Source organism: Streptomyces sp. NPDC016677 (assembly GCF_055562815.1).
Map to the genome: position 1 here is coordinate 1 of NZ_JBVHEO010000022.1, position 82,022 is coordinate 82,022.

General features: G+C 71.6%; 65 protein-coding genes and 2 pseudogenes. 29 read left to right on the forward strand and 38 right to left on the reverse strand.

What is annotated here, in order from left to right; all coding sequences use genetic code 11:
• Positions 1-864: 864 nt before the first annotated feature.
• The gene (locus tag ACZ3IG_RS33835) at positions 865-1,893 is read right to left on the reverse strand and encodes a LacI family DNA-binding transcriptional regulator (protein ID WP_467436920.1); all 1,029 of its coding nucleotides are present in this window, start codon (positions 1,891-1,893) and stop codon (positions 865-867) included.
• A gap of 339 nt (positions 1,894-2,232) precedes the next feature.
• Between ACZ3IG_RS33835 and ACZ3IG_RS33840 the strand changes: the two genes are divergently transcribed.
• The 4 genes from ACZ3IG_RS33840 to ACZ3IG_RS33855 are packed head-to-tail and all read left to right on the forward strand — an operon-like array spanning position 2,233 to position 7,767.
• Entirely contained in the window at positions 2,233-3,543 is a 1,311-nt protein-coding gene (locus ACZ3IG_RS33840) for an extracellular solute-binding protein (protein WP_467436921.1), read from the forward strand.
• The gene (locus ACZ3IG_RS33845) at positions 3,540-4,442 is read left to right on the forward strand and encodes a carbohydrate ABC transporter permease (protein WP_467436922.1); all 903 of its coding nucleotides are present in this window, start codon (positions 3,540-3,542) and stop codon (positions 4,440-4,442) included. Before ACZ3IG_RS33840 ends, ACZ3IG_RS33845 begins: the two co-directional genes overlap by 4 nt.
• 1 nt (position 4,443) lies before the next feature.
• Positions 4,444-5,340 (forward strand): carbohydrate ABC transporter permease, encoded by an 897-nt coding sequence (locus tag ACZ3IG_RS33850; protein WP_467436923.1) that lies wholly within the window; start codon positions 4,444-4,446, stop codon positions 5,338-5,340.
• A 45-nt stretch (positions 5,341-5,385) separates the two neighbouring features.
• A complete protein-coding gene (locus tag ACZ3IG_RS33855) occupies positions 5,386-7,767 on the forward strand; it encodes a beta-xylosidase/alpha-l-arabinosidase (RefSeq protein ID WP_467436925.1) in 2,382 nt (793 codons plus the stop codon).
• Positions 7,768-7,828: 61 nt separating this feature from the next.
• On the opposite strand, the gene ACZ3IG_RS33860 is transcribed toward ACZ3IG_RS33855, so the two are convergent.
• Together ACZ3IG_RS33860 and ACZ3IG_RS33865 are read right to left on the reverse strand one after the other, a co-directional pair.
• Positions 7,829-9,016 (reverse strand): fumarylacetoacetate hydrolase family protein, encoded by a 1,188-nt coding sequence (locus ACZ3IG_RS33860; RefSeq protein ID WP_467436926.1) that lies wholly within the window; start codon positions 9,014-9,016, stop codon positions 7,829-7,831.
• A 50-nt stretch (positions 9,017-9,066) separates the two neighbouring features.
• Positions 9,067-10,803: an IlvD/Edd family dehydratase gene (locus ACZ3IG_RS33865; protein ID WP_467436927.1), complete on the reverse strand. Its 1,737-nt coding sequence runs from the start codon at positions 10,801-10,803 to the stop codon at positions 9,067-9,069.
• A 104-nt stretch (positions 10,804-10,907) separates the two neighbouring features.
• Between ACZ3IG_RS33865 and ACZ3IG_RS33870 the strand changes: the two genes are divergently transcribed.
• Positions 10,908-11,681, forward strand: a complete 774-nt coding sequence (locus ACZ3IG_RS33870; protein WP_467436929.1) for a FadR/GntR family transcriptional regulator — start codon at positions 10,908-10,910, stop codon at positions 11,679-11,681.
• Here ACZ3IG_RS33870 and ACZ3IG_RS33875 read toward each other — a convergent pair.
• On the reverse strand, positions 11,590-12,402 hold the full coding sequence (locus ACZ3IG_RS33875; protein WP_467436931.1) for an ROK family protein: 813 nt from the start codon (positions 12,400-12,402) through the stop codon (positions 11,590-11,592). The genes ACZ3IG_RS33870 and ACZ3IG_RS33875 overlap by 92 nt on opposite strands.
• Positions 12,403-12,548: 146 nt before the next feature.
• Here ACZ3IG_RS33875 and ACZ3IG_RS33880 point away from each other — a divergent pair, with 146 nt between their 5' ends.
• Positions 12,549-13,202: a ThuA domain-containing protein gene (locus ACZ3IG_RS33880; protein ID WP_467436932.1), complete on the forward strand. Its 654-nt coding sequence runs from the start codon at positions 12,549-12,551 to the stop codon at positions 13,200-13,202.
• Positions 13,187-14,323, forward strand: coding sequence for a Gfo/Idh/MocA family protein (locus tag ACZ3IG_RS33885; RefSeq protein ID WP_467436934.1), 1,137 nt, complete (start codon positions 13,187-13,189; stop codon positions 14,321-14,323). The genes ACZ3IG_RS33880 and ACZ3IG_RS33885 overlap by 16 nt, the downstream gene beginning before the upstream one ends.
• Positions 14,324-14,688: 365 nt before the next feature.
• Here the strand turns inward: ACZ3IG_RS33885 and ACZ3IG_RS33890 are convergent, their stop codons facing one another.
• Both ACZ3IG_RS33890 and ACZ3IG_RS33895 read right to left on the reverse strand, forming a co-directional pair.
• Positions 14,689-14,811, reverse strand: a complete 123-nt coding sequence (locus tag ACZ3IG_RS33890) for a hypothetical protein (protein ID WP_467437008.1) — start codon at positions 14,809-14,811, stop codon at positions 14,689-14,691.
• A 15-nt stretch (positions 14,812-14,826) separates the two neighbouring features.
• A complete protein-coding gene (locus ACZ3IG_RS33895; RefSeq protein WP_467436935.1) occupies positions 14,827-15,741 on the reverse strand; it encodes an NmrA/HSCARG family protein in 915 nt (304 codons plus the stop codon).
• A gap of 100 nt (positions 15,742-15,841) precedes the next feature.
• Between ACZ3IG_RS33895 and ACZ3IG_RS33900 the strand changes: the two genes are divergently transcribed.
• Positions 15,842-16,453, forward strand: coding sequence for a TetR/AcrR family transcriptional regulator (locus ACZ3IG_RS33900; protein WP_467436937.1), 612 nt, complete (start codon positions 15,842-15,844; stop codon positions 16,451-16,453).
• Between the two features lie 383 nt (positions 16,454-16,836).
• On the opposite strand, the gene ACZ3IG_RS33905 is transcribed toward ACZ3IG_RS33900, so the two are convergent.
• A complete protein-coding gene (locus ACZ3IG_RS33905) occupies positions 16,837-17,766 on the reverse strand; it encodes an MBL fold metallo-hydrolase (protein ID WP_467436938.1) in 930 nt (309 codons plus the stop codon).
• Positions 17,767-17,867: 101 nt separating this feature from the next.
• Between ACZ3IG_RS33905 and ACZ3IG_RS33910 the strand changes: the two genes are divergently transcribed.
• Positions 17,868-18,809 carry an AraC family transcriptional regulator gene (locus ACZ3IG_RS33910; RefSeq protein WP_467436939.1) on the forward strand — a complete coding sequence of 314 codons (942 nt, stop codon included), beginning with the start codon at positions 17,868-17,870 and terminating at the stop codon, positions 18,807-18,809.
• A gap of 617 nt (positions 18,810-19,426) precedes the next feature.
• Here ACZ3IG_RS33910 and ACZ3IG_RS33915 read toward each other — a convergent pair.
• The 3 genes from ACZ3IG_RS33915 to uppS form a co-directional block, all read right to left on the reverse strand.
• Positions 19,427-20,041: a hypothetical protein gene (locus tag ACZ3IG_RS33915; protein WP_467436941.1), complete on the reverse strand. Its 615-nt coding sequence runs from the start codon at positions 20,039-20,041 to the stop codon at positions 19,427-19,429.
• Positions 20,042-21,145: 1,104 nt separating this feature from the next.
• The gene (locus ACZ3IG_RS33920; protein ID WP_467436942.1) at positions 21,146-22,594 is read right to left on the reverse strand and encodes an oxygenase MpaB family protein; all 1,449 of its coding nucleotides are present in this window, start codon (positions 22,592-22,594) and stop codon (positions 21,146-21,148) included.
• Complete coding sequence (uppS, locus tag ACZ3IG_RS33925) at positions 22,591-23,310, reverse strand: polyprenyl diphosphate synthase (RefSeq protein ID WP_467436944.1); 720 nt, start codon at positions 23,308-23,310, stop codon at positions 22,591-22,593. Before uppS ends, ACZ3IG_RS33920 begins: the two co-directional genes overlap by 4 nt.
• A gap of 280 nt (positions 23,311-23,590) precedes the next feature.
• Between uppS and ACZ3IG_RS33930 the strand changes: the two genes are divergently transcribed.
• A complete protein-coding gene (locus tag ACZ3IG_RS33930) occupies positions 23,591-24,304 on the forward strand; it encodes a S1 family peptidase (protein WP_467436945.1) in 714 nt (237 codons plus the stop codon).
• Positions 24,305-24,350: 46 nt separating this feature from the next.
• Here the strand turns inward: ACZ3IG_RS33930 and ACZ3IG_RS33935 are convergent, their stop codons facing one another.
• The 4 genes from ACZ3IG_RS33935 to ACZ3IG_RS33950 form a co-directional block, all read right to left on the reverse strand.
• Positions 24,351-25,478, reverse strand: coding sequence for an aminotransferase class V-fold PLP-dependent enzyme (locus ACZ3IG_RS33935; RefSeq protein ID WP_467436947.1), 1,128 nt, complete (start codon positions 25,476-25,478; stop codon positions 24,351-24,353).
• A gap of 1,179 nt (positions 25,479-26,657) precedes the next feature.
• Positions 26,658-27,683, reverse strand: a complete 1,026-nt coding sequence (locus ACZ3IG_RS33940) for an SDR family oxidoreductase (RefSeq protein WP_467436948.1) — start codon at positions 27,681-27,683, stop codon at positions 26,658-26,660.
• Complete coding sequence (locus ACZ3IG_RS33945) at positions 27,680-28,297, reverse strand: TetR/AcrR family transcriptional regulator (RefSeq protein ID WP_467436950.1); 618 nt, start codon at positions 28,295-28,297, stop codon at positions 27,680-27,682. Before ACZ3IG_RS33945 ends, ACZ3IG_RS33940 begins: the two co-directional genes overlap by 4 nt.
• 249 nt (positions 28,298-28,546) lie before the next feature.
• Positions 28,547-28,834, reverse strand: a complete 288-nt coding sequence (locus ACZ3IG_RS33950; protein ID WP_467436951.1) for a hypothetical protein — start codon at positions 28,832-28,834, stop codon at positions 28,547-28,549.
• Between the two features lie 798 nt (positions 28,835-29,632).
• Between ACZ3IG_RS33950 and ACZ3IG_RS33955 the strand changes: the two are divergent.
• Positions 29,633-29,814: pseudogene (locus ACZ3IG_RS33955) on the forward strand (IS256 family transposase); the annotation flags it as partial.
• 100 nt (positions 29,815-29,914) lie between these two features.
• On the opposite strand, the gene ACZ3IG_RS33960 reads toward ACZ3IG_RS33955, so the two are convergent.
• Positions 29,915-30,511 (reverse strand): TetR/AcrR family transcriptional regulator C-terminal ligand-binding domain-containing protein, encoded by a 597-nt coding sequence (locus ACZ3IG_RS33960; RefSeq protein WP_467436952.1) that lies wholly within the window; start codon positions 30,509-30,511, stop codon positions 29,915-29,917.
• Positions 30,512-30,596: 85 nt separating this feature from the next.
• Here ACZ3IG_RS33960 and ACZ3IG_RS33965 point away from each other — a divergent pair, with 85 nt between their 5' ends.
• The 3 genes from ACZ3IG_RS33965 to ACZ3IG_RS33975 are packed head-to-tail and all read left to right on the forward strand — an operon-like array spanning position 30,597 to position 33,430.
• Positions 30,597-31,334, forward strand: coding sequence for an SDR family oxidoreductase (locus ACZ3IG_RS33965; protein ID WP_467436954.1), 738 nt, complete (start codon positions 30,597-30,599; stop codon positions 31,332-31,334).
• 30 nt (positions 31,335-31,364) lie between these two features.
• Positions 31,365-32,252, forward strand: a complete 888-nt coding sequence (locus tag ACZ3IG_RS33970; RefSeq protein ID WP_467436955.1) for an SDR family oxidoreductase — start codon at positions 31,365-31,367, stop codon at positions 32,250-32,252.
• Positions 32,249-33,430: a PQQ-dependent sugar dehydrogenase gene (locus tag ACZ3IG_RS33975; RefSeq protein WP_467436956.1), complete on the forward strand. Its 1,182-nt coding sequence runs from the start codon at positions 32,249-32,251 to the stop codon at positions 33,428-33,430. Before ACZ3IG_RS33970 ends, ACZ3IG_RS33975 begins: the two co-directional genes overlap by 4 nt.
• Before the next feature lie 130 nt (positions 33,431-33,560).
• Here the strand turns inward: ACZ3IG_RS33975 and ACZ3IG_RS33980 are convergent, their stop codons facing one another.
• The 4 genes from ACZ3IG_RS33980 to ACZ3IG_RS33995 form a co-directional block, all read right to left on the reverse strand.
• Positions 33,561-34,535 (reverse strand): GlxA family transcriptional regulator, encoded by a 975-nt coding sequence (locus ACZ3IG_RS33980; RefSeq protein ID WP_467436958.1) that lies wholly within the window; start codon positions 34,533-34,535, stop codon positions 33,561-33,563.
• A gap of 474 nt (positions 34,536-35,009) precedes the next feature.
• A complete protein-coding gene (locus ACZ3IG_RS33985; protein ID WP_467436959.1) occupies positions 35,010-36,620 on the reverse strand; it encodes an FAD-binding oxidoreductase in 1,611 nt (536 codons plus the stop codon).
• 15 nt (positions 36,621-36,635) lie between these two features.
• Positions 36,636-37,340 (reverse strand): ScbR family autoregulator-binding transcription factor, encoded by a 705-nt coding sequence (locus tag ACZ3IG_RS33990; protein WP_467437005.1) that lies wholly within the window; start codon positions 37,338-37,340, stop codon positions 36,636-36,638.
• 718 nt (positions 37,341-38,058) lie between these two features.
• On the reverse strand, positions 38,059-38,649 hold the full coding sequence (locus tag ACZ3IG_RS33995) for a TetR/AcrR family transcriptional regulator (protein ID WP_467436961.1): 591 nt from the start codon (positions 38,647-38,649) through the stop codon (positions 38,059-38,061).
• A gap of 302 nt (positions 38,650-38,951) precedes the next feature.
• Between ACZ3IG_RS33995 and ACZ3IG_RS34000 the strand changes: the two genes are divergently transcribed.
• Both ACZ3IG_RS34000 and ACZ3IG_RS34005 read left to right on the forward strand, forming a co-directional pair.
• On the forward strand, positions 38,952-40,136 hold the full coding sequence (locus ACZ3IG_RS34000; RefSeq protein ID WP_467436962.1) for an MFS transporter: 1,185 nt from the start codon (positions 38,952-38,954) through the stop codon (positions 40,134-40,136).
• A gap of 107 nt (positions 40,137-40,243) precedes the next feature.
• The gene (locus tag ACZ3IG_RS34005; RefSeq protein ID WP_467436964.1) at positions 40,244-40,618 is read left to right on the forward strand and encodes a nuclear transport factor 2 family protein; all 375 of its coding nucleotides are present in this window, start codon (positions 40,244-40,246) and stop codon (positions 40,616-40,618) included.
• Positions 40,619-41,167: 549 nt separating this feature from the next.
• Here ACZ3IG_RS34005 and ACZ3IG_RS34010 read toward each other — a convergent pair.
• The 7 genes from ACZ3IG_RS34010 to ACZ3IG_RS34040 form a co-directional block, all read right to left on the reverse strand.
• A complete protein-coding gene (locus tag ACZ3IG_RS34010; RefSeq protein ID WP_467436965.1) occupies positions 41,168-41,494 on the reverse strand; it encodes an STAS domain-containing protein in 327 nt (108 codons plus the stop codon).
• 78 nt (positions 41,495-41,572) lie between these two features.
• Entirely contained in the window at positions 41,573-43,684 is a 2,112-nt protein-coding gene (locus ACZ3IG_RS34015; protein WP_467436967.1) for a glycogen debranching protein, read from the reverse strand.
• A 2-nt stretch (positions 43,685-43,686) separates the two neighbouring features.
• Positions 43,687-45,510 (reverse strand): AGE family epimerase/isomerase, encoded by a 1,824-nt coding sequence (locus tag ACZ3IG_RS34020; protein WP_467436968.1) that lies wholly within the window; start codon positions 45,508-45,510, stop codon positions 43,687-43,689.
• Positions 45,507-46,172, reverse strand: a complete 666-nt coding sequence (locus ACZ3IG_RS34025) for a DJ-1/PfpI family protein (protein ID WP_467436969.1) — start codon at positions 46,170-46,172, stop codon at positions 45,507-45,509. The genes ACZ3IG_RS34020 and ACZ3IG_RS34025 overlap by 4 nt, the downstream gene beginning before the upstream one ends.
• 221 nt (positions 46,173-46,393) lie before the next feature.
• On the reverse strand, positions 46,394-46,807 hold the full coding sequence (locus ACZ3IG_RS34030) for a hypothetical protein (RefSeq protein ID WP_467436971.1): 414 nt from the start codon (positions 46,805-46,807) through the stop codon (positions 46,394-46,396).
• Between the two features lie 34 nt (positions 46,808-46,841).
• Complete coding sequence (locus ACZ3IG_RS34035) at positions 46,842-48,452, reverse strand: thiamine pyrophosphate-binding protein (protein ID WP_467436972.1); 1,611 nt, start codon at positions 48,450-48,452, stop codon at positions 46,842-46,844.
• Positions 48,453-48,492: 40 nt separating this feature from the next.
• Positions 48,493-49,320, reverse strand: coding sequence for a type 1 glutamine amidotransferase domain-containing protein (locus ACZ3IG_RS34040; RefSeq protein ID WP_467436973.1), 828 nt, complete (start codon positions 49,318-49,320; stop codon positions 48,493-48,495).
• 430 nt (positions 49,321-49,750) lie between these two features.
• Here ACZ3IG_RS34040 and ACZ3IG_RS34045 point away from each other — a divergent pair, with 430 nt between their 5' ends.
• The 9 genes from ACZ3IG_RS34045 (at position 49,751) to ACZ3IG_RS34085 (ending at position 61,190) form a co-directional block, all read left to right on the forward strand.
• Complete coding sequence (locus ACZ3IG_RS34045) at positions 49,751-51,730, forward strand: alpha-1,4-glucan--maltose-1-phosphate maltosyltransferase (protein WP_467436975.1); 1,980 nt, start codon at positions 49,751-49,753, stop codon at positions 51,728-51,730.
• Positions 51,723-53,477, forward strand: a complete 1,755-nt coding sequence (gene treS, locus ACZ3IG_RS34050; protein WP_467436976.1) for a maltose alpha-D-glucosyltransferase — start codon at positions 51,723-51,725, stop codon at positions 53,475-53,477. The genes ACZ3IG_RS34045 and treS overlap by 8 nt, the downstream gene beginning before the upstream one ends.
• On the forward strand, positions 53,474-54,949 hold the full coding sequence (locus ACZ3IG_RS34055) for a maltokinase N-terminal cap-like domain-containing protein (protein WP_467436978.1): 1,476 nt from the start codon (positions 53,474-53,476) through the stop codon (positions 54,947-54,949). Before treS ends, ACZ3IG_RS34055 begins: the two co-directional genes overlap by 4 nt.
• A gap of 538 nt (positions 54,950-55,487) precedes the next feature.
• On the forward strand, positions 55,488-56,690 hold the full coding sequence (locus ACZ3IG_RS34060; protein ID WP_467436979.1) for an IS701 family transposase: 1,203 nt from the start codon (positions 55,488-55,490) through the stop codon (positions 56,688-56,690).
• Positions 56,691-57,218: 528 nt separating this feature from the next.
• Positions 57,219-57,629, forward strand: coding sequence for a nuclear transport factor 2-like protein (locus tag ACZ3IG_RS34065; protein WP_467436981.1), 411 nt, complete (start codon positions 57,219-57,221; stop codon positions 57,627-57,629).
• 123 nt (positions 57,630-57,752) lie between these two features.
• A complete protein-coding gene (locus tag ACZ3IG_RS34070; protein ID WP_467436982.1) occupies positions 57,753-59,345 on the forward strand; it encodes a GMC family oxidoreductase in 1,593 nt (530 codons plus the stop codon).
• A complete protein-coding gene (locus ACZ3IG_RS34075) occupies positions 59,342-60,145 on the forward strand; it encodes an ester cyclase (RefSeq protein WP_467436983.1) in 804 nt (267 codons plus the stop codon). The genes ACZ3IG_RS34070 and ACZ3IG_RS34075 overlap by 4 nt, the downstream gene beginning before the upstream one ends.
• Before the next feature lie 218 nt (positions 60,146-60,363).
• A complete protein-coding gene (locus tag ACZ3IG_RS34080) occupies positions 60,364-60,735 on the forward strand; it encodes a nuclear transport factor 2 family protein (protein ID WP_467436985.1) in 372 nt (123 codons plus the stop codon).
• A gap of 11 nt (positions 60,736-60,746) precedes the next feature.
• Positions 60,747-61,190 carry a VOC family protein gene (locus ACZ3IG_RS34085; RefSeq protein ID WP_467436986.1) on the forward strand — a complete coding sequence of 148 codons (444 nt, stop codon included), beginning with the start codon at positions 60,747-60,749 and terminating at the stop codon, positions 61,188-61,190.
• 422 nt (positions 61,191-61,612) lie between these two features.
• Here ACZ3IG_RS34085 and ACZ3IG_RS34090 read toward each other — a convergent pair whose 3' ends face one another.
• Positions 61,613-61,816, reverse strand: a complete 204-nt coding sequence (locus tag ACZ3IG_RS34090) for a hypothetical protein (protein WP_467436987.1) — start codon at positions 61,814-61,816, stop codon at positions 61,613-61,615.
• Positions 61,817-61,863: 47 nt separating this feature from the next.
• The gene (locus ACZ3IG_RS34095) at positions 61,864-63,060 is read right to left on the reverse strand and encodes an FAD-dependent monooxygenase (protein ID WP_467436988.1); all 1,197 of its coding nucleotides are present in this window, start codon (positions 63,058-63,060) and stop codon (positions 61,864-61,866) included.
• Positions 63,061-63,143: 83 nt separating this feature from the next.
• On the opposite strand from ACZ3IG_RS34095, the gene ACZ3IG_RS34100 reads away from it, so the two are divergent.
• The 4 genes and pseudogenes from ACZ3IG_RS34100 to ACZ3IG_RS34115 form a co-directional block, all read left to right on the forward strand.
• On the forward strand, positions 63,144-63,851 hold the full coding sequence (locus tag ACZ3IG_RS34100) for a TetR/AcrR family transcriptional regulator (protein ID WP_467436990.1): 708 nt from the start codon (positions 63,144-63,146) through the stop codon (positions 63,849-63,851).
• A gap of 306 nt (positions 63,852-64,157) precedes the next feature.
• On the forward strand, positions 64,158-64,316 hold the full coding sequence (locus ACZ3IG_RS34105) for a hypothetical protein (protein ID WP_467436991.1): 159 nt from the start codon (positions 64,158-64,160) through the stop codon (positions 64,314-64,316).
• Positions 64,317-64,506: 190 nt separating this feature from the next.
• On the forward strand, positions 64,507-64,824 hold the full coding sequence (locus tag ACZ3IG_RS34110; RefSeq protein WP_467436993.1) for a zinc finger domain-containing protein: 318 nt from the start codon (positions 64,507-64,509) through the stop codon (positions 64,822-64,824).
• 382 nt (positions 64,825-65,206) lie between these two features.
• Positions 65,207-65,701, forward strand: a pseudogene (locus ACZ3IG_RS34115) (transposase family protein); the annotation flags it as partial.
• Positions 65,702-65,767: 66 nt separating this feature from the next.
• Here ACZ3IG_RS34115 and ACZ3IG_RS34120 read toward each other — a convergent pair.
• The 10 genes from ACZ3IG_RS34120 to ACZ3IG_RS34165 form a co-directional block, all read right to left on the reverse strand.
• On the reverse strand, positions 65,768-66,223 hold the full coding sequence (locus ACZ3IG_RS34120) for a hypothetical protein (protein ID WP_467436994.1): 456 nt from the start codon (positions 66,221-66,223) through the stop codon (positions 65,768-65,770).
• On the reverse strand, positions 66,220-68,526 hold the full coding sequence (locus tag ACZ3IG_RS34125) for a helicase associated domain-containing protein (RefSeq protein ID WP_467436995.1): 2,307 nt from the start codon (positions 68,524-68,526) through the stop codon (positions 66,220-66,222). The genes ACZ3IG_RS34120 and ACZ3IG_RS34125 overlap by 4 nt, the downstream gene beginning before the upstream one ends.
• A gap of 244 nt (positions 68,527-68,770) precedes the next feature.
• On the reverse strand, positions 68,771-69,736 hold the full coding sequence (locus ACZ3IG_RS34130; RefSeq protein ID WP_467437007.1) for a TniB family NTP-binding protein: 966 nt from the start codon (positions 69,734-69,736) through the stop codon (positions 68,771-68,773).
• An 86-nt stretch (positions 69,737-69,822) separates the two neighbouring features.
• A complete protein-coding gene (locus tag ACZ3IG_RS34135; RefSeq protein ID WP_467436997.1) occupies positions 69,823-71,925 on the reverse strand; it encodes a transposase in 2,103 nt (700 codons plus the stop codon).
• Complete coding sequence (locus tag ACZ3IG_RS34140; RefSeq protein ID WP_467436998.1) at positions 71,922-72,725, reverse strand: TnsA-like heteromeric transposase endonuclease subunit; 804 nt, start codon at positions 72,723-72,725, stop codon at positions 71,922-71,924. Before ACZ3IG_RS34140 ends, ACZ3IG_RS34135 begins: the two co-directional genes overlap by 4 nt.
• Positions 72,726-72,833: 108 nt before the next feature.
• Positions 72,834-74,051 (reverse strand): DNA-binding protein, encoded by a 1,218-nt coding sequence (locus ACZ3IG_RS34145; protein ID WP_467436999.1) that lies wholly within the window; start codon positions 74,049-74,051, stop codon positions 72,834-72,836.
• A 343-nt stretch (positions 74,052-74,394) separates the two neighbouring features.
• Positions 74,395-76,143 (reverse strand): UvrD-helicase domain-containing protein, encoded by a 1,749-nt coding sequence (locus ACZ3IG_RS34150; RefSeq protein ID WP_467437001.1) that lies wholly within the window; start codon positions 76,141-76,143, stop codon positions 74,395-74,397.
• Positions 76,140-78,020 carry an ATP-dependent nuclease gene (locus ACZ3IG_RS34155; protein ID WP_467437002.1) on the reverse strand — a complete coding sequence of 627 codons (1,881 nt, stop codon included), beginning with the start codon at positions 78,018-78,020 and terminating at the stop codon, positions 76,140-76,142. The genes ACZ3IG_RS34150 and ACZ3IG_RS34155 overlap by 4 nt, the downstream gene beginning before the upstream one ends.
• A 113-nt stretch (positions 78,021-78,133) precedes the next feature.
• Entirely contained in the window at positions 78,134-80,839 is a 2,706-nt protein-coding gene (locus ACZ3IG_RS34160; protein ID WP_467437004.1) for a helicase associated domain-containing protein, read from the reverse strand.
• A gap of 37 nt (positions 80,840-80,876) precedes the next feature.
• Positions 80,877-81,503: a hypothetical protein gene (locus ACZ3IG_RS34165; protein WP_308457808.1), complete on the reverse strand. Its 627-nt coding sequence runs from the start codon at positions 81,501-81,503 to the stop codon at positions 80,877-80,879.
• Between the last annotated feature and the right edge of the window lie 519 nt (positions 81,504-82,022).

Genomic DNA, 82,022 nt, shown 5'->3' on the forward strand with positions numbered 1-82,022 from the left:
GAGCGGGCAGCTGCGGACGCGACGGCTGATCGGCGAGCTGATTCTGAAGCGGCGCGGGGCGCGGCTGACCGAATCAGGGGCGGGCACGTACCTGAAGCGGGGGGGGGGTGTCCTTACAGCGCCCGGACAAGCGGGCCGTCGAACAGGCCCCCGAGGCTGTGGCGTGCTGACAACAGGAGGCCTGGCCGAGGACGCGCGCGAAGGCGAGGAAGGACGGCGGGGAGATTCTCTTCGCCGGTCAGGTCGGCGCCCGTTCCTCGACGGCACGGACATGGTCTGAAGAAGCGCCCCTGGCTCGCCCGGTCGCTGGTCTGCGATCCCGGACTGCTGCTGATGGGCGAGCCGTTCGCGGCGCTGGACGAGTTCGCGGACCGTCCCACCTCCGCGACCGAGCGCGTGCACAGCGTCACGGTCATGGCCGAGGACACCGGCGCCCTGCCCGGCGCTTCGCACTTGTCAGCGCCGGCACCACTTCGAAGCGGGACGACACCGACCGGGCGGTCCTGGGCGCGGGTTGAACCCGCGGCACGCGTCGGGACTCCTCACCGCCGGGACGAAGGGCTCACCCCCCGTCCCCGGTGACCGTCGCTCCGACGGCGAGCTCAGTGCCCCGCCCGGTTCCCCCATCCAGGCACACCAATTCCTCAGCGCTTCGACAGGCCACGTACTTCGGTCGTCGGGACTCCAGACCGGCGGTGGGCCCGGACCTGTGTGTCCGCGTGGCGCCGGCGGAACGTTCGAGAGGGAGGGCCGGAGTCACGGCGGGGCACCGCCGTACCCCCGCGGCTCCCCGTCCTCTCGGCCCGCGCAGGAACCGCGGATCCCGGTGCAGGACCGGCCCTGCCGGACGTCCTCACGTCCGCGTCACCCAGGCGCCGGAGTCTCTTCGCGGGGCGGTGCCGTCGAGGCGCGTACCACCAGTTCGGTGGCGAGTTCGATGTGGTGGGACTCGACCTTCTCGCCGTTGGCCAGGCGGAGGGCGATGCGCAGGGCGGTACCGCCCATCTCCCGCAGCGGCTGGCGCACGGTGGTCAGTGGCGGGGAGGCCATCCCCGCGAGGCTCGTGTCGTCGAAGCCGACCACGCTCAGGTCTTCGGGCACGCGCAGGCCCCGGGCGCGGGCGGACTCGATGACACCGACGGCGATCTCGTCGTTGCCCGCGAAGATCGCCGTCGGCGGCTCTCGCAGCTCCAGCAGCGCCGTGGCGCCGGTCACCCCGCTCTCGTAGGTGAATTCCCCGGGCCGGACGTACCCGTCGGGCACCCGTGCTCCTTCGGCCTCCATGGCGGCCCGGTAGCCGTGCATGCGTGCCTGGTTGCACACGGCCATGGCCGGTCCGCCGAGATAGGCGACGCGGTGGTGGCCCAGGGAGAGCAGGTGCCGGGTCGCGGCCAGGCCGCCGGTGAAGTTGGTCGCTCCGACGCTGTTGATCCGGCTGTCCGGCAGGTGCAGCGGGTCCAGCACGACCAGCGGCAGCCCGGACCGGGCCAGTTCGTTCAGGTGCGCCGTGGTGTACACACTGGTGACCGCGATGACGGCGCGGCGCCCGGCCGAGACCAGGTTCCGGGCCCAGTGCGGGGCATGGGACGCCTTGCTGATCACCACCGAGGCCCCGAGTTCGGCGGCGGAGTCGACGATGCCTTCCAGGGTCTCGGCCACGTACGACTTGAGGCCGCCCTTGAACTGCACTTCGATGGTCGGGCCTTCGGCGGCCTCGGTGTGGCGGAACACGGGTGCGAGGTAGTCGTGCTGACGCAGCAGCTCCTGAACCCGGGTGCGGGTGTGCGGCGCCACGTCACCGCGACCGTTGACCACTTTGGACACGGTCGCCACGGAGACCCCGGCCGCTTGGGCGATGTCCGCCAAAGTGGTGCGCCTGGCGTTCGGTCGCATCGGTTCCTCTCGGTAGTCCGTTCCCCGGTGTGCTGAGCCGTCGGCCGGGATGGCCGACATGACCTGCACCGACAGTGCGTGTCAGTCGCAATCATCGCAGCGTGCCTCCGTCCCCGCCATCCCTTTTCGAAACGTTTCGATCCCCGCCGGGGCTCTCGGAGGACGTCCTCGCTTGAAATCCGGCAGGTCGTGACGGTTGAACAACGGCCCTGCACATGCCTTGACAGCGCGTGAGCCTGAAACCTAATTTGCACGCACGGAGCCCGAAGAAGACTGTTTTCGAAATCCTTTCACCACGACTCACGAGAAGCCTGTGGCTCTCGAGTGCGGAGAAATGACATGGCGCTCTCCCGACGTACCCTCCTCGGCCTGGCCGCCGGTGTGCCGGTCTCCGCGGCGCTGGCGGCCTGCGGCTCGTCCGGCCCCGGCAAGAGCGGTGGTGGGGCCACGTACTGGTATCTGAACGGCCAGCCGCAGGAAGGTGTCAGGGCCGGCGCGGTGGACGCCTTCAACAAGGCCCACCCCGATGACCAGATCAAGGACACCACCTTCCAGAACGACGCGTACAAGACGAAGATCAAGACCGCCATCGGCGCCGGGCAGGCGCCCACCGTCATCTGGGGCTGGGGCGGCGGGACCCTGCGCACCTACGCGGAAGCGGGCCAGGTCGAGGACCTCACCTCGTGGTTCGACGAGCAGGCCGAGGTCAAGAAGAGCCTGTTCCCGTCCTCGTTCGGCGCGGCCACCGTCGACGGCAAGATCTACGCGATGCCGTGCGAGACCGTGCAGCCGATCATCCTCTACTACAACAAGAAGGTCTTCGACCAGGTGGGCGTGGAGCCGCCGGAGTCCTGGGACGACATCATGGCGCTGGTGCCCAAGTTCAACGCGAAGGGCATAGCGCCGTTCTCCCTCGGGGGCCAGTCCCGGTGGACGAACATGATGTGGCTGGAGTTCCTCTTCGACCGCATCGGCGGTCCCGAGGTGTTCCAGGCTGTCGTCGAGGGCGAGAAGAACGCCTGGTCCGCCCCGGACGCCATCGACGCGCTGACCAAGGTGCAGGACCTGGTCAAGGCCGACGGGTTCATCAAGGGCTTCTCCTCGATCACCGCGGACTCCAACGCGGACCAGGCGCTGCTGTACACCGGCCAGGCCGCGATGATGCTGCACGGCGCCTGGTCGTACGGCATCCAGCAGACCGACGGCGGGGACTTCGTCTCCAGCGGTTCGCTGGGCTACATGAACTTCCCGCCCGTGGAGGGCGGCAAGGGCGACCCGGGCAACACCGTCGGCAACCCCGCCCAGTACCTGTCCATCTCCGCGAAGGCCAGCGCCGAGCAGAAGAAGATCGCCAAGGAGTTCTTCGCCACGGGCGTCCTCCAGGACCAGGAGGTGAAGAAGTGGATCGACAACGGGTCGGTCCCGATCAAGCTGGGCACGGAGAAACTGCTCGCCGCCTCCAAGAGCGCCGATTTCCTTCAGTTCACCTACGACGTCGCCAGCAAGGCCAAGGCGTTCGGCCAGTCCTGGGACCAGGCGCTCAGTCCGACGGCCGCCGAAACCCTGCTGGACAACATCGTCAAGCTGTTCCAGCTGTCCCTGTCACCACAGGACTTCGCCCGCAACCTCAACGCGGTCATCGGCAAATGAGCGCACTCACCAGCCGACCGCCGCGACGCGAACCGCGCAGCATCCTGCCGTGGCTGGCGGCGCCGGCGCTGCTCGTCTTCGTCGCCTTCGCCGTGATCCCGCTCGTCGGTGTCTTCGCGCTGAGCTTCACCACCTGGGACGGGATCGGCGCCATCCACCCGTCGGGGCTGACCAGCTGGCGCGCGGTGCTCACCGACCCCGGCCTGCCGCACGCCCTGTGGGTGACGTTCCTGGTGATGGCGGTGTCCTGGGCCGTCCAGACACCGCTGAGCATTCTGCTCGGCGCGTTCCTGGCAGGCCGCCAGCGCTACCGCGCGGTGCTGGGCGTGGTGTACTTCGTGCCGCTGATGCTCAGCTCCGCGGCGATCGCGATCGCCTACAAGGCACTGCTGGACCCCAACTTCGGGCTCGGCGCCGGGCTGAAGATCCAGGCGCTCAGCCAGGACTGGCTGGGGCGGCCCTGGCTCGCGTTCGGGGTCGTCGTCTTCGTCGTCTCCTGGCAGTTCGTCCCGTTCCACACCCTGATCTACCAGGGCGGTGTCCAGCAGATCCCGGCGGCTCTGTACGAGGCGGCGCAGCTGGACGGAGCCGGCCGCGTGCGGCAGTTCTTCAGCATCACGCTGCCCCAGCTCAAATACACCATCATCACCTCGTCCACCCTGATGGTGGTCGGGTCGCTCACCTTCTTCGACCTCATCTTCATCCTGACCGAGGGCGGCCCCGGCGACGCCACCCGGGTCCTCGCACTGGACATGTACAAGCGGGGGTTCCAGGCCAGCCTGATGGGACCGGCCAGCGCCATCGCGGTCATCCTGGTCCTGGTCGGGCTGGCCCTCGCCCTGCTGCTGCGCCGGCTCGGGGGCCGGGACGCCGGCGCGAGCCAACTCGAGGGGGCCTGACGTGACCACCACGCTGACCGAGCCGCGACGACCGCAGAAGACCACCCACCGTGAGCGGCGACGCCCTTCCCGCCAGGCGACCCGCCGGCGCAACTGGGCGGGCGGCCTGGCCGGATGGCTCTGGCTCGTCGTCGTCGCCGTACCCCTGTACTGGACCCTCATCACCAGCCTCAAGGCGCAGAGCCGCTACTACTCGAGCAACCCGCTGGTGCCTTCGGCCGACCCGACCCTGGAGAACTACCGGCTGGTCATCGAGTCCGACTTCCTGCGCTACTTCCTGAACAGCGTGGTGGTCACCGCCGGCGCCGTGATACCCGCGGTCGTGTTCTCCTTCATGGCCGCCTACGCCATCGTCCGCGGCTGGCGGATGCGGGTGCTGCGCGCGATGAACGGCCTGTTCCTCATGGGCCTGGCCATCCCGCTGCAGGCGACGGTGATCCCGGTCTACCTGATCATCATCAAACTGCAGCTCTACGACAGTCTGCTGGCGCTGATCCTTCCGTCGATCGCCTTCGCCGTCCCGCTGTCCGTGCTGGTCCTGGCCAACTTCGTCCGCGACGTGCCCAAGGAACTGTTCGACTCCATGCGGGTCGACGGCGCCACCGAATGGACCACACTGTGGCGGCTGGCGGCACCGCTGACCCGGCCGGCCATCCTCACCGTGACCATCTTCAACGCGCTGACCATCTGGAACGGATTCCTGCTCCCGCTGGTCCTCACCCAGAGCCCCGACCGCCGGACCCTGCCGCTCGCACTGTGGACCTTCCAGGGCCAGTACGGGGTCAACGTCCCCGCCGTCCTCGCCGCCGTCGTCCTCACCACCCTGCCCGTCCTGGTGCTGTACGCGTTCGGCCGCCGTCAGCTGCTGAGCGGCCTGACCGCCGGATTCAGCCGCTGACCGGCACCGACACCGGCAACGACACCGACACCGACTCCGTGGAAAGTGAACGCCGACGTGGCTGTAGAGAACACCTCCGCGATCTCCCTCTGGCACGATCCCGCCCTCCCCGTCACCGCGCGGGTCGACGCCCTGATCGACGCGATGACCCTCGAAGAGAAGACCGCCCAGTTGTACGGGGTGTGGGTGGGCGCCTCCGACCAGGGCGGTGAAGTCGCCCCCCACCAGCACGACATGGAGGAGGCCGTCGACCTCGACGCGCTCCTGCCCACCGGCCTCGGCCAGCTGACCCGGCCCTTCGGCACGGTGCCGGTCGACCCCGCCCTGGGCGCGCTCTCCCTGGCCCGCACCCAGACCCGTATCGCCGCCACGAACCGGTTCGGCATCCCCGCCCTCGCGCACGACGAGTGCCTGGCCGGCTTCGCCGCCTGGGGGGCGACGGCCTACCCCGTTCCGCTGTCCTGGGGCGCCACCTTCGACCCGGACACGGTGCGGCGGATGGCCGCCGCCATCGGACGAGACATGCGGGCCGTCGGCGTCCACCAGGGACTCGCGCCCGTCCTGGACGTGGTGCGCGACGCCCGCTGGGGCCGGGTCGAGGAGACCATCGGCGAGGACCCGTACCTGGTCGGCACCATCGGAACGGCCTACGTACAGGGCCTGGAGTCCGCCGGGATCGTCGCCACCCTCAAGCACTTCGCCGGCTACTCGGCCTCGCGCGCCGGCCGCAACCTCGCGCCCGCCTCCGTGGGCCCGCGGGAGCGTGCCGACGTCCTGCTGCCCCCGTTCGAGATGGCGATCCGCGAAGGCGGCGCCCGGTCGGTGATGAACGCCTACACCGACACCGACGGCGTGCCCTCCGCAGCCGACGAGGAGCTACTCACCGGGCTGCTGCGCGACACGTGGGGCTTCGACGGCACGGTCGTCGCCGACTACTTCGCCATCGCCTTCCTGAAGACCCTGCACGGCGTCGCCGCCGACTGGGCCGGCGCCGCCGGCGCGGCGCTGCGGGCGGGCATCGACGTCGAACTGCCCAACGTCAAGACATACGGCGCGCCCCTGGCCGAGGCCGTGGCCGACGGCCGCGTACCGGAGGCGCTGGTCGACCGCGCACTGCGCCGCGTCCTCACCCAGAAAGCGGCGCTCGGTCTGCTCGACCCGGACTGGAACCCCCTGCCGGCCGGGCTCGACGGCGCGGACCTGGACGACCCGGAGGCCCTGCGCGGCCGGATCGACCTGGACGGTCCCGGCAACCGCGCGCTGGCCCGCACGGTCGCCGAGAAAGCCGTCGTGCTGCTGAGCAACGACGGCACCCTGCCGCTCGGCAGGCCGCGCCGCATCGCCCTGCTCGGCCCAGGCGCCGACGAGCCCACCGCCGTACTGGGCTGCTACTCCTTCCCCCAGCACATCGGCGTACGCCACCCCGGGACCCCGCTCGGCATCGAACTGCCCACGCTGCGCGCCACCGTGGCCGCCGAGTTCCCCGACGCCGAGATCACCTTCGCCCGCGGCACCGGAATCGACGACGGCGACCTCTCCGGCATCGCCGAGGCCGCCCAGGCGGCACGCGAGGCCGACGTCGCCCTGGTGGTGCTCGGCGACCGCGCCGGGCTCTTCGGGCGGGGCACCAGCGGCGAAGGATGCGACGCCGAGAGCCTGGAACTGCCCGGCGCGCAGCAGCGACTGCTCGACACCCTGCTCGACCTGGAGACCCCCGTGGTCACCGTGCTGATCGCGGGACGGCCGTACGCCCTCGGCCGCGCCGTGGCGGAGTCCGCCGCCATCGTGCAGTCCTTCTTCCCCGGCGAGGAGGGCACGCACGCGATCGCCGGAGTGCTCAGCGGCCGCACCGAGCCCTCCGGACGGCTCCCGGTCAGCGTGCCGCGCGGGCCCGGCTCCCAGCCGGCGACGTACCTCGGGGCGCGGCTCGCGCACGCCGGCGAGGTGTCCAGCGTCGACCCGACCCCCGCGTTCGCCTTCGGGCACGGCCTGACCTACACGCGGTTCGACTGGACGGACCTGACCGTGGATGCCCAGGAGGTCCCGACGGACGGCGAGTTCACCCTCGGCTTCACCGTGCGCAACACGGGCGGCCGGTCCGGAACCGAGGTCGTCCAGCTCTATCTGCACGACCCGGTCGCCTCCGTCGTCCAGCCCGTGCAGCGCCTCGTCGGCTACAGCCGGGTGGACCTGGAGCCGGGCGAGGCCCGGCGCCTGCGGGTCACGGTCCCGGCCGACGTCGCCTCCTTCACCGGGCGCGACGGCCGGCGTGTCGTCGAACCCGGCGCGCTGGAGGTGCGGCTGGCCGCCTCCAGCGCGGAGTGCCGTCTGACGGCCTGGGTCACGCTGACCGGAGCCGAACGCCACGTGGATCACACGCGGCGCCTGCACGCCACGGTCACGCAGGAACCGGTCGCCCTGACCTGAACCGGGTGCGCGGCCGGCCCGCCGCTCGCGCCGGCGGCCGGCCGTACCGGGTCCCGTCGGCTCAGAGCACGCCGCGCCGGGCGAGGCCGCGCATCAGTTCCCGTACCCCGGACGTCCACGGCGCGGCCTCCTCGCTGCGGACGACGGTGTTGACCAGAGCACCGAGCCGCGGGCTGGAGATCCGTACGATGTCGCCGTACTCGTGGGTGAAACCCGCACCGGGGGCGTGCCGGTCCTCGGTGGGGGCGAACAGCGTTCCGGTGAACAGCACGAAGCCGTCCGGGTACTGGTGGTGCGGGCCGTGCGTGGCGGCCACCAGTTCCAGTACGTCGCGGCTGATCTCACGCATCGAACTGCTGCCGTGCAGGACGTAGCCGTCCGTGCCGTCGATCCGCAGGCCGATGTCGAGCCGGCGGACGGCGTCGAGGCCGAAGTCCTCGTCGAGCAGGCGGACGAACGGGCCGATCGCGCACGAGGCGTTGTTGTCCTTGGCACGGGACAGCAGCAGGGCGCTGCGGCCCTCGACGTCGCGGAGGTTGACGTCGTTGCCGAGCGTCGCGCCGCGCACCCGGCCGCGTGAGTCCACCACGAGGACGGCCTCGGGTTCGGGGTTGTTCCACACCGAGGCGCCGAGCACGCCGATGTCGGCGCCGGTGCCGACCGCGGACAGCACCGGGGCCTTGGTGAAGATCTCCGGGTCCGGTCCGATGCCGACCTCCAGGTACTGCGACCACACTCCCTCGGCGACGAGCAGTTCCTTGGCCCGCCGCGCCTGCGGCGATCCGGGGCGGATGCCGTCGAGCGCGCCGCCCACCAGCTGCCCGACGCGGGCCCGCACCCGCGCGGCCTGCGCCGGATCGCCGCCCGTGCGCTCCTCGATGACGCGTTCCAGCAGACTCCGGGCGAAGGTGACGCCCGCGGCCTTGATCACTTGGAGGTCGACGGGGGCGAGCAGCCGCGGCACGTCGCGGCGGCCGGCCGGTGCCCGGAGGAGTTCGTCCAGACGCCAGGTGTGTCCGCCGTCGGCCTCACGGACGACGGCCACCGCGTCGTCGCGTTCCATCAGGTCGGAGACGGTGGGCGCGAGGGACGTCAGGTCGACGACGTGCTCGCCGCGGACCGCGGCCACACACGGTCCGTCGTACCGCGGGTCGTGGACGCGCGCGACGAGGGCGGCCCGGCCGGCGTCCTCGGGCAGGACGGAGCCGGCTGTGAGGACCGGACGGGGGCGCGCTGCTGCCGCTTCCACAGTCGATGCTCTCCTGGTCTGGAGGGGGCGGTCGGTCGCCCGGGGTGGACTCAGTGGGAGTCGCGCGGGACCTCGTGCCCACGGCTTCCGCGAAGGAAGCCGAAGTCGGCGCCCCGGTCGGCCTGTTCCACGTGCTGGGTGTAGAGCCAGGTGTAGCCGCCGCTGTGCCGCTCGGCGGGGGCCTTCCAGGCCTGCCGGCGCCGGGCCAGCTCGGTGTCGTCCACGTCCAGCCGCAGGGTGCGGCGGGGGACGTCGAGGACGACGGGGTCCCCGTCGCGCACCAGGGCGAGCGGCCCGCCGACGGCGGCCTCGGGCGCCACGTGCAGGACCACCGTCCCGTACCCGGTGCCGCTCATCCGGCCGTCGCAGACCCGCACCATGTCCGTGACGCCGGCCTTCAGCAGCTTCGCGGGCAGCGGGACATTGGAGACCTCGGGCATCCCGGGGTAGCCCTTGGGGCCGGCATTGCGGATGACGATGACGGTGTTCTCGTCGATGTCGAGGTCCGGGTCGTCGGCCACGTCGTGATAGGCCTCGGGGGAGTCGAAGACACGCGCGGGGCCGCGGTGGGTGAGCAGGTGCGGTGACGCGGCGGACTGCTTGATCACGGCGCCGTCGGGGCACAGGTTGCCGCGCAGGACGGCGATACCGGTGCCGGCCGGCTGGAAGGGGGCGTCGAGGCCGGTGATGACGTCGGAGCCGACGCGTTCGGCGTGCTCGGTGTTCTCGGCGACGGTGCGCCCGGTGACCGTGAGCTGTCCGCCGTGCAGCAGATCGCCGCCGAGCAGTTCGGCCAGGACGGCGGGCAGGCCGCCCGCGTAGCAGAAGTCCTCCATCAGAAACCTGCCGCTGGGCATCAGGTTGACCAGGGTCGGCACCGCGCGGGCCAGGTCGTCGAAGTCCGCCAGGCCCAGCTCGACGCCGAGGCGTCCGGCGATGGCGGTGAGGTGGATGACGGCGTTGGTGGAGCCGCCGATGGCCGCGTTGACCCGGACGGCGTTCTCGAACGCCTCCCGGGTCATGATCCGCGAGGGGCGCAGTTCCTCCTCCACCATCCCCACGATGCGCTGCCCCGCCGCCTGCGCGGTCTCCATCCGCCGGGAGTCGACCGCCGGCCAGGCCGCCGAACCCGGCAGCTGCATGCCGAGCGCCTCGGCCATGCAGGCCATCGTCGAGGCGGTCCCCATGGTCATGCAGTGCCCGTGGGAACGGGCCATGCAGCCTTCCGCGAAGAAGCACTCCTCCTCGCTCATCCGGCCGGTCTTCAGGTCCTCCTCGAACTTCCACACATGGGTGCCGGACCCCACGTCCTGGCCCCGGTACTTGCCGTTGAGCATCGGCCCGCCGGTGACCATGACGGCGGGCAGGTCGACGCTGGCGGCGCCCATGAGCATGGCGGGGGTCGTCTTGTCACAGCCGGACAGCAGCACGACGCCGTCGAGCGGGTTGGCCCGGATCAGCTCCTCGACCTCCATGGCCATCAGGTTGCGGTACAGCATGGCGGTGGGGCGCATCAGGGTCTCGCCGGTGGCCATGGTGGGGAACTGCAACGGGAAGCCGCCGGCCTGCCACACCCCGCGCTTGACGGCTTCGGCGACGCCGGTCAGATGGGCGTTGCACGGGGCGAGTTCGGAGGCACTGGTCGCGATGCCGATGACGGGGCGCCCGTCGAACACCTCGTGACCGAAGCCCTGGTTGCGCATCCAGGAGCGGTACACCATCCCGCCGCGGCCCCGGGCACCGAACCATGCCTGGCTGCGCCGGCTCGTCTGCTGACCGTCGGTCATATAGCACTCCCGTGGCTCTGGCGTCGTCCGCTTCGCGATGGGGTGTTGCCGGGCGCGGTCCCGGGGGCCGTACCCTGTGACACAATCATTAAATGATTCGATGAATGGCGTCCAGGGGGCGGGCCGGAATCGTGGTGCACTTCCTGACCATGCACCAGCGCGTGGTCGACGAGTTGGGGCGGCGGGTCGCGGGCGGAGCCTGGGCGCCGGGGGAGGCGTTGCCGGTCGAGGACGCGCTCGCGGCCGAGATCGGCGTGAGCCGGGGAGTGGTGCGGGAGGCGGTCAAGGCGCTGGTCGCCAAGGGGATGCTGCGCGTACGCCCGCGCACCGGCACCCGTGTGCTGCCTCCCGAGCACTGGAACCACCTGGACCGTGACGTGCTGCGCTGGCAACAGGCCGGGGACGCCGCGGCCCTGCTGCGCGACACGAGTGAACTGCGCCGGATCGTCGAGCCCGAGGCGGCCCGGCTCGCCGCCGACCGGGCCGGCCCCGACGACGTACGCCTCCTGTACGAGTCCCTGGCGGCCATGGAGGCCGCGGCGGCGGAACCCGGGCGCAGCGGGTACGTCGAGGCCGACATCACCTTCCACCGGGCGCTGCTCGACGCCAGCGGCAACCGTCTCCTCGGCTCACTGGGCCGCGCTGTCGACATCGCGCTGGAACACAGCTTCCTCGTCAGCACCCAGACCCCCGGCGCGGTGGAGGACTCGCTGCCCGGCCACCGCGCCGTCGTGCGAGCCGTAGCGGCCCGCGACCCCGAGGCCGCGGCGGCCGCCGTACTGGCCGTCATCGAGGCCGCCGAACAGGAGATCGCCCGGTCACCCGGGATGCCGGACGATGCCGTAGGGCCCGACACGACGCGGCCGGCCGGCCGGTGATGTGCCCCGACCGGGTGCGGTGACGGCGGGGACCGGACTGGGAGCCGCCTCCGCCGGCGGGCGACGCACACCCGCCCGGGGTTGGCATCGCCGCTGTTCGCCGCATGTGACCTGGCCGGGACGGGCTCAGTGGACGGCCTCCCCACGCCGGACTCGGCTGATTCGAGGCCGCCGCGGGAAAAGGGACGGTCAGTGCGCGGGCGGCGCAGTGGTGGCGATCGCCGCCGCGTGGCGGGCGGGGGGCGCGGGGTGCGGGCACGCCGAGACCGGTGAGGAAGCCTTCGAGGGCGACGGTACCGGGGCCCGGACTGATCGGGTCGCCGGTGAGGGAGGACCTCTCCAAGCGGACGGTGTCGAAGGCAGGGTCGAGGCAGCCACGATTGCCGCACCGGCACGGCCGGCCGTCGATGACGACGGTCGAGTGGCCCCACTCGCCGGCGGCGTTGCCGGTGCCGCGTATGTGCCGCCGACCGCGAACCCGTCCTGACGCCGGTGCAGCCAGTGACGACCACCATGTCGTCCGCCTCGCCGCCGGCGCCGGACCGCGGCTCCGCCAGGGTGCCGGCCTTGAGCGGGTTGTCCGAGGAGAGCGGCAGGGGCAGTCGTCGGGGCAGCAGGTCGAACCGGCCGGACCGGCGCGACAGCACGGGACGAACCCGTACCCACGGCGCCAGTCTCCCAGGGACGGACCGGAATCAGGCCCACCCGTAGAGCGAGGCATCCCTCAGCCCCCGACGACGACCGCGGTCTTGACGCTCCCCAGGGGAGCTGGTTAGCGTCGCGAACACTTCGCCTGACGGCTGTTCGACATGTCGGGTGAAGTCGACTCGACGGTGATGATGGGAGCGTGCGACGCCCGTGACCGACATGCCGAACCGCCGAGCGCTGGTGGTCCGTGGCGGCTGGGAGGGCCACGACCCCGTCACCATCACGGACCTGTTCCTGCCGTTCCTCAAGGACCACGGTTACGCGGTCGAGACCGCGGCGGACCTCGCGGTCTACGAGGACGCCGAACGGCTCGCCGCCACCGACCTGGTGGTGCAGTGCTGGAGCATGGGAGACATCACCGCCGAGCAGAGCCGCGGCCTGTCGGCCGCCGTACGGGCCGGTACCGGACTCGCCGGCTGGCACGGCGGCATCGTCGACGCGTTCCGCGGCGACCTGGAGTACTTCCTGCTGACCGGCGGCCAGTTCCTCATGCATCCGCCCGGATTCGTCGACCACGTGGTGCACCCGGTGCCCGAGCGGTCGGACCACCCGGTCGTCCAGGGGCTCGGTGACTTCCGGGTGCACACCGAGCAGTACTGGGTCGCGACCGACCCGGCCGTCGACATCCTGGCCACCACGACCTTCAGCGAGGACGCGGACCACGACACCCCCGTCGTCATGCCCGCGGTGTGGACACGCCGGCACGGCCTGGGACGCGTCTTCGTGTCGACCGTCGGCCACAAGGCGGACGACTTCGACGTGCCCGAGGTACGCGCGCTGACCGAGCGAGGGCTGCTGTGGGCGAGCCGGTGAGCGCGCTGCGGATCGGCCTGGTGGGAGCCGGCTACATCAGCGGCCAGTACCTCGGCACCCTGGCCAGGACGCCGACCCTGCGGCTGACCGCGGTGACCGACCTCGACCCGGCGCGCGCCGCGCGGGCAGCGGCGGGCACCGGCGCCGCGGTGGTCGGCGACGTGGCCGGACTCCTCGCTCGCGACGACGTCGACGCCGTGCTCAACCTGACCGTGCCGGCCGCGCACGCCGAAGTCGCGCTGGCCGCGATCGCCGCGGGCAAGCACGTCTACGGCGAGAAGCCGCTGGCCGCCGGCCGCGAAGAGGCCGCCGCCGTACTCACCGCGGCGCGCGCGGCCGGCGTCCGCGTCGGCTGCGCGCCGGACACCGTGCTCGGCACCGGCATCCAGACCGCCCGCCGGGCCGTCGACGACGGACTGATCGGCACCCCCGTGGCCGCGACGGCCTTCATGACCGTGCCCGGGCATGAGGTCTGGCACCCCGACCCGGAGTTCTACTACCGGCCGGGCGGCGGACCGCTGCTCGACATGGGCCCGTACTACCTGTCCGCACTCGTCCACCTGCTGGGCCCGGTCGCGGAGGTGACCGGCGCCGCCGCCGCGCCGCGCACCGAGCGGGAGATCGGCTCGGGCCCGCGCGCCGGGCAGCGCTTCCCCGTCCAGGTCGACACCCACGTCACCGGCATCCTGCGGCACGCGGGCGGCGCCCTGTCCACGCTGGTGATGAGCTTCGACGTGCACGCCTCCCGGCTGCCCAGGATCGAGGTGTACGGCACCGAGGGGTCGCTGTCGGTCCCCGACCCCAACTGCTTCGACGGGCAGGTCGAGCGGTACGCAGCGGACCGTCGGGAGTGGGAGCCGCTGCCGGTGTCCGCCGGGTACCCGGGTGCCGGACGCGGCACGGGACTGGCCGACCTGGCGGACGCCCTCGTCTTCGGAACACCGCACCGCGCGTCCGCCGAACTGGCCGCCCACGTCCTGGAGGTGATGCTCACCCTCCTGGACTCGGCCCGGCAAGGCGGCACACTCCCGGTCACCGGTTGCCCCCGGCCCGCCCCGGTCGACCTGCCGGCCACCGGCACGGGCACCCTTCCGGTTCAGCGCACCGCCGCCCCGCGCTAGTTGGCGGACCACCTCCACGTACGCCCGCGCGTCGGCTCGGGGCGGCGTCGACAGACGGTCCGGCCGACCCCGGCCGCCACCAACTTCCGTACGACCGCCGGGAGGAAGGCGACGGGCCGGTTGTCGTCGGCGGTCTGGATACCGCCCCCCGCACCCTTGGTGCCCGTGTCGTTCCCGTGCCCTCGAACTCTCTCCGCGAAGAGCCGCAGGGCCGGATCAGAACGCTGCTCGTGCCCTCAGAACGGACCTCCCGGCCCTCTGACCACTGGTGTTGTGCTCACGGACATCAAGCACCTCGACGAGTCCGAGCTGTAGCAGACCGCGCCCCGAGCAGCACGCGAGCCTCTGTGCTGAGCCGGAGCACGTCAGTCGTTGCGGTAGACGAACCGGCGGTCGGTCGTCACCGTCTCCGGAGTGAAGAACGGCGGGCCGGCCAACGGGTGCCCGGCGAACTCGGCAACCACCGCGGCGGGGATGCCGAGCGTCACAGCGCCGGATACGCCCTAGCCGGCCACGGGTGTCAGCTGCTCATCCGCCCACTCGGCGAACGTGGTGACCGGGATGCCCAACTCCCGGGCGAACTCGGGCCGGGCGGGCTGGAGGACCGCGTTGTTCCACTCGTGGCCGGCTCCCCACATCGGCATACCCGCGTCGAGTGCCTCTTCCAGGCTCATGGAGGGCGCGGTCACGGGCACGCCCCAGGCGTCGGACAAGGTCTGCGCGACCTGCTCCATCGTGCGCACGTCACCGGCCAGTTCCAGTTCCACCTGGTGGAAGCGGTCAGGGTCCCGAAGGGCGTGCGCCGCGGCCGTGCCGATGTCCCGCACGGCCACCAGGGCCAGTTCGGTCTCCGGCTTCAGTACCGTCAGCAGTCCGCCGCGCGGCCCCTTGGGCGCCAGCAGGGGCAGGTTCTCCATGAAGAAGGCGGGCTTGATCACCGTCCAGCGGGCGAAGCCCGCGCCCCGCACCGCTTCCATGATCGCCTGCTTGGTCTGGAAGTAGTCGGCCATCGCCGCCCAGCGGCCCTCGGCCCAGCCGGCGACCCGGGTGTGCTCACCGACTCCACTGGTCGAGGACTGCACGAACTGGCGTACTCCCTCGGCTTTCGCCGCGTCCACCAGGTTGGTGGCTTGGGCGATTTCGGACGCGAAGTCCACGCCGGTCTCGGTCATGGGCGGCGCCTGCACCGAGAACACCGCGCGGACTCCCTCGACCGCCGGGCCGAGGGAGGCCCGGTCGGAGAGATCCGCCACCACCAGTTCGGCGCCCAGCGCCTCGATCGCACGGGCGGACTCCGACCGAGGATCGCGTACGAGTGCACGTACGGGCACCTCGGCGGCCAGGAGTGCGCGGGCCGTGGCCCCGCCTTGCTGGCCAGTGGCTCCGGTGACCAGGACGGTATCGCTGTTGATGGGCATGGGTGCTGCTCCTCACGGACCGGAGAAAAAAACGGCGGGGCCCGCCGCTTTGTCTGCCGCTAAGATATGGCGGGGCCCGCCGTTTAGCAATGAGGAGATCATGACCGGTCAGCGTTCGGACGCCCGACGCAACTACCAGCGCATCCTCGCCGTCGCCGAAGCCGAGGTCGCCGCGCACGGCGCCGAGGCGTCCCAGGAGCAGATCGCCCGCGCCGCAGGCGTCGGTTCGGCGACCGTGCGCCGTCACTTCCCCACCCGCCGTGCCCTGCTCGATGCCGTCTTCCGGGAGCGCATCGAGGGCCTGTGCGAGCGCGCCCACCGGCTGAGTGCGGCCGAGGACGGCCGCACTGCCCTCCTGGAGTGGCTCCACGCCCTCGTCCGCTACGCCGTCTCGGCCCGCGGATTCGCCAACACCCTCAGCTACGAGCCTCCGGCCGAGGAACCCTCCCCGCACTCCTGCGGCAACAGAATCGCAGCGGCCGGAACTCCTCTGCTCCAGCGGGCCATTCGCGACAAGGCGGTCGCACCGCACGTCACCTTCCACGACCTGCTGACCCTCGCCGTCGGCATCGCCCTGGCCACTGAGCACCACGAGGACCCCGGGACCCAGGCCGACCGCCTCTTCCGCCTCGCTGTCGAAGGGCTCAGCCCTGAGCACGGCGTCGGTGGGGGGAGGGCGATGCAGAGGACCCCCGGCCCGGCGGCCCCGTAGAAGAGGGCGTGCTGGGCGACGAGGGCCGCTGCGGACAGGGCCAGGCTGCCGCCGATGCCCCTGCAGGAGCTCACCAGGGCCATCGCGGAGTCGGGTCTTTCGTGGGGGAGTATGTCTCGCGGCAGACCGCTACCGAGGGGTATCGCGCTCATGACGAGGCCCTGGAGCGTTCGGCCTGCGGTCATGGTGAGCAGGTCGCTGGTGAGGGCGCACAGGGTCGAGGTGACGACCCACGCCTCGGTGTCCAGTAGTTCAGGCACGTCCACGTTCTTGAACACCGGGACGAGCGGGGTCCGCGTCGTGGCGACCACGATGCTCACCAGGGCGAGCACCGTTGAAGACCCGCCAGGTCGGGGGCGGGCGAGGTCACGGCCCGCTCGGAGTCAGACGCTCTGCCCGCGGCCTGCTGTTGCCCATGGGCCGAGGGAGAAGCTGTCGCCGTTCCGTCGTACTTCGAGGGCCCCCGCGCCACCGAAATGGGCGGGAACGAGCAGTTCCCGTTCGTCGGCGGCCCGCCCGAGGATCCGGCGGCGGCTGGCCGCGGCCTGTTCCGGGGACAGGCAGGCACTGCTGTTGCAACCGGGGTGCAGGATCTGCACCGGGTGGTGCAGCAGGTCGCCGACGAAGACCGCCCGGTCGCTGCCGGACGCCAGACGCAGTACGGACGAGCCGGGAGTGTGGCCGGGTGCGGCCTGCAGGGTGAGGTGTTCGTCGATGCGGTGGTGGCCCTCCCACAGCACGGACTGTCCGGCCTGGTGGACGGGCTCGATACTGTCTTGGTAGACGAGGCGGTCGACCTCCTGCAGGCCGTTGCCGTACGCGTTGTCCGGACCGTAGTGGAGGTCGTCGGCGGCCGGAATGAGGTACTGGGCATTGGGGAACGCCGGCACCCACTGCCCGTCGGCGGCGACGGTGTTCCATCCGACGTGGTCGACGTGCAGGTGGGTATTGACGACGACGTCGACGTCCTGCGCACGGATGCCCGCCCGCTCCAGCAGGCCGAGGAAGTCGCTCTGCGCGTTGTGGAAGGGCCCCATGCCCGGCCGCTCACGACCGTGTCCGGCCCCGGTGTCGACCAGAACGGTCCGGCCGGCACTGCGCAGCACCCAGCTCTGCAGGGCGGACACCACCATGCCGCTGTCCGGTTCCCAGTGGTCCGGCGCCAGCCAGTCCTCGTTGTCCTTCCACGTATCGGCGGGGACCGCGGGGAGGAACGCGGAGGCAGGCAGGACCGGCTGCTGCCACTCGACGACCCGGATGACCTCGACATCGCCCAGCGTCATGCTGTGCATGTCCTCGTTCTCGTTCATCATGCCGCTCACGTTAAGAACGACCAGTCGATCGCCTCAATGATCTATTCACTCATGAAGATACGCATGCGTCTCATGCTCTATACGGCAGATAGGGTTGAGGAATGGATGTGGTGAGCGACGCGATCTCTGCCGTGCACCTCGGGCACCCCTGGTTCCACCGGATGCGGACCGACGGCACGTGGTGCGCGCGGCTGGACCCGTACGACGGCGCGGGCTTCTACGTCGTCGTCAAGGGCCGCTGCTGGCTTGTGACCGACAACCGCGCGCCCGTGCTCCTCGGTGTGGGTGACGCGGTGCTGCTGCCCCACGGCACCGGCCACGTGATCGCCGACTTCCCGATCGACCCGGCGACCGCGAGGACCGAGGCGGTGCCGTTCGAGGAGTCCCTTGCCGGGCAGCCGGAGCCGCCGACCGGGCGGGAGCCCTGCGGGACCGAGGTGATCTGCGGCACGTACTGGCTCGACTGCAGCCGCATGCACCCGCTCATGGCTGAGCTGCCTGAGATCGTCCACCTGCCCCACCGAGTGGGTGACCACCCCGAACTCCGTGCGGCCGTCGATCTGCTCGCCGGTGAGCTGGATGAGGTCAAGTGCGGGTCCTGCGTGGCACTGCCGAGCCTGCTCGACCTCCTCCTCGTCTACATGATCCGCGCCTGGATGACCGAGGCCCGCGACGGCACCTGGCCCCGCGTTCTCGGTGACCCGGTGACTGCCGCCGCTCTGCGGGCCCTGCACTCCGATCCCGGCGCGCCGTGGAGCACCGGCCGGCTGGCGGCCGAGGCGGGTGTCTCCCGGCCCACCCTGGCGCGCCGGTTCACCGCGCTCGTCGGCCGCCCTCCGATGGCATACCTCACCTGGTGGCGTTTGGTCCGTGCCGCCACTCTGCTTCGGGACACCCAGGACACTCTGGCCGCCATCGCCGGGCGCGTCGGCTACGGCAGCCCGTACGCCCTCTCCCACGCCTTCCAGCGGGAGTTCGGTGTCACCCCGGGACGGTATCGAGCGCAGGCCACGGCCCGGTCCGCCGCCGTCGGAGCGGGCTGACAACCGACGGCTCCCGGCAAAGGGGGTGAGGCGCGAGGCGCGGCTCTCGGGATCACCGGTCGCCGCCGTCCGCGGACAGGCCGGAGTTGCCCCCCTAGCCCAGGGCAGCACTGCCATCCGGGAGGAAGCCGATGCGCATTGCGAAGACTTCGGGCGTGGGGGCTGATATATGCGCGGACGCCACCGCCGGCCCGGTGAACCAATACGGCCGCAGCACCGAAGGGACTGCCTGGAGGTCGTCCCGTAACTGGTGGCGCGGCTGGTGCGCCGGCCGGGCGGAGGCGGGGTGATCTCAGCAGATGGTCCGAAGCGGATCGGGGCGGTCTGCCGGTGTGACCGGGGTGCGGTCCGTCATGCTGGGAGCGCGGGTGCGGTACCGAGGCGGCGATGACCAGGTCGAGGCGGTGGGCGGTAAGGATACGCGGGTCGACGGCAATCGCGAGGCTGGCCTCTCCTGACGCGACGAGCGCTACCGGTTTTGAACCAGTGATTCGGAGAAGGCCTGCTGTACGGCATCTGCAACACCGCCGAGGGCACCGCACCGCCGCGTCACCCGCGCTGGCTGCGCTATTACTGTCGCACTTCAGCCCGAGTCCGTCGCCGTGTGACGCCGCCGCTCACTCGGGCATGAACTCCAAGCACTTCGCGGTGTGGAGTTCGTGCCACGGAACCTGCCGACGCTTCCGCCCCCAGACGTACGCATGGACGGCCACGTCGGCGTGACGCACAACAGAAGCCAGCATGTCCAGCACGCCGACGACCCGCTCGGCCCCGAGACGGACTCGGCCCCCGACGTGGGCATGGTGAAGGGCATCGGCGTCAGCCTCGGCGTCGGTATCCCGGAACTCCTCAAGCGCTTCCTCGTCGCGAAGCTCACCGTTCTGGTGGGTCAGGAGATGTCGCAGGTCCTTGGCCCACTCGACGTCGAGCGTGTCGACGGTGCTTCCGAGAACGGTGTGAGCGGTGACCAGGGTCTTCCAGCCCGGGGAGGTGAAGCCCTTAGGTGTCTTCAGACGAAGTCGATGGGTTCCCTGCCGGTCCTCGACGGTGACGCGCCACCCCTCGATGACTTCATGGGCTGACTTTTCAAGGTACGCCTCGAACGCTGTCACGCCGTTCTTCAAGACTGAGGCCTCCACCATCCACTGGTGGGAGAAGGGCCAGAGGCCACCCACGGAGTCGTGGAACGCGTCGACGTGCTCGTCGCCACAGTGGACTTCCGGGTCGAACACATCGCTGAGAGCATCCTCAGCCTGCTTCCACTGACGCTCGTAGGCTTCGGCCGACCACGCGCCCGTCAGCTTGAGGAACGCCCGGTTCTCCGCATCGACCTTGCGCCAGTCATCAATTCGTAACCCTTTGCGAGGCCCGGCGCAGGTCGGCCATCTCCTCCCCGGCGCGTGGCCGGGACCCGCGTCGCGGGCCGAGGGCGAGGCTCAACTGGTCGATGGTGGCGGGGGCCCTGCGGGTCTTCTGCCCAGCATGCTCAGCCCGAGACCAAGACCGGTGAAGGCGGGCCCAAGGACTCCGCAGCACAGTCTCCCGGGCCAGCTTCCCGTGAGATTGCCCAGGCGGGGAGTGCGTCGGGGCCGGCCAGCCTGTCGGCAGCGTCGGATGCCGCTGGGGCGTGGCGCGCGATCAGCGGCCAACCGGTGCGGAAGCGGTGCCGGGGCAGGCCCCCAGGAACTCCCTGGCGCCTCGTAGCTTCGTGCTCAGCCGACGTTGTGAAGTGCGGCTGTCGAGACGGATGTCGAGGGTCCCCGGCAGGTCGGTTACCGTCCTGCGGCCGGCCGGCCAGCCAGAAGCAGGGCGGGGTCGATGCCGTCGTGTCGGGCGATGAGGGTGCCCAGGGGCGTGGCGGCTGAAGGCATCGGGCCCAGCCAGGTGGAAGATGCCGGTCACGTCGGACACTGCGAGTTCCGAGAGGGCGGCTGCCGGATCGGAGACGTGCACGGGGCAGCGGATGTCGCCCGTGAACAGAGTGCCCTCGCGGGTCCCGGCGGCAAGTTCGTGCACGATCCGTTCGTGGACGGATCCGCCGTCGCCCATGATTCAGAGAGGTGCGGGCGACGGCCGGGGCGGGGTGCAGGAGACGGACCGCCGTCTCGGCGGTGGCCTTCGCGGCGCCGTACGGGGTGATCGGATCCGGGAGCGCGGTTTCGGCATAGCGGACATCGGACCCGGAGAAGATCGCCGGCGTCCCGCCGCGGCCAGGCCGAGCACCTGCCGGGTGCCCTCGACGTTCACCCGGCGCAGTACGGCCCGGTCGCTCTGCCGACAGCAGCCGATCGATCTGACGAAGCTGCGTGCGATGCCCGGCAGCGGGCCGCTCCGCGTCAGGCGTCGGCGAGGAGGGGGTCGTACGGCGTGCCCGAACGGCGTCCTGCCATGAAGGAGAGGAAGCCGCCCACGAAGGCGCTCCGGCCGCAGGTGCCGTCGGCAGTGGTGAGGTCGCGGTGGAAGGCGGTGCGGAACAGCGTCCGGTACTCGTCCGCGTCGATGGTTCCGTTGCCGTCCTTGTCGGTGGCGTCGAAGAGGACCTCGGCGACGCGGATCAGCGCGGGGCCGGCGAGCGAGGGGACGGCGGCGGCGTACTCGTCGGCGCTGACCCGGCCGTCACCGTCCGTGTCCAGTGCGGCCTGGAGTTCGCGCCACCAGGCGGCGAAGGCGTCGTAGAGCCGGGTCTCCTCGGGTTCGTCCAGGTCGAGGCGGGTGGCCAGCTCGCGTGCCATGGCTGCCAGGTCGGGCCAGTCGAGGTGGCCGTCACCGGTCTGGTCCAGCACCTCCCGGAAGAACTCGCCAGCCGAACGCCGGCCGTCTCCCCGGTCCGACGAGGATGCCGCGGCCGACAGCGGTGTGAGGAGGCGCAGCAGGGCCGACGCACGCTTCATCCGCGAACGCAGGGCGGTCGCGGCCGGGCTGCGGGGGTCGTCGCTGTCGGGTGAGAGGGAGAGGGTCTCGATGATGGTCTCGGCGTTGATCCAGCCCTGCGGCAGGAAGCGGGCCAGTCCGGCGGCGAGGTAGGCGCCCTGCATGAGGGTCGGGGCGCCGGGCATCTCCGGCAAACCGGCCCGACGCCGGTACGCCTCCGGGAGCGAGGCGACGGTGATCGCGCCGAGGACCGGGCCGGCCACGGCCCGGCCGGCCGCCCACAGGGTCGGCACACCCGCGAGCAGCGCCGGGGCGGGCAACTGGTCGAAGAGCCGGTAGAGGATGACGCGGGCCGCCTCGGTGTTCTCCAGTTCGTTCTCGACGACGCCGTCGAAGTACCGCCAGAAGTCCTTCAGTTCCGTCGGCAGCTCGGCCGCGTCACCGTCGAGCGCGGCGAGGTACGCGCGGTACTCGGCGTACAGCTGTTCCATCGTTTCCCGGCCGAGCGGCTGGCCGCTCAGCCGGCACATGGTGACGGTGCTCTCGAAGAGCGTGGCGACCACCCAGGCCCGGGTCGCGCGGTCTCGCGCGTCGTAGCCGCGGCCACGGGTATCGGAACCGCTGATCCGGGCGTGCAGCCGGTTGAGCCGCGCCGCTTCCCGTTCCCGTACCGAAGGGTCGGCGCCGAACATGCGCCGCAAGCTGAAGAACGTGTTGCGCAGCCGGCGCCAGGGGTGGGTGACGAAGGTGGAGCTGTCGAGGAGGGCGGCGCCGACCTGCGGGTGAGCGGCTTCCAGCACCGTGGCGCGGATCAGGGCCAGCGCCCAGCGCGGGTCGTCGAAGAAGGCACTGAACTGCCTGGCCGGCCCGAACAGGGGCGCCTCGTCGGCCGTCTCAGTGGTGGCGGACGTCATGATGGGTCTCCGTCGGTCGTGGGTGGCACCCCGCCGAAGCGGCGGTCGCGGCGCCGGTAGGTGTGCAGGCAGGCGAGGAAGTCGGGGCCGCGGAAGTCCGGCCAGAGCACCTCGGGGAAGATCCACTCGGCGTAGGCGACGTGCCAGAGCATGAAGTTGGAGATGCGCTGCTCGCCGGAGGTGCGGATGACCAGATCCACATCGGGGGTGTCGGGGAACGGCAGGTGCTGCGCGAAGAGCTGCTCGGTGACCTCCTCGACGGTGGTCCGGCTGCGGATGAGCGACCTCGCGGCCTCGACGATGTCCCGGCGCCCTCCGTGGTCGAAGGCGACGGTGAGCGTCATCCCCCGGTTGCCGGCGGTCAGCGTCGTCAGGTCGTCGAAGTCCTGGGCCAGTTCGCGGGGAATACGCGGATCGGCGACGCCGAGGAATCGGCAGCGGATGCCACGGGCCAGCAGCGACGGCGCGTGCTTGCGCACGACCCGGCGCACCAGACGCATCAGGAACTCGACCTCGGGCTCGGGACGGTTCCAGTTCTCGGTGCTGAAGGCATACAGGCTGAGCCACTTCACTCCCGAGGCGCGGGCTGCCTCGATGACATCGATGACGGTGGTCTCGGCGGCTCGGTGCCCGGCCGTGCGGGGGAGTGAACGCCGCTGGGCCCAACGGCCGTTGCCGTCCATCACACAGGCCACATGCCGCGGCACCGCACGCACCGGCCCGCCGTCCTGCCGCCCCCTGCCGGACCCGTCCGAAGCGGCACGATCGGCCGCCCACTGCTCAGTCACACCCACCCCGCTTCGCCGCCCCACCGGAGCGTTCTCCGGCAGGAGTCTGACAGCGCGGAAGCGGACCGGGCCGACCAGATGACCATCTGTCACCCTTGGCGCGTACGTTCGAAGCCGGCCGGCGCCACTCCGTGACTGGCGGGTTCCGGGCTCACCGTCCGTGGGCCCCGAGCCTCACAATGGCGGGCCCAGCCCGTAGGAGGTCGCCGTGAACCCCGCATGTTCGGTCAGTCCGCTCAAGGGTGCCCTGCGGGCCGCACTCGTCCTCGCGCTGCTGCTCGGCTGGTCCGCCGCCCTCGCACCGGACGCCCGAGCGGGGCAGCGGGGGGAGGCGCAGGCAGGTGCCGTGGTGCGCGGCGGCGACCCGCTCTACAGCACGACCGCCCGCTGCACCGTAGGCTTCAACGCCCGTTCCGGCGCCACGCTGTACGCCCTGGTGTCCGGCCGGTGTGCTCAGGACGGCGACGGCACCTGGTACGCCGACGCCGCCCTGACCGTGGCCGTCGGTGTCACCGCGGGGGTGAGTCATCCCGGCAACGACTACGCGGCCATCCGGTACACCGACACGACTGGTACCTACCCGGGCGAGGTCTCGCTGGGCGGGGCCGGCACCCGTGACATCACCAACGCGGCCGGTCCTGCCGTCGGGCAGCCGGTCTGCCATGTCGGACGGACCACGGGATACCGCTGCGGGACCGTCCAGGCGGTCAATGTGACCGTCGACTACGGCGGTGGTGCCGTGTCCGGTCTGTTCCGGTCAAACGTCTGCGCGGAGGCCGGGGACGCAGGCGGTCCGGCGTTCTCCGGTGGCACGGCCCTCGGCATCATCGTCGGCAGCAGCGGCAACTGCGCCGTGGGGGGCTCCACTTACTACCAGCCCGTGGTCGAGTGGCTCTCCGCGTACGGCCTGAGCATCTACTGAGCGCCGCGCACCCGGTGAACGACCTCCTCGCCGGCTGCTTTCCGCGTCAGCCCGCTCGTCGGGCGCCCTGAACCGATGCCAGTGCCGCCGCCACCCGCTCCACCGCCTCCGCCGGCGTCGAGGCGTGCGGTGACAGGCGCAGCGAATCCGCCCGCACGGTCGATGTCACACCTTCTCCGCGCAGCGCCCGCGCCACCGCCGCCGGGTCGTGCCCCACCACGGTGAACGAAAGGATGCCCGCACGCCGCGCGGGATCGGCCGGAGACAGCACTCTGCCGCCGAACCTCTCCACGGTGTCGGCGAGTTCGACGACCCGCACGCCGATCGCGCCCTCGATCGCCTCCACTCCGTACCGCTCCACCAGTGCCAGCGCGGCGGCGAAGGAGGCGGCCGTGACCGGACTGAGGTTGGTGATGGACCAGCGGCGCGCGTCCGGTGCGGGCGGGTGCTCGACGCCGTCGAAGACACCGACGTCCGCCACCCCCGTCCACCCGGTGAGCACCGGCTGCAGCGACTCCAGCGCCCGGTCGGACAGGGTCGCGAACCCGGTCGACCAGCCGGCCCGCAGCCACTTCTGCCCGCCCGCGATCACCACATCGGCCGCCTGCCAGGGCAGCTCGGCCGCCCCGAAAGCCTGGATGGCGTCCACCACCAGGAGCCGGTCCGGGCCGATCACCTCCCGCAGCGCGGCCAGGTCGGCCTTGAACCCGGTGCGGAAGTCCACCGCGCTCACCGACAGCGCGACGACGTCGTCCGTCAGCGCCCCCCGCACCAGGTCGGGCGTGACACCGCCGCCGGGGCCCGGCTCCAGCCAGCGGGGCACCGCCCGCCCCAGTTCCGCCGCCCGCCGCCACGGGTACTGGTTCGACGGGAAGTCGCCGCGCGGTGCCAGCACGATCCCGTGCCGCAGTCCGAGCGCCGCGTGGAACAGACCGGTCGAGGCGTTCGGCAGCAGAACGGTGTGCGCCGCGTCCGTGCCCGCCAGCCGCGCTGCCGCGTCCCGAGCCGTTTCCTCCGCCCGCATGAGTTCGTCCACAGTCGTATGGGTCGCCCGCGCGGAGGCTTCCACGGCCCGCGCGGTGGCGGCCACGGCGTCACGCGACGGTGGTCCGAAACGGGCGAAGTCCAGGTAACCGGCTGGGGCGTCGAAATGCGCGGCGTACGGCGTGAGCACAAGGTGTCCTTCGGGCTGTGCGATACGGGTGCGAGCCTATCGCCAGGTCTGCCGCGCGCTCCGGGTGGGCTCACCGGCCGCTCGGACGGTCCGTCACTCGCACACCGGTGAGCGCGGGTCCCAGCGGCGCTGGCGGAACCAGGCCGACGACTCGGCCCCGTAGCCCGGCTCCGATCAGGCCGGCCAGGGTGCGCGTCACCGCACGTGTCCGCAACCGCGCGCCGAGGGGACCACGACGACGGGGAAGGAAGCCCGACGTGCGGCGCGCCGGGTGACCGAGCCGAGCAGCAAGCCCTGGTGGATCGCGGGCGATGAAGGGAGCATGTGCTCATCGGGCACCCCTAACAATGGCTGTCCGGGCAGACAGGGGGGTCTCCGACGTCATCGGTTTTCTATTTCATGAGAGCCTCAATTGGCGCTCCGCCCCATCCACACGCCTTCGCCGAGTACACCCAGACCGAAGAATCCACGACGAATTCCGCAGGGAGCTGTTCGTTTCTTCACTGTTCTCCGGAGGAGTACCGTGGCAGGCCGCCTGTCCACTTCCGAGCCGGTCATGGAGGGCCGACCGGACATGATCGCCGACCGGACCGGCGACGGTGTTCTCGGCGTCCTGCCCGCGCGCGGCGCGCCGTCCGCACCGGCCGCCGCCCAGTCCGGCCGCCGGCCAGTGAGGGCTCAGGAGGAGCTGCCGCGCGGCCGGCCTGGAGACCGTCCCGTACGAGAGCCGCCGCTACCCGGCCCGCCAGCCGTTCGTGGCCGTCAGTCTCAATCGTCTGCTGCCGGTGGAGGACCGCACCACCCCGCATGTGCCGGCCGTGCCGCTCTCTCCCGCGCAGGCCGCGCTGCCCAGGACGACGGACGGGGCCTGCACGAGCTGCTGTTCGCCGGTGGCGACACCCGGCGTCCGCGTCCGTGGGCGGCCGACCCGACCGGCTGGATCGTCGCCCGGGCGCTGCACACCATCGAGCGGCGGAACGGCGGTTTCTTCTGTGGGCATACGCCCAGGCGGTTTTCGGGTTCCAGCCGCGGGCGGTGTGTCCGGGCTGGGCGGCGGCTCGTTCCGCAGGAGGCCTTTCCCGGCCTCGGCCGCAGCCCTGTCGGCCGTTGGTCTGGCGTTGGCCGGGGCAGGGTTGGCGACCGCTGCGGGTTGCTGGTGAGGGGGTGGTGGGGGTGTGGTCAGGACGCGTGTGCTGTGAGGGCGAGGATGCTCTGTGCGGTTGCGAGGAGGGCCTGCTGCGGCGGGCGTGGCGTCCATCCGAGCATGCGCTGGGCTTTGGCGCTTGTTGCGTCGCGTGGGGTGCCGAGCATCGACAGGCTCAGCCGGACGTTGTCGTCGAACGCGGCGATGATGCGCACGATCCAGTCGGGGATGGTCCGGGTAGGGACCTTGCGTGCCGCTTCCCCGAGTTCGTCCCGCAGTGTCTGTGCCATTTCGGGGAGGGTCATCAGCCCGGCGGTTGCGATGAAGCGTTCGCCTGCGGCGGTGGGGTGCGTCATCGCGCGCACGTGGAGATCGGCGACGTCGCGGGCATCGACGATTCCGACCGTGGCTCGCGGCAGGACGGGGATACTTCCGTCGAGCAGGGCCGCGATCGACCCGGCCGAGGTGCCGTAGTCGCTGCTGAGTACCGGCCCGAGTATGCCGGTCGGGTTCACGACCGCCAGCTCGAGGCCCTCACGCTGTGCAAAGTCCCACGCGGCGCGCTCGGCGAGCGTCTTGGACTTGGCGTAGGCGGACACGCCGCGGCCGGTGAGGTCCGTCCAGATCGTCTCGTCGTAGGGCGTGGTCGTCGGTGTATGCCCGTAGTCGATCGCTGCCAGCGACGAGGTCAGCACGACCCTCTTGACGCCGCCGCGCTGTGCTGCGCCGAGCACGCGCAACGCGCCGTCGCGGGCGGGCGCGATCAGGTCGCTCTCGTCGGCGGGAGGTGTGGCGGGGAAGGGTGAGGCGACGTGCAGTACGTAGTCGCAGCCGGCGACAGCGGCGTCCCATCCTTCGTCCGCGGTGAGATCGGCCTGCACGGTCTCGACGCCGGTTGCGGCCGTGCTGCCGCCCGTGGCGGTCATCGAACGGACGCGGTCTGCGCCGCGCTCGGAGCGCACGGTGGTGCGCACCTGGAAGCCGTCCTCCAGCAGGCGCAGGATGCAGTGTGCGGCGAGGAAACCGCTGCCGCCCGTGACGAGCACTCGGGAGTGTGTCATGCCTGGCTCCTTTTCCCGTCTGTGCCGGTATCGGAAGACCGGCCGCCTGACCCGATCGCTGCCCACACCGCGGTGAAGCCCACGTGGCAGCGGCTGTCGAACTGTTCGGGCTCGCGCGACACCGCCTCCATGGTCGTGGCCGCCAGGGCGCCCACCATGGCCACGAGGAACTCGAGGGGCTGGTCAGCGAAGGGCCCACCGGCCTGTGCTTCCGCGAAGAGCGCGTCCGCGCCCTGCATCGCGGCGGTGCCGTCACGCCGGGACTGGTCGGTCAGCTCATGGGAGGTCTCGATCAGCATCAGCACGCGCTGCTTGTCGGGGTCGGCTGCTCCCCACCTGATCCACCGCCGCCAGCCTTCCCCGGCACGGTCCCGCAAGGGGCCGTCGGGAATGGGCGGCTCGGCCACCGCAGCGGCGAGGTCGTGCTTCAGGTGGAGGTACAGCCCGTTGAGCAACGCCGTTTTCGTCGGGAAGTAGTTGAACAGCGAGCCGACCGAGAGTCCCGCCTCGGCCGCGATCGAGGCGGTCGGCGCCGCCAGCCCGTTGCGCGCGATCGCCCGTGTCGCAGCCTCCAGCACCGCGGCGCGGCGCTGGTCGCTCAATGTTCGTGGCATCGACAGCTCCTATAAACGACTGATCGGTCAGTCGTTTATAGCATTCCTGGCGGCGGGCCGCTACCCCGAGGGGGTCCGGAAACAGCACGACGCGGCGACCCGTGCTGTCGGATGCCTGATGTCGAGCGGAGTGCCCGCGGTGCCGTGGATGCCTGCCGCGCTCTCCCGGGTCGCTGTCACCGCCGATGGCTGAGCGGTGTCTCCTCGCTGATGGCGGCGTTGGCCGTGGCCGGTGCCGGGATCACCGGGTCAGAGTGAGGGGGTGCGGATGGGCGGTCCCTGCTGTGGGGCCCCGAGGGTTCGCAGTGCGGCGGCAGTCGCGCGGGATCTCGCGGTCTTGAGGGGGGCCGGGCAATGTTCGACGCGGGCGCGGATCTTCCGGTGCCCGGTGTTGTGGTCCTGTTTCCAGGCGGCAGGTTCGCTGCCGTCGCGGGGTTTGCGGGACGGGGTGATCATCTCCGGGTTGCCGCGGTAGACGCCGTCGGCCACCGCGCTCCGGCCCGCCGGTTGCTGGCTGATGTCGCCGGTGCGGTACATGATCGTGTCGTTGCGGTTGCCCGGCTGCGGGTCGCCCGGGGGCGATGACCGGACGGGTGTTCGCGTCGATCGCGACGTGCGGATGGCCCGGACACCGGTGGTTCTTGCCCGGGGCGGCGAGGCGTTGGTCCCGGGTGGGGATCAGCGTGTTGTCGACGACGGCGATCTGGCCTTTCGGGTGTCTGCGCTCCGGGGCCGGCACGAGCGGCAGGCCGTGGGGCGTCGATCGTGCTTTCACGTTTCTGGCGGAAGCTGAGGAAGCTGAGGAAGCGAGCCGGGTGGCCGAGGAGCTGAACGCTGCTGATCGTGCCGCGGCGATTCGTGCCTTCGCGCAGGGCATGGGCGTCGGAGCGCCGCCAGACCGGAACCGGGAGGGCCGCCACCGTCGTCCGGCCGTCGGAGGGCGGACCCCTGAGGTTGCTCGATCCGGTGGTGGTTGAGGAATCCGGGCAGACGAGTGGTTCGGGGGGTGTCTTCAGGTTCTTCGATACCCGGGGGCTCGTCCCGCGTCCGCTGATGTTCCGTGGTGAGCGCGAACCGTCGACGGCTTGGGGCGTGTCTCCGTGTTCGGGTGGGGGCTTGCCCTCCCGGCCGTTCACGAACGTGCTCATCTCGCGGGGAAGCCTGTCGCTTGCGCATGCGTTGCGGTGCCGACCGGGTTCGGCGGCCGAGTGCCGCGGTTCGGAACCAGCCTGGCCGTACGAGCGCTGAGCCGAGTTCCTGTCGGCCGAGCCGCCGGGCTCTCGGGCAAGGACGGCGGCTCGTCATGTCATTTCCGGCTGGCCGCTTCACTCTGTGCGGGCAGTGAAGGCTCGCGGACACTTTCCGGACGAGCGGGCCGCCCTGGAGTGCGTCTGCGTGGCGGTCATGTCTCCCGCCCCGCCGGGAAGGGCCGGGTCCGCTGGACCATGCGCTGGAAGACCGCGCTGAACGCCTTCGGCGTCACCTTCGACGGCCGCCGGTCGACGGTCCGTCAGTGAGCCCAGCGACCCCGGTCGCACCGCTCGTCCGGCAGGCCCGGCTCCGCCGCCGGGCTTCGAGGTGCGCCGACGCCGCGGGGCCTCGCCGGTGGCCGGCTCCTCATGCTGCCACACCTCGGAGTGCCTGGTCGACCAGGCGCTCGGTGAGCGATGCGTCGAGGGGGACCTTCAGTACGAGCAGTCGGTGGTAGCAGGCGCCCCAGAGGTGGTCGACGATGATGTCGAGGTCGGCGTCCTCGCGCAGTTGGCCCTGCTGCTGAGCGCTGCGCAGACGCACGCGAGCGAGCTCGCGGCGGGGCAGGGCATAGCTCTCCGACCAGGCGCGGGCTACGTCGGGGTCCATCTGGGCGGCCCCGATGAGCTCGAGTACGGGCTTTCCCGCCCCCTCGTCCGTCAGCCAGCGGACGAACGAGCCGAGCTGGGCGATCAGGTCCGCGCGCAGATCGCCGGTGTCGGGGAAGCCCAGTACCGGCATGCTCTGCGTGAAGTATGCCTCAGCGGCAAGGGCGCCCGGCGACGGCCACCACTTGTAGAGGGTCATCTTGCTCGATCCGGCCTCCGTCGCGACGCGGTCGAAGGTGACGGCTCGCAGGCCGTCGCTCAGCAGGATGCGCCCCGCCGCCTCCAGTACTCCGGCGCGCACCTCCGCGGCCGGACGGCGGCCTCGTCCTCGGCGTGCGGTCGGTTTCTCGGACATGGACAACTCCTTTGTGGACCTCTTGTACATTTCCGCGTATCGTCGTTAGTGGACAGATGGTCCACATCATAGGGAGGTTCGGACCATGACGAACAGCACAGGCCGCGTCGCGATCGTCACCGGCGGATCCGGCGGCATCGGCAGGGCAAGCGTCGAGCGCCTGGCCGTCGACGGGTTCTCGGTCCTCGTGCACTACGCGGGTTCCAAGGAGCGCGCCGAGGCAACGGTCAGCGCACTGACCCGCGCCGGGGTGCGAGCCGTCGCCGCGGGTGGGGACGTCGCGGACGAGGAGGCGATGGCCGAGCTCTTCGACATCGCGGAGCGGGAGTTCGGCGGAATCGACGTGGTCGTCCACACGGCGGGCATCATGCCGCTCGCCCCCCTCGCACAGTTGGATCTGGAGACCTTCGACCGCGTCCAGCGCACCAACGTGCGCGGTACTTTCGTCGTCAACCAGCTTGCCGCGCAACGTCTCCGCCAGGGCGGGGCGATCATCAACTTCTCCACGTCCGTGACCCGGCTGCAGATCCCCGGCTACGCCGCCTACGCAGCGTCCAAGGGCGCGGTCGAGGCCCTGACGCTCATCCTCGCCCGGGAGCTGAGGGGCCGGGACATCACGGTCAACGCCGTCGCTCCCGGCCCCACGGCGACGCCCCTCTTCTTCGAGGGGAAGAACGACGAGGCGGTCGATCGGATCGCCAACGCGAACCCGATGCAGCGGCTGGGCACGCCCGAGGACATCGCCGAGACGGTGGCCTTCCTCGCCGGCCCCGCTCGCTGGGTGAACGGCCAGGTGCTCTACACCAACGGCGGAATGGCCTGAGGAAGCGACAGCGGAAAGTAAGGGACACGCATGCTGACCGTGCTGATCACAGGATCTTCCACCGGCATCGGCCTCCGGACCGCGCAGACACTCGCCGCCGCCGGACACACCGTGTACGCGACGATGCGAGACCCCGGCGGCCGCGATGGCGGCGCCGCGTCCGAACTCGAGGCCCTCGCCGGCTCCCGGGACTGGAAGCTGCGGGTCGCCGAGCTCGATGTGACGTCACAGGCGTCGGCGGACTCGGCCGTGCGCCGCGTACTCGACGGAACGGACGGGCTCGATGTCGTCGTACACAACGCGGGGCACTTGAACATCGGATACGTCGAGGCGTTCACTGACGAGGACGTGAGCCGTCTGCTCGACGTCAACGCCGTCGGTGCGCACCGGGTGAACCGTGCGGTGCTGCCCCATATGCGGGAGCGCCGGTCCGGCACCCTGCTCTACGTCGGAAGCACGGTCCTGGTGACCACTCCGCCCTTCCTCGGCCCCTATGCGGCGTCGAAGGCCGCGTTCGACGCGCTCGCCGTGGTCACCTCCTACGAGGTGTCGCAGTTCGGCATCGAGACATCGATCGTGATGCCGGGAGCCATCACTCAGGGGACGAACCACTTCCCGGGAGCCGGCCGTGCCAGCGACGAGCGGGTGGCGGCTCAGTACACCGAACTGGACCCGCTCGTCGAACGCACCCACGACGCGCACGAGATGCTTTTCGCGCCGGGGAAGGAAGCCCACCCGCAGAGCGTCGCGGACGAGATCGAGCGCATCCTCTCCCTTCCGGCCGGCGGCAAGCCCTTCCGCTCGGTGGTGGATGCGGCCGAGGCCGGTGTGGACCACGTCATGGCGTTCAGCGATCTGACGCGCGAGGCCTTCGTGCGCCGGCTCGGCTTCGCCCAGACCCTGGAGGTGAAGCGGTGAGCGGCGGGTCACGCAGGCACACCGGGCATCCCCGGCGGCCGCTGCGCGCGAGGGCCGGGGCACTGGCGAGCGGTGTCCTGTGCCTCGGTCTGCTGCTGAGCGGCTGCACCGGCTCGTCCGACGAGCCGGCGCAGCCGAGGACAGCGCTGCCGGCGACCGCGGCCCCCCGGTCCGGCGGCGACGTCGCGACGCTCGGGAGCCCCACGGAGCTGACCACCGGACTCGACGCCCCGTGGGGACTGACCTTCCTGCCCGACGGCTCGGCGCTCGTCTCCGAACGGATCACCGGCGAGATCCTGCGCGTGCCCGCCGACGGCGGGCACGCGCGGACGGTCGGAGTCGTACCGGACGTGCACGCGACCTCGGAGGGAGGACTGCTCGGCATCGTCGCGTCACCCGGTTTCGCCGACGACCGCACGGTCTACGCCTCGGTGTCCGGCGCGCGGGAGAACCGCATCGTGGCGCTGACGATCGGGCAGGAGTACGACTCCCTCGCCGTCGACCGGGTGCTGCTCGACGGCATCCGGACCGCCGACCGCCACCACGGCGGGCGGATCGAGATCGGGCCGGACGGCCACCTCTGGATCGGCACCGGTGACGCCTTCGAGCCCGAGAACGCCGCGGACGACGACTCTCTCAACGGCAAGATTCTCCGCATCACGGTGGACGGTTCCGTGCCGGAGGACAACCCGGGAGACTCACCCATATACTCCAGCGGGCACCGCAATGTGCAAGGCATCGCGTTCGGGCCGGACGGCGCCGTGTACGCCTCCGAACTCGGGCACCGCACCTGGGACGAGGTGAACGTGCTGCGGGCCGGCGCCGACTACGGGTGGCCTGACACAGAGGGCACCGCCGGGTCGACGGGTGAGGAACCGATCGCGGTGATCCACCCGGACGACGCCAGCCCTTCCGGGGTCGCCCATGCCCAGGGGTCGTTGTGGATCGGTGCCCTCGGTGGTCAGCGGCTCTGGCAGTTGCCTGTCGACGGCGGGGCCGCGACCGCTGATCCGATCGCCCGTTTCGTGGGGGACTACGGTCGTATCCGTACGGTCGAGGTCGCTCCTGACGGAGCCCTGTGGCTCGTCACCTCGAACACCGACGGCGCCACATGGGGTGGCACAGATTCCCGCGCGGGTGACGACCGCGTCCTCCGCGTCGAGATCAGCGAGCGCTGAGCAGGCCGCGGCGTGCCGCCTGCCCGGCATCGGGCCAGAACTGCGGTACCGACGGCTCTTCGGCAGACGGGCCTGCCGTCGTCCTCCTGCCGGGCCCCCACCGCCGGGCCGGCCGGAGCCGCCTGTCCCCTCATGCTGCCGGCTCTGGCGCGTTGTGGGCCCGGCGGTATGCCGCCGGGGACAGGCCCACATGGGTGTGGAACTGCTTGCGCAGGGCGACCGGGTCCCCGAAGCCGCAGGCGGTGGCAATGCGTGCGATGGTCAGGTCCGTTGACTCCAGCAGCAGGCGGGCGTGGGCGAGCCGGCGCTGGGCCAGCCATTTGAGCGGGCTGATCCCCGTCTCCTTGCGGAACCGGCGGGTGAACGTGCGCACGCTCATGTGCGCATGCCGTGCCATGTCCTCCAGCGTGATCGGTTCGGCCAGCCGTTCGAGTGCCCACTGCCGGGTCGCGGAGGTCGAACGGTCGGTGTCCTGCGGTACCACGTGCTCGATGAACTGTGCCTGTCCGCCCTCGCGCCACGGCGCTGCCACGCACCGGCGTGCCGCGGCCGCCGCGACCGCCGCCCCGTGGTCCAGCCGTACCAGGTGCAGACACATGTCGATGCCGGCGGCGCCGCCGGCGGACGTCAGGATACGGCCGTTGTCGATGAACAGCACCGTCGGATCGACCTCGACATCGGGGAACAGCCGCGCGAACGTGTCACACAGCGCCCAGTGAGTGGTGGCCCGCCGGCCGTCGAGCAGTCCCGCCGCCGCGAGCAGGAAGGCCGAGGTGCACAGACTCACGATGCGGGTCTGCGGCCGGATCGCATCCAGTACGGCGGCGATGTCGCCCGGCAACGTCCCCGTCGCGAGCAGTTCGGCGCTGGGTTCCAGGGTGGCGATCACCACCGTGTCCGCGGTGCGCAGCAGCGACTCGTCGTGGTCCACGACGATCTGGAAGTCCTCGTGCGTCCGGACCGGCCGGCCCCCGACCGAGAAGGTCCGCACCGAGTAGAGGCGCGTCCCGTCCGGAGCGCACGCCTCGTTGAACACCCGGGCCGGGATACCCAGATCCAGGGGAAGGACTCCGTCGAGAGCGAGCACGGCGACGTTGTGTGGCATGGCCGGAATGGTACGGCAGGTGTCCCTCAGGCCACTCACTCGCCGCCCTGACAACCGGGCAGGGTGGCTCTCGCCGGGCCCGGCCCGGCGAGAGGACCGCGGAACAGACACGAGCGGGGAACCATGAGCGAGCGGGTGCACACCCATCGGCGGGGCGTGCGCGTCGGCCAGGGTCCGGCCGGCGGCCTGGGTGAGCGTGGTGCTGCGGCCGGTGTACTGAAGGCGGCCCGCTGTGCCGTAGCGGCCGGCAGCGCGGTCCGTGGCGCGGTGAGTGAGCCGGTGACGGCTCCGGTGACGGCCTCGGTCGTGACCCGCACCTTGTACGTCCGCCAGGAGCGCGTCGGCCGGTACGGCTCATCGAGCCGTTTGACGCACAGTCCCTCCGGCCCGGCTGTCCGTGCCCGCCCGGCGGATACCGGCCAGGGCACGGACACGCATGTCAGCGTCTGCTGCCCGTGGGTGTCAGCGGGTGTGTCAGCAGGTGATGGACAGCGCGTGGCGGAAGACGTTCCCCGGGTCCCACTCGCCCTTGATCCGTTGGAGCCGCGGATAGTTGTCCTTGTAGTAGAGGGTCTGCCAGGGGATGCCGGAGGCGTTCCACTCCGGGTCCTTCAGGTCCGTGTCCGGGTAGTTGATGTACGAGCCGTCGCTGTCGCCGTCGATGACCGGGACGCCGCCGGTCGCCGCGTACGTCTCCTTGTAGAGCCCCCGCATCCAGTCGATGTGCCGGGCGTCGTCGGCGGGGTCGGCCCAGTAGGTGATGAAGTTGGCCTTGAGGACCGAGTCCCGCTGCGGCATGGCGGTGTCGGCGGGGGAGGGCACGTTGGCGCGGCCGCCGTAGGTGTAGAGGAGCACGGAGGCGTGGCCGTCGTAGGCGGGGTCGGAGAGCCGCCGGTACAGGGCGGCGATCTGGTCCTCGGAATAACCCCGGCGCAGGTAGGCGCCCTTGGACTTGGAGCGGTCGTAGGCCCCGGTCTCGTACGGGTTCCTGAGGGTCTCCTTCAGCCACGGCCCCGTCGCCCGGGTTCTGGTGTGCGCCACGTCCACGCCGACGGTCACCGCGCCGATGTAGTCGTCCACCAAGTCGGCCGCGTTCGCCAGGGTGCCGTCGACCTGGACGTTGAGGCCCACCGTCCCGAGGGCCGCGTTGTGCAGCAGTAGGACGCTGTTCAGGCTGGCGTACGGCCCGCCGTCGCCGTCGTTGTCCGTGTGCCACTGACCGTGGTTGCGCACGATGCGGATGAACGCCTCCTCGGTGAGGTCGCTCCACTTCCAGCTGACGGACGCCTTCAGCAGCGCGCCGGGCGGCCTGGGCAGCAGGCCGCCCGGGTCCCCGGTGGCGCCGGGGGTCCTGAACCAGTACTTGGTGACCACGCCGAAGTTGCCGCCGCCCCCGCCGGTGTGGGCCCACCACAGGTCGCGGTGCGGGTCGTCCGCGTCGCTGGTGGCGATCACCGCCCGCGCCTGCCCCGCGCCGTCGACGACCACCACCTCCACCCCGTACAAGTGGTCGACGACCGCTCCGTACTGGCGGCACAGCGCCCCGTAGCCACCGCCCTGCACATGGCCGCCGACGCCCACGGTCGGGCAGGTGCCGCCGGGTATCGTCACGCCCCAGTCCAGGTACAGCGTCCGGTACACATGGCCGAGCTGGGCGCCCGCCTCGACGGCGAACGCCTGCCGCTCCTCGTCGAAGTACACGGCGTCCATCTGGGACACGTCGAGCAGCATCCGTACCTGCCCGTCGTCGACCAGCCCGTCCAGGCAGTGGCCGCCGCTGCGTACGGCGATCCGCGCGCCGTCCCGCACCGCCTCCGCGACGGCGGCCGTGACCTGCTCGGTCGTGTGGACGATCCGCACGGAGTCCGGCTTCCCGGCGAAGCGGCCGTTGTACCCGCGGGCCGTCAGGTCGCCGTACCGGACGTCGTCCGGGGTGACGGTGACCGCGGGCGGGGCGCCCACCGCCCGGCCCGTCTCCCCGGCGGAGTCCGGCGCGCCCGCGTACGCGGGTCCCACGGTGGTGAGCGCGGCGACCGTACCGCCGGCTCCGGCGCCGAGGAACCCGCGGCGCGTCAGTGCTGACATCTGCATCTCCCGTTCTCAGCGATCTTGTTTCTCAGGGCTCGTGCTTCCCAGGGGGCGTGCCGGGTGTGCCCGGTCGTCTTCCGGCCGGCCGGGCGGGCACGCCGCCGGCACCTCGCGGGGCGGCCGGAACGAGAAGGTGCTGCCCTCCGCCAGCACCATCGGCAGCAGGGCGTCCCACAGCCTGCGCAGCCGCCGGTCCAGGTCGGCCCCCTCCACCGCGAGGGAGAGCAGCCGCATCCCGGTGAGCGCCTCCACGAAGACGTGGGCGATGTCCACGGGCAGCAGGTCCGCCCGTATCTCCCGCTGCCGCTGGGCCAGCGCGAGGAACTCCGTGACCAGGGAGAGCCACCGCAGTTCCGCGCCCTGCGTGCCCTCGCCGTCGGGCTCGCCCTCCACCCGGAGGCGGAACCCGGCCCGGGCGACGGGATCGTGCGCCATGCGGCACGCCGCCTCATAGGAGAACTCGACGAGGCCCCGCAGCCCGCTGCGCTCCCGCACCCGGACGGCCATCGCCAGGGCCGGCCAGATGTCGTCCTCCAGTTCCAGGACGGCGGCGGCCAGCTGCTCCTTCGAGTCGAAGTGGAAGTAGAGCGCCCCGCCGGTCACGCCGGCTTCCCGGCTGATGCCGGCGACGCTCGTCCTGTGGTACCCGTGTGCGCCGAAGCCTTCCGCGGCCGCGAGGAGGATTCGGCTCCGTGTGCTCTCGCCTCTCGACAGCAGAACGCACTCCTTCTGTTACGCCGTCCGGCCGGCCCGCGAGTGTGTTCGCTGGGTTCGTGGTGAGTGTGGTCTGGGTGGGTTTGGTTCGTGTGTCTGTGTGGTGGGTCGGGGTGTCGATCCGGGGGTGGGGTGGTGGCTGGTCGGTGGGTGGCTGGGTTTCGGTGGGTGAGGGGGGTGGCGTGTTTGTGGTTCGGTCGTTCGTTGTGTGTGGCGGTCTGTGGTTGTGTGAGAGGCTCTTGGTTTTTTTCTCGCTGTGTCCGTGTGGGAGGGGTTCGGGTCCTGGTGGGGCTGGTTCGTGGGTGAGTGTTCGGCTGCGTCTGTCGGTCGTGTTGGTGGGTGAGGAGGGTCGGGTCTGTGATGGACGTCATGTCGTGCCTCCGGTGACGGGTGGGATTCTGTCCGGTGGGTGAGGCGTTCCTGTGACGGTCCGTACGGCGGCCGGGAGGTCGCGTGGTTCACGTGGTGCGAGTGGTACGCGTGATGCCGTCGGGCGTGTGGTGCGGGTCGGGCGTGTGGTGCGGGCTGTGTGGGTGCGAGGTGGCGGGCGGCCCGGAACGCGGTCTGCGCAAGGGGTGTCCCGGGTGGTGTCCCGGATGCCCCTCCGGGCGGCCCGGGACGCCTCTCCGGGCGGTGTCCCGGGGGGCGTCCGGCCCGGGGCGCCGCCCGGGGGGGTGTCCGGGGCCGGGGTCGGGGTGCGGGGTCGGGGTGGGGTGTGGGGTCAGGGGGTGGGGGTTGTTTCTCCGTTGTTGAGCCGTGCGGCCGCTGCGACGGTGTCGGCGATGGCTGCCGCGTATTCCTGGTCCAGCGATACGCGGTCGAAGATCAGCCGGTACCACATCGGGCCGAACACCAGGTCGATGAGGAATTCCTCGTCGGGGTGGCTGACCTCGCCGCGGTCCCGGGCGCGCCGGATGATTTTCGCTGCCTCTTCGCGGCGTGGGCCGGTCAGTCGCTTCCAGAGCAGTTCGGTGAAGTCCTCGTCCTGGAGTGCCTCGCTGATCAGTGCCCGGTTCAGTACCCCGCTGACCCCTTGCTGGGCGGCGAAGGTGGCTGTCAGCAGTACGCAGATGTCGTCCCGCAGTGAGCCGGTGTCGGGGGTGGGCAGCCGCGCGGCGGCGAACCATGCCAGCGCGTCGAGGATCGCCTCGCCCTTGCCGCTGTAGCGCCGGTAGACGGTCTGTTTGGACACCCCGCTGCGTGCGGCGATGCCCTCCATGGTGACGCCGGGCGCGCCTGTCTCGGCGGCGAGTTCGAGGGTGGCGCGGCGAATGGCGTCGTCTACGGCCGGATCACGAGGACGTCCTGTCATGGGACCCACTGTAAGACCTCTAGATACGGCACGGTGCGTATCGTAAGCAGGAACGAGTGGCTCCCGCCAGGCCCGGAGCCTTCCGGAGTGGGCCCCGAGTCCCGCCCAGTCGGCCGGCCGTCCTCGCCGGCGCCCGCAAATATGCTGTTCATGCCCTGTTAATGCGGGATTTCACGTCCTCGGCGGCCGGGCCGCGCATCCGGTGTGCGGACGCCGGCGGCGTCTTCCGGTCCGTCATTGACATACGGCACGGTGCGTGCTGATATTGCAATACGCAACGATCCGTATTGGAAGGGGGACGGATGTCTTCCCGTGGCTCCACCCCGGCGTTACTCGCGCTGGCACTCGGTTACTTCACTCTGGGGACCACCTCGCTCGCCGTGGTGGGCCTCAGTGCGCCCATGGGCGAGGGTCTCGACGTCGCGCCGGCCCGTATCGGGCTCCAGGTCACCGTGTTCGCGCTGACCTTCGCCGTCGCCGCTCCCCTCGCCCCGATGGCACTCGGCCGGATGGGCCGCAAGCAGGTCCTGCTGCTGGGTATGGCGCTGCTGACCGCCGGTTCGGTGGCGGCGGCACTCGCCCCCGGCTATGTCTTCCTCACCGGCGCCCGCGTCGTCGCCGCCCTGGGCGCGGCGGTATTCGGTCCCGCCTCTTCCGCGGCCGGATCGCTGATCGTCCCCGAGGAGCGGCGTCAGCAGGCCCTCGCCGTGGTGTTCGGCGGTATGACCGCGGCATCGGTCCTCGGTGTTCCGCTGGCGTCCTTCCTCGGGGACGTGCTCGGCTGGCGGCAGGCTCTCATCGGCGTGGCCGTCCTGTCCGGGGCCGCCCTCGTGGGTGTGGCCGTTCTGATGCCCGGGCTCGATCCCGGGCCGCGCCCGACGCCTGCCGCGTACCGCGGTGTGCTGGCGACGCCCGGCGCGCTGTCCACCGTGGGTACCACCCTGCTTTTCATGGCGGCGCAGTTCACGGTCTACGGCATCGCCGGCGCCTATGTGGCCGACCGGTTCGACGCCTCGTCCGGCTATGTGACGGCGACGCTGCTCGCGTTCGGCATCGTCGGTGTCCTGGGCAACGGCTTGGCCGGCAGGGCGACCCGCGCCATCGGCACCACCCGCACCGTCTCCCTGACCGTCGCGGGCGTGGCCGTCGCCTTCGCCGCGCTCCTCGTGGTCCCCGACGCGGCCATCGGCGGTCTGCTGCTCTTCGCGCTCTGGGCCTTCTTCAGCCAGCTCTACCAGGCGCCCCAGCAGGCGCGGCTGGTGGCGCTCCTGCCCGAGCAGCGCGGTCTGCTGCTCGCCCTCAACGCCTCGGCCCTCTACCTGGGCATGAGTTTCGGCAGTTTCATCGGCAGTACCGGCCTGCCTGCCTGGGGCTCCGGCATCCTGCCGGCCGCCGGACTCGGCCTGCTCCTGTTCGCCGGCGCCACTCACTGCCTGTCGGTCCGCAAGGCCGGGACGGTGCCCCGGCCGGTGCCCGTCTCCTCCTGACCCGCCGCTGCGGCCGTACCACCTGTTCTCCGGTGGCCGCCCGGACGCCAGCCGTCCGTCCGGCCGCCGGCATCACCCGGATACCTTGACGAAGGAATGAGTCCGCCATGACGACGAACCACGTGAAGCTCGCGCACGACTACCTGGAGCAGGTCTGGAACCAGGGCCGCACCGACCAGGCCGCCGACTATCTGGCCGAGGACCTGATCCAGCACAACCCGAACCTGCCCGACGGCCGCAAGCCGCTCGTGGAGTTCATCGAGGGCCTGCGCCAGCAGGTGCCGGACGGCCGCTTCGAGATCCGTCGCAGTGCCGCCGAGGGCGACCTGGTCTTCGTGCACAGCCTGTTCACCACGGGCCCCGGGGACCGCGGCACCGCGGTCGTCGACATCTTCCGGATCGCCGACGGCGTGATCGTGGAGCACTGGGACCTGCGTGAGAGCGTCCCCGAGAACACGGTCAGCGGTCACGAGATCGTCTGACCCACCACACGCGCCGTCTCCGCCGCCGGCGGGGACGGCGTACCACGGGCCGCGTCACGTCCCCCGTCCGCGGCCCGGCCGCCCGCCCCGCCGGTCCACCACGACCGGCGGGGCGCACCGGTGTCCCGAGGCGGAGACGGCGGGCCCGTACCGGCACGGCAGGCGCGCACGCACGTTGTGCACGTACCGGTGGGCGGGCCCGTACGGCACGGCACACGCGTGCGGGGCACGGCACACCCGTACTGGCACGGCACACGCGAACGCACGGCACACGCGTACCGGCACGGCACGGCACACGGCACACGCGTACCGGCACGGCACGGCACACGGGAACGGGCGCGGCATGGCGCGGCACACGCGTACGGGCGCGGCATGGCATGGCACACGCGTACGGCACGGCGCACATGTACCGGCACGGCACGGCACACGCGTACGGGCGCGGCATGGCATGGCACACGCGTACGCGTGGTGTGGCAGGCGCGTGCGGCATGCGAACGGCCGGCCGGTCCCTTCCGGGGCCGGCCGCCGCTGTCGTACCGCGTGTGGTGCTTACGCCACGGGCACCCGGGCCGCGACCACGGTGACCGAACGGTCGAGGCCGCTGAAGCGCAGGGCCTCCAGGACGGCGTCACCGGCGCCGTCCACGACGATCTCCGCGCCCGCGGGGAGCTGTTGCTGGGCGAAGGCCAGGCAGCGGGCGCCGCCGGCGTCCATCGACGTCAGCTCCGCCGTGTCCAGCACCAGCCGGCGCACCGGCTGCCGCGCGGCCTGGTCGATCAGCGAGTGCAGCCGGGGCACATCGTGTTCCGAGAGGTCGCCGGCGAGGTGAATGCTCGCGGTGGTCGCGGCGAAGCCCAGGTAGGCGTCGAAAGCCATGGTCATGTCCTTTCGTCGGGTGTGCGGCCGGCTGGCCCCGCTCGGGAGCCGGCCGGGCGAGTGGCAGGACGGTTCCGTTCAGGGGCCGTCCGGGTGTGCGGTCAGGGCGACCGCCGTGTGGGGGGCCAGCCGGAGGGCGGCCGGTCCGTGGACGTGTCCGGGCGGCACCGGGGCCTGCGGCTGTGTGGCCGCGCCGGTGTCCAGGGACAGGCGCCAGTGCGTACCGGGCGGGGGTGCGGGCGGTTCGACGGCGCGGTCGGCGCGGCCGGTGTTGACCGCGATGAACACGGTGTCCGGGACGCCCTCGGGAGGCTCCTGGTGCAGCAGGACGGCCAGCAGGGTCGAACCGTCACTCCAGTCCGGCTCCCCGGGCCGTTCCCCGTGCCAGCTCACCGGCGGCAGCTTCCAGCCCTCGGGCGTGGCGCCGCCGGGGTGCCGGACGCGCCGCAGGACCGGGTGCGCGCGCCGGAAGGCGACGCACCGCCGGGTGAAGCGGAGGAGGTCCGCGTGGGTACGGGTGCCCGTCCAGTCCAGCCAGCTGATCGGGTTGTCCTGGCTGTAGGCGTTGTTGTTGCCCTGCTGGGTGCGGCCGAACTCGTCACCGGCGAGCAGCATCGGCACCCCCTGGCTGAGGAACAGCAGCGCCAGCGCGGTGCGCCGCTGCCGGTCCCGGGTCAGGAGGACGGCCGGGTCACCGGTGGGGCCCTCGTGGCCGCAGTTCCAGCTGTCCTCGTCGGGGATGCCGTCCGCGCCGCCCTCGCCGTTGGCGTGGTTGTGCCGCTCGTCGTAGGAGGTGAGGTCCGCGAGGGTCATCCCGTCGTGGCAGGTGATGTAGTTGACGGAGGCGGCAGCGGTCCGTGCGCCGTAGAGGTCGGGCGAGCCGAGCAGGCGCGGTGCGAAGGCGGCGGCGCTGCCCGGGCGGCCGAGGAGGAAGCGGCGGATGTCGTCCCGGTAGCGGGCGTTCCACTCGCTCCACCGCCCGTAGGAGGGGAAGCGGCCGGTCAGGTCGAGCCCGGTGGCGTCGGTGGCCTCGGCGACCAGGAGCCGGTCGGCCAGCACGGGGTCGTGCGCGATGTCCTCCAGCAGCGGCGGGTTGTCGAGGAGTTCGCCGTCCTGCCCGCGCGCCAGGATGCACGCCATGTCGAACCGGAAGCCGTCGACGCGGTACTCGGTCGCCCAGTGGCGCAGGGAGTCCAGGATCAGGGCCCGCATCCTGGGGTGGTTGGCGTTGACGGTGTTGCCGGTGGCGGTGAGGTTGCGGTAGCCGCCGTCCGGGGTCATCAGGTACGACGCCGGCGCGTCCAGACCCCGCAGGGACTGGGTCGGTCCGCGGTGGTCGCCTTCGGCGGTGTGGTTGAAGACCACGTCGAGGACGACCGCGATCCCCGCCTCGTGCAGCGCCCTGACCAGTTCCTTGAGTTCCCTCGCCGCCGCGTCCGGGGTGGGCGTCGCCGCGTAGGCGGCCTTGGGCGCGAAGAAGCCGACGGGGTTGTAACCCCAGTAGTTGAGCAGCGGGGCGCCGGTCTCGGGAGAGGTGTACGTGTTGTCCGTCTCGTCGAACTCGAAGACGGGCAGCAGCTCGACGCAGTTGACGCCGAGGCCGAGCAGGTACGGGATCTTCTCGCGCAGGCCGGCGTAGGTGCCCGGGCGCGCCACCCGGGAGCTGGGGTCGCGGGTGAAGCCGCGGACGTGCAGCTCGTAGACGACGAGGTCCTCCGGGGCGGTGCGCGGCCGCCGCGTACCGCCCCAGTCGAAGGTGTCCTCGCCGATCTGTGAGCGGTAGCGGGGCCGCTCGCCCCAGGCGCCCCCGCCCGCGAGCCCGCGCGCGCGGGGGTCGAGGAGCACCGGGGCGGCGGCGGTGCCCGCCCCGGTGCCGGCGCGGTAGCCGTAGTGGAGCTGTTCGACGCCGGGCCCGGAGACGGTGACGGCGAAGACGTCGCCCGTCCTGCCGTCCTCGGGGAACGGCAGTTCGGCGACGACATCGCCGCTCTCCGGCGCCATCAGCACCAGCCACAGCGCCCGGGCGCCGGGTGCGCACACGGCGAAGTTGACGCCCGCGGGGACCACGGTGGCCCCCAGGGGCGCCGGCCGGCCCGGGCGGGTGCCGAGGCCGGGCGCCGGCCGGCCCGGGCGTGTTGCGGGGCCGGGCGCCGGCGGCCGGCCGTCGTGCGGTGCGCACGTGCGGGCCATGGTCACGACCGGACGGGGCGCAGCCGGACCCGGACGGTGCTCCTGTCGCCGGTGTCCGGCAGCGACACTGTCATCGACCGGGCGTCGAAGTCGGTGTGGGGAGCGCCGTCGACACGCACCGACTCCAGCTCCACGCGCCCCGGCGGCAGCACGTCGGGCGCGACGCGCAGGAGCCGCTGCGGGAAGTGGGCGCCTGCGCCGGGCCGGAACCACAGGTCGAGCGGTTCGCGGTGGACGAGGAGACGGGTGTAGACCTCGGCCAGGTAGGCGAGTTCGGCCTTGTGGTACATGCTCATCGCGTGGCTGCCCTTGAGGCGTTCGTCGCCCACCAGGTAGGGCAGTCCGTCGGCCAGGACCGTGAAGTGCACACCGCCCTCGTCGTGGTCGAGGAAGAAGGCGTTGTAGAAGGCCGACGCCTCGCGGGCGTGCAGCAGCGCGTCCTGGTCACCGGTGTGCCCGGCCAGCACCAGGTAGGCGAGGATCGCCTGCTCCTGCTGCCACCAGGTCTTGCGGTCGTGCCAGACGAAGGGGTGCCGGCCGCGCTCCGGCAGCCGCTGCACCATGTCGTACCAGCCGCCGCGCTGCGGGTCCCGGCCGACGCCGGGCATGGTCGCGCCGATCCGCTCCGCGAGCGCCAGGTACTCGCGCTTGGGCGTGGTGGCGTTCATCCGCATGAGGTTCCAGGCGATCTTCAGGTTGTGCCCGATGACGGCCCGGTCCTGCTGCCATCCCCAGGTGGTGTCGGGCGTCCAGTCGGCGTGGAAGCGTTCGTTGACGAAGGGGCTGTTCCTGTCCGGCATATGGGTGACAATCATGTCAAATGTATGTTCGAGTATGCGGCGGTAGCGTTCCTCCCCGGTGGCGAGGAACAGGTTGAAGAGGTAGGCCGGGGCGTGGTCGCCCACCGAGTTCCAGTTCTTCCGGGAGCGGTTGGGTCCGAGGGCGTCGCTGTGCGGGCTGAGCGTCACCGGGTCGATGTGGGAGTAGTAGCCGCCGAGTCTGCGGTCCGCGAAGCAGCGTTCGAAGAGCCGCACCGTGCCCTCGATGTCGGCGCGGATGACCGGGTCGCCGGTCAGGCGGTACGTCTGGGTGAGGCCCACCAGCGCGTAGATCTGCTCGTAGGCGGGGATGGCCCGGTAGTCGTCGCCGAACTCGGAGGCGAACAGCTTGCTCTCGCGCGGTCCCCGCACATCGATGCCGTGGTACCAGTAGACGATGTCCTCGGCCGGGTCGCTGAAGCGCATGTGGTCGTGCAGGTATCTCGAACCGCTCTCGGCCACGTCCAGGAAGTCCTCCTCGCCGGTGAGCATGTAGGCGGTGGCCATGCCGTAGACCATGCGGGAGATCGTGTCGGTCTCCTGGACGTGGCGCCCGGTCTTCGCGCCGCCCGCCCGGATCTCGGTCCGGTAGTCGGCGAAGTCGGCCGGGCCGGTGCCGAACTGCGAGGTGCGGTAGAAGGACGCGAGCCGGCCCAGCTGGGAGGTCCACCAGCCCGCCCTCTCGTACGGCGGCGTGCCGCCGGCCTCGGTGACGAAGATCAGCTCGGTCGCCTGGTAGTGCAGCTCCCCGCCCTCCGGGTACACCGGCCCGTAGCTGAAGAGGAAGGCGCCGGGGCGCAGGTGCTCGTCCATGCTGCCGGTGGCGTCCTGGTAGGGCTCGCCCAGGTTGCGCATCCGGTGGGCGTAGGTGACGTCCGTCAGGTGCAGGGTGACCGGGCGCCCGTCGAGGGTGCGCAGTTCGACCTCGCGGCCGCGGCGCCCCACGACGTAACCGGCCGTGCGGTCGGAGAAGGTGAAGGGGACCGCGGCGGCCGGGCCGGCGTTCACCGCGCCACCGCCGGGTCCTGCGCCGCCGCCGGGTCCTGCGCCGCCGCCGGGTCCTGCGCCGTCGCCGCGAGGAGTTCGATGACCGCGCGGGTGAGCAGGTGGCGCTCGTCCACGGTGCGCGAGGTCACCAGGTCGCCGTCGACGACCAGGTCCTGGTCGGTGTAGACGGCGCCCATGTTGCGGACGTCGCCGACCAGGTTGTTGTGGGCGGTGACCCGCCGGTCGCGCACGCTGTCGCGGGCGGCCGACATGAGCAGCAGGCCGTGGCAGGAGAAGGCCTTGATGAGGTGCGGGAGGCGGAAGGCGCGGCGCAGGAGGTCGACGGCGGGCGCCTGCTGGGTCACGTCCTCGCTGTAGCGCAGGCGGTCGGCGACCATGCCGGAGGGCACGATCAGGGCGGAGTACTGGGAGAGTTCCCCGTAGTCGAGGCTCTCCAGGTCGTGGTGGACGGTCACCTCGGCGCGGTGGTCGTGCCCGCGGAAGGTGAGCGAGGGGCGGCCCCACAGCCGGGTCAGCAGGACGACCTCGGCGCCCTCCTCCAGGAACCGGTGCTGGTAGTAGGCGATCTCGTCCTCGACGAAGTCGTTCTCCATGAGGATGCCTACCCGGCGGCCGGGCAGGCGCCCGGGAGGCAGGATCGCGGACGGTGTCGCGGTGGTCATGTCGGTCGGTCCTCTTCCGTTCGTCGGTCGGAGCGGGGCGGAGCGGGTCGGGGCGGGTCGGAGCGGGGCGGGGCGGGTCGGAGCGGGTGGGTGCGGTACGAAGGCGGCGGGCCGGGCCGGGCTCCGGTACGAAGGCGGCGGGCCGGTCCGGCGCGGAGAAAGGAAGGGGGCGGCCCGGGGTGGTGGTGTGCCGGCCCCGGGCCGCCGGGGGCGGTGCCGGCTCAGGCGGGCTGCGGAGCCGGCTGGTGGAACGCCATGGTGCGGATGCGCGGTACGCCGTCCTGGAGGACGACCCACCACGTCTGGCGGGCGAGCGGGGCCGGGGCGTCGGGCGGCGAGCCGGGGTCCTGGAGGGTGACCTGGGCGTGGACGGGGGAGACCACCCGGACGCGGACCTCGTCCGCGCCGGGGCGGTCGTCGCAGAGCGCGGCCTGGCCGCCGCTCTGCCCGTACCAGTGCCTGAAGTCCTGGGTGCCCCGCACGATGCGGCCCGGCAGGTCCACCAGCAGGCCGTTGGCCAGGTGGGGCAGCAGTTCCTCCACCGGTGCCCGCCGGGCGAGCGCCGCGCGCCACTGGTCGACGAGCCGGTGGACGGCGTCCACGCAGAGTACGGGCCGGGAGGGGGCAGATGTCATGGTGATGTCCTTTCGGGTGCGCGCTCGGGCGCCCTCAGCCGGTGGCCAGGTCGATGAGGTAGGGGCCCTGGTGGGCGAGCATGGTGCGCACCGCCTGCTCCACCTGGTCCGGCCGCTCCACCCGCCGGGCGGGCACGCCCATGGACTCGGCCAGGGCGCTGAAGCGGAGTTCCGGATCGGACAGGTCGAAGGCGTCCGGCCCGGCGTGCGGCGCAATGCCCAGCTCGCGCCAGTACTGCTCGATGTTCAGGTCCAGGAGCCGGTAGCGGCGGTTGTTGCAGATCACCAGCTTGGCGTCGATGCCGTAGCGGGCCGCGGTCCACAGCGCCTGGATGGTGTACATGCTGCCGCCGTCGCCGGTGAAGCCCACGACGGGCAGCTCGGGGCGGGCCAGCTTGACGCCGAGCGCGCCGGGGATGCCGACGCCCAGGGAGCCGCCGCGGGTCTGGAAGAAGTCCCCGGGGCGCCGCGCCGGCAGGTGGGCGGCGATCGGGCCCGACGCGGTCAGCGCCTCGTCGAAGACGGCCAGGTCGGCGGGGGCCTGCGCGGACAGCTCCCGCACGAAGCGCTCCATCAGGGATTCCCCGTCGGTGGCGGCCGGGGCGGGCGGGCGGGCGGCTGCCGGTGCCCGCGGTGTGAGCGGGCCCCGCCGTTCGAGTTCGCCGGCGAGTGCCCCGAGCGCCGCCCGGGGGTCGGCGACCACGCCCAGCTCCACGGGGAAGTTCTTCGCGATCTCGTACGCGTCCAGGTCGATGTGGACGATGCGGGCGTCGTCCCGGAAGGGGCTCTGGAGCGAGGGGAAGACCTCGGGGAAGACATAGGTGCCCACGATCAGGACGCCGTCGGCGTCACGGACCACCCGGGCGCTGTCCGCGCCGAACATGTGGCCGAGCTGCCCGCCGTACAGCGCGTGCGTGGTGTCGAAGTTGGTCTCGGAGGAGTTGACCCCCCACACCGGGGCGCCCAGCCGCTCGGCGACCCGGGTGAGTTCCTCCTGTGCCCCGCTGACCGCCACCCCGTCGCCCATCAGGACGAGCGGGCGCCGCGCGCCGAGCAGGATGTCGGCGGCGCGCGACACGGTGGCGGGGGCCGGCGCGGCGCTCGTGTCGAGCAGGGGCGTGGGGACGGCGGGTTCGGTGGTGATCTGGTCGAGCACGTCGGCCGGAAGCACCACCACGACGGGGCCGCGGGGCGGCGTCATGGCGATCTTGACGGCGCGCCGCAGCACCCGCAGGGTCGACGCCGGGTCCAGTACGCGGGTCGCGTACTTGGTCACGGGTTTCGCCATGGACACGAGGTCGGCCGCCATCTGCCCGTCCATCGCGTCGTAGCGCACACCGGCCTCGCCCACCAGGACCACCAGCGGTGAACCGCCCCGCTTGGCCTGGTAGAGCATGCCGATGCCGTTGCCCAGGCCGACCCCGCTGTGGAGCTGGACCAGGGCGGGCCGCTGGGCGGCGCGGGCGTAGCCGTCCGCCATGCCCACCGCGACGCCCTCGTGGAGCCCCAGCAGGTAGGAGACGCCGGACCGTCGCACCTCGTCCAGGAAGCCCTGTTCGACGGTGCCCGGGTTCCCGAACATGTAGGTGATGCCGTCGGCCGCGAACTGCTCGAAAACAGCGGTCTTCCCTGGTCTGGCTCGCATGGTGCTGTCCTTCCTCCGATCGGGGATGTGGTGCGCAGCCCTACCAGCCGTACCGGCGCAGGCCGTTCTCCAGCGTCTGCACCAGCAGCTCGCCGGAGAGGACGGAGTCCGGGGTGGACCGGCCGGTGACGAAGGGGTGGTCGACGATGACGGACGTCTCCTTGCCGACGTTGCCGTGGAAGCCGCCCTCGGGCCCGGTGGCGTCGCGCAGGATGTACTCCAGCGGGTACGGCGGCGGGCCCATGTTGAAGTCCACGCCGATGAAGCCGGTGCCGTCCTTGTAGTCGTACTCCTTGGGGTGCCCGGTCACGTGCTTGCCCCGAAGCAGGCTCTCCCGCGTCTCCAGGTCCCGGGCGAAGGCCAGCACGGCCACGCCGTAGCACTCGGCGAGGATCGGCTTGTCGGCGGCGGCGAAGGCCAGGACGACCTCGTGCAGCCGCTCGTTGTTGGCGAGGTCCACGATCGGGCCGCTGCCGCCCACGATGACGAGCGCGTCGAACCCTGCCACCAGGTCGGACGTGGCGGACTGGAGCCGGCGGTTGTAGTCCTCCAGCTCCCGCAGGTGGTTGAGGGCGCTGTAGTACGGGCGCTCCGGAATCAGGTCCGCCAGGCTCAGCGGGTTGTCGAGGCGCAAGGACTCGTCGAGCGCCCGGGCCTTGCGGGCCATGTCGTGGCTGGTGACGGAGCGGCCCAGCGGCGGGTCGATGTAGTCGGGGTCGAGGCTCGGCGGCAGCGCGCGGGCCCGCTTGCCGGTGGGCGTGGCGAAGGTGACGCGGTACCCGCGGGCGTCGAACGCCTCCAGCGGGCCGACGAGTTCCTCACCCCAATAACCGTATTCCGAAAGCACCACGAGAATTCGTTGCGACATTTTTTCCTCCGTGTGAATCACGAGTTACGCGGGTCGGTCCCCGCAGCCGGTGGAGAATGACCTCCGCCGAACAGGACCGAGTAGATACGGGAATTGATACATGCCGCAACGAACGGCTCGGACATGACTGCAACTATGGGAAGTTGACGCAGTCGCGCACCGGCCCGGGCAGCCGCCGTCCGGGCACCCGAGACTGTGCCAGAGTGAACACCCGCCTACCCGCACCATCACTGACCTGCGGTTGAGCAAGCCCGCAACAGAGCCGGCCAGCAGCATTCGCCCCCGGTTCCGCACCGGAATTCCCGCCTCCCGCATTTACGCCGCCACTTGGCCAAGTCCGCGAAGTGCACCGCGATACGGCCGGAATGCTTCCCTCGGCATCCCGCCGCCCCGAGGGTGGAGAAAACGCGGAAAGAGAGGGCTTTCACGAATGAGCGGACGCATATCCATAGGCGATGTGTCGCCGACCGTGGAGGGCGGGGCGTTCCCCGCCAAAGCGGTGGTCGGCGAGCACGTCCCCATAGAGGCGACGATCTGGCGCGAGGGACACGAGGCGCTGGCCGCCTCGGTGCTGTGGCGCGGCCCGGGACCGGACCGGCCGGGAGCCGCCGGTGTCCCCATGACCCTGCTCGACGAGGGCCTGGACCGCTGGTCGGCGACGGTGGTACCGGACCGCCCGGGCATGTGGACCTACCGGGTCGACGCCTGGGGCGACCCGTGGACCACCTGGTGCGCCGCCGTGCGCGCCAAGCTCGCGGCCGGACAGGACGCCGATGAGCTGGCCAACGACCTGGAGAGCGGCGCCCGGCTGCTGGAGCGGCACGCCCGCCGGGCGGACGGCGGGGACCGCGGGCTGCTCGCCGCCGCCGAACGGCTGCGCGACCGGCGGCTCCCGCCCGCTGAGCGCACCGCCGCCGCCCTCGCCCCCGGCGTGGCCGCGGCCGTCGCACTGCACCCCCTGCGCGAACTGCTCACCCGGGGACCGAGCCGCCAGGTGCGGGTCGACCGCGAGCTGGCGCTGGCCGGCGCCTGGTACGAGTTCTTCCCCCGGTCGACAGGGGGCCGCGACCGTGACGGGAAACCCGTCCACGGCACCTTCGCCACCGCCGCCAGGGAACTGCCCCGCATCGCCCGGATGGGCTTCGACGTGGTCTACCTGCCACCCGTCCACCCCATCGGCCACACCCACCGCAAGGGCCGCAACAACTCCCTGACCAGCCGCCCGGACGACGTCGGGTCCCCCTGGGCGATCGGCTCGGCGGACGGCGGCCACGACGCCGTCCACCCGCAGCTGGGCACCCTCGACGACTTCGACGGTTTCGTCGCGTCGGCGGGCGCCCTCGGCCTGGAAGTCGCCCTGGACCTGGCCTTCCAGTGCTCCCCCGACCACCCCTGGGTGCGCAGCCACCCGGAATGGTTCACCGCACGCCCCGACGGCACCATCGCCTACGCGGAGAACCCGCCCAAGGCCTACCAGGACATCTATCCGCTGAACTTCGACAACGACCCGGACGGGCTCTACGCCGAGCTGCTCCGGATTGTCATGCACTGGATCGGCCACGGGGTGACGGTGTTCCGCGTCGACAACCCCCACACCAAGCCGGCCGTCTTCTGGAACCGGCTCATCCGGGAGGTGAAGGAGAGCCACCCGGACGTCGTCTTCCTCGCCGAGGCCTTCACCCGGCCCGCCGTCCTCCAGGGGCTGGCGAAGGCCGGCTTCACCCAGTCGTACACCTACTTCACCTGGCGCACCACGAAGCAGGAGCTGACCGACTACCTCACCGAACTGGTGGACACGGCCGACTTCCTGCGCCCCAACTTCTTCGTCAACACCCCCGACATCCTCCCCGGACACCTCCAGGACGGTCACCCCGCGGCCTTCGCGCTGCGCGCCGTGCTCGCCGCGCTGCTCTGCCCCAGCTGGGGCGTCTACTCGGGCTTCGAGATCCTCGAACACCGCGCCCTGGCCGGCGCCGGGGGCGGCGAGGAGTACCTGGACTCCGAGAAGTACGAGCTGCGGCCCCGCGACTGGGAGGCGGCGCGAGCGGCCGGGCGCAGCCTGGAGCCGCTGATCGCGGCGCTGAACCGCATCCGCCGCGCGCACCCCGCGCTGCGCCGGCTGCGCCACCTGCGCTTCCACGAGGTGGACAACGACCAGCTCCTCGCCTTTTCCAAGACCGATCCGGCCGGCGGCGACACCGTGCTGTGCGTCGTCACCCTCGATCCGTACCGGACGCAGGAGGGAACCGTCACCCTCGACCCCGCGCCGCTCGGCCTGACGGCCGGGGCGCGTTTCGCCGCGCGCGAGGAACTCACCGGCGCCGACGTGGTCTGGGACACCAGCAGCCCCGTCAAGATCGACCCCGCCGGCTCCGTCGCCCGCATCATCACCTGGAGCCGTCATGAGTGAGCGGCCCGGCGACGGCACACGGGCGGGAGACCTGCCCGAGGTGCGCGCGGAGGACTACCACAGCGCCCGGGCCCTGCCCGTCGACGCCCACTGGTACAAGCGCGCGGTCTTCTACGAAGTGCTCGTCCGCTCCTTCTACGACAGCAACGCCGACGGCACCGGCGACCTGCGCGGGCTCACCGAGAAGCTGGACTACCTCCAGTGGCTGGGCGTCGACTGCCTCTGGCTGCCGCCCTTCTTCGCCTCTCCGCTGCGCGACGGGGGCTACGACATCAGCGACTACCGGGCGGTGCTGCCGGAGTTCGGCACCATCTCCGACTTCGTGGAGCTGCTGGACGCCGCGCACGACCGGGGCATGCGCGTCATCACCGACCTGGTGATGAACCACACCTCCGACCAGCACCCGTGGTTCCAGGCCTCCCGCCGCGACCCGGAGGGGCCCTACGGCGACTTCTACGTCTGGGCCGACGACGACAGCGGCTACCCGGACGCCCGTGTCATCTTCGTGGACACGGAGGAGTCCAACTGGAACCACGACCCGGTGCGCGGCCAGTTCTACTGGCACCGCTTCTTCAGCCACCAGCCGGACCTCAACTACGACAACCCCCGCGTCCAGGACGCCATGCTCGACGTCGTGCGGTTCTGGCTCGACCTCGGCATCGACGGTTTCCGCATGGACGCGGTGCCCTACCTCTTCGTCGAGGAGGGCACCAACGGCGAGAACCTGCCCCGGACGCACGACTTCCTGAAGCTCGTACGCAAGATCGTCGACGACGAGTACCCCGGCCGTGTGCTGCTGGCCGAGGCCAACCAGTGGCCCATCGACGCCGTGCAGTACTTCGGGGACGCGCCCTCCGGCGGCGACGAGGCGCACATGGCCTTCCACTTCCCCCTCATGCCGCGCATCTTCATGGCACTGCGCCGCGAGAGCCGGCTGCCGGTGTCCGAAGTACTGGCCCAGACACCGCCGATCCCGTCCGGCAGCCAGTGGGGCATCTTCCTGCGCAACCACGACGAGCTGACCCTCGAAATGGTGACCGACGAGGAACGCGACTACATGTACGCGCAGTACGCCAAGGACCCGCGGATGCGCGCCAACCTCGGTATCCGCAGACGGCTCGCGCCGCTGCTCGACAACGACCGCAACCAGATCCAGCTGCTCACCGCGCTGCTGCTCTCCCTGCCCGGCTCGCCGATCCTGTACTACGGCGACGAGATCGGCATGGGCGACAACATCTGGCTGCCCGACCGCGACGCGGTCCGCACCCCCATGCAGTGGTCCTCCGACCGCAACGCCGGCTTCTCCACGGCGAACCCGGGCCGCCTCGGTCTGCCGGTCGTCATGGACCCGGCCTACGACTACGCGGCCGTCAACGTCGAACGGCAGGCGGCCGAGCAGTCGTCCCTGCTGCACTGGACCCGCCGCATGCTCGACGTGCGCCGCCGCCACCCGGCCTTCGGGCTCGGCACCTTCGAGGAACTGGAGACGGACAACGAGGCCGTCCTCGCCTACATCAGGCGGCTCACCGCACCGGAGGGCGACGAGGACGTCCTGGTCTGCGTGCACAACTTCTCCGCCTCCCCGCAGCCGGCCACCCTCCACCTCGGCGCGGAGGCCGGCGCCGTACCGACCGAGCTGACCGGGGACGTCACGTTTCCCCGCGTCACCGGCGACCCCTACCGGCTCACCCTGGGCGGACACGGGTTCCTGTGGTTCTCCCTGACGGACGCGAAGGAGACGTCATGACCACGCCCGCCCGTGTCACCTGGAGCGCGCGGCTCGCGGCCTCGCTGACCGTGTGGCTGCCGACGCAGCGCTGGTTCGCGGGCAAGGGGCGGCCGCTGCGCCACGTCGGTGTGGAGCACTGTCTGCCCTTCCGCGAGGCACGGCCGCCGGGCGGCCCCGAGGGCGTGATCGTGGTGGCCCGCGCCCACTTCGCCGACGGAGGGCCGCCGGAGGACTACCAGGTGCCGCTCGGGGTGTCCTGCCGTCTCCCGGCGGCGGCCGGCGCCCCGGCCGTCGTCGCCCGCGACCGGGACACCGTCGTCTACGACGCCCTGGCCGATCCGGAGCTGACCTCGTGTCTCGTGGGCCTGATCGCCCGCGGCACCCGCACCGACGGGCTGCGCTTTCGCGCGGAGAGCCCCGGGCTGCGCCCGCCGCACCCCGTCCCGTCGAGCCGGCCGCTCGGGGCCGAGCAGAGCAACAGCTCGGTGGTGGTGGACGGCCGCTACCTGCTGAAGGTCTTCCGCAGGCTCGGCCCCGGCCGCAACCCCGACCTGGAGCTGCACCGCATGCTGCACACGGCGGGCTCCGCCCATGTGCCGCGGCTGCTGGGTTCGATCGAGGGCCCGGCGGCGGACGGGCCCACGTACGCCACGCTCCAGGAGTACGCCGAGGACGCGCCGAGCGGCTGGGACCTGGCCCTGCGCGACCTGCGCCGCCTGCCGCTCCCCGGCGGGGCGGCCGCACCGGCGGGCGGTGCCGGCGCGGCCGGCGGGATTCGGGGCGGCACGGCGGCGAGCACCGCGGAGGCGGCGGGCGTCGGTGAGGCGTGGCGGCTCGGTGAGGCGGTGGCGGCCGTCCACCGTGAGCTGGCGGCCGCCGGCGGCAGCAGGCCCCTCGGCCGGCCCGGGCTGGCCCGCCTGGCGGGCGCCATGACGAACCGTCTCGACCTGGCGCTGGAGGCGGTACCGCGGCTCGCCCCCTACGAGAAGGCGCTGCGCGAGGCGTTCGCGGCGGTGGCCGGCATGGAGCCGCAGGCCGCCGGCCGGGTGCAGCGCGTGCACGGCGACCTCCACCTGGGACAGGTGCTCCGCGCCCCGGACGGATGGCTGCTGATCGACTTCGAGGGGGAGCCCGCGCGGCCCCTCACGGAGCGCCGCGCCATGGCGTCACCGGTGCGCGACGTCGCCGGCATGCTGCGGTCCTTCAGCTATGCGGCGTACCACGTGCTGGGCGCCGCGGACCGCGTCCCGGGCCCCGCCGGGGCGGTCGCGCAGGCGTGGGCGCGGCGTATGCAGGCGGCCTTCTGCGACGGCTACGCGGCCGCGTCCCGCGTGGACCCGCGCTCCCGTGCCCGCGCCCCGCTGCTGGCCGCGTACCAGTTGGACAAGGCCGTCTACGAGGTGCTGTACGAGACCCGCAACCGCCCCGACTGGGCCTGGAATCCGCTCCGCGCCATCGGCCGGCTCCTCGGCACCGACTCCGGTCAGTAAAGCCTTTGTCAACGCTCCCGGGCTCCGCATGAACATACCGAGTGTTGAGTAGGTTAGTGTCCGCAGCGTCTCGTAAGTGCCTCGCGCGCCACGGGACGGAACCGAGGACCACGGGGGGAAACGTGATCGCACACTCGGCGTCGTCGCAGGTCATACGCGGGCACCGGACCGGCCCCGGCCGCTCGCCGGGACGCGCCCCGGGCGCCGCCGGCGGGCCGGCGGCAAAAAGTTACCGTTCGGTTCACTCCGGACCCGGCCGTCGTCGGCGCCACCGCGCCACCGCGCTCCCCGGCGACGGCCCCCTGGGGCACCCGCCCGGCTGATACAGCTGAAAAGCGACATCACCTCTGCGAATGCCCGGCATCCGCCAGGTATTTTTCCGGCATGCGCAGGCGCCCTTTCGCCGCGCCCATGACAGTGAAATCGACGGGTAAACCGATCGTCCACGACTACGTTAAGTCGCACTTGCCCGTCGCGAGATGCCTGTGGGGAGTATCGGTGCTGTTGCCGTGCCCCTCTCCCGGGAATGAGGACAGGAATGTCAATACTGAACGCTGATATCTCACCCCTCGCATGTGACAACGTTTCCGCATTCGCCAGTGAAATCTTCAGCCCGATGCCGCGGATGGATCAGCGCAGGTGGGCGGAGGTGTACCTGCGCGGACTCTTAATGGTGGATGGTAAAAAGTCCGTCCGTCGTATCGCCGAAAGCCTCCCCATCTTCCAGGCCAAGCAATCACTCCAGCAATTCATCAACCAGAGCCCCTGGGACTGGGAACCGGTACGCGCCCTGCTGGCCCGGCACGCGGAGGCGAGCCGCCGCCCCCAGGCGTGGTCGGTCGAACGCGTCGTCATTCCCAAGCGCGGCGAGCGTTCCGTCGGGGTCCAGAAGCGCTTCGTCCCCGAACTCGGACGCACCGTCAACAGCCAGCTCGGCCTCGGTGTCGTGCTCACCTCCGACACCATGAGCGTGCCGGTCGACTGGCGCATCGCCCTCCACGGAAAGTGGCGGGAGGAGGCGGCCTTCCGGCGGTCCGCCTATATCCCGGAGAACGTGTACGGCAAGCCCGAGTGGGCCGAGATCACCGACATGCTGGAGGAGATGGGCACCCGCTGGCACCTCTCGCCGGCCCCGGTGATCGGCAACCTGCGGCACCTGCCCGACGCCGCGCGCCTGGTCAACTGGCTGACGGCCAGGGGCATCGACTACGCCGTGGAGGTCGACGCCTCCTTCCCCGTCACCAAGGGCGACGCCGCGGCGTACCCGGCGCGCCCGGTCACCCACGCCCGTGACGTGCTGCGCGACGCCACCGGCAGCGGGGCGCAGCGCGGCGCCGGGGCCCTCTCCCTCACCAGGGCGCGAAGAGGCCGGCTCATCTCCCAGTACGTCCGCGTCCCGACGGCCGCCCGGCTCGTCAAACCGCCGCAGCAGCAGCCCGTCAGACTGATCGGCGAGATCAGCGCGGCGCAGGAACCGACGCGCTTCTGGCTCACCAATGTCACCGGCGGCCTCTTGGAGGAGGTCATGCCCCTGGTCTCGCTGTCCGCCCGCAGCCGGGCCGGGATGCAGTGCCTGGAGACGCACTTCGGGCTGCGCGACTTCGAGGGGCGCTCCTTCCGCGGCTGGCACCACCACATGACGATGGTGTCGACCGCCGCCGCCTACAGCGCGCTGCGCGAGGCCGCGGCGCACCCGGGCCCGCTGGCCGCGGCCGGCGCCCACCGCGACCTCAGCGCATGACCCGCCGCCGGCGCCGAGAGCCCGGCAGGCACCGCGCGGCCGGCACCAGCGGCCGCGGCACACCCTTCCGCGCGGCCGGCTCCGGCAGCCGCCGCACGCACCCCCGAGTGGCCGGCATCCGAGGCCGCCCGCACACCCCCGCGCGGCCGGCTCCCGCCACCGCACACCCTCCCGCGCGCCCCGGCGAAGACGGCGGACGGCGCGCCCGCACCCGGTCCCGCCTTTGCGCCGGGTCCCTCCGAATCGACCTGCAAAAGTAGTTCCCCGCCATCGGCGAAGAACGCGGCAGGCACCCTGTCCGCTCCATACTGGACACCGGACACGGAATCCGGAAAGCGCGGGGAACTGCCCGCGCCGAGCGCCCGCCCACGGATCACCGACCACCGGGACCGACGCTCCGGAACGCTGTCCGCAACCGGATTCCCCCACACCTTCGACATTTATCAGGATGTCCCCCCAGGACTCCGCTCGAAGTCACCCGCGACGCCCCCCACCCCCCTCTTTCCAGCATCCCGAGGATGATTCCCCGTGCAGCAGAAGAACGTAGAGAATTTTGTGCAGGAATGGTTCGACGAACTCAGCCGCCATGAACCCGTCGAGCGTTTACTCCCCAAAATAATCGACAACAACCTGGAAATGGCGTTCCCCGAGCGCACGCTGCGCAGCCATGCCGACTTCACCGACTGGTACGGCGTGGTCGGCAAGGCGTTCGAGGACCAGAGCCACGTGGTCGAGAAACTCGACCACGAGACCCGCGGCGACACGGTCGACGTCGCTCTGACCGTGGTCTGGACGGCGACCACCACCGAGGACGGCAAGAGGTCCGCGTTCCGCGTGAACCAGGAGTGGCGGCTGCGCCGCGACCCCGGCTCCCGGCTGCGCATCTCCTGGTACCGCGTGGGCGACATGACGCCCGTGCCCGTCCCCGGCCTCGGCTGACCGGCCCCGACGCCCCCCACCGATCCCAGGAGACGCCATGACCGCTTCACCCGACCACGGCTGCCCCGCCGGCCGCCCCACCCGCCGGCCGGCGGCCGGCACCCGCCCGCCCAGGAGCCCGAGATGAGCGGGGGCCGGGCAGCCGACTACATCGTCGTCGGCGCCGGGTCGGCGGGATCGGCCCTCGCGGCCCGGCTCAGCGCCGACCCCCGGCACTCGGTCCTGCTCCTGGAGGCCGGAGGCTGGGACGACCGGCCCGAGATCCACGCCACCGACGCCGACTCCGTGCTCTCCCTGCTGACCTCGCCGTGGAGCCCCACGATCGACTGGGGCTACCGCACCGCCCCCGAGAAGCGGCTCGACGGCCGCAGCATCCCCGTGGCCCGCGGGAAGGTGCTCGGCGGCAGCAGCTCCGTCAACGCCCTGATGTGGGTACGCGGCAGCCGCGCCGACTACGACCGGTGGAACGCGCGGGGCAACCCCGGCTGGTCCTACGAGGACGTCCTGCCCCACTTCAAACGGTCCGAGGACTACGCCGGGCAGGGCTCCCCGCTCCGCGGCCGGGGCGGCCCCGTACAGGTCAGGGACCTGGAACGCCCCAGCCCCGCCGCCCGCGCCTTCGTGGCCGCCACCCGGGAACTCGGCCACACCGGCACCGGCCTCGACTACAACGGCGTCCGCCAGGAGGGCGGCGGGTTCTACTACCAGACCACCCGCACCGCCGCCGGGCGCCGCAGCAGCGCGGCGACCGCCTACCTCCGCCCGGCCCTGGACCGCTCCAACCTCGACGTACAGGTGGAGGCCCGCGTCACCCAGATCCTCTTCGACGGGCGCCACGCCGCCGGCGTCGAGTACGTCAAGGACGGCCGCACCCACACCGTGGCGGCCACCCAGGAGGTGATCCTCAGCGCGGGCGCCTTCGAGAGCCCGAAGCTGCTGATGCTCTCCGGCATCGGACCGGCCGCGCACCTCGGCCGGTACGGCATCCGCACCCTGGCGGACCTGCCGGGGGTCGGGGCCAACCTCCAGGACCACGTCTTCGTACCCGTCTGCTACCAGGCACGCGGCGAGCACCCGCCCGGCGCGCTGCTGTCCGAGGCCGGGCTGTTCACCAGGACCCCGGCCGCGGACCCGGACGGCCCGCCCGACCTCCAGTTCACCTTCGGACCGGTGAAGTTCCTGCCGCCCACGGCTCCGGCCGGGCAGTGGCAGGGCCCCGGGTTCACCTTCGCCCCCATCGCGCTGCGCCCCCGCAGCCGCGGCCGGGTCACCCTCCAGAGCGCCGACGCGTGGGACCAGGCCCGGGTCGAGGCGAACTACCTCGCGGACGAGGCCGACCTCGACGTGCTGCTGCACGGGGTGGGACTCGCCCGCGAACTGGCCGCCACGAGCGCCTTCGACGCGGTGCGCGGCGCGGAGCTGGCGCCGGGGCCCCAGGTCACCACCGACGCGGAGCTGCGCGCGTTCGTCCGGGCCAACGCCACCACCCTGTGGCACCCCGTGGGCACCTGCCGCATGGGCACCGACGACGCGGCCGTCGTCGACGCCGAACTGCGCGTGCACGCCGTCACCGGACTCCGGGTGGCGGACGCCTCCGTCATGCCGGACATCGTGGCCGGCAACACCAACGCCCCCAGCATCATGATCGGCGAAAAGGCCGCCGATCTGATTCTCCGATCCAGGACACACCCACTCCCGACAGGAGAAACGGCATGAACACCCTTTCCCCCACCGCTGTCTACCGGCGCTTCCTGACCGCGCTCAACAGCGGCGACCACAAGACGATCGCCGAGGTGATCGCCCCCGACTTCGTGGACCACCACCCCGGCTTCGACATCAAGGGCATCGACTCCTACCAGACCGCCCTCCGCGACGCCAGGGAGTCCCTGCGCCTGCGGGGCGAGCTGGAGGAGATCCTGGAGGCCGGCGACCGGATCGTCACCCGGGTGCGGCTGACCGGCAAGCACGTCGGCACCGCCTTCGGGCTCCCGGCCACCGACCGTGACGTCACCTGGAGCACCACCGAGATATGGCGGGTCTCCCAGGGCGTGCTCGTCGAGCGCTGGGCCCAGGACGACCTCCTCGGCCTGCGCGAGCAACTGTCCTCCGACGCCGCCAACATCGCCGTCGTCCAGCAGGTGAGCGACGCCGTCAACAGCAGGCGCTACGACGACCTCGACGACCTGTTCGCCCCGACCTTCGTCGACCGCAACCCCGCCTGGGACGTGGCCAGCCTGGAAGAGCTGAAGGGCATCATCCGCGCCGCCCACGAAGCCCTGGACTTCCACGTCACCACCGACCAGCTCTACGCCGCCGACGGCGACAAGGTCGTCATGCACATCACCTTCAACGGCCGCCACATCGCCCCGTTCTTCGGCCAGGAGCCGACCGGCAAGGCCGTCAGCTGGACCAGCATCGAGGTCTACCGCCTGGAGAACGGCAAGGTCGCCGAGCGCTGGGTGCAGGCCGACACCACGGGCCTGATGTACCAGACCGGCGTACCCCTCCCCGAGTGACCGGCCGCCCGGTGCCGGGCGGACACCCGGCGACGGCGCCCACCGCGCCCGCCCGGCCCCGCCACACGCACGGACCAGTACGGCCAGTACGGCCAGTACGGCCAGTACGGCCAGTACGGCCAGTACGGCCAGTACGGCCAGTACGGCCAGTACGGCCAGTACGGCCAGTACGGCCGGCACCGAGCAGCACCCTCCCACCAGCAGAAGGAGAGCACAGCATGAACACCACGGAGATCGTGGAGCGCTACTACGCCCTCGCCAACGCCGGCGACTGGGACCCCTGGTGCGACCTGTTCGCCGAGGACCAGACCATGGACGAGCAGCTCGCGGGCCACGTCGAGGGGCGCGAGACGCTGCGCGAGATGATGAAGGGCTTCCCGGACATGTACGCCGAGTTCGCCAACCGGCCCGTCCACACCGTGGTCCAGGGCGACCGGGCGGCGGTCGTGTCGCACATCTCGGCGCGTACGCACAGCGGCGTGGCCGTCGAGGCCGACGTGTGCAACTACTTCCAGGTCGCCGACGGTCACATCGTCTACATGACGAACGTCCACGACACCGTGCCGTTCGCCCCCGTCACCGGGAAGTGAGGGCGGCCGCCATGACCGCACCGGTTACCGCCCGCTGGTCCCACGTGGGCCTGAACTGCGCCGACCAGGACGCGACCGAAGAGTTCTACACCCGCTGGTTCGGCTTCCGCCGCGCCCGGGTCATCGAGGACGGCGACGTCCGCGTGGTCTTCCTGCGCAGCGGCGACGTCTACCTGGAGCTGTTCAGGTCGGCGAACCCCCCGCTGCTCACCTCGGGCGACGACGGGCCCGACCACCCCGGCATCGCCCGCCACCTCGCCTTCCAGGTCGACGACGTGGACGCGTTCTGGCGGGAGGCGGAGGGCGAACTGACGCTCTCGCTCGGGCCGCTCGCCTTCGACTCCGTCATCCCCGGCTGGAAGACGATCTGGGTCACCGACCCCGACGGGGTGGTGGTGGAGGTCAGCCAGGGCTACCGGGACCAGACGCCCGCGGAGCTGGCCGCGTACTCCTGACCCGGCCGGCCCGGGGACACCTCCTGGCACACCCCGGGCCGGACCGCGCGGCCGTCCGTCACGGGCGGCGAACCCGGCCCGGCGCACCCGGACCGCGCGGCCCCCGGCTGCCGGGCGGCGCGGCGGCCGTCCGCCTGCCAGGGCAGCGTCCCCTCCGCGTCGAAGCAGCCCCCGTCCGGCCCGTCCGGGCCCATCACCGCCACCCGGACGACGATCTCCGCGCCCTGGCCCGCGAGCCCCGCTAGAACCCTGTGGGTCAGCCCCGGCCGGCTGACCGCCTTGCACACGTCGGGGTCCCCGGCATCGCAGTTGCCGGGGCCCCCGCCTCCAGCGTTCCCCAGTCAACCAGCACGCACCCGTGTCCCTTGCCAGAAGGAATCCGTGCCGCACTTTGAGGCCTGACGGGATGTCCCGGTCCGGATCTACGCGACCGCCGCCCAGCTCAAGACCATGGACCTGCCGCGCCAGCCGGGCCCGCCCGCGGCCACCGTCGACGGCCGGGACGGCACCGGCCGCAGGTCCACGATCACCCTGTACCGCGTCGGCCAGCCGGTGCCGACCGCGGCCACGACAGCCCAGCTCGCCGCCGCCCGCGCCCGGTCGGAGCACTCCGGTTGGTTGTTCACCGCTGGGTTCGGGGGCGCGGGCTCTGCGCTGCCGTCGCGAGGCGGAGTCAGCGCATGATGGCCTTGGCGAGCTTGCCGCCGACCGGGGTGGACATCGCGCGGATCAGGCCGCGGCGGGCGGTGTAGCCGAAGCGGTTGACCGGCATGAAGAAGTGCTGCATGCGGTGGGCCCCCTTCTGGTACTTGGCGGTCAGCGGGCGCAGTTCCTTCTCCCACGCGCCGAGTGCGGCGGACACGGTGTCGTGCTCGCCGAGGGTGCGGGCCAGGACCTCGGCGCCGGCGATGCCCATGCCGGAGCCCTGGCCGGAGTAGAGGGTCATGCACCAGGCGGAGTCGCCGAGCAGCACGACCCGGCCCTGGCTCCAGCGGTTGATCTGTATCTGACTGACCTGGTCGAAGATGACGGACTCGGAGTGGTCCAACGCGTCGAGCATGGCCGGGACGATCTCGCCGCCGAAGTTCCCGAACGCCTCGCGCAGGGCCTCGGCGGGCTTGCGGCGGCACTCGGCGGCAGGCCACGGGGTGCGGTAGAGGAGGAAGGCGACCGGGGGGTGGCCGTCGGTGTAGGTGTTGATCCAGGCCGAGCGGCCGGGGGCGGAGGCGATCAGGGTGTCGCCGTCGCGTACGCCGGGCAGCTCGCCGTCGATGATGCAGGCGGCCACGACGTGGTCGAAGTCCTTGCGGTAGAGGTCCTCGGGGCCGAAGACCAGGGAGCGGACGGTGGAGTGGATGCCGTCGGCGCCGATCACCAGGTCGGCCGTCTCCACGCTGCCGTCGGTCAGGGTGACGGTCGCTTCGTGGCGGTTCTGGGTGATCGCGGCGGGCCCGACCCCGTAACGGATCTCCACCAGTTCAAAGACCTCCTCGTACAAGGCGCGCTCCAGGTCGCTGCGGAGCAGGATCCGCAGCGGGGTGCCGCCGGACTCGGCCGGGAAACTGATGCCCCGGGTGAGCTTGCCACTGGTGTCGATCTCGAAGCCGCGCCCCTCGGGGGCCAGCCGGCTCGGCAGCGCGTCGAGGAGGCCGAGGCGCTGGGCGGCCGAGTAGCCGGGCCCGGAGAAGCGGACGAAGTAGCCGCCGGTGCGGCGGGCCGGGGCGCGCTCGACGATCACCGGCTCCCATCCCGCCCGGTGCAGGGTCAGGGCAGCGGCGAGGCCGGAAATGCCGGAGCCGACGATCAGGGCGCGGCGGCGCGGTCGAGTGGGCTGATGGGTGGACTGCTGGGGGGTCTCTCGTGTGGGCACGACTCGACGGTACACCTGATCGATACCCGATGACCATTTTCGAAAATTGGTCACGGCAGTCCGGTGGTGCGATCCTTGGGGGCATGAACACCGAATCCTCCGAGGCCACCGCTGCCTTTGCGCCCGAGGACGTACGCGCCGAGCGCATCCTGGCCTCCGCCCGGGAACTCCTGCTCGCCTGGGGCTACAAGCGCGTCACCGTCGGCGAGATCGCCCGTCACGCCCGCATCGGCAAGGGCACCGTCTACCTGCACTGGAAGACGAAGGAAGTGCTGTTCGCCGAGCTGCTGAGGCGGGAGTTCCAGGACGTTGTCCAGGTCGTCGTCGAGCAGATCGAGGAGGATCCGGCCGCCGCGCTGCCCGACCGCGTGGTGCGCGAAACCTTCCTGCAGATGGCCCGCAACCCACTCGCCCACGCCATCCGGACGAACGACGGCGACGTGCTCGGCGCGCTCGCCAAGACGCGCGAGGGAAACCCGCTGGCCCGTGAGATCGGGCACTACGCCCTCCTCGTCGACCTCGTCGAGGCCTGGCGGTGCGTCGGTACGCTGCCGTCCGACGTGCCGGCCGCGGACCAGGTCTACGGCATCGACGCGATCCTGTCGGGGTTCCTCACCAGCGGCGTCGTACCCGAAGAGGAGTCGCCCGGCCTCGAGTGCCGTGCGGATCTGCTCGCCCACGCGGTCAAGAGGTCCTTCGCCGCCGGCGACGACTCGAAGCCGGTCGCCATGGACGCGGCCGCCCAGGAGGTCCTCAAGGTGCTGGGCAAGGTTCGCGCTGCGCCGCACTGACCAGACAGACGGCGGCGGCACCCGCTCTCTAAGGCGAGCACCGCCGCCCTTGCTGACGACCACCACGTCACCCCCGGTTCGCAGCGCTTCGCGGATGACCTCGTTGACGAAGCCATTGCCGTAGTGGAGCAGGTCATCGTGCAGTCACGGAAGGCAGACATGGGCGAAGTACGCACGCAGATCATGGCCGATCGACAGCGTCGAGGCTGAGGAGGCGGGCGGCGCAGGCGCCTGAGCAGCCGTCACCACGACGGCGACGCCGCAGCCGTCGATCGGTGGCTCGGCCGGGTCCGGCGGGAGGACGCGATGGTGCCGTACGCGGTGTGGCGCGGGCTGCGGCCGGTCAAGCGCGGCGCGTACCGCGATCAGCCGCTCGGCGGCCCCCACGACGCGGTCGGCGACCGCAAGCTGCTGCTTGCGAAGCTCGAACAGACGGCCGGGGTCGTACCCGCCGACCGCTGGTGATCTTCACTGAAGGCGAGCAAGAGGCAGAGCTGTACGCGAGGTTACTCTCACAAACGGTCCTTTGCGCGAGCAAGATCCATCACGAGCCGCTGCACCCCCGCCGGACCCGGATTCGTTCGCAGAACCCGTTCTCACTCAAAAGCGGGACGGACCCCCTGCAGAGACTTGCATTGTGCGAAAATCCGGGCCCATGACGGGCCCTCAGCAGCCTTCCGCGTCCGACCGGTCGGACGCGGACGACGTCGAACAGCATGCCTGTCCGAAGTGTCACGCTCAGCCCGGCTCGCCGTGCCGCTCGCGCGGCGGCGCGGTCGCCTCCGCCTACCACACCCGCCGCTTCACCATGGTGCCCCGGCTGAAGAAGGCGCTGCGGGTGCCGACCCCCCCGCCGACCGTGGCCCGGGCCGGCCGTGGCGGCCGGGTACCCCGCCGCCGGCGCCGATCGACCCGGACCTGCCGAGCAACGAGGACCAGGAGCACGGCGCCGAACCGGCGAGGCCGCCGCTGACCGCGGCCCGCGCCTGACAGATGACGGCCAGGCTGCACGAGGCGATCGACGACGTCCGGCGCTCCCGTGGCGGTGCTCGCCGCCCGGGTCCGCGACGCGCACGTCGCCCGCATCTGGCTCCCTTTCGGGCACAGCAGCTGGGAGTCGTACTGCACTGCAAAGCTCGGCATCAGCCGCGCCCGGGCCTACCGGCTGCTGGACGTCGCCCGATCCCTCGCCGCGCCCACAGCGCCGTCGCCGCCGGCACCGAGGCGTCTCGCACGCGAGACAGTGAGCCCTTTCCAACCTCACTTGCCAGGCGGGTGGTTGGGCTGACAGACAGATGAAGCCCCTGGTAGATGGGTTTCCGACCAAGAGAACCGTCTCCACCAAAAGGCTTCACATGCTTGTCTACCCGTCCGGCGTCGACGTGTCCAGCTCGGCCCTGCGCTTCCTCGCTGCCCGCTTGAAAGAACACCGCCGTGCTCTCGGAACCCGATGGCGGCGCCTGAACGCAAGGCGACAGGCCCTGCTCACCCTCGCCCACCTGCGTCACGGCCAGCCCTACGCCCAGCTCGCGGCCGGATTCGGGATCGGCACCACCACCGCCTACCGATACATCACCGAGGCCGTCAACCTCCTCGCCGCCCTCGCCCCCACCCTCGCCGAAGCCGTACGAGCGGCGTCGACGAAGGCGTATGTGATCCTCGACGGGACTCTCCTGCCCATCGACCGAATCGCCGCCGACCGCCCGTTCTACTCGGGCAAACACAAGAAGCACGGCATGAACGTGCAGGTCATAGCCGATCCGAAGGGGCGTCTGATGTGGGCTTCACCAGCCTTGGCCGGCGCCGTCCACGACGTCCGGGCCGCGCGCGAGCACGGCATCATCCAGGCACCCGCTGAGTGACTCCAGGTTCGGACACGTATGATGCCTCCCCCCACAGGGAGTTGAGTTTCGTGCTTAGCTGGCGCCGTGCACGAGACCGAGCCCAGGAGGCGACAGCAGGGTCGGGCACGATCGCCCTGGTCGGCTCCACTGGCCGTGCCCGATGGCGGCGGCGGCCAGGCTCTGGAAGACCGTGAACCGCGCCCCTGTGGCTTCGTGCTGCTCGGTGCTCACGCGGTACCTCCCTGGTCGGTACGGGTGCGGTTGGCGACCCAGTCCGGATCGCGTACGGGCGTCGGTGCTCGGGTCTCGGTGGCCGGGGGCGCGCAGGATGCGCCAGCTGGTGCGCGGCGCGGTGACGGCGTGGACCACGACGACGGTCTGGCGGCCGGTGCCGCCCCGTACCCACGTCCCGGCGAAGCGGACCTGATCGGCCGCCCAGTCGCCCAGCCGCTGCCACGGGCGCAGCCTCCCGAGCAGATAGCCGACCGCGAGCGCGAAGACGGACACGAGGACCACGACGCCGATCACGACCACCGCATGCCGATGGCGGACAGCAGCTCCACCCGCTCCGGCGTCAGCGTCGCCGCCCGGCTGCGCTGATTCCCGATCCAGGCACCCAGCTTGTGCTCCCGCTCTTCCTGCTCCTCGCCGGCGACGATCCGCTCAACCCACTTCCGGGGAACCTGGAGATGCCCCTCGCGCTCGTAGAACTGTTTGGCGGCCGTGTAGTTCATCGCCCACTTGTCGGCTTGTGTACGGCGCTTGGGCTTCTCGTCCTCGGTGGCGGGCTCGATGCCGAGGACCTGCTCGCACATCCACTGCTGCACGGTGGTGAGCTGGTCCCACCCGAGCCGGACCGACTGGACCCACCGCCCGAGATCCTCGCCCTGGCGCACGACGTCGCCCGCCTCGGTGGGCAGCGTCTCACCGGCGTCCAGGTGCATGCGAACGAGGTGGAAGCACCGCTGCCATGTCACCGGCCAGCTCGGGCACCAGGACGCGTCGATCTCCTCCAGCTGCTCGCGCCGCTCTTCCGACAGCACCCCGGCCGACGACTGGACCGGCAGCCTTTCGGCACGCCGCTGCTCGATCTCCTGAGCCTTGCGGGCGGCGGCCCGCGCGTTCTTCAGGAAGATGCCCACCCGGTATCCCTGGTAGGTGGCGTCCAGTGGGGCCAGGAGGTGCCCGTGTTCGGCTGCCCACCCGCGCGCGGCGGACAGGCCCTCCTCCCACGCGACGTCGTAGTGGCTCCAGATCATGCCGAGCTTCTCCAGCTGCGCGGCGCGGTCCTCGTCCATGTCGCCGCGGGCGTAAAACCTTCGGGCGTCGGCGGTCCACTGCCCGAGCGGGAACCCGGCGAGCGAGGCCGGCCACCCCGCGCCTTCCGCCTCCTGGTCGTCGACGGCGGGCACGCGGAACGTGAACGGCACCTTCAAGTCGCCGTGCTCGCGGGCGTAAATGACGGCGGCCTCCACACCGCGCCGCCAGTGCTCGTGTTCGGGGTCGAGGACGCGCAGGTTGATGAACGCCGCCAGCTGCGCCGGGTCGCGGGGCGTGGAGAACTTCAGCAGGGCCTTGGCGGGGGCGCTGACGCCCCCGGAGCCCTCGCCGCTGTCGTCCTTGCTGACCGGCTTGTAGCGACTCGGGGCCTGCTGCTCCGCGAGGCTCTCCACGATCCTCCCGTCGTGCGCCCGCAGCGCCTCCAGGAGCTTCGCCAGGCCGCCGAACGCCCGCGAGGTGAGCATGTTGTCCGCCGTCTCGCCCGGCCCGAGCAGCACCGGCACCACGAGCGAGGCCACCTTGCCCTCGCCCGGCTGCATCCGCAGCGCCCGGCCTACGGCCTGGACCAGGTCCGGCATGGAGCCGTGCACATCCGCCCAGTACACGGAGTCGCAGTGCTTGGTGTCGACGCCCTCGCCCAGGACCTTCACCGAGCACAGGAAGCACTTCTCCACCAGGGCGCCGTCCGTGGCGATGCCGGCCGCGAACTCGCCTAGGAGCCGGCGGCGGTGGAGCGGTTTGTGGTCGCCGCACAGCCAGTCCGCCCAGATCGTCTTCGGGTACAGCTCCGGGTCGGCGGCGTGCAGCTGCGCGGCGACGTCCGGAAGGCCGGCCGCGAACGCTTCCGCCTCGCGGACCTGGTGGTGGAAGACCAGCGTGCGGCGGAAGCCCTCCTCGGCCGACGCCTTCACCAGGGCGGTCTGGAGCGCGGCGAGCCGGGCCCCGCGGACCTCTGCCGAGCGGCCTTCGGCGCCCAGGAGCTGCGCGGCCTGGAGCGCGGTGTCGGTGACGTCCACGCATACGACCTGGTAGGGGGCACAGATTCCCCGGTCGATGGCCTCCGAGAGGGTCAGGGTGAAGCAGCGGCTACCGAAGGGGCCCTCGGGGTCGTCTTCCATGCTCGCGACCAGCTCGCCGGGGGCGCCGGTCTCGTCCTCGCCCCCGAGCTGCCACAGCCGGGGCGTGGCCGTCATGTAGAGGCGGCGCAGGGACGGGATCTTCTGGTTGTCGTGAACGACCGCCCACGGCTTCCCGATCCGGCCCGAAACGCGGTGGGCTTCGTCCACGACGATCAGGACCCAGGCCGCGAGGCCCCCGGCGTGCGCCCGCTCCAGCGTGCCCAGTCCGAGGCTGGCGTACGTGGCGTAGACGGTCACCTTGTCCAGGCCCCGCGTCCACTCCACCAGCTCGTCCACGTCCGTGGTGTTGGGGAAGGACACCTCCTCACCGCGCAGCGAGGACACTCCGATCATCGGCCCCCGGCGGCCTCCCTCGCGCCACGCGGCCTCGGTCTGGGCGAGCAGGTCCAGCGAGGGCACGAGCACCAGCACACGGCCCGCGTGGAGCTCTAACGCTCGGAGGAGGGTTTGTTGGTGTGCCGAGTGGTTGCTGGCTTCGGGTGTTGTGGGTTTGCTGAGAAGTCGAGTGGGCGGCTGGGCCGGGGTGGGTGGGGATGTGAGCTGGGGTTGTGTGCTCTGTGTGGAGTGTGGCGGGGTGGGTTGTAGGTAGTTCTGGCGTGTAATGGCTCGTTTGGTGTTTTTGCTGGTCAGCGCCGTTTTGCCTGGTGGGTGGGGGTTAGCGGGTGCGGGGGCGGTGGTGGGTTTCGGCGAGGTGGTCGAGGGTTACGGCGTCCATAGCCGCTTTGGTGATGCGTTCGGTGCCGTCGTGGATGGCGGTGATGGCTGCTTGGCGGATGAGGCGGGTGAGGGATCCGATGCGGCCGGCGGTGCGCTGGTGGAGGTAGGGGGCGTGGCGGGGGAGGGTGCCGGGTTTGTGGTGGTGGAGGTCGAGGTTGTTTTCGATGTCGGTGATGACGTCGCGGAAGGGGTGGCGGGTGCCGTGGCGGGCGGGGAGGGGGCCGCAGGTGATGAGGGTGGCGCGTCCGGCGAGTTGGGCGCCGCGGGTGCCGGTGAAGAGTGGCGTGTCGGTGACGTTGATGCCGGCGTAGACGAAGGTGGCGGCCAGGCGTTCGGTGAGGTCTTTGATCAGGTCGGCGGTCTGGGCGCCGGTGGTGGTGCGGGGGTTGAGGCGGTGGATTTCGTCGATGAGGACGAGTTGGACGCCGGCGTGGGTGTAGGTGTGGCAGACGGCGTCGGTGATCTGGGTCTGGGTCATGCGGGTGGTTGTGGGGATGCCGAGGTAGCGGGCGAACTCGGTGATGAGGGTTTTCGCGGTGGCGCCGGGCGGGACCAGGATGTAGGCGACGGGTGCCGCTCCGTGGGCTGATCCGGGCGGGGGCGGGTTTTTGCGGGTGTGGGCGAGGTGGCAGGCGCGGCCGACGTTGAGCAGGGCGGTGGTTTTCCCGGCTGCGGCGGGTCCGGTGACGATGAGGGAGGGCCGTGCGGTGGTCTGCTGGTGGCGGCCGAGGATCATCAGGGTGCGGACCTGGGTGGTGAGCTGGCTGAGGGCGGGGGTGCGGATGGTGACGAACGCGGAGTGGTAGGCGATGCGTTCGTCGGTGCTGCGGGGCGGGTCGCCGGGCTGGGGCGGGGAGACGGGGTCGGTGGTGGCGAAGTGGTGCCAGCCCTGCCAGGTGGTCAGGGGCCAGGACACCTCGGCCGTGTTGTTGCTGTCCGCGTCGGCGGGTGCGCTGCCCGGATGATGCGCTGCGGGGCGGGGGCGGGTGTTCACCACTTTTCGGCTTCCTCATATGCGTCGTAGAGCCCGAATCCGGTGGCCGCGGCGGGGCGGGTGCCGTCGTCGGGGAGGTCGTCGAGGTCGTCGATGCTGTCGTCCTCGTCGTGTGGTGCAGGCTCGCCGGTGGCGGGTGCGGTGCCGTGGTGCGGGGGCCGGGCGGCGGGGACCGGCATTGTGGCGCGGGCGAGGAGGGCTTGCTCGGCGGTGGTGGCGTGGCCGCTGGTCACGCGGCGCATGAGCTGGTCGAGGGCGTCGGCCAGAGCCGCTTCGTGTTGCTGGGGGTCGTCGTGGTTGCTGTGCTGGGCGTGGGTGCGGATGTGCTGCCAGGTGTGGTCGTTGAACGGCTGGTGGACGTGGTCGCGGTGGATCCACGGGATTTCGGTCAGTTCGCCGTCGGTGAGGCGTACCCAGATCTGGCGGACGTCGTGGGGGTTGTAGTGGATCTCCCATTTCCCGCCCCGGCCGGCGACGGGGGAGGTTTGGCCGCGGTAGGGGGCGAGGAGATCGTGGTCGTAGGTGCGGTGGTGGATGGTGATGCCGGCGGGGGTGATGGCCTGCCAGCGCACCGGGAGCAGTTCGAGGTAGTCGTGGCCGGTGAGCGGGACGGGGACGTGTCCGGCGACGGCGACGAGCGCGGCCCACATCTGGTTCGGGGTGAGGGCCTTCTTCGGCATCAGCGGGTGGCGCAGGCCTTCGTGGGGCCGGTGGTGGTAGTGCACCAGCCATTCGTCGAGGAGGTCTTGGAGCTGGGGGACGCTGTAGCAGGCGTCTTTCTCGGCGTCGGGGCCGCGGCGGGTGACGTCGGAGCCGGTGTAGCCGGGCAGGTGCTGGCAGAACAGGTGGTTGATGGTGCCGAAGGTCCGCTCGACGATGCCTTTCGCGGTGGGGGCATGGGGCGGGGCGGGCTGGACGCTGATGCCCAGGTGCTCGCAGGCGGCGGTGAACGCGGCGGAGACGAAGACTTTGCCGCGGTCGACGACGATCGTCTCGGGCAGGACGACCGGCCGGGCCGCAGCCCCGGCCAGACGCTCGTCCAGCGTGGCCAGCCGCTGGTGGGGGAGCGCGGGGTCGTGGTCCATGCGCAGGATGTCGGGCCAGGTGGGCCGGGCGGGGTGGGGGACGGCCATCTCCGCGAGCAGCAGGGCGGCGTCGACGGCTTTGGTTGCGCTCGGGCACAGCACGGCGGCGAGGATGGCGCGGGTGGCGACGTCGACGGCGATGGTGAGCTCCGGGCGGGCCAGGCGTCCGTCGTCGAAGAGGGCGAGGACGTCCAGGCGGGTGGTGTCGACCTGGACCTGTTCGCCGGGCCGCAGTGCCGTGGCGGGGGTGAAGGCCCGCCCGTCGACGCTCGCCGGCACCTGCCGCACGGGTCCGGTGGGCAGTTCGCCGGGCCGGGCCAGAGCGGTGACGAGCCGGTAGAGCGTGGCCTGCGACGGTGCGGGGACCGTGCCGGGGCCGTGCCGGTCGGCAAGGATCTGGTTGATCAGCGGGAACAGGCCGTTGACGGTGCCCTTGGAGCGCCTGCGGCGCCGGCGCAGTGCCTCGCGCACGGCGGCGACGACCCGTTCGTCGGCCCGCCCGGTGGGGCTGGAGGTGCGGGTGGTGCGGTGGTCGAGGAGCCCCCACAGGCCCTGTTTGCGGTAGGCCAGGCGCATGCGCTGCACCGTGGTGCGCGACACCCGGCCAAAACCCAGCGCGGTCAGCTCTGCCGCTTTGGCCTGCTCGCGTTCGGCCAGCGTGTGCCGCTGCGGGTCGTACTGCGGCCGGACCACTCCGCCGCTGCCGGGCCCGCCGGTGAGCCCGCACTCGACTTCCCGCACATGCCGCTGCCAGGCCAGCGCCTTCTCACGTGCCGCAGCGGGGGCGGTCTCGAACAGCCCCCACTGCGGGGCCGCCTGCGGCGTATCGGCGCCGATGACGGCGAAGCCGGGATCGGCGAACAGGTGCCCGGCGAGCACGGCCTGCCCGCCGCCGTCCGGCCCGACCAGATGGATCTCCTGCCCCGACAGGGCAACGACCTGCCACGTCACGCCTCCGTAGTGGACGCGCGCGCCGGGCTTCACGGCCGGCCGGGCACCACGCCGCGCGCTCACCTCGCCCCTCCCTGCATGCCCGGGCCGTTCCAGTCGCGCGGGCCGACGAGGGCCCGTTCGTGCAGCGGCGTCGTGAGGCCGGCCGTCAGCTGCCCGTGCCACAGGCCATGGAAGACAACGGGCAGGACTTCGATCGGGTCACCTGCCGCCCCCGCTCCCTCGATCAGCGGCCGCGGCCGCCTGAAGGCCCCCGCAACCGCCGCCGCCAGAGCAGGACGGCCGGCGTTGCGAGGGTGCCGGTAGCCGGCCAGCCACTTCAGGTTGACAGCCAGCACGTCGTCGAGCGGCGGCAGCCGCCGGTAGGCCCAGCCGACATCCGCGCACGCCTGCTCGACCGCATCGGCGGCATTCCTCGCGCGTTCACCGCCTGCCTCCAGATGACCGGGGCAGTCGGCGAGCAGCGCGGTGCCGTCGGCCCGGCGGGCGAACAGCTGCGGCACCCAGGAACGCATCCGCCCGCGCCGGTCACGCCACAGCAGCCGTACCGGCCGCCCCGCGAGCCCGGTCACGTCCCGGTCGCGGTCCAGGACCATCAGCTGGGTGCGCATCGCGTTCGACCCCGCGGCCACGTGCCGCCCGGTCGTCGCCGACCACCACAGGCCCGGCCCCCACCGGCGCCCGGGCACGGCCGGGAACGCCGACACCGGCGGCAGTTCCTCGAACGCCACGGTCACCGCGGCATCTGCCCACCGCTGCTGCACCGCCTGCCCCACCGGGTCGAGGAACACCGCCTCGAACCCGCCCAAGCGGCCCACGGCCGCCCGCTCTGCCCGGCTCCGGGCTGCTTCTGTGCTGGTCACCCGCGTCAGCCAAGCCGCTCCCGCCGACACACACCGCCGTTTTCAGCGTTCCTGCCACGAACGAGTGCCGTATCAGCTAACAGCCGACTTCTCCCTGGCACACCGTGCTCAGCCGCCCGCCTCCTGCCCGTCCGCGGCCAGCATCTGGCGGAGCGTCTCGGCGGACATGTCAGCCCACTGGGCCACCTCCTGGAGGGGCACGCCGCCGTTCACCGCCGCCAGGGCGGTCCGCTTCCACGCGTTCTCGATCAGAGCGGCGCTGTGGCCGAGGCCGCGCAGCAGCCGCCGGGCGACGTCGGCGGTCGGCCCGCTGTGCGCCCCACGCAGTTGCAGCAGCTGCTCCTGGACGCTGTCGAGCGTGCTGGTGATCAGCATCCGCTGCTCGGCGGGCACCACAGCCCGCCACATCGTCCCCGACCCGGGCGCCCTCTTCTCCTTGCCCAGCACCCGCAGCTGCCCGGCCATGGTCACGGCCAGGTGTTCCCGGCGCAGCCACCACGGGTCGTTGTCGTACCCCGGCGGCCCGCCGGCGCCGCGTCGAAGGCGGATGACGCTGCCCATCCACGCCAGAAGCGGCCCACCGTGGTCCGCCGCGGCCAGCGGCCCCAGCCATCCCCGTCCCAGCCGCTCGCCGAGCCTGCGGCAGAACATCCCGTCGGCGGGCAGCGCCCGCGGCCGCCCGGCACCACTGTCCACCCACACCAGATCCGCCATAGCCGGGTCCAGCAGCGCGTCCGCGACCGTCACCACTTCGGGGAAGACGACCGCGTCCCGCCCCACGATCCGCCACCGCTCCAGATCCCCACCTGCATCCCCGCCCGCGACCAGATGCAGGCGCCGCGGCCAGATGGTCTCCCGCTCCCAGCCGTAGGCCTGCTCCCACCACCGGGCCACCACCGCCCGCGCCAGCGCGAATACCCGCTCCGGCTCGGCCCCGGCCCGTACCGCCCGCCGCGCCACCGAGGCCCACCGACGCTGCGCCGCCACCACCTCCGGCAGGCCACGCAGATCCAGATACTCCAGCGGCTGGTCGGCATCCGCGTCCAACAGCCACCGCCCATGCCGAACACACACCCGATCCCACCGCAGGGCGTACCGCATCGCCCGGAAAGCTGTCCCCGTGCGCCGGGCCGCGCACAGCTGGCAGCCGAACGCCACGGGACCGGCCACCGCACCACCGGTCCGCCACAGCCCCACCGGATCATCATCTTCGGCGCGCAGCCGTGCGTCCCCCCCTCCCCAGGACGGCAACGCCCGCGCCAGCACGTCCTCCTCCACGCCGCACAGGTCTGCCAGGAGCTTGCGTCCGGCTGCGTTCAGCAGCACCTCGGCGTCGGCCCGCGCGCCTCCGCCCTCATGGCCAGGCGGGTAGTTGCGCCACTTCCAGCACGCCCGCAGCGCTTGTGCTTCCAGCCCGTAGCGGCTCGCGATGCGGCAGATCAGCGACGAAGTCGTCTCCCTCCGTAGAGGAGCAATCCGCAGAGGGCTGGTGTAGCAGGTCACTCCACCATGGTCTCGTGTTCCGCGATCCGCGCGGGGGTGAGGCAAAGAATGTCCATCCTGGCCTTGCCAACCACAGATGGGTGCCTCACCGTACGACGGCGGTGGGCGCCGTTCCGCCGCCGGCCCACACATTCCCGGTCCCAAACCTCTGGCCCCAGGACAGGGGTTAGGCGATGCGGACTGGCACCCGGCGCCCACCCAGCAGGTTCGCCAGTGCCTCGGTCTCTTCCTCAGGCAGGGCGATGGCGGCCAGGCGGCGGGCGCGGGTGACGGCGACGTACCAGATGCGCAGCACCTCGTCGGTGGCTGGGTCCGAGGTGGCCCAGCGCTGGACGCTCCCGGGATCGGGCAGCAACAGCAGGACCCCGTCGGCTTCGTCGCCCTTGAGCTGATGGACGATGTTGGTGCGGATGCCGGTGGCTGGCTGAGGACGGGACACCGTGGGTTTTCCGGCCGGGCGGCCCTTGCCGCCTTGCGGAGCGGCCCCGGGCAGAGGGGGCCAGGCCTTCATGGCCTGCCATACCTGCGGACCCCATTCCTTGTGGGGTGCAGGCAGGCTGTGCAGGAACGCGAAGGCCGTGCGGTTGACCTGGCCCGCCGAAAGGCGGTGGGTAACCATGCTGCGGTCGGGGCCGCCGGTTTCGCCCGGATACCAGTAGCCGAACAGGACGCGCACGGCGATCGCGCAGGCCCGGGTGAGGTCGTCGCCGGAGGCGCCTGGGGTGTGGGCGACGGTGCGGGCCCAGGCCAGGGTGGTGATGGCGTTGGTGTTGGGCTTTTCCCGGGTGATGCCTGGCAGAGTGGCGTACTTGTAGGCGGTCACCAGGCAGTCCTTGGCCTCGATGGCGTACTCCTCGGCGAGCGCACGGAAGGCGTCGACGATGCCGTCACTGGTCGAGGCGTGCAGGTGGCGGCTGCCGGAGCCGGCGAACCGGGTGGGCAGCAGCAGGACGGGAATGTCGTCGTCGCGCACGACGGACGTGTCCGGCGGGCGCTGTCCCGTGCGCAGGGTGGCGGCCAGGCGGCAGATGACGGGGGAGCTACGCCAGTTGCCCGTCAGGCGGTGAGGGGTGGGGGACAGGCGGGCCGCGAAGGCCTCCAGTGCCTGCGGTTCGGCGCCGCGCCAGGCGTAGATGGCCTGGTCCGGGTCGCCGACGAGGACCAGCGGCAGGCCGGCGTCGTGCAGTAGCTGGAGGATCGCCAGGTCGGCGGCGGAGCAGTCCTGGGCCTCATCGACGACGACTTCCGAGAAGCGGGAGCGCAGCGGGGCCAGCAATCTGGCGGAGGCCTCGGCGTTGCGCAGGTTCCACAGGGCCAGCACCCGCGCCTCGTGCCCGGTGAAGTAGCCCTGTTCGCACCACGACTTGCGGGTGGCGAAGATCTTCTCCTGCCATGCCGGTCGGCTGTAGGCGCTGGCCTCGATGAGCTGCCGGGTGTCGTAGTCGAGTTTGTCCCAGACCACCGACTCGCGCGCCGGATCCTGCGACGGGTCCAAGGCCATGGGGAAACGGTGCAGGGAGATCTCCCGGTCCACGCCCTCCACCGGGGCCTTGATGCTCGCCCACGACTCCACCAGCCGGGGCACGGGCTCGGCCGCGCGCCGGGGCTTGACCAGAAACTCCCACAAGAACGAGTCGAGCGTGCCGATGAAGTGCGGTGCCTGGACCAGGTCGGCGCGGCCCGCCTGGCGGCAGCGGCGGGCCATCTGATCCCGCGCCACCCGCGTGAAGGAGATCAAGGCCCGTCCCTGGCGCAGCAGCTGCCTAGGTGACTGCAGATGCCGGCTGGTGATCACATGCGTCTTGCCCGCGCCTGGGCAGGCGGGCACGTAGGCGGGGGCGGCCGCGGCCGTCGCGGTCTTCTGCTGCGCCTCGGCGTCGGCCAACATCACCCCTGGATGGCTCGGCTCGCTCATGGCGTGCTCACCCCAGCGGTGCTGACGGTGGCGGTGATGAAGCGGATGGCGTCCGCGAGGTAGGCGGGCACGGTGAATCCCACTGTCGGATCGGCCAGCACATCGGCGAGTTCCTGGGCGAACCGACCTTTGGAGATCTCGGTGCCCTTCAGGATCTCCCCGTCCGTGCCGGTGATGGTCCGGCTGGTCTTCGGGATGAACAACTCCCCGAACGCCAGGGCTGGATCCGCTGCCTTAACGACCTGCTCCCAGCGTTCCTGCGAGCGCGGCGCACAGCGCAAGAACGCAGCCTCCAGCGCAGCGATGTTGTCGGCCGACCACAGGGCTGGTTCCAGCGTCCGGGGCGCCGCGGCCAGGTGCAGCTCACCAGGAGAACCCCAGCGCAGCGGAAGCGCCCGCAGCGACTGCAATCGGCGTGGTTCCGGCTGATCGGGTGCCACGTCCGTGTCAGTGATCAGCGCCACCCGCCGCCCCAGGCTCATACCGTCCACGGGCGCCAGAAGCACCCGCAAGTAGACCTCGAACCCGACGCCGTCCACGATCACCCGGGTGGTACCGAAGAACCGTTCCAGCGCCTCGGACGCCTCCCGGGCCGCCGGGCCACTGACACCAGCACCGGCGGCAAGGACACGCTCGGCCAGGGCAGGCAGTAGAAGAAGCTCTGAGATGCCCTCAACCAGAATCGCCCGTGAGGCGAACAGCAGGGCACTCTTCGTGGCATCCAGGTAGCGATCCAGATGCCGCACCCGGTCCGGGCTCAGACGCAGCCGCGGAATGGGCAAGGGCCGTGCCTGCCAGCCGTCGGACAGCCCAGCCGGGCACCGGGCCATGACCACCAGATTCTCCACGCTGGCCGCAGCCGACAGGATCGGGGAGTGGGTGGTGACCACAACTTGCAGATGCCCGGCAGGCTGGGACGGGTCACTGGCAGGCCGGCGGCGCGAGGCCCGCGCCCGCTGCTGCAGATAGCGCAGCAGCAGCGTCTGCAGCTGCGGATGCAGGTGCGCCTCAGGCTCCTCGACCAACAGCACGGTCAGGTCAGCCTCCGCTGCCGCGTCCAGTTCTGCCATCACCGTGGCGATGAACAGGGCGTTGGCGTAGCCCAGTCCCGAAGCCGATAGCGGAAACGGCTGGCCGGTGGCATCACCCAGCAGCACTCGCAGCGACCGGGCGATCGATACGAAGGTGGGCTCGGCCAGGGCCAGTTCAGTCACCTGAGGATGCGCACCCACGGTCAGGTCCCGCAGCGGCTCGTTGATCTTCTCGCTGACCCTGGCCACATCCGGGTCTGCCGCCACCTTCTTCAGCTCGGTGCCGATCCGCTCCACGAAGGCATCGACCTGCTCGTCGTCCCCCAGCAGCCCGCGCAGGATCATCCGCACCCGGTCCCCGCCCGCCGAGGCCAACTCCCGCTCCGCGTCGCGCAGCGCGGGCAGGTAGACATGCCGCACACCCCCGCGCGCGGGAGGCTCGATTGTGACGGGGAGGCCCACGCCTTGTGCCCAGACGGTGCTCCCCCGGCGGCCGCCCGGCTGCGGTGGCATCCAGGACACCTGCCACCGCGCTGTACGGCTGTCGGGGGTCCCCTCGGGCAGCAGCGCCTCCAGATACGCGCCGCCGTGCTGGGGGCCTATGTCGGCCACATCCATCTGCAGGCTGGGGCCGCCCAGTGCGGCCGCGGCCGTGAGGATGTCGGCTTCCTCGAAGTAGCGCATTCGGCGGCCGTCCAGGGGGTCTGTGAGCAGTCGGAGCGCATCGATCACGGAAGACTTGCCCGCGTTGTTCTCTCCGACCAGCACCGTCACTTCTGGCCGCAGCGGGATCTGTGCCCGCTCGCACGATCGAAATCGCTCTACCAACACCTCGGCTACGTACACCGCTCGCCCCCCACCTGGCCTGTCACCTAGAGCAACAGTGATCAGATGATCGTATGCACTGCATGACGTGGTCTGCCCGCTGTTTCAGCACCTTTTGCGGAACGGCGTAGCGGTCAGGGGCTGCTGTCCGTGGTGGCCTCCACGACCGGCACCGGTCCGGCCCAGTCCATGCCGAGCTTTGCGAGGGTGGCGAGCTGGTCGGCGTCCAGCCGGTCCCTCCTGGATTTCGTGTTCGAAATCCACACACCCAGCTTCACGGTCACCGGCTCCGCCTCGCCGTCGACGGCGATCTGCTCACTGTGACCCCGGGGTACTGGCCGGTCCGCGCCTTCCCGCTCGACCCACTGCGCCAGGGCCGCAAGCCCCCGCTGGAACGCCGCCTGCGCCTTGCTCGGGCCCTTCATCGCGCGCGCGGCCGCCGGGGCCTCAGCGGGCTGCACGCCCAGCTTCGCCAGCCGCTCCTGCTGCTCGGGGAGAAGCTGCGCCCAGACGCCCGGGTTCATCTGCCGCTGGAGCCACCGCCCGATGTCATCACCCTCGAACAGCACCCCGGGCTCGATGGCCGGCAGGACGCCGTCGGCGTCGACCAGGTCGGCGAGCACCCGGTAGTGGCGCTGCCAGTCCAGCGGCCACGGGCAGTCCCAGTCCGGGTCGATCTCCGTCAGCTGCGCCGCGCGCACGGCGGCCCGCTCCGGGTCCTTGCCCAGGCCGTTCTTCGCGCCCTTCCGCCGGAGGTTGGCCGCATGCTGCCCGACGGGCACCATCGCCTCGCCCTCGCCCCACACCGCGTCCTGACGCGGCGCGAGGTGCCCGGTCGCCCGCCGGTACGACCGGAGCGCGGCGAGCTTGGCCTCCCACGCTTCCTCGCCCGGCTCCCAGACCATCCCGGCCTCCGGCGCGTCCAGGAGGACCTTGCGCCGTTCCTCCAGCTCACCCGCACGCAGCGCCTTCCGCTGCTGGTGCACCCACCGCCCAAGGGGGAAGTCCTTCGTGACGCCGACCTCGACCTCAACGTCATAGGGCACGGCGTAGACACCGGTGATCTCGTTCTCCTTCCGCCACCGCAGCAGGGCCTGGTAGCCCTCCAGCCACACCAGCGACTCCGGCCGGTAGACCCGCGTGCGCAGGAACGCCGCGATCGTCGCCGCGTCGCGCGGGCTGGAGAAGTGCAGCAGGGCGGACTCGGCAGCGGCGTCGGTGTCGTCCTGCTCCTGGTCCTCGCCGTCGCCCTCTCCGCCGGCCCCGACGATCTGCCCGTCCTCATCGCGCTGGAGGTGGACCTTGCGCTTGCCGTGGGTGAGGGCGCGGGAGGCGAGCTGCTCGACCAGGCGCTCATCGTGGCTGCGCAGGCCCTGGAGCACCGCCACGAGCGGCTTGAAGCTCGCGGAGGCGACCATGTCGGTCGGGTCCTCACCGGGCTCCAGGAACACAGGCACGATGATCCTGGCCACCTTCGTGCTGCCGTCTTTGTTGAGCCTCAGCGCGCGGCCGATGTTCTGCACGATCTCCACCTGGGAGCCGCGGGTGTCCGCGAAGCAGACGGCCTCGACTCCCCGCTCGCCGGTGATGTCCACGCCTTCCCCGAGCACCCGGACCGAGGCGAGGAAGGCGCGGTGGACCCGGCGCCCGGCCGCGTCGATGCCGTTGGCGAACTGCCTGATGACCTCGCGCCGCTCGGTCACGAGGTGGTCCCCGCACAGCCACGCCGACCACACCCGGTCCGGCGGGACGTGGCGGCCGGCCTCCAGTTCGTAGAACTCCGCGTCGATGGAGGACTTCGGCAGCTGGTCGGCGGCGGCCAGGTCCTCGTCTGAGGCGTCGTTGACGTACAGCTCGGCTGCCGTCTCCGGGAGCTTCTCGGCGAACGCGGCCGCCTCCTCCACCTTCTGGTGGAACGTCATGACCGTGCGCAGGTTGTACGCGGCGGCGTGCTCCAGGAGCGCGGTCTGCAGGAGCGCCAGGCGACGGCCGCGCCGCGCCTCTTCCGACTCCCCGAGGACGGGGGAGGGGTCGCGGATCTCCAGGACGTCGATCTCGAACCCGGCGAGGATTTCCCGCTCGATCGCCTCCGACAGCCCGAGCTCGGCGAGCCACGCGCCGTAGGTCCCGTTCGGGTCGTCGGCCATGGTCGCGATCTCCGCTTCCTGGCCGTCCGCGCCCTTCTGCGGGCGGGGCGCGGCGAGGATGCGCGGGGTCGCGGTCAGGTAGAGCCGGAAGTCGGCGGGGATCCGGGCGTTGTCGTGGATCGCCGCCCACGGCCGACCAAGATCACCAGCGGTTCCGTGGGCCTCGTCCACGATGGCGAGGTCGAAGCCGTCCATGCGCTGGCCGTAGAGCCGCTCCCCGCCCGCCAGTGCGGCCTCCAGCGGCCCGCGAACCTTCCGCTGGCCCGCGGGTGCGTCGATGTCCTCGCGGTCCACGAGAGAGGCGTACGTGGCGAACACGACCACCGGCCCAGACCCGGCCCACAGGGCGAGCTGGATGGGGTTGGTGGTGGTCCGCACCCCCAGCGAGTTGAGCACGGGGTCGTTCTCCAGCGAGCACACCGCGACCATCGGGGCCCGGTGGCCCACCGCGCGCCACGCCTGGGCGGTCTGCACGAGCAGGTCCAGGGTCGGCACGGTCACGAGGATCCGGCCGTCCGCGAACGACTCCAGCGCGCACGCGGCAGCCATGATCGTCTTACCCGAGCCGGTCGCTGACACGATCGTGGCACGGGCACCCTGCGGGGGCACAGATGACCTTGCAGGGAATCCCACCCACCTGCGAAACGCGGCACGCTGGTCTACCTGGTGTTCCTTGAGCGGAATCGCTGACATTTCCTTGCCTCCCCTGAGCCTGAATTCCCGTGGTCTTTCAGATGGCCGCGTGCGGAATGCAGGCCGCACCGAGGTCGTTCCAGATCGACGCATCCGCCTTGTGCCAGCCGCCCGGCTTACCGTCCTTGAAGGGCGGCTTGTCGTCTGGGTCGTAGTGCCCGGCATCGAGCGTGCAGACGATGACGTCCCCGTCCGCGTTCCGCGTCCGCGCGGTGCACAGACCGCCGGCCTCGCCCAGTGCCTCCAGCACCCGGCGCCGCGCCGTGGTGTGCGGGTGAGTGCCCGGCAGCACGGCCTCCCGGATGAACCTCTCCAGCCGCACCAGGTCGGCCCGCTCACGCTTCCTCACGTCCGCGATATGTACGGCCAGTTCAGCGGCCCCCGCCGACCGGCCGCCGCGCCGGGACCACTCCCGGTCCGCGATGCCCACCAGGGCCTCGCTCACGGTCCTGACGCCCTCGTCCCAGCCGTCCTCGAACAGCTCGCCTCGAGAGGCCGGCGCCATCCCGTCCAGCTCCACCACCTGGCACTGCGCCCCGGCGACTGCCCCGGCCTCCAGTGCGGCCACCAGGTCGTCCGCCTCGCTCGCGGGCACGCCCTGCGCCTCCAGGAGCGCGAACAGCCGGAGCCGGGCGTTGACGCCTGCTGTCTGGTACTGCGTCACCCGGCGCACAGAATCGCTGCTCAGAGCGGGATCGGGTCCGGTAGATTCCTGGTGACCGGTCATCTGCGGTCGTTCCTCTCGGAATTCCGGGGAGGTTCCCGGACGGTTGGGGGGTGTCCTGTGTTTCCGCCAACGGTACATGCTGCATCTCACGGATGCACGCGCTACACTGGAACCCGACACGAACGAGCGACCCCCACCCTCCGTAGCCAGCCCGGCCCGCGCCAGCGGGCCCCAACGGTTCTGGAGGCGCAGCCGGAAGGACCGTCAGGCGGGGGAGCGCAGCGAACCCGCCCCGGGAGTGCGGAGCACTCCCCAACTCCCGTACTGGATAACCGACTAGCCGCACGTGACACCCCGTCAAGCGGGCGGCCGCGCATCGCGCGCCGCGCCGGGCGCGCAGCGGCCGGCCCCACCGGTCCCTGGAGCGCAGCGGAAGGGGACCGCCCTCGCATCGCGAGGGCCAGCGGGAGCGCAGCGACCGCCCCGCTTTCACATCGCGCAGCGATGTGGTACCCG

Excerpts from the sequence above, each read along its gene's own strand:
- ACZ3IG_RS33835 (WP_467436920.1), bottom strand. The coding sequence starts at position 1,893 with ATGCGACCGAACGCCAGGCGCACCACTTTGGCGGACATCGCCCAAGCG.
- ACZ3IG_RS33840 (WP_467436921.1), top strand. The coding sequence starts at position 2,233 with ATGGCGCTCTCCCGACGTACCCTCCTCGGCCTGGCCGCCGGTGTGCCG.
- ACZ3IG_RS33845 (WP_467436922.1), top strand. The coding sequence starts at position 3,540 with ATGAGCGCACTCACCAGCCGACCGCCGCGACGCGAACCGCGCAGCATC.
- ACZ3IG_RS33865 (WP_467436927.1), bottom strand. The coding sequence starts at position 10,803 with ATGACCGACGGTCAGCAGACGAGCCGGCGCAGCCAGGCATGGTTCGGT.
- ACZ3IG_RS33870 (WP_467436929.1), top strand. The coding sequence starts at position 10,908 with ATGGCGTCCAGGGGGCGGGCCGGAATCGTGGTGCACTTCCTGACCATG.
- ACZ3IG_RS33875 (WP_467436931.1), bottom strand. The coding sequence starts at position 12,402 with ATGCCTCGCTCTACGGGTGGGCCTGATTCCGGTCCGTCCCTGGGAGAC.
- ACZ3IG_RS33880 (WP_467436932.1), top strand. The coding sequence starts at position 12,549 with ATGCCGAACCGCCGAGCGCTGGTGGTCCGTGGCGGCTGGGAGGGCCAC.
- ACZ3IG_RS33895 (WP_467436935.1), bottom strand. The coding sequence starts at position 15,741 with ATGCCCATCAACAGCGATACCGTCCTGGTCACCGGAGCCACTGGCCAG.
- ACZ3IG_RS33900 (WP_467436937.1), top strand. The coding sequence starts at position 15,842 with ATGACCGGTCAGCGTTCGGACGCCCGACGCAACTACCAGCGCATCCTC.
- ACZ3IG_RS33905 (WP_467436938.1), bottom strand. The coding sequence starts at position 17,766 with ATGATGAACGAGAACGAGGACATGCACAGCATGACGCTGGGCGATGTC.
- ACZ3IG_RS33910 (WP_467436939.1), top strand. The coding sequence starts at position 17,868 with ATGGATGTGGTGAGCGACGCGATCTCTGCCGTGCACCTCGGGCACCCC.
- ACZ3IG_RS33920 (WP_467436942.1), bottom strand. The coding sequence starts at position 22,594 with ATGACGTCCGCCACCACTGAGACGGCCGACGAGGCGCCCCTGTTCGGG.
- ACZ3IG_RS33940 (WP_467436948.1), bottom strand. The coding sequence starts at position 27,683 with ATGACACACTCCCGAGTGCTCGTCACGGGCGGCAGCGGTTTCCTCGCC.
- ACZ3IG_RS33945 (WP_467436950.1), bottom strand. The coding sequence starts at position 28,297 with ATGCCACGAACATTGAGCGACCAGCGCCGCGCCGCGGTGCTGGAGGCT.
- ACZ3IG_RS33950 (WP_467436951.1), bottom strand. The coding sequence starts at position 28,834 with ATGTACCGCACCGGCGACATCAGCCAGCAACCGGCGGGCCGGAGCGCG.
- ACZ3IG_RS33960 (WP_467436952.1), bottom strand. The coding sequence starts at position 30,511 with ATGTCCGAGAAACCGACCGCACGCCGAGGACGAGGCCGCCGTCCGGCC.
- ACZ3IG_RS33965 (WP_467436954.1), top strand. The coding sequence starts at position 30,597 with ATGACGAACAGCACAGGCCGCGTCGCGATCGTCACCGGCGGATCCGGC.
- ACZ3IG_RS33970 (WP_467436955.1), top strand. The coding sequence starts at position 31,365 with ATGCTGACCGTGCTGATCACAGGATCTTCCACCGGCATCGGCCTCCGG.
- ACZ3IG_RS33980 (WP_467436958.1), bottom strand. The coding sequence starts at position 34,535 with ATGCCACACAACGTCGCCGTGCTCGCTCTCGACGGAGTCCTTCCCCTG.
- ACZ3IG_RS33985 (WP_467436959.1), bottom strand. The coding sequence starts at position 36,620 with ATGTCAGCACTGACGCGCCGCGGGTTCCTCGGCGCCGGAGCCGGCGGT.
- ACZ3IG_RS33995 (WP_467436961.1), bottom strand. The coding sequence starts at position 38,649 with ATGACAGGACGTCCTCGTGATCCGGCCGTAGACGACGCCATTCGCCGC.
- ACZ3IG_RS34000 (WP_467436962.1), top strand. The coding sequence starts at position 38,952 with ATGTCTTCCCGTGGCTCCACCCCGGCGTTACTCGCGCTGGCACTCGGT.
- ACZ3IG_RS34005 (WP_467436964.1), top strand. The coding sequence starts at position 40,244 with ATGACGACGAACCACGTGAAGCTCGCGCACGACTACCTGGAGCAGGTC.
- ACZ3IG_RS34010 (WP_467436965.1), bottom strand. The coding sequence starts at position 41,494 with ATGGCTTTCGACGCCTACCTGGGCTTCGCCGCGACCACCGCGAGCATT.
- ACZ3IG_RS34015 (WP_467436967.1), bottom strand. The coding sequence starts at position 43,684 with ATGGCCCGCACGTGCGCACCGCACGACGGCCGGCCGCCGGCGCCCGGC.
- ACZ3IG_RS34025 (WP_467436969.1), bottom strand. The coding sequence starts at position 46,172 with ATGACCACCGCGACACCGTCCGCGATCCTGCCTCCCGGGCGCCTGCCC.
- ACZ3IG_RS34030 (WP_467436971.1), bottom strand. The coding sequence starts at position 46,807 with ATGACATCTGCCCCCTCCCGGCCCGTACTCTGCGTGGACGCCGTCCAC.
- ACZ3IG_RS34035 (WP_467436972.1), bottom strand. The coding sequence starts at position 48,452 with ATGCGAGCCAGACCAGGGAAGACCGCTGTTTTCGAGCAGTTCGCGGCC.
- ACZ3IG_RS34040 (WP_467436973.1), bottom strand. The coding sequence starts at position 49,320 with ATGTCGCAACGAATTCTCGTGGTGCTTTCGGAATACGGTTATTGGGGT.
- ACZ3IG_RS34045 (WP_467436975.1), top strand. The coding sequence starts at position 49,751 with ATGAGCGGACGCATATCCATAGGCGATGTGTCGCCGACCGTGGAGGGC.
- treS (WP_467436976.1), top strand. The coding sequence starts at position 51,723 with ATGAGTGAGCGGCCCGGCGACGGCACACGGGCGGGAGACCTGCCCGAG.
- ACZ3IG_RS34055 (WP_467436978.1), top strand. The coding sequence starts at position 53,474 with ATGACCACGCCCGCCCGTGTCACCTGGAGCGCGCGGCTCGCGGCCTCG.
- ACZ3IG_RS34060 (WP_467436979.1), top strand. The coding sequence starts at position 55,488 with ATGTCAATACTGAACGCTGATATCTCACCCCTCGCATGTGACAACGTT.
- ACZ3IG_RS34070 (WP_467436982.1), top strand. The coding sequence starts at position 57,753 with ATGAGCGGGGGCCGGGCAGCCGACTACATCGTCGTCGGCGCCGGGTCG.
- ACZ3IG_RS34075 (WP_467436983.1), top strand. The coding sequence starts at position 59,342 with ATGAACACCCTTTCCCCCACCGCTGTCTACCGGCGCTTCCTGACCGCG.
- ACZ3IG_RS34080 (WP_467436985.1), top strand. The coding sequence starts at position 60,364 with ATGAACACCACGGAGATCGTGGAGCGCTACTACGCCCTCGCCAACGCC.
- ACZ3IG_RS34085 (WP_467436986.1), top strand. The coding sequence starts at position 60,747 with ATGACCGCACCGGTTACCGCCCGCTGGTCCCACGTGGGCCTGAACTGC.
- ACZ3IG_RS34100 (WP_467436990.1), top strand. The coding sequence starts at position 63,144 with ATGAACACCGAATCCTCCGAGGCCACCGCTGCCTTTGCGCCCGAGGAC.
- ACZ3IG_RS34105 (WP_467436991.1), top strand. The coding sequence starts at position 64,158 with ATGGTGCCGTACGCGGTGTGGCGCGGGCTGCGGCCGGTCAAGCGCGGC.
- ACZ3IG_RS34110 (WP_467436993.1), top strand. The coding sequence starts at position 64,507 with ATGACGGGCCCTCAGCAGCCTTCCGCGTCCGACCGGTCGGACGCGGAC.
- ACZ3IG_RS34150 (WP_467437001.1), bottom strand. The coding sequence starts at position 76,143 with ATGAGCGAGCCGAGCCATCCAGGGGTGATGTTGGCCGACGCCGAGGCG.
- ACZ3IG_RS34160 (WP_467437004.1), bottom strand. The coding sequence starts at position 80,839 with ATGTCAGCGATTCCGCTCAAGGAACACCAGGTAGACCAGCGTGCCGCG.